Origin of the sequence: Microbacterium sp. Root1433D1 (genome assembly GCF_001426835.1) — a bacterium.
GTDB lineage: Bacteria > Actinomycetota > Actinomycetes > Actinomycetales > Microbacteriaceae > Microbacterium > Microbacterium maritypicum.
The window spans coordinates 57,672-170,385 of record NZ_LMFN01000001.1; the positions used below are offsets into that span (position 1 = coordinate 57,672).

The following is a 112,714-nucleotide window of genomic DNA, read 5'->3' on the forward strand; positions in this document are numbered from 1 at the left end:
CCCGAGCACGTCATCGAATACGTCGAGCACGGTCTGCGTCTCGCACGCACCGGGGGGCTCGTCCTCGTGCCCCGGGTGCTCGCAGGCGGCCGCGTCGCCGACCCCGTGCAGCGCGACGAGATCACCTCCGCCTACCGGTCCCTCGTGCAGGAGACGCAGGAGTCCTCGGCCGTCCTGGCCACGCTCTCCCCCGCCGGCGAAGGACTGCTGCAGCTGATCAGCCTCGCAGAGCGCGACTGACGCACGAACCTCGCGGGGCACAGGCACCGTTCGCAGACGAAAAGGGCGGTGGATCCGAGGATCCACCGCCCTTTTCGGATCCGCTCGAGCGGACCCAGGTCGATCAGGCCGGTGCCACGACGGCGGCAAGCACGTCGTGAAGCTCCTTGGCCTCGGCGTCGTTCACAGAGACGACCAGGCGGCCGCCGCCTTCGAGCGGAACGCGCACGATGATGAGTCGTCCTTCTTTCACGGCTTCCATAGGCCCGTCTCCGGTCCTCGGCTTCATCGCTGCCATCGTGGCTCCCTTTCCTCCGGTGGTATGGGATGAGTTTATCGGGTGTCACCGGGACCTGGAGGTCACGGAACAACAATTGGCTCGAGCTTCACGATCACGGCACCTGCCAGAACGTGCTCCCGAGCGCATATACGTGGTAGATCCAGAACCATTGTCCGACCAGACATGCGGCCAGCACCCCGATGCGCCAGAGGCGTGATCGAGGCACGGCGACCGCACCCCAGAGCGGGCTGAGGGGCAAGAGCAGACGGAAGGTGCTCGACTGCGGGAAGAAGACGGCGAGCAGATACAGCAGGTAACTCGCACTCCACAGCCGAAGATCCGCGCCGAGAGCCCGAACCTGCGGGGAGAACAGGAGCGCTGCAGACGCGCCGATGACCAGCACGGCGAGTACGAGCGGTCCCCACCACTGCGGCATCCCCCAGAGCGCGAACCAGAACTGCGACGCCTGGACCCATCCCTCGAACGGGATGAACCCCTCGACACCGCCGGTGATCCAATGCTGACGCCACGCGAGTTCGGTCGCGAGATACGCACCGGGGTCTCCCGTGACGATTCCCGCGATCGCCTGCCAGGCGAAGCCGGACGCGGTCGCGAGGGCGCCGAGAGCGAGGATGTGCGCGATCTCGCGTCCCGGGAGCGGATCCTGTGCGCGCCGGATCCAGCGCAGGACACCGTGCAGGCCCAGATAGAGGGCGAAGGCGAGGATCCCCGGGCGGGTGAAGGCCATCACCGGGATGAGGATGTACAACCAGACGTACCTGCGCCGGATCGTCGCATCGAGGGCCAGGAACAGCAGCAGAAGGAACAGGGTCTCGGCATAGCCGACCTGGAACATCGCCGCGATCGGCCCGGCGGCGAAGAACACCACGGCCCACATCGCCGCCGAGTTCCCGAGACGCTCGCGAAGCAGACGATGGAGCGCGAGACAGGCCAGGTACCCCGCCACGAGTGACAGCACGAGAGCCCCGGCTCCCCAGGACCCGAGCACGAACCCGATCCCCTTGGCTGCATATGCGAACACCGGCATGAATGCCCAGGCGTTCTCGACCACGTCGCCCGTGTCCGAGAGCGGCAGCTCGCTCGGATATCCGTTCTCGGCGACCAGCCAGTACCACTGCGCATCCCAGCCGAGGATGAAGTCGATGAGCCCGGCCCCCGCGCCGAAACGCGAGGACGAGGTCGACAGCGAAGCGGCGATGAGCAGGAACGCCGTCGTGACGACCCGTGCGCCGAGGTAGATGACGGCCACACGCAGCGCGACCGGTGCCATCGCCCAGCGGCGTGCGATGCTCAGCGCGACGTGAGCCATGCGCGAAGGCCCCGCTCCACGGCGTCGATCTGCGCGAGGGGAACGCGCTCCTCATCGTGGTGGGCGAGATGCGGGTCGCCGGGGCCGTAGTTCACCGCGGGGATCCCGAGCGCGGAGAAGCGTGCGACGTCGGTCCAGCCGTATTTCGGCCGGGGCTCTGCGCCGACGGCGGCCACGAACTGCTTCGCGATCTCGGCGTCGAGGCCGGGACGCGCACCCTCGGCGGCATCCGTGATCTCGATGTCGAAGCCGGCGAGGACTCCACGCAGATGGGCCTCGGCGTCGGCCGCCGACTTGCTCGGCGCGAACCGGTAGTTGACCTCGACCTCGCACGCGTCCGGGATCACGTTGCCCGCGACTCCACCCGCGATGCGCACCGCGCTCAAGCTCTCGCGGTACAGCAGCCCCTCGACCAGCACCTCCTTGGCGCGGTACTCCGCCAGCCGGGTGAGGATGGGCGCGGCGCGGTGGATCGCGTTCTCGCCGATCCAGGCGCGTGCGCTGTGGGCGCGCACGCCGCTCGTGCGCACGAGCGCGCGGAGAGTGCCGTTGCACCCGCCCTCGACCTCGCCGTTGGACGGCTCCCCCAGGATCGCGAAGTCGGCCTCGAAGAGATCGGGGCGCACGGCGGCGAGCAATCCGAGGCCGTTCTTCGAAGCCTCGATCTCCTCGTTGTCGTACCACATCCACGTGATGTCGATCGCGGGGTCGGTCAGTTCGGCCGCGAGCTTCAGCTGCACGGCGGTGCCCGCCTTCATGTCGACGGTGCCGCGCCCCCAGAGATAGGGCACCCCGTCGATCTCGATGTCGCGGGTCGGCAGGTTCGCATTGATCGGCACGGTGTCGATGTGACCGGCGATCGCGACGCGCTGTGCCCGGCCGCGGTCGGTGCGGGCGACGATCGTGTTCCCGTGACGGAAGACGTCGAGGTGCTCCAACGGCGTCACCGCCGCCTCGATCGCATCGGCCAAGCTCTTCTCCTCACCGGAGACGCTCGGGATATCGCAGATCGCACGGGTGAGGTCGACGGAGGACACGGTCAGATCGAGCACCATGGGTCAAGACTACTTACCCCGTCACGAGTGACGTCGCCATCCCTCGGGGGCGATAGCGTGGAGGGATGAGCGACGCACGCACTGTATGGGGTATCGGACTCACCACGATCGCCGGGGACGGCACCGTCCTCGATGCGTGGTACCCCGAGGTGCGGACAGGCGCCTCCACCTCCGACGAGGTCACCGTCGCCATCGCCGCACTCGAGCCCCTCGCCGGGCCCGACGAACGGCGGAACGTCACGCTCGAGGTCGTGCAGCTGGAGATCGACCTCGACGCCGCCCCGGCGTCGACCGCGGACGCCTACCTGCGTCTGCACGCACTCTCCCATCTGGTGGTGCGTCCCAACGAGCTGAATCTGGACGGCATCTTCGGGCACCTTCCGAACGTGGCCTGGACCAACGCCGGCCCCGTCCTTCCCGCGGATGCCGCTCGCCTGCGCCCGCACCTCCAGCGCGCCGGCATCCAGGTGCAGGGGCTCGACAAGTTCCCCCGCCTGACCGACTACGTGCAGCCTTCCGGCGTCCGCATCGCCGACGCCTCCCGTGTGCGTCTGGGCGCGTACCTCTCCCCCGGCACGACCGTCATGCACGAGGGGTTCGTCAACTTCAACGCCGGCACGCTGGGCGCGTCGATGGTCGAAGGACGCATCTCGCAGGGCGTTGTGGTCGGCGACGGCAGCGACATCGGCGGAGGCTCGTCGATCATGGGCACCCTCTCCGGCGGCGGAACGCACCGCGTGTCGATCGGAGCCCGCACGCTGCTCGGCGCGAACGCCGGCATCGGCATCTCGCTCGGTGACGACTGCGTCGTCGAGGCCGGGCTCTATGTCACGGCCGGCACCAAGATCGTCCTCGTCGACGGGCCCGTGACCGCCGATGGCGCACGCAAGAGCGTGAAGGGGGCCGAGCTCTCCGGTCACGATGGGGTGCTCTTCCGCCGGAACTCGCTCAGCGGTGCGGTGGAGGCCGTGCGTCGCGCCGGTGTGGGAGTGACGCTGAACGAGGCGCTGCACGCCTGAGAACGCAGCCCAGGGGACGCCTGCCCCGCTCCTGCAGGCGGCCGACGACCCGCGCGGAAGTCGACATGCAGCCGACGGCATGCACGCACTGGTAGACTGACGGAGTTGCGTGTACCGCCGGTCTCGTAACATCGTCGTCGTCACGGGGTCTCCGAGGACCGAAGCGAGCGGAACCGCTCCCACCACCAGCATCAGCTGGCCTTTCGAACGGCGAACCGATGCGCAATTCCTGCGCCGTCGCCCACCTCACCCCTTTATCTCGCGCCCTTCATTCGGGCGCTGACGGAGTTTCTGCATGTCTACTTTCCTTGAACTCGGCGTTCCCGCCGAGCTCGCCGCCGTTCTCGCCGATTCCGGCAAGACCGAGGCGTTCGCCATCCAGCGCGACACCCTTCCCGACTCCCTCGCCGGACGCGACCTCCTGGGTCGCGGACGCACGGGCAGCGGCAAGACCATCGCCTTCGCCCTGCCGCTCGTCGCGCGCCTCGCCGCTTCCGGCGGACAGCGCCGTGCCGGCCTCCCGCGCGGACTCGTCCTCGCCCCCACGCGTGAGCTCGCGACGCAGATCGCCGCGACCATCGCACCTCTCGCCGAGGCCGCGGGCCTGCGTGTCACGACCGTCTTCGGCGGCGTCAGCCAGCGTCCGCAGGAGCAGGCGCTGCGCGGCGGCATCGACATCGTCGTGGCCTGCCCCGGTCGACTCGAAGACCTCATGAAGCAGCAGGTGGTTCGCCTGAGCGCGATCGAGGTCACCGTGCTCGATGAGGCCGATCACATGGCCGACCTCGGCTTCCTGCCCGGCGTCACCCGCATCCTCACCGCGACCCCGGCCGGTGGACAGCGTCTGCTGTTCAGCGCGACCCTGGACCGCGGCATCGACACCCTCGCCCGCCGCTTCCTCTCGAACGCGGTCAGCCACGAGGTCGACGAGGAGAGCGTGCCCGTCGGCGAGATGACCCACCGTGTGCTGGTCGTCGACTCCACCGACAACAAGACCGCCCTCGTGCGCGAGCTCGCCTCGGGCACCGGTCGCCGCATCCTCTTCACCCGCACCAAGCACCAGGCGAAGAAGCTCGCGAAGCAGCTCACCGCCGCGGGGATCCCCGCCGTCGACCTGCACGGCAACCTGTCGCAGAATGCGCGCGAGCGCAACCTCGGCGCCTTCTCCGCCGCTCCCGAAGACGGCGGAGTGCGCGTGCTCGTGGCGACCGACGTCGCGGCGCGCGGCGTGCACGTCGACAACGTCGACCTCGTCGTCCACGTCGACCCGCCCGTCGAGCACAAGGCGTACCTGCACCGTTCCGGCCGCACCGCGCGTGCGGGTGCCGCGGGCACCGTCGTGACCGTCGTGCTCCCCGAGCAGCGCCGCGACGTCAAGGATCTCCTGCGCAAGGCCGCCATCTCGGCTCCGCTGGAAGACGTCACCACAGCGGCCGTCACCGCGCTGGTGCCCGAGCGCGCAGCGCATGTGCGCCCGGCCCCCGTGCAGGCTCCGCAGCAGCAGCGCCAGTCCTCCAAGCAGCGCCCCGCAGGCGGCGAGAAGAGCGGAGCGGCCAACCCGCCGTCGCGTCGCCGTCGTCGTCCCCGCGCCGGTGCTTCCGGCACGGGCGCAGGTGGTGGCTACTCCACGCAGAGCGGCTCCCGTCAGGGCGGCCGCAGCTCGCAGGGTCGCTGAACACTCGAGCCGCTGACTTCAGCTCAGCACGGCGCCCTCTCCGCTCGTCGGAGGGGGCGCCGTGCCGTTTCCCCGCGACGAATGCCGGGAATCCGAATCCACCGCGTCGCTGCCAGACGACGAAAGCGCCCCCTCCGTCGTGCGGAAGGGGCGCTTTCTCGTCTGGACTCAGCGCGTCGGGAAGGAACGCTCGGGCGCTCCTGTGTACAGCTGCTGCGGGCGACCGATCTTGGTCTGCGGGTCGAGCTGCAGCTCACGCCACTGCGCGAGCCAGCCCGGCAGACGGCCGATCGCGAACAGCACCGTGAACATGCGCGTCGGGAAGCCCATGGCCTTGTAGATGACGCCGGTGTAGAAGTCGACGTTCGGGTACAGGCGACGCTCGCGGAAGTAGTCGTCGGCCAGCGCGAGCTCCTCGAGCTCCTTCGCGAGGTCGAGCAGAGGGTCGGTGACGCCCAGGGAGGAGAGCACCTCGTCGGCGGCCTCCTTGACGAGCTTGGCGCGAGGGTCGTAGTTCTTGTAGACCCGGTGGCCGAAGCCCATCAGCTTCACGCCCTCTTCCTTGTTCTTCACGCGCTCGACGAAGCGAGCGACGCTCTGACCGGAGTCGCGGATCTGACCGAGCATGGTCAGCACGGCCTCGTTGGCACCGCCGTGGAGCGGGCCGGAGAGAGCCTGGATGCCGGCGGAGACCGACGCGAACTGGTTCGCGCCGGTGGAGCCCACCAGGCGGACCGTGGACGTGGAGGCGTTCTGCTCGTGGTCCTCGTGCAGGATGAGGAGCAGCTCAAGAGCCTTCGACATCACCGGGTTGACCTCGTACTCCTCGCTGTGCACACCGAAGTTCAGCTTCAGGAAGTTGTCGACGAAGCTCAGCGAGTTGTCCGGGTAGAGGAACGCCTGGCCGACGCTCTTCTTGTGCGCGTAGGCCGCGATCACAGGGAGCTTGGCGAGCATGCGCACCATGTTCAGCTCGACGTGCTCCGGGTTGTGCGGGTCTGTCTGCCCCTCGTAGTAGGTCGAGAGGGCGGCGACGGCCGAGGACAGCACCGACATGGGGTGCGCCGTGTGCGGCAGGGCCGAGAAGAAGCGCTTGAGGTCTTCGTGCAGCAGCGTGTGACGACGGATCTTCTCGTCGAACTCCGCGAGCTCGGAGGCGGACGGCAGCTCGCCGTAGATGAGGAGCCAGGCGACCTCGAGGTAGCTGGTGGAGCCCGCGAGCTGCTCGATCGGATAGCCGCGATACCGCAGGATGCCCTTGTCACCGTCGATAAAGGTGATCTCGGACTTCGTGGAGGCCGTGTTCACGAAACCGTAGTCCAGGCCCGTGTATCCGGTCTGTCGGGTCAGCGTCGAGAAATCGATGCTGTCGTGCCCTGCCGTGCCGCGCAGCACCGGGAATTCGGCGGTCGTGTCGCCGATCGTCAGCTTCGCCGTCTGGTCTGCCGCTGCACTCACGCGGACCTCCTCGTTGTGTCCGCCCCCGCTCGTCGCGGTGATGTCGAACAAGATCTTGATCAAGCCTGAACTGGCGATCTCACGGCGCTCAAGCGCCAGGTCGGGTCACGACCGAATCGCCTTTACAGCCTAGTAGTCACACAGGCCTACTGTGACATCCGCCAAACAGAAGCACCCTCCGAGGAGGGAACCTACATATCGGTTGCCATATCGGTTGTGGAGAGTCGACGCGCGGCCTCGCGGACGTGCGCGGTCGGCGCGGTGAGTGCGAGCCGGACATGCTGGGCGGAGTCGGCTCCGTAGAAGGGACCGGGGCCTGCGAGGATGCCGAGATCAGCGAGTCGCGCCATCGACTCCCAGGCGTCGCGCCCCTCGGTCGCCCAGAGGTACAGCCCCGCCTCGGAACCCTCGATGCGGAAGCCCGCCGCCTCCAGCGCAGGACGAAGGGCATCGCGACGCGCGCGGTAGAGCTCCTTCTGCACCGCGACGTGCTCATCGTCTCCGAGAGCGACCGCCATCGCGTGCTGCACCGGTGCGGGCGGCATCAGCCCGAGGTGCTTGCGTGCCGTGAGCAGCTCTCCCACGATGCGCGCACAGCCGGCCACGAACGCCGCACGGTATCCGGCGAGGTTGGACTGCTTGCTCAGGGAGTAGACGCTGAGCAGATTCGCACGGCTTCCGCCGGTCACCCGCGGGTCGAGGATCGAGGGGATCGGCTCGGTCGCCCACTCGCCGTCCCACCCCAGCTCGGCATAGCACTCATCGCTCGCCAGGACGGCTCCGAGCTCGCGGGCGCGGCTCACGGCTGCGGCGAGCTCGTCCACGGTCCAGGTGCGGCCGTCCGGGTTGCCCGGGGTGTTGATCCAGATGAGCTTGGTGCCCTCCGGCCAGTCCTGCGGGTCATCGGCGGGCAGGGGCGTGGCCCCCACGACGCGCGCACCGACCTCGTAGGTCGGATACGCCACGCGCGGGTGCACGACGATGTCGCCGGCCCCCAGACCGAGCAGAGTGGGCAGCAGCGCGACGAGCTCTTTCGAGCCGATCGTCGGGAGCACGTTGTCGACGCGGAGGTCGGGCACTCCCCTGCGTCTGGCGTACCAGTCCACGATGGCCTCGCGCAGCGTCGGCGTGCCGACCGTCTGCGGGTAGGCGTGGGCGTCCGTCGCCTCGGCCAGCGCACGCCGGATGATCTCGGGGGTCGGGTCGACGGGAGATCCGACCGACAGATCGATGAGCCCGTCCTGGTGCCTCTCGGCACGCTCACGGAACGGGACAACGGCGTCCCACGGGTAGTCGGCGAGGTCGCGGACGCTCACGAAGCGCGCCTACTCGCCCTGCGGCGGCAGAGCGGCGACGATCGGGTGGTCGAACGAGTAAACGCCGACCTTGGCGGCGCCGCCCGGGGACCCGATCTCGTCGAAGAACTCGACGTTGGCCTTGTAGTAGTCCTGCCACTCGTCGGGCAGATCGTCTTCGTAGTAGATGGCCTCGACGGGGCACACCGGCTCGCAGGCACCACAGTCGACGCACTCGTCGGGATGGATGTACAACGAGCGTTCACCCTCGTAGATGCAGTCAACGGGGCACTCGTCGATGCAGGCGCGGTCCTTGACATCGACGCACGGGAGGGCGATCACATACGTCACCCCCTCAGTCTACGACTCGCGAGCCTCGGGTTCTTGCGCGGGTGCCTCCGTGCGCACGGGAAGACGTCGCACCGAGGGCCAGGCGATCACGAGCAGCACGATTCCGGCCACCAGGTAGGTCCAGATCTGCCCCGCGAACGACGCGGGCACGACGACGGAGCCTCCGGGACCCTCGCCCGAGATCAGCACCAGCATGCCGATCATCCCCAGCCCCGCTGCCACGGCGGCACCGCGGTCGTGCGTGAGCGCGCGCACGGCGATCAGGATGGCCGCGCAGGCGATCGCGGCGACGATCATGCCGACCGGGATCGGACCCCACATCACGCTGTGGCTGATCGTGCCGGCGATGCCGTAGACACCGCCCACCAGGGCGGCAGCGATCCACGACAACACTCTCGACATCCAGCTCACGCGCACCTGTCGATCCTACCGAGGAGGCCCGCACGATCCCGATCAGAACCTGGCAGGGTCAGGCCGCGACTCCGAACAGACGAAGGAGGGCGGCCACCACCGCAGCCGCCACCACGACCACGAGGAAGGACTGCCGCAGCCACAGCAGCCCGCCCGCGACCAGCAGAGCGGGCACGCGCGCATCCACGGTGATCGCCTGCCCGTCCCCCAAGGTCTGCACAGCCACGAGAGCCGCCAGGAGCGCCACCGTCAGAAGATCAGAGATGCGGGCCGTGCGCGGCGCCTCGAGCACCCGGGGCGGCACCAGGTAGCCGGCAGCCTTGAGGGCGAGGCATATCACCGCCGCGAGGAGGATGGCGCTCCAGAGAGTCATGACGTCGCCTCCGGTCCCGCGTCGGTCGTCTCGACCGATGTCGCAGGCCGCCCCATCCAGTTGAACCAGCCGACGGCGATCGCGACCACCGCGGCGACGAGTACCGGAAGTCCGGGCATCAGCATCGGGGTGAAGGCCGCGGCGACCACAGCCGCGGCGATGCCGACCACGACGGCCTGACGCTGGCGGAGTCTCGGCCACAGCAGAGCGAGGAATGCCGCAGCCGCCGCCGCATCCAGCCCCCAGGCCTTGGGGTCGCCGAGCACGTCGCCCACGAGTGCCCCGACGAGGGTGGTGATGTTCCAGCCGACGAAGACGCCGATCCCCGTCACCCAGAATCCGACCTGCCGCAGCCGCGGATCGCTCTGCGAGATCGCCACCGCCGTCGACTCGTCGATCGTGAAGTGCGCCGCAGCCGCCTTGCGCACGGGCCCTCCCCCGATGATCGGCGACATCCGCATGCCGTAGGCGACGTTGCGCACCCCGAGAAGCGCCGCCGAGGCGATTGCCGAGGGCAGCGCGGCGACGCCGCCCGCAGTGAAGACGCCGACGAAGGCGAACTGGGATCCTCCGGTGAACATCAGCAGGCTCAGCACGCACGTCTGCCAGACGTCGAGACCCGAGGCCACGGCGAGGGCGCCGAAAGAGATGCCGTAGGCACTGGTCGCGAGAACGACGCCGAGCGACTCGCGCCAGACCTCACGCTCGGCGGTCATCACACACCACTCGAACCACTGTTCGCTTCACTGAACACATGATCATAATTCTGAACACCAGCGCACGGATAGTCAAGCGAACGAACGTTTGACATGATGAACACATGGAGGAACTTCGCACACGCATCGCCCGCACCCTGCGTCGGGAGCGAGAGGCGGCGAGTCTGTCGGTGTCCGAGCTCGCTCGACGAGCCGGCATCTCCAAGGCGACGGTGTCCCAGCTCGAGAGCGGAGCAGGCAACCCCAGCGTCGAGACGCTGTGGGCGCTCGGCGTGGCGCTCGGCGTACCCTTCGCCGTGCTGGTCGATCAGCAGGCCAACGCGCCGACCCTCATCCGCGCAGACGACCTCGCGGGCGTTCCGTCCTCCGCAGCCGCGTACAGCGCGACGTTGCTGTCTGCGAGCCCTCCCGGCGCCCGCCGTGACATCTACCTGATCCAGGCCGAGCCGGGCGACGCCCGCCGCTCCGACCCCCATCACCCCGGGACGATCGAGCACGTGATCATGATGACGGGACAGGCACGGATCGGCCCGGTCGACGAGCCCGCGCTGCTGGGCCCTGGCGACTACCTCACCTACGCCGGAGATGCTCCGCACATCTTCGAGGCGACCGCGCCCGGCACCAGCGCGGTGCTCATCTCCGAGCTGCGCTGAGCGTCACTCCGACCCGGCCGCCGGCGACGGGTCGGGGATCTCGTGCGGCCGATACTGCGGGAGCCGCGAAGCCGGGAGGATCGCCAGCGCGCTGATACCCGCGAGCAGGAGCAGGCCGAGCTTGAGAGTGCCGAGCCGGGACTCCTCGTTCACGGCGACGGCTGCGTCGACCTGTTCCGGCGTCGCGTCCGTGGCCTCGAGCGCGGCACGGAGATCGTCGTTGCTGACGAAGTTGAGGTTGTCCATGTCGACCTGTGCGACGAGTGACGGCGGAAGCTCGGGGTGCTCGACGACAGCGCGACCGATGCTGAGCCCGAGAAGAGAGACCAGCAGCGCCCCTGCGAGCGCGGTACCGACGGCCGAGGCGAGGTTCTGCGTGGTGCCGCGCAGCGAACCCACGTCTCCGGCGAGTTCGGCGGGGGCCGCCGTCACGAGGACGTTGAACACCAGCGTCACCAGCGCGCCCTGTCCGATGCCGAAGACGATGAGCCCGGCGATCGTCGGGATGGTCTCCCAGTTGTTGTTCACGACGAACGACAACCACACCAGCGCGACCGTGGTGAGGATGAAGCCGACCACGCCGATCGTCCGCGGCGGGAAGCGCCGGTACAGCCGCACCACGAGCGTGGCCGTGACGAAGACGGTGAGGTTGAACGGCATCATCGCCATCGAGGTGTCGAACGGGGTCCTGCCCTGCACGATCTGGATGTAGAGCGGGATCGTGAAGTTCACGCACGCCTCCAGGGCGACCACGATGAACATGGCATACACGGCGGCCCGCTCACGCGACGAGCCGAGCACGCTCAGATCGATCAGGGGAACCCTCCCCTCCGACATCCGTCTCCGCGTCCACAGGAAGAAGGCCTGCCCGAGTACCAGCCCCACCACGATGAAGACGGGGGCAGGCGAGAGCCCGATGACGTTGAAGGGGGCGTCGGCCGTCGCCGCCACGGCACCCCAGGAGTTCAGGTTGTTGAACCCGAGCGTCAGCAGCACGATCGCCGCGCCGATGAGGAGTGAGGCGACGAGGTCGATGCGGATCGACGCGTCTCCGCGATCGCCGCGCAGGGTGAAGCTCAGTGCGAAGACGACGACGGCGATCCCCAGCACGATGAAGAACATCGGCCGCCAGCCGACCAGGGTCCCCAGGGTGCCGCCGATCAGGAAGGCGCTGACACCCGAGATCGCGCGCGCCGAACCGATGGCGCCGATGGCGGTCGCCTGCTGCTGGCCGCGGTAGTTCTCGGCGATGAGTGCCACGATCGACGGCACGATGATCGCTGCGGCCGCGCCGGCGACGGCCTGTCCGGCGATCGCCCACCACACCGTGGGCGCCAGGATCATCATCACCGAGGAGGCCGCGAACAGCGCGATCACGATCCGGAAGATGAGCACCCAGCCGATCCTCTGACCGAGCTTCGCGCCTGTCATCACGAGCGCGGCCACGGCGAGCCCGTACATGACGATCGTCGTGCTCGCGACCGTGGGCGGGACGCCGAACTCGCTCACCATGCCGCCGAGGGAGATCGGCAGCGCGGCGACGTTGAACGACATCAGCACCTGTGCGAGGAACAGGCTGACCATCGGGAACCACGAGGTCTTGGTCTGCTCCGGCTGCGTCTGGGTCATGACTGCTCCTGCGGTGCGGGTGAGGGTGCGGTCGCGGAGGCTTCACGACGCGCCGGGGCCGAGGCGAAGAGGTTCAGCCCCAGAACACGTGACAGGTACCCGATGGCCATCTGCGAGCGGATGGAGTTCCCGGCCTCGTCCAGTCGCGGCGAGAATCCGGCAACCGCGCCCTTGCCGGGTGCGACAGCGACGATGCCGCCGGCGACACCGGACTTCGCCGGGAGCCCGATCTCGAACAGCCAGTCGCCGGATCGTTCGTACAACCCCGTCGACGCGACGACAGCGAGAGTGTCGCGGCACACCTCTTCCGAGACCACCCGCTCTCCGGTGACCGGATTCACTCCCCCGTCGGCGAGCGTCGCCCCCATCACAGCGAGATCGTGAGCCGTGACGCTCAAGGCGCACTGACGCGTGTAGACGTCGACCACCTCGTCGGGATCGCCCGACAGCCGACCATAGCTGCGCAGCAGACGACCGAGAGCGCGATTGCGGTCGTTCGTCTGCGCTTCCGATGCGTAGACCACCCCGTCGAGACTCAGCGGACGCCCGGCGAAGGCGGAGAGCCCCTCACGAACGCGCTCCCACTGCTCGACCGCGGTGGCGCCGGGTATGAGGGCGGTCGTGGCGATCGCACCGGCGTTGACCATCGGATTCATCGGATGCCCGTCGTTGAGCTCGACCGCCACGACGGAGTTGAAGGCGAGTCCGGTGTTGTTCACGCCGACGATGTCGCGCACGCGCTCATGGCCGTGCTCCTGGATCGCCAGGGCGTAGACGAACATCTTCGAGATCGACTGGATGGAGAAAGGATGCAGAGCGTCGCCGGCATCGTGCAGCCCGCCACCGACCTCGATCACCGCCAGACCGAAGAGCTCCGGATCGACCTCGGCGAGCACGGGGATGTAGTCGGCGACGGTGCCGCCGCGTTCCCCGCGATAGCGGGAGTGCGCGTCGCGCACGATCTCCTCGACGCGATCCCACCCCGGCAGGGAGCCGGTGGAGACCTCCTGCGGCACATCGCGCCACGCTGCCGGGTCGAGCACATCTCCTCCTCGGATCCGTGACGCCCCCAGGTCGTCAGAGTCACCGTAGCGCTCGACGCCCGCCGATGGCTAGAGAATCCTCGGGAGCACGGGCGGGGATCAGTACCAGTTCATGGCCTGCGAATGCGCCCATGCGCTGCACGGAGTGCCGTACACCGACGAGATGTATCCCAGTCCCCAGGCGACCTGAGTGGCGGCGTTCGTCTGCCAGTCGGATCCGGCTGACGCCATCTTGCTGCCGGGAAGCGCCTGCGGGATGCCGGTGGCACCGCTCGGGTTGTACGCCTGGTAGTTCCAGCCGGACTCCTTGTTCCACAGGGAGTTCAGGCAGGAGAACTGATCGCCGCCCCATCCGTAGGTGCTCGACATGATCTGCTGCGCGGAGGCCTTGGCGCCCTCCGGCGTATTGGCTGCGGCCAGCGCGGCCGCCGCCTGCTGCTCCGCGGCGGCCTGCGCTGCCGCCTGCTCCGCCGCTATCCTCGCAGCCTCTTCCTCCGCCTGCTTCTGCTGCGCCGCGGTGAGTGCACTGCTCAGCTCTGCGGTATCGGCGACGACGTCCGCCGTCTCCTCTTCCGCCTTGTCGGCGAGGATGCCCACCAGAAGCACCGGAGTCACGTCGCTGTCATCCAGCTTGTCGATGTGGCTGACGAGGTCGGAGGTGTCGATCGTCGTGACGACGCCGACGTCGAGCCCGGAGGCGACGACCTCGGACTCCAGCGTCTCGGCCGCCGCCACAGCGCCCTTCGCCTGCGCCAGGGTCGTCGAGGCGTCTTCCGTGATCTGCGCGAGCGGCTCGGCGCCGGCGAGGGCGGGAGCGGTGACGGCGGACGCGGCGTTCATGGCACCTACGGCGGGGGTGGAGGCGAGGCCGACGCTCAAGGTGATGCCGACGAGGGCGGCCGAGGCGACGCCGAGGATGGTCATCGGGCGGTGCGCGGCGTTTCGGGCCGAGGCTGCCGCGGAGGCGCGCCGAAGCGCACGGGTCTTGTGAAGCATGGGTTCGACTTTCGGGTGGTCGTACGCCCTTGCAGGAGACTCATCGGGAGCTCGTCCCAGGCGCAAGTGAACCACTCTGAACCATGAACCTGAACGAAAACCATCCCTCACCTGGGATTTACATGAGAAGAGGGCCCCATGCTCGCCTTTCGGCGGCACGAGGCCCTCTCACTCGGAGCATCTCCGAGACGGGTCTCAGACGTTCGCGTCCTGGCGCTTCAGGCGGGCGGTCTCACGCGCACGAGTGTTCGCGTCGAGGTTCACCTTGCGGATGCGGACGACCTCGGGGGTCACCTCGACGCACTCGTCGTCGCGGGCGAACTCGAGGCTCTCCTCCAGAGTGAGCTGGCGCGGAGGCGTCATCGACTCGAAGGTGTCGGAGCTCGCCGCACGCATGTTGGTGAGCTTCTTCTCCTTGGTGATGTTGACGTCCATGTCGTCGGCGCGGGAGTTCTCGCCGATGACCATGCCCTCGTAGACCTCCTGCGTGGGCTGCACGAAGAACGACATGCGCTCCTGCAGGGCGATCATGGCGAACGGAGTGACGACACCCTGACGGTCGGCGACGATCGAGCCGTTCTGACGCGTCGTGATGGAACCGGCCCACGGCTCGTAGCCGTGCGAGATCGCGTTCGCGATGCCGGTGCCGCGGGTGGTGGTCAGGAACTCGCTGCGGAAGCCGATCAGGCCGCGCGACGGAACGATGAACTCCATGCGCACCCAGCCGGTGCCGTGGTTGGTCATGTTCTCCATGCGACCCTTGCGGTTCGCGAGCAGCTGGGTGATCGCTCCGAGGTGCTCCTCCGGAGTGTCGATGGTCAGGTGCTCGAACGGCTCGTAGGTCTTGCCGTCGATCTTCTTCGTGACCACCTGCGGCTTGCCGACGGTGAGCTCGAAGCCCTCGCGGCGCATGTTCTCGACGAGGATGGCGAGCGCGAGCTCTCCACGGCCCTGCACCTCCCACGCATCCGGACGCCCGATGTCGACGACCTTGAGCGACACGTTGCCGATGAGCTCCTTGTCGAGACGGTCCTTGACCATGCGAGCGGTGAGCTTGTGGCCCTTGACCTTGCCCATGAGGGGCGAGGTGTTGGTGCCGATGGTCATCGAGATGGCGGGGTCGTCGACGGTGATGGCCGGCAGCGGACGCACGTCTTCGGGGTCGGCGATGGTCTCGCCGATCGTGATGTTCTCGAAGCCGGCGATGGCGACGATGTCGCCGGGGCCGGCGGAATCGGCGGGGTAGCGCTCGAGGGCACGGGTCTTCAGCAGCTCGGTGATGCGCGCGTTCTGGTGGGTGCCGTCGGCGCGGACCCAGGCCACGGTCTGGCCCTTCTTCAGCGTGCCGTTGAAGACGCGCAGCAGTGCGAGACGGCCGAGGAACGGGCTGGAGTCGAGGTTGGTGACCCAGGCCTGCAGCGGGTGCTCGTCGTCGTACGCGGGCGCGGGAACGTGCTCGAGGATCGCCTCGAACAGCGGCTCGAGATCGTCGTTGTCCGGCAGCGATCCGTCGGCGGGACGGTTCTGCGATGCGGCACCGGCACGACCGGAGGCGTAGACGACCGGCACGTCGAGGAGAGCGTCGACATCGAGGTCGGGCACATCGTCGACCAGGTCGGAGGCGAGACCCAGCAGCAGGTCGTGCGCCTCTTCCTCGACCTCCGCGATGCGGGCGTCGGGGCGGTCGGTCTTGTTGACCAGGAGGATGACGGGGAGCTTGGCCTCGAGCGCCTTGCGCAGCACGAAGCGGGTCTGCGGCAGCGGGCCCTCACTCGCGTCGACGAGCAGCACGACACCGTCGACCATGGACAGGCCGCGCTCGACCTCGCCACCGAAGTCGGCGTGACCGGGGGTGTCGATCACGTTGATCGTGATCTCCTTGCCCTGGGCGTGCTTGCCCTTGTACGTGATCGCCGTGTTCTTGGCGAGGATCGTGATGCCCTTCTCACGTTCCAGATCGTTCGAGTCCATGGCGCGCTCGTCGACGTGAGCGTGTTCGCCGAAGGAGCCCGTCTGACGCAGCATGGCGTCGACGAGAGTGGTCTTGCCGTGGTCGACGTGCGCCACGATCGCGACGTTGCGGAGGTCAGAACGGAGGGCGTGCGCCATACAGGTGTCCTAAAAGATGTGGGGTTTCGCCGGGAAGCCGACGTTCCAGGATAACGCAAGCTCAGGGCTTGTTCCTGAAAAGCAGGTCGTAGCATCGAGATCGTGACCCGACCGCAGGCTCCGTGGGACCTCCCCGACCTCTCCCCCGCCCCGTCCCGTGCCCGGCTGTGGGTGGAGATCGCGATCGTCCTGGCTCTCGGCCTCGGCCAGTCCGCCGTGTACGCGATCGTGCAGCTCGCCTACCGCCTCACCGACGAGGTGCCGCTCGCCGAGCAGGTGGCGAAGCTCAATCCCTCGCGAAGCGACAGGGAGATCTTCGACCTCATCTACCAGGTACTCGCGATCGGCTTCTCGCTCGTGCCCGTGCTGCTGGTGTGCTTCCTGTTGTGGCAGTCCGGACGCCCGCACCTGGCGCGACTCGGGCTCGACGGCACGGGGGTCGCGAAGGATGCAGGTCGCGGTGTCCTCCTCGTCCTGGCGATCGGCATCCCCGGCCTCGGCCTCTACCTCGCCGGCCGGGCTCTCGGGCTCACGGTCGCGATCGACCCCGCCGGGATCGACGCCTACTGGTGGACCGTGCCGGTGCTGCTGCTGGCAGCGGCGCGGGCATCGCTGCAGGAGGAGTTCGTCCTGCTCGGATACCTCTTCACGCGGCTCCGGCAGCTCGGCTGGAGTCCGTGGACGATCATCGTCTCCACGTCGGTCCTGCGGGCCAGCTACCACCTCTACCAGGGGTATCCGGCGTTCATCGGCAACCTCGCGATGGGCCTGCTCTTCGGATGGCTGTATCAGAGGACGGGCCGGCTGATGCCGTTCCTCGTGGCGCACTTCGTCATCGACGCCGCCGCGTTCGTGGGATATCCGTGGGCGGCGGCCACCTGGCCCGAGCTGTTCGGGTTGCCTGGCTGATCAGCTCAGGGCGAGGCGGTGCCGGCGACGATGATCGCCCCGATCGCCCAGAGCACGATCACGGCGAGTGCGATGAGCGCGGGGGCGTCCCAGGTGCGACGGATCGACGTGGGCACGGGAGGCGCCGCCTCCCAGAGATCGCGGATGTCCGTGAGGGCGCGGAGGCCGGCGGGAGCCTTGGGCTCGGCGGCGTCACCCCGTGCGGGGCGCGGTGGCCTGGCACGGGCGGGGCCACCGTAGCAGGTGAGGTCTCGTCCGTCGTCGAGCGAGAACTGGAGCTGCCAGCGAAGGTCGATGTCGCGCACGTTGTTCCAGCCGAAGCTGGTACGGCGCAGCATGTTCTGCACGACGACACCCTCGGGATCCACCCGAACCGAGGAGACGTAGCTGAGCTCGTAGACGACCCACAGAGCCAGCAGCACCCACGGGGCGATGAGCAGCATCTGCACCCAGCTCCCTCGCACGACGGTGTCGCCGAGAAGGAACAACGCGAGCAGCGTGCTCGGGATCAGGATGACCAGTCCCGAGGACGCGCGATATGTTCGCGCGCCCTCGGGATGCTGTGGTTCGGTCACCGTCAGCGACCGCCGAGAGGGATCGACGCCCCGGGGATCGCCTTGAGCAAACGGTCGGTGTACTCCTGCTGCGGGTTGGCGAAGATCTCGTCGACAGTGCCCTGCTCGACGATCCTGCCCTTCTCCATGACGCACACGAGGTCGCTCGACACGCGGACGACCGCGAGGTCGTGCGTGATGAACAGATACGTGAGCCCGAGCTCGGACTGGAGTTCGGCGAGCAGCTGCAGCACCTGGTCCTGCACGAGCACATCGAGCGCCGAGACGGCCTCGTCGAGCACGATGATGTCGGGCTTCAGTGCCAGTGCACGCGCGATCGCGACGCGCTGACGCTGTCCGCCCGACAGCTCGTTCGGGTACCGAGTGGCGAGCACGCGCGGCAGCGAGACCTGATCGAGCAGCTCCTCGACGCGTTCGCGCTGCGATGCGCGATCGCCCACGCCGTGGATCTGCAGCGGCTCGGCGATCGTGTTGCCGATGTTGCGCAGCGGATCGAGCGAGCCGTACGGGTCCTGGAAGACCGGCTGCATGCGACGACGCAGGCCGAACGCCTGAGCGCTCGACAGCTTCGACACGTCCCGGCCGTCGATCTCGATGGTGCCGCTGGTGGGCTCCTCGAGCTTCAGCACCATCTTCGCCACCGTGGACTTGCCGGAGCCCGATTCGCCCACGAGAGCGAGCGTCTTTCCTCGGGGGATCTCGAACGACACATCGTCGACCGCTCGGAAGGCCTCGCTGCGGAACCCTCCCTGACGGATCCGATAGTCCTTCGTGAGCCCCGCGACACGCACCGTCGGGGGGATGGCGGCGAGGTCTTCGATCGTCTCGATGCCTCGGTCCTCCACCACTGCCTGGATGCGCTGCGACGCGACGCTGGGCGCCGCAGCGACCAGGCGCTTCGTGTAGGGGTGCTGAGGGTTTTCGAGGATCTGGCGGCTCGGCCCTGCCTCGACGATGTTGCCGCCGTTCATCACGATGATCTTGTTCGCACGCTCGGCCGCGAGGCCAAGGTCGTGCGTGATCAGGAGCATCGAGGTGCCCTTGTCGCGGGTGAGCGAGGCCATGTGGTCGAGGATCACGCGCTGCACCGTCACGTCCAGAGCCGAGGTCGGCTCGTCGGCGATGAGCAGCTTGGGGTCTGCCGCGAGCCCGATACCGATCAGCGCACGCTGACGCATGCCGCCTGAGAACTGGTGCGGGAACTGATGCAGTCGCTTCTCGGCATCGGCCAGGCCTGCCTGCTGCAGAACCTCGACCGTGCGTGCCTTGGCACTCCCGCGATCCCGGGCGATGCCGTTCGCACGGATCGCCTCCTTGACCTGGAATCCGATGCTCCAGACAGGGTTGAGGTTCGACATCGGGTCCTGCGGCACGAAGCCGATGTCCCGACCGCGCACGGCCTCGATCTCACGGCGGTTCAGTGTCGTGAGCTCTCGCCCGTCGAGGGTGATGGACCCCGCGGTGACCTCTCCGGTTCCGGGAAGCAGGTTCACGATGGCCGTGGCCGTCGTGGACTTGCCTGATCCCGACTCGCCGACGATGGCGACGGTCTCGCCCGGCATGATGTCGAAGCTGACTCCGTGGAGCACTTCGCGCAGCCCCTCCTGGGTGCGGAAGGCGACCGTGAGGTCGCGGACGCTCAGCAGAGGGACCTGTTCGGTGACGCGCTCGCTCATCGGCGTGCCCTCGCCTTCGGGTCGAGGGCGTCTCTGATGAGCTCGCCCAGGGTGACGAATGCCAGCACCGCGAGGGTGAGGGCGATCGACGGATAGATGAGTGCCATCGGCGCCACGCGCAGCGAGGCCTGAGCCTTCGCGATGTCGTTGCCCCACGACATCACGTCGCTACCGAGCCCCACCCCGAGGAACGAGAGCGTGGCTTCAGCGACGATGGCCCCAGCGAGGCCGAGCGTCGAGACGACGAGGAGCGGAGCGATCGCATTCGGGACGACGTGGTTCAACAGGATCTTGAACTTCGACTGCCCGAGCGCCTGCGATGCCATCACGAAGTCGGCTTGGCGGACGCGGAGCACCTCCGCCCGAACGACACGCGCGGTCGAGGCCCAGGCGAACGCCCCGATGGCGAACGCGAGAGTCCACACCGACCGGGCGTCCCGGAACACGGTCATCACGACGACGGCCGCGAGGATGTACGGGATCGCGAAGAAGATGTCACCGATGCGCGACAGCAGTCCGTCGAGCCAGCCGCCGTAGAAACCGGCGAGGGCTCCCATGATCAGGCCGAGCACAGACGAGATCACGGTGGCGATCAGGCCCACAGCCAGCGACGTCTGCGATCCCCACACGATGCGGGCGTAGATGTCGCACCCTTGGAACGTGAATCCGAGGGGGTGCCCCTCGGTCGGACCGCCGTTGCTGTTGGAGAGCTGGCAGCCTTCGTTGGGCGGTGTGGAGGTGAACAGCGTCGGCCACAATGCCATCACGAGGAAGAACAGCGCGAGCGCGATCGAGAACCAGAACAGGGGGCGACGGCGCAGGTCGAACCAGGCGTCCCTCCACAGGTTGCTGGGCTTGTCCGAGATACGGACGGCGTCGACGGAGATCGACTCAGTCTCCACCGGGGCGACGTAGTGCTGAGGTGTGGAATCAGGCATAGCGGATCCTCGGGTCGAGCAGACCGTAGAGCAGGTCGATGAGAAGGTTCACCAGCACGTACAGGATGACGAATACCGTCACGAAAGAGACCACAGTGGGGCCTTCGCCGCGCTGGATCGCCTGGAACAGCGTGTTACCGACACCCGGGACGTTGAAGATTCCCTCGGTGACGGTGGCGCCGACGAGCAGCACGCCGAAGTTCGTGGCGGAGTTGGTGATGACGGGGATCAGCGAGTTGCGCAGCACGTGCACGGGAAGCACCCGGTTACGGGAGAGACCCTTGCTGTACGCGGTGCGCACCCAGTCCTGGTTCAGAGTCTCGATGACGGAGCTGCGCATCAGACGCATGCTCACCGCATAGAGGCTGAACCCGAGGACGATCGCCGGGAGCCACAGCCCACCCCAGTCGTTGTCCGCGCCCACGGTGGGCTTGAACCACCCGAGCTGGATCGCGAGGAAGTACTGCGCGAGGAACGCGACCACGAAGATGGGGATCGCGATCGCGACGAGGGCGACGACGAGGGACACGTTGTCGAACAGCTTGCCCTTGCGCAGCGCCGAGATGGTTCCGATGATGATCGCCAGCGTGAACTCGATCGCGATCGCCATGACGGCGAGGCGCCCTGTGACGGGGAGGGTGGCGGCGAGGACCGCCGAAACCGGGCGACCGGAGTAGGTCGTGCCCAGGTCACCCTGGAGGACACCGGTGATGTAGTACCAGTACTGGACGATGAACGGATCGTTCAGGTGGTACTGCTCGCGCAGCTGCTCGAGGACAGCGGGGTTCGGGGTCTTGTCCCCGAACAGGGCGAGGATCGGATCGCCGGGCATGGCGAACACGAGGAAATAGATGAGCAGGGTGGCTCCGAAGAAGACCGGGATCACCTGCAGAAGACGTCTCAGAATGTAACCGAGCATCCGCTTGTCCCTTCTTAGAGGGGTGAGAGAAGCGAGGCGAACACAAGCCTGTGAGGCGGTGACGAAGAATCGTCACCGCCTCACAGGTGAAGTGCCGTCGGGCTTTACTCGCCGGCCTTCGTGATCTCGTAGTACAGCGGAACCGAGTTCCAGCCGAACGTCACGTCGTCGACGTTCTCGCTGAAGCCACCGGTCACGTTCGAGTACCACAGCGGGATCGCGGGCAGGTCCTGGAACAGAACCTCCTGCGCCTTCGTGAAGTCCTCGATCTGCGCGTCGGCGTCGGGGTTGCTGATGCCAGCCTTGATCAGGTCGTCGAACTCGGGGTTCGAGTAGTCACCGTCGTTGGAACCGGCGCCGGTCGCGTAGAGCGGTCCGAGGAAGTTGTACAGACCCGGGTAGTCGGCCTGCCATCCCGAACGTGCGGCGGTGGTGATGGTGCGGTCGTTGACCTTGGACCGGAGGTCCTGGAAGGTCGGGTACGGGTCGCCCGATGCGTCGATGCCCAGGGTGTTCTTGATGCTGTTGCTCACAGCGTCGACCCATGCGTCGTGTCCGCCGTCGGCGTTGTACGCGATCTTGAACGTGCCCTCCCACGGGGCGATGGCGTCGGCCTCGGCCCACAGCTCCTTCGCCTTCTCGGGGTCGTAGTCGAGGACCTCGCTGCCGGGGACCGAGTCGGACCAGCCGGCGATGACCGGCGACGTGAAGTCCTTCGCCGGGGTGCGCGAGCCCGAGAAGATGGTCTCGGTGATCTCGTCACGGTTGATCGCCATCGACAGCGCCTGACGACGCAGCTTGCCCTCTTCGCCGCTGAAGTGCGGCAGGAACTGGCCGATGGTGAACGACTGGAACACAGCGGAGGGCTGGTTCACGGCGCGGTCGCCGAGCTCGTCGGTGAAGACGGCCAGCGAGTTCGTCGGGATCGCGTCGATGACGTCGACCTCGTTCGACAGCAGGTCGGCGTACGCCGCTTCCTGCGTCGCGTAGAACTTGATGGTGAGGCCGCCGTTGGCCGCCTTGCGTCCGCCGTCGTAGTCGTCGTTGCGGACGAGCTCGATCTGGACGTCGTGCTGCCACGCGTCTTCGTCGGCGATCTTGTACGGGCCGTTGCCGATCGGGTTCTGACCGAAGGCATCCATGTCTTCGAATGCAACATCGGGCAGCGGGTAGAACGCCGAGTAGCCGAGACGCAGCGCGAAGTCGGAGGCCGGCTTGTTGAGCGCGATCGTGAAGGTGTAGTCGTCGACCTGCTTCAGGCCGGTGAGCTCGGAGTCCTCGTCGTAGCTGAAGCCCTCGATGTCCTCGAAGAAGTAGCTGGAGAGGTGGCCGTTCGAGAGCTTCGCGCCCTCGTTCCACGCCTTGATGAAGTTGTCGGCCGTGACCTCTTCACCGTCGGTGAAGGTCAGGCCTTCCTTGATCTTGATCGTGAGGTTCTGGGGGTCCTCGGTGGTGATCTCCTCAGCCACGTCGTTGACCGGCTTGCCCTCGGCGTCGTAGTAGATCAGCCCTGCGAAGATCTCGTCGAGGATCTTTCCGCCACCCACCTCGTTGGTGTTGGTCGGGATGAGCGGGTTCTCCGGCTCGGATCCGTTGGTCGTGATGATGGCGTCCGCGTTGACGTTTCCGCCGGCGTCGCCGTTCGACTCGTTTCCGCCGCTGGCGCAGCCCGCGAGCGCCAGGGCGCCGATCACGAACAACGCGGTGCCCGCAAGGGCGATCTTGTTGCGCTTCACTTTGTGTCCTCCTGTGGACATTCGGGGTTCTGCGTGCGCATCGTCGAGCACGCAGGGATACCTGAGCGTAACCCGCCGGTTCGCGAACCGTCCTCTTCAGCTAACGAACTGTTACTGAGTGGTGACCATCTGTAACACCGGGGAAACACCGCGAAACAGCAGACGGTGCCGCGCTCCCATACAGAAGCGCGGCACCGTCTGCTCAGATGAGCACGTGGTTCAGGCAAATGCCTCCACCGGCGGGCAGGCGCACACCAGGTTGCGGTCGCCGTACGCCTGATCGATGCGACGCACCGGCGGCCAGTACTTGCCGGCGACCAGGGCGTGCACGGGATAGGCGGCATCCTCTCGCGAGTACGCATGGTTCCACTCCCCCGCGATGAGCGACACCGCGGTGTGCGGCGCGTGCACGAGAGGGTTGTCGTCCGCGGGCCAGCGTCCGGCGGCGACCGCGTCAGCTTCGGCCTTGATCATGACCATCGCCTCGACGAACCGCTCGATCTCGTCGAGGTCCTCCGACTCGGTCGGCTCGACCATGAGGGTTCCCGCGACGGGGAAGGACATGGTCGGCGCGTGGAAGCCGTAGTCGATGAGGCGCTTGGCGACATCGTCGACCGTGATGCCGGTCGCTTCCTTGAGCGGGCGGAGGTCGAGGATGCACTCGTGCGCCACGCGGCCGTTCTCGCCGGTGTAGAGCACCGGGAAGTGGGCGCTGAGACGCTCCGCGATGTAGTTCGCCGACAGCACGGCCGCAGCGGTGGCCCGACGCAGTCCATCGGCTCCCATCATGCGCACGTACGCCCAGGAGATCGGCAGGATGCCCGCGGATCCGTACGGAGCTGCGGAGATCACGCCGCCGCCGAACGTGTAGCCGCCGAAGTGCTCGGCGCTCTGTGCGAGCGGGTGCGAGGGGAGGAACGGCGCGAGGTGGGACTTCGCCGCCACCGGTCCGATGCCGGGCCCGCCGCCGCCGTGCGGGATGGCGAAGGTCTTGTGCAGGTTGAGGTGCGAGACATCGCCGCCCAGGTCGCCGAAGCGCGCATAGCCCAGCAGCGCGTTGAGGTTCGCGCCGTCGACGTACACCTGTCCGCCCGCGTCGTGCACAGCGGCCGTGATCTCGACGACCTGCTCCTCGTACACGCCGTGCGTGGAGGGGTAGGTGATCATGAGAGCGGAGAGGTCGTCGGCGTGCAGGGTGATCTTCGCGCGCAGGTCGTCGAGGTCGACGTTGCCGAGCTCGTCCGTCGCCACGACGACGACTTTCATGCCCGCGAGCACGGCCGAGGCCGCGTTCGTGCCGTGAGCCGACGACGGGATGAGGCACACCGTGCGGTGCGCGTCGCCGTTCGCGTGGTGATAGCCGCGGATGGCGAGGAGGCCCGCCAGCTCACCCTGCGAACCGGCGTTCGGCTGCAGCGAGACCGCGTCATACCCCGTGACCTCGGCCAGCCAGCCCTCGAGCTGCTCGATGAGCTCGAGGTAGCCCTGCACGTCGGCGGCCGGAGCGAACGGGTGGATACCGGCGAACTCCGGCCAGCTGATGGCTGCCATCTCGGTCGCCGCGTTGAGCTTCATCGTGCACGAGCCCAGGGGGATCATGCCGCGATCGAGCGCGTAGTCGCGGTCGGAGAGGCTCTTCAGATACCGCATCATGGCGGTCTCCGAGCGGTGCGAGTGGAAGACGGGGTGCGTGAGGTACTCGTCCTGACGCAGCAGCGCCTCGGGAAGCCGGCCGTGCTCGGAAGCGGCGATGTAGCCGAAAGAGCGCCCTGTACCCGACGCGAAGCAGCCCGCGACCCGGTCGAGGTCGGTGAACGTCGTGGTCTCGTCGACCGAGACGCCGACGGTGTCGGCGTCGACCTCGTGGAGGAGATAGCCCGCGTCGTGCGCGGTGGCGACGATCTCGGAGGCGCGGCCCGGCACGCGGACACGGAGAGTGTCGAAGAACTCCCGGTGCTCGATGTCGAGTTCGAGCTCGATGAGCCAGGTGGCCAGAGCGTCCGCCTTGCGGGCCACGTCCAGGGCGATCGCCCGGAGCCCGTCCGGTCCGTGGTAGACCGCGTACATCGACGCCATGACGGCCAGCAGCACCTGCGCGGTGCAGATGTTCGACGTCGCCTTCTCACGGCGGATGTGCTGCTCACGCGTCTGCAGCGAGAGCCGGTAGGCGGGCTTGCCGTCGGCATCCACCGAGACACCGACGAGACGGCCGGGCAGCTGACGCTCGAGACCGGAGCGGACCGCCATGTAGCCCGCGTGCGGGCCACCGAAGCCCATCGGAACGCCGAAGCGCTGCGTCGTGCCGACCGACACGTCCGCACCGAGGGAACCGGGCGAGGCGATCAGCGTGAGAGCGAGCAGATCGGCGGCCGCGACCGCGAGAGCACCGGAGAGGTGCGCCGCTTCGAAGACGGCCGACGGATCCCACACCCGTCCGGATGCGCCGGGGTACTGGACGAAGACGCCGAACAGCTCGGAGGGCAGCTCCTCGCCCGCAGCGAAGTCGACGGTGACGATGTCGATACCGAGCGCCTCCGCGCGCGTGGCGAGCATCGCCCTGGTCTGCGGGAGCGCGTCCGCGTCGACCGCGAACACCGTCGACGACGACTTCGAGGCGCGACGGGAGAGCAGCATCGCCTCGACGACAGCCGTCGACTCGTCGAGCATCGAGGCGTTCGCCGTGGTGAGGCCGGTGAGTTCTGCGACCATCGTCTGGAAGTTGATGAGCGCCTCCAAGCGCCCCTGCGAGATCTCCGGCTGATACGGCGTGTACGCGGTGTACCAGGACGGGTTCTCCAGCACGTTGCGCTGGATCACCTGCGGCGTGATGGTGCCGTAGTAGCCGAGGCCGATCATCGGTCGGTTCACGGTGTTGCGCGAGGCGAGCGCGCGCAACTCGGCGAGAGCCTCGGTCTCGCTCGCGGCGGACGGGATGCGCGAGGGCGCGTCCGCCGCCTCGGATGACGGGCCCGTGTAGATCGACGCGGGCACGGCCTGGCGCATGAGCGCCTCGACCGGGCTCAGCGCATCGTCCGCTCCGGCGTTGTCGAGACCGAGGGCGGCGAGCATCGTGCGCTGCGCGGCATCCGTGGGTCCGATGTGACGATCGGCGAAAGTGACCACTGGCGAATCAGCCCTCCGTGAGTGCGACATAGGCGTCGCGGTCGAGCAGTCCATCCAGCGCGCCGTCGGCGACGGCGACCTTGAGCAGCCATCCGCCCTCGAACGGCGCCGCGTTGACCAGCGACGGGTCATCGACGGCCGCGTCATTGATCTCGACGACCGTGCCGGAGACCGGTGCGTACAGCTCACCGACCGACTTGGTGGACTCGATCTCTCCGACGACCGCTCCCGCGGTGACCTCGGTGCCGACGGCGGGGAGCTCGACGAACACGACGTCGCCCAGCTTCTCGGCGGCGTAGTCGGTGATGCCGATGGTCACGGTGTCGCCGTCAGCGGCGATCCACTCGTGCTCTTCGGTGTAGTGGAGTGCGGCGAGATCGGTCATTTGGTCCTCCGGTAGAAAGGCAGGGCGGTCACGGTCGCGGGGATCCTGGTGCCCCGCACATCAAGGAATACTGCGGTTCCCTCTTCCGCGGAAGAAGGCTTCACGTAGGCCATCGCGATCGGATGACCGAGCGTGGGGCTGAGCGCCCCGCTCGTGATCTCGCCGAGCACCGATCCGTCTTCGTCGACGACGGCGTATCCGGCGCGGCCGGCGCGCTTGCCCTCGGCCACGAGTCCGACCAGGACCGGCGCTTGCGCTGCCTCGGTCGACTCCGCGGCGGCGGAGAGCGCCGCCTTGCCGACGAAGTGCTCCTTCGCGGTCACGACGACGCGTCCGAGGCCTGCCTGAGACGGCTGGGTGTCAAGGCTCAGTTCGTGCCCGTAGAGCGGCATCCCCGCCTCGAGGCGAAGGGTGTCGCGCGCGGCGAGCCCGGCGGGAACGAGGCCGTGCGGCGTGCCGGCAGCGAGCAGGGCATCCCACAGCGCCGCCGCGTCGTCAGCGGCGACGAGAAGCTCGAAGCCGTCCTCGCCCGTGTAGCCGGTGCGCGCGAGGAGGAGCGGCTTGCCGCGGTAGTTCGCCGACGCCCAGGCGTAGTACTTCTGCTCGGACCAGGGGATGCTCACGTCGGTGATGTCAGCGGTCGCGGCGAGGATGGCCTCGGCGTTCGGACCCTGTACGGCGATGAGGGCGTAGTCGTCGGAGACGTCTTCGACGTCGACTCCGCGATCGCCGAGGAACCCCGCGAAGCTGCGCTCCTCGCCCGGTGCCCGAGCGGGGAGGTCGCGCTCGACGAGCGACGGGAAATCACGGACGCGTTTCGCGAATGCCGAGTCGACGAAGCCCCGATTGCCGGCGTTCGCGATCACGAGGTAGCGGTCCTCGGCCAGCCGGTAGGCGATGACATCATCGATGATGCCGCCGCCCTCCGCGAGCAGGAGCGAGTACTTCGCCTTCCCGACCGGCATCGCCGAGATGCGGCCGGCCAGAGCGTAGTCGAGGAATTCCGCTGCGGCCTCGCCCGTCACCAGGAACTCGGCCATGTGCGAGATGTCGAAGATGCCCGCGCTCTCGCGCACGGCGTGGTGCTCGGCGAGGTCGGACGTGTAGCGCACCGGCATCTGCCAGCCGCCGAAGTCGGTGAACGACGCGCCGAGCGCCTCATGGCGTTCGCGGAGCGGGGTGTAGCGGGGGTCGGACATGGAGTTCTCCCGGGCTGTGTCGGGCGGAACGGCGGCATCGCCGTTCCTCGGAACTCCCCCTCTGTCATAGGCCTGAGAGTTTCACCCGCGCACGGAGGCGGGGCTTTCACCGTCGGCGGATCCGCGCGGTCGCGGGATCGCTTTTCAGAGTGGCCGGAACCGCGCGGTACGCGTACCTGAGAGATTGGCGGGGAGGCTTGCTCCTTCGGTGCCCGGCTGCGTTCGCCGGGGCTCTCCCGCGTGGGTCATTCGGCCTGTCTTCAGTTGTGGGTTCAGTCTAGCCGGTGCGGCCCCCGCGCCGAGGCCTGCGTCCCGACAACAAAGCTCCCGTCGCGCCCTCGGCCGCTGCGAACGTGCGCGAGCGACCGAAAGTGCGACGGGAGCGAGGGTGTGGCGGGGGCCCGTCAGTGCGCGATGCCGAGTTCGGCACGGACCTCGTCGCGGAGGCGGCCGAGGTTGTCGGGCTCTGGCGCCGCGCCGAGGAGAGTCCTGGTGTACTCGTGCTGCGGATTCAGGATGACCTCGTCCGCAGGACCGCGCTCGACCACGTCGCCCTTGTAGAGCACCATGATCTCGTCGGAGAAGTGCCGAGCCGTCGCCAGGTCGTGCGTGATGTAGAGCACACCGAGGTTCTCCTCGCGCTGCAGGTCAGCCAGCAGGTTGAGAACGCCCAGCCGGATCGACACGTCGAGCATCGAGACAGGCTCATCCGCGACGATGAACCGCGCCCCCGGAGCAAGGGCACGAGCGATCGCGACCCGCTGCCGCTGCCCGCCGGACAGCTCGTGCGGGCGGCGCTCTGCGAAGCTCTCCCCCGGCGTCAACCGCACCCGCTCCAGCAGCTCGACCGCACGTTCGCGCACCTGCGAGCGGGACAGGTCGGGGTGGTGCAGGCGGATCGGACGCTCGAGGTGATGGACGATGGTGTGGAAGGGGTTCAGAGACGCGAACGGGTCCTGGAACACCATCTGCACATCCGCGCGGTAGCGCTCCAAGGCCCGCCCTCGGGCGCCAGAGGGCTTCCCATCCAGAAGGATCTCCCCACTGGTGGGAGTCTCCAACTTCATCAGCATCCTGGCGATCGTGGACTTCCCCGACCCCGACTCCCCTACCAGAGCGACCGTCTTGCCGGCCTCGATCGTGAAGGACACGTCCTTCACCGCGTGCAGCACGTTGGTGCGGAATCCGGAACGCAGATGGAAGTCCTTCACCAGATTCCGCGCCTCCAGACGTGCTGTCTGCGGCGGCGCCGTGTCGGCGCGGTTGCTGTGGGTGGTCATCGGACGCCCTCCTGGCTCACACCGGTACGCACGAAGTCGCCCCGCTCGCCCTTGAGCGACGGGAAGCTCGACAGCAACCGCTTCGTGTATTCGTGCTGGGGGGACCTGTAGATCTCCTCCGCCGTCCCCTCCTCCACGATCTGTCCCTGCAGCATGATCGCGATCCTGTCGCTGATCTCGATCAGCATCGGCAGATCATGCGTGATGAAGATCACCGCGAAACCGAGCTTCTCCCGCAACCGCATGATCTCCCGGATGATCCCGCGCTGCACGACCACGTCCAACGCGGTGGTCGGCTCGTCCATGATCATCACCTGGGGGTCGAGGGCCAGGGCCATCGCGATCATCATGCGCTGCCGCATCCCGCCCGAGAGCTCATGCGGGAAGCTCGACAGGCGATTCGGGTCGACCCCGACGAGGGTGAGCAGCTCCTCCGCCCGAGCGGTCTTCGCCTTCTTGCTCATCCCCGGGCGGTGCGTGTCGAAGATGTCGAAGATCTGAGCCTTGACCGAGATGACCGGGTTCAGCGAGTTCATCGCGCCCTGGAACACCATCGAGATCTTGTCCCATCGGAACGCCCTGAGGCCTTCCCCATCCAGGCCCACGATGTCGATGTCATGACCATCCCGGTCATGGAACACGATCTCGCCACCCGTCATCAGGGCCGGCGCCTTCAGCAGACGGTTCATCCCGTACGCCAGGGTCGTCTTCCCGCACCCCGACTCCCCCGCCAGCCCCAGGATCTCGCCTCGGTTCAGCGTCAAGGAGACGTCACGCACGGCCTTCACCGGCGGATCCACCTCATACTCGATCGACACGTTCCGCGCCGTCAGGACGGGCTCGCTCATGCGGTGACTCCCTTGGTCTTGGCAGCCTTGCGCACGCGGCGCGCGGCTTCGGGCGCATTGCGCAGCTTCGGGTTGATGACCTCGTCGATCGCGAAGTTGATGAGCGAGAGGCCGGCACCGAGGAGCGCGATCATGAGTCCGGGCGGGACGAACCACCACCAGGCTCCGCGTCCGAGAGCCTGCCCCGACTGCGCGTCGTTGAGGATCGAGCCCCAGGTGATCGACGAGTTGGGGCCGAGGCCCAGGTACGAGAGCCCTGCCTCACCGAGGATCGCGAAGATGATCGCGAACAGGAACTGCGCTGCGAGCAGCGGAAGGAGGTTCGGCATGATCTCGACGAGGATCACGCGGAACGACCGCTCCCCCGCGACCTTCGCGGCGTACACGTAGTCGCGTGTGCGGAGAGAGCGCGTCTGGAGCCGGAGCACATAGGCAGCCCCTGCCCAGGAGGTGATGCCGAGCACGAATGCGACGAGCTGCCAGCTGCGCTGCGGCACGAAGGAGGCGATCACCATCACGAGCGGGAGTCCGGGGATCACGATCATGACGTTGGTGAGGAGCGCGAGACCGTCTTCGCGCCAGCCACCCAGGTATCCGGCGAGGACACCGAACAGCAGGGACAGCACGATCGCGATGGCTCCGGCCGTCACGCCGATGAGCAGCGAGCCCTGCGCGCCGATCGCGAGCTGGGCGAACATGTCGTTGCCGAGCTTGGTCGTGCCGAGCCAGTGCTCCGCGGAAGGCGGCTGGAGCGCGGGGTTGGCGGTGCTGCGCGGGTCCTGCGAGAACATCGGCGCGATGATCGCGAATAGCACGATCGCGATCACGATGATCGCGCCGACGATGAACTTCGGCGACGTGCTTGGCAGGATGCGGCGACGCTTGCGTCCCTGCTGCGTAGCGAGCGAGATCGTGCTGGCCGGTGCCGTGATCGGCGGCTCCTGGGTCAGGAGCGGGTTCTTGGTGTCAGACATTCTGGCGAGCCCTCGGGTCGATGAAGCCATAGACGAGGTCCATGATGAAGTTGGCGGCGAGCACCGTCAGGGTGATGACGAGGAACAGTCCCTGCATCAGCGCGTAGTCGTTGTTGGTCACGGCCTGGAACATCAGCTTGCCGATGCCGGGATAGGTGAACACCTGCTCCATCACGATGGATCCGGCCACGACGAACCCGAGGGTGATCGAGAAGCCGGCGATCGAGGGGATGGCGGCGTTGCGGGCAGCGTACGTCGTGAGGACCCGGCGCGGCCGGAGCCCCTTCGCCTCGGCCGTGAGCACGTAGTCCTCGGCGAGCGTGGACACCATCATGTTGCGCATGCCGAACATCCAGCCGCCGACCGAGCTGATCACGATCGTGAGCGCCGGGAGGATCGCATGCGCCACCGCGTCGGTGAAGAACGCCCAGGTCGGCTCGGGGCCGTCAGGGTAGTCGAAGACGTCGTAGCCGCCGAAGATGGGGAACCATCCCAGACCGACCGCGAACACGGCCACCAGGATCAGCGCCATCCAGAAGTACGGGATCGACTGCAGCACCGTGGTGGCGGGGATGAGGTGATCGACCCAGGTGCCGCGCTTCCATCCGGCCCAGGCGCCGAGCACGACGCCGAGGACGAAGGAGATCACGGTCGCGGTGCCGACCAGGATGAGCGTCCAGGGCAGGGCACCCGCGATGAGTTCCGTCACCGGGGTGGGGAACTTGGTGACCGAGACGCCGAGGTCGCCCTGGAACATGCGCCCCCAGTAGGCCAGATACTGCTCCCACAGTGAGGAGTCATCGCCGCCGAGCAGGAGCTTGATGTTGCGGATGGTGGTCTCGGAGACCTCACCGCCGGCTCTCTGCATCTTGGCGATCATGATGTCTGCCGGGTTCCCCGGCATGAGCCGGGGAAGAAGGAAGTTGATGGAGATCGCGGCCCAGAGCGTGAACGCGTAGAACCCGATTCTTCGTGCATAGAACTTCATGTCACTTGTTTCCTGACTGCCTTCTTCCCCGACTCCTCTCCTACTTGACCGGCTGCAGCTGCGTCAGGACGTAGCCTGCCGCGATGGCACCCCAGGACGGCGGGAAGGCGTAGAGGTCTTCCTCGGTCGGCCAGCCCGTGTAGTCCTTCGTGTTGTAGAAGGTCTGGGTCGCGTTGATGACGAGCGGGATGTAGGGCAGGTCGCGGACGATCTCGGTCTGGATCGTGCCGTACAGCTCCTTCTTCGTGGCCTCGTCGTTCGTGCTGATCGCCGCCTGGATGGCGGTGTCGACGACCGGGTTGCTGTACCGGCTGAAGTTCCAGCGCCCTGCCGGGATCTCCGTGCCGACGGGGCTCGTCGACTCGACGGCGGTACCGCCGAACCAGTCACGGTAGATCTGGAACGGGTCGGCGACGGAGGTGCCGATCACACCACCGACGATCAGCTGGAAGTCGCCACCCTGACGGGAGTCGGAGAACTCCTGCCACTGCACCGTGGAGGCCGTGATCTTGATGCCGGCGGCCTCGGCCTGCTCGGCGATCAGCTTCGCGGCGTCGTTGTAGTCCGTCCAGCCGTCGACCGAGGTGAGCGTGAGCTCGAGCGGAGCGCCGTCCTTCTCGTAGATGCCGCTGGAGCCCTTGGTGTAGCCGGCGGCTTCGAGGATCGAACCCGCCTCGGCGGCGTTCGCCTCCTGCGGGCTGACCTCGTTGGCGGGGTCGGCGACCCACTTCTCGTCGCGGGGCAGCAGAGCGAACGTCGGCGAGATGTCGCCGGTGAGGCCGACGAACGCCTTGTCCTTGATCGTGGAGCGGTCGATCGCGGCGTTGAGCGCCTGACGCACGGCGACGTCGGTCTGCGGACCGGTGCAGCCGAGCTCGGCGTTCGAGCAGGTGTAGAGCACCGTCGGGTCCTGCGGCGTGTTGATCCAGTCGATCTTGCCGTTGGCGGTCACATCATCCGGGTTCGGGATGAACATGCCGGTCCAGTCGAGCTTGCCGGCGGCCAGCAGGTCCTGCGCGGTCTGGTTGTTGTCGACGGCGATGTACTGGACCTTCTTGACGCCCAGCTTGTCGGCGTCGCGGAAGTTCTCGTTCGCGACGAGGGTGTACGACTCGCTCGTGGTCTTGTCGACGACGTAGGCGCCGGAGCCGACCGGCTCCTCGTTCGCGAAGTTCGCGAAGTCGGTGACGTCTGCCCAGACGTGCTCGGGGAGGATGTAGGTCGACCCGAGGCGCTGGAACTCGGTGGTGTACTGCGCCGAGGAGTAGGTCAGCACGACGGTGGTGTCGTCGGTGGCCTCGGCGGAGACCAGGCCGTTGCCCTCGGGGTTGTTGGCCTCGTAGTTGAAGGAGAACGCGACGTCCTTCGCGGTGAGCGGCTTGCCGTCGCTCCACTTGAGGTCGGGCTTGATGGTGATGGTGATCACCGTGCCGTCCTCGTTGTACTCGAACGAGTCGCCGATCAGGCCGACCGGCTCGGAGTCGGCCGTCTTGTTGTAGAAGAACAGCGGCTCGTAGATCGGGCCCAGCGCGCCGTGGAGCACGGTCGGTGCGAACGGGTTGTAGTTCGCGGTGATCGGGGTCTGGCTGCCGGCCCAGACACGCAGGGCCCGGTCGCCATCGGCGTTGCCGCTGTCGCTACCGCCGCCACAGGCCGTGAGGCCCAGGGCGAGGACGGATGCTCCGGCAATCGCGGTGAGCGCAATCTTGCGCCTTCCGTTACGGATCATTTCTCTTGTTTCCTCTCGGTGCTGCACTGCAGGAGGGATCGCTCCGGATGGAGCAGAACCCCGGATGCGGGGTTCATGGGCCCCGCGGAGGCGGCCGGTCGGCCGCTCTCGAAGGGGTTTGTTAGGACAGTAACCTAACAAACCCCGTCCCGGTGAACAAGACTCCCCGAGCCCGTCAGATAACGTTTCGGACTCGACCGGCACCGTGGTCACATACGCGCACTAAGGGTGCGAATGACACTAAGATCGATCCCGGAGGTTAAGGTGCCCATGACTCAAAGCAGCGACATCCGCGTCGCCGTCTCGACGGTCATCCTGACGTTGCGACGCACGGATGACGGACGCGCGGTGCTCGCGCTGCCGCTCGTGCTGCGCACCCGCGAGCCCTTCGCCGACCAATGGGCCCTTCCCGGCGGGTGGCTCACGCCGACCGAGTCGCCCGTCGACGCCTCGGCGCGCACCCTCGCCGAGACCACCGGCCTCGCCCCCAGCTACCTCGAGCAGCTCTACGCCTTCGGCGCCGTCGACCGCTCCCCCACCAGAGTCGTGTCGATCGTGTACTGGGCGCTGCTGCGACAGGACGACGTGACGGCGCAGAGCGCAGCACATCGCGCATCCGGCGCCGCCCCAGAGAACGTGAAGTGGTTCGACGTCGACGAGCTGCCGCAGCTGGCCTTCGATCACACCGAGATCGTCGAGTACGCGCTGTGGCGGCTGCGCAACAAGGTCGGATACAGCCGCGTCGCGCAGGGATTCCTGCCCGCGGAGTTCACGCTCGCCGAGCTGCGGGAGGCCTATGAGGCGATCCTCGACCGCACCCTCGATCCCGCCAACTTCCGTCGCCAGGTGGAGGCAGCGGGCAACCTGCTCCCCACCGACCGGTTCCGCACCGGAAGCCACCGCCCCGCGCGTCTGTATCGCGACAACACCGATGTCGAGCTGGCCGATCGTGGCCCGCTCGGTCCCGAAGAAACGAGCACCCGATGAGCATCACCTTCGTACCCGCTCCTGCTGTCCCGCCCCTGGACGCCTCGGTCGACCATGCGATCCAGGCCATCGTCAGCGGAGCGTCGACCGATGCCACGTGCGCCACCGATCTCGCAGCCGGCCCCTGGGATTTCGACGCACGACCGGGCTACGGACCGGGCTCGTCCATGGGGGATGTGATCCCGACCGGAGCCCCCCGACAGGGCGAACTGCCCGTCGAGTACCGCGAAGCCTCGGAGGAAGAACTCGACGGGCGGATCCGGGCGGCGAAGGCCACCCTCGGCGACAGGGTCGTGATCCTCGGCCACTTCTACCAGCGGGAGGAGGTCGTGCAGCACGCGGACTACGTCGGGGACTCCTTCCAGCTCGCGACTGCAGCCAAGGGACGCTCCGACGCCGAGGCCATCGTGTTCTGTGGAGTGCACTTCATGGCCGAGACCGCCGACCTGCTCTCACAGCCCGACCAGGCGGTGATCCTTCCCAACCTCGCCGCCGGCTGCTCGATGGCCGACATGGCCGACATCGACCAGGTCGAGGAGTGCTGGGAGCAGCTCGAAGAGGTGCTCGGTGACCTCGACGCCGTAGACGCCGACGGGCGTGTGCCGGTGATCCCCGTGACCTACATGAACTCCTCCGCAGCGATCAAGGGCTTCGTCGGACGGCACGGCGGGATCGTCTGCACCTCCTCCAACGCCCAGACGGTCCTCGAGTGGGCGTTCGAGCGCGGACACCGGGTGCTGTTCTTCCCCGACCAGCACCTCGGCCGCAACACCGCGAAGGCGATGGGTGTGCCGCTCGAGCAGATGCCGATGTGGAACCCGCGGCGAGCGCTCGGCGGATCGTCCGCGACAGAGATCGTCGACGCACGCGTGATCCTGTGGCACGGGTTCTGCTCGGTGCACCGCCGCTTCACGGTCGGCCAGATCGACCAGGCCCGTGCCGAGCACCCCGGCGTGCGTGTGATCGTGCACCCCGAATGCCCGATGGAGGTCGTCGACGCCGCAGACGAGGCGGGCTCGACCGAGTACATCCGCCGCGCGATCGACGCGGCCACGGAGCCCACCACATTCGCGATCGGCACCGAGATCAACCTGGTCCGCCGACTCGCGGCGCAGTACCCGCAGCACGAGATCTTCTGCCTCGACCCGGTGGTGTGCCCCTGCTCGACGATGTACCGCATCCACCCCGGATACCTGGCCTGGGTGCTGGAAGAGCTGGTCGCCGGCCGCACGCCGAACCGGATCACCGTCTCCGACGACGTCGCCGATCCCGCACGGGTGGCACTGGAGCGGATGCTCGCGGCGAAGCCTCCGGCGGTCGCAGGCGCGCGATGAACGTCGTGGTCGTCGGCTCGGGCATCGCGGGACTCACCGCGGCGCTCCACGCGCACGAGTCCGGCCACGAGGTGACGATCGTCACAAAGGGCGACCTCGGCGACGGCTGCACCGGACTCGCCCAGGGCGGTGTCGCCGGGATCTACGGGCCTCGCGACTCCGCCGCGCAGCACGCCGACGACACGATGGACGCCGGTGCGGGGCTGTCCGACCCGGAAGCCGTCGGTGTGCTGGTCGCGGAGGGCGCGTCCCGGATCGCCGAGCTGATCGCCCGCGGCGTCGCCTTCGATCGCGCGGCTGACGGCTCGCTGCAGCTCGGACGTGAAGCCGCGCACCGCCACGCCCGCATCGTGCATGCGGGTGGCGACGCCACGGGAGCGGCGATCTCTGCAGCGCTGGTCGCGTCTGTGCGCCGGACGCGAATCGATGTCATCGAGCGCGCCTTCCTGATCGATCTCGTGCGCGTCGGGGGTGCGGTGCGCGGTCTGCGGATCCTTCGCGACGGCGCGGTCTCCGACACGTCGGCCGATGCGGTGATCCTCGCCACCGGGGGCGCAGGGCACCTGTATGCGCACACGACGAACCCGGCGGGAGCGACGGGAGACGGCATCGCCGCCGCGCTGCGCGCGGGAGCAGCGGTCGCCGACCTGGAGTTCGTCCAGTTCCACCCGACGATCCTCGCCTCGGGCCCGGCCTTCCTGATCTCTGAGGCCGTGCGCGGCGAAGGTGCGACGCTGATCGACGACGAGGGCCGCCGGTTCGTGTTCGACAGCCACCCCGACGGCGAGCTCGCACCGCGCGACGTCGTGTCACGGGCGATCGCCCGCCGCGCCGCGGCTCAGGGCGCACCGGTCAGGCTCGACGCCACGATGCTCGGCGCCTCCGTCCTCGCGCGACGCTTCCCCACCATCGACCGGGTGACCAGAGAGCGCGGCTTCGACTGGGCGCGTGAGCCGATTCCCGTGACACCGGCCGCGCACTATCTGATGGGAGGCGTGGTGACCGATCTCGATGGACGCACGACGGTCCCCGGTCTGATCGCCGTGGGAGAGGTCGCCCGCACGGGAGTGCACGGGGCCAACCGGCTGGCGTCGAACTCGCTCCTCGAGGGCGCGGTGTTCGGGGCCCGCGCGGCTGCCGCCCTGACGCAGCCGTGGACGGAGGTCGATCACGAGTCCCGCCCGGTCGACCCGCGCGCGCACGAGAGCCGCGACACGGGGGCGCCCGCCTTCACCCGGGCCGCCCTGCAGCAGCTCATGTGGGACGAGGTCGGACTGCTGCGGACGGGCGAAGGGCTCACCCACGCACTCCGCACGCTGCGGGCGTGGTCTTCATCGAGCTCAGCGCCGACGACGGCGAGCGCCCACGAAGACGCCAACCTGCTGCTTCTGGCGGAGTCGACGGCGTCTGCGGCGCTGGCGCGAACGACGTCCGTCGGCGCGCATCATCGTGTCGACGCGCACATTCCCGAAACCGGTGCGCGCTCGCACGCCCCCTCATCGATCCTGGAGACCGTCTGATGCTGACCACTGCCACTGTGAACCGCGTCGTCGGCGCGGCCCTCGAAGAGGACGCCCCCTGGGGCGACCTGACCAGCACCACGCTGCTGCCCGCAGATGCCACCGCCACCGCCGATCTCGTTGCTCGCGAGGCCGGGGTCTTCAGCGGTGGTGAGGTGTTCGCCGCCGCGTTCCGGCTCACCGACACGGCTCTCGACGTGGACCTGCACGTCGGCGACGGTGACGACTTCGCCGCGGGCGACGTCCTCGCGTCGGTCTCGGGCTCAGCGCGCAGCGTGCTCACGGCGGAACGCGTCGCGCTGAACTTCACGCAGCGGATGAGCGGCATCGCCACTCTCACCGCCGCCTACGTGGCAGCGATCGACGGCACGGGCGCCCGGATCGCCGACACCCGCAAGACCACGCCGGGGCTGCGCGCGTTCGAGCGTCATGCCGTCGAGTCCGGTGGCGGCCGCAACCACCGCTACTCGCTGTCCGATGCCGTGATGGCGAAGGACAACCACCTCGCGGTGCTGAAACGCTCCGGCCGCGACCTCGCGACCGCACTGCGCGAGGCGCTATCCCGCCTTCCCCACACGACTCACGTCGTCGTCGAGGTGGATCGTCTCGACCAGATCGAGGCGGTGCTCGACGGCGGTGCCCACACCGTGCTGCTCGACAACTTCTCGCTCGACGACCTGCGCGAGGGGGTTGCCCTGATCGGCGACCGCGCCACCGTCGAAGCCTCCGGCGGGGTCAACCTCGACACCGTCGGCGACATCGCCCGCACCGGAGTGGATGTGATCTCGGTCGGCGCTCTGACGCACTCCGCACGAGCCCTCGACCTGGGCCTGGATCTGCGGATCGACTGACCCCGATGTCGCACCCTGGCATGTTGTATCTCGATCACGCCGCGACCTCCCCGGTACGACCGGAGGTGCTCGAGGCGATGGGTCCGTATCTGTCCGGGGTGTACGGCAACCCGTCGAGCCATCACACTGCCGGCGAAGCCGCTGCGGGTGCTCTGCACGATGCCCGCGCACGGGTGGCCCGGATCCTCGGGATGCGCACGGGCGATGTCGTGTTCACCGCAGGGGGCACCGAGGCGAACAATCTCGCGGTGAAGGGCATCGTGCTGGCGGCTCTCGAGGCAGGGCGACGTCATCTGGTGATCTCACCGATCGAGCACGAGTCGATCCTCGAATCCGCCGAATACCTCCGACGCTTCCATGCCGTCGAGGTGACGCTGCTGCCGGTCGACGCGCGCGGGCGGATCGCACCGGACGACCTGACGGCGGCGATCCGCGACGACACAGCGCTGGTGTCGATCGGCCACGCGAACAACGAGATCGGCACGATCCAGGACGCGACGGCACTGGCTTCCGTCACCCGGGCCGCCCGTGTGCCCCTGCATCTGGATGCCGTGCAGTCGGCTGGCTGGCTGGGGCTGCGGGATCTCGGCGCCGATGCGGTGTCGATCGCCGGCCACAAGCTCGGCACCCCCAAGGGCATCGGCGCCCTGGCCGTGCGCGGGCGGGTGCCCGTCGAGCCGCTGCTGCACGGCGGCGGGCAGGAGCGCGGACGACGCTCCGGTACCGAGAACGTCGCGGGGGCCGTGGCACTCGCGACGGCTCTGGAGATCGCGGAGCACGAACGCGCGGTGGTCGCCGCGCGCGTCGGCGCGGCGACGAGGCACTTCATCGCGCTGGTACTCGAGAGCATCCCCGAAGCCGTGCTCACCGGTGACGCCGTGCATCGTCTGCCAGGGACGGCGAGCTTCACCTTCGCCGGCACTAGCGGGGAATCGGTGCTGCTCGAGTTGGAGCGCCGTGGTGTCATCTCGTCGAGCGGATCGGCGTGCGCGGCGGGCAGCGATGAGCCCTCCCATGTGCTCCTCGCCTGCGCCGTGTCGCCCGAGGTGGCGCAGACCGCCGTGCGCTTCACCTTCGGTCGCGTTCCACTGTCCGACGACGCTCCCGTACGACTGGCCGCACTCGTCATAGAGTCGGTACGCGCGGCTCGGGGCTGATACGCGGCCATAGACTCGGCAGGTGACTGCCTCCGCCCCGATCGTGACGCTGATCGTCCCCGGACGCGACATCGCCGCCTTCGCCCCCGCCGCCCTGGACTCTCTGCGCGCGCAGACCGAGTCGCGGTGGCGAGCGATCCTCATCGACGACGGCTCGACCGACGAGACGGGGGCGATCTTCGACGCCGCCGCAGCCGATGACCGTCGGTTCACGTCGATCCGACACGAGGCCTCGCGCGGTCTCGGTGCGGCGCGCAATGTCGGTCTCGATCAGGTCTCCACCCCCTACCTCGGTTTCCTCGACGCGGACGACGAACTGCTGCCGGACGCCCTGGCCCGCCTGACGGGAACGCTCGCGCAGACGGGAAGCGACTTCGTCGCCGGTGCCTACGTGCGCTCGCGTCCGCACGGCGGCGGCTACGTCGCCGGTCGCGTGCAGCCCTGGGTCTCGGCGGCGACCTCGCCGGAGCGGCTCGCGACCACTCTCGAGTCCCACCCGCGGGCGGTGTCGAACATCGTCGCGTGGTCGAAGGTGAGTCGCACCGACTTCTGGCATGATCTGCGCTTCCCCGAAGGCGTGGCCTACGAGGACCAGGTGGTCGCCCAGCTGATGTACACGCGGGCACGCGCCTTCGACGTGATCCCCGATGTCGTCGTGCGCTGGCGGCTGCGAGCCGACGGCACCTCGATCACCCAGAGCAAGGCGCAGCTGTCCGTTCTGCGGGACTATCTCGCGGCGCTGCGCGGCGGCATCCGGGTGCTGCATGAGGCCGGGGCGCACGCTTCCGTGACTGCACGGCTGGAGCTGATCCTGGCGATGGACCTCGTGCCGCTTCTCGAGATCGCCGACGCGCACCCTGATCCGGCCTACGCGGTCGACGTCGAGGCCTTCGTCGCCGAACTCCGCGCTCTTCCCGAGTTCGCAGATGCCGTGCCCGACCCTGCCATCGCCGCCGCGCTCGCGTGGTGAGAACGAGCCTCCCGACGACGGAACGGTGAACGCGTGAACGACTACCTCTCCTCCCTCTTCTCGCTCGACGGACGCACCGCGATCGTCACCGGTGGCAGCTCCGGCATCGGCCGCGGCATCGCCACAGCGCTCGCACGCGCCGGAGCGGCGACGGTCGTCGTCGCCCGCGGAGAGGACCGCATCCGGGAGACCGTCGACGAGCTGCGTGCCCACGGCTGCCGCGCAGCCGGGGTCGTCGGTGACCTCGGCACACGGGACGGGATCCGCGCCGTCGCAGAGGCCGCGGAGGTGCCGTTCGGCGAGCCGGACATCCTCGTGAACTCGGCCGGCATCAACATCCGTCCGCCGTTCGCGGAGATCACGGAGGACGACTGGGACGCGACGATGACCGTCAACGCGCTCGCGCCCTTCCTGCTCGGCCAGCGCTACGCGAAGGGCATGGCCGCGCGCGGATACGGCCGACTCCTCCACATCAGCTCCCAGCAGGCTCACCGTGCCTTCGTGGGAAGCGGGGTCTACGGCGCATCGAAGGGTGCCGTCGAGTCGCTCATGCGCTCGGAGGCCGAGGCCTGGGGCGGAACCGGCGTCACGAGCAACACGCTCGTCCCCGGCTTCGTGCTGACCCCGTTGAACGCCCGCCTGCAGCAGGATCCGCAGAAAGTCGCCGAGCTCGCGGCACGCACCATGATCGGACGCAACGGACTGCCGAGCGACTTCGCCGGGGCCGCGGTGTTCCTCGCCGGAGCGGGATCGGCCTACGTCACCGGCCACTCGCTGTTCGTCGACGGCGGACTGTCGGTGCACTGAGGCGCCTCGGTGCTCCGGGACCGGCGCCGACGGCTCAGGGCTCCGGCGGGTAGATCCGCTCGTCGGGACGAGGCTCGGCCAACAGCGGCACCGCCGCGGTGATGGCCGCGACGGCATCGGCACCGGCAGAGTCGACAGGCGCCTTGTCCGCGCGGCGCTCGGCGAGGGGTGCCGGGGCGCCGCCGGTCACCGCCTCTTCGACCGCGGCCTCGGTGTCGAGCACGCGCGACGCCGCCACCTGCTCGGCTGCGAGCTCGGCGTAGAGTCCGCCCAGTGCGAGGAGCTCGGCATGGGTTCCCGACTCGACGATGCGTCCGGCCTCCAGCACGTGGATCACGTCGGCACCCATCACTGTCGAGAGCCGGTGGGCGATGGAGAGCGTGGTGCGCCCCTTCGCCGCCTCGTCGAGCGCTTCCTGCACCACGCGCTCCGACACCGTGTCGAGCGCGGAGGTGGCCTCATCCAGAAGCAGCACCGGCGGATCCTTGAGGAGCACACGGGCGATCGCGATCCGCTGCTTCTCGCCGCCGGAAAGCCGGTACCCGCGCTCCCCCACCACCGTGTCGTACCCCTGCTCGAACCCGGCGATGATGTGGTGGATGTTCGCGGCCGTGCACGCGGCGATCAGTTCGTCCTCGGTCGCATCCGGCTTGGCGTAGCGCAGATTCTCGCGGATGGTGGCGTGGAACAGGTAGGTCTCCTGGGAGACGATCCCGACATGGTCGATGATCGACTCCTGGGTGAGCGCGCGCACGTCGGCGCCGGCGAACATCACCGCGCCTCCCTTCGCTTCGTACAGTCGGGGCGCGAGGTACAGGATCGTGGTCTTGCCGGCGCCGGACGGTCCGACGAACGCGACGTGCTGCCCCGGTTCCGCCACGAAGGACACCCCGTCGAGCGTCGGTCTGGCATCGGCGGAGGCGTCCGGATAGCGGAAGACGACGTCGGCGAACTCCAGACGCCCCCGTGGCCCCGGTGCCTCGTCGACCGTGATCGCATCCGGGGCATCCTCGATCTCCGGCACCAGGTCGAGGTACTCGAAGATGCGGGCGAACAGCGCCGATGACGTCTGCAGGTCGAGAGACACCCGCATCAGTCCCATCAACGGCATAAGAAGTCGTGCCTGCACGGTGGTGAAGGCGACGACGGTTCCCGCGGTGATGGCACCGGTGCCGCCGGCGATCAAGTAGCCGGAGACCAGATAGATGACAGCGGGAACACTGGCCATGAGCACCTGCACGACCGCGAAGAAACCCTGACCGCTCATCGCCCGACGCACCTGCAGCGTGACCTGGTTGCGGTTCTCGGCCTGGTAGCGCTCCGACTCGGTGCGCTGCCGGTTGAACGCCTTCGACAGCAGCATGCCCGAGACGCTCAGCGTCTCCTGGGTGATCGAGGTGAGCTCGGACAGGGATTCCTGCGTCTCCCCCGCGATGCGGGCCCGCACCTGGCCCACCTTGCGCTGCACGAAGATCAGGAACGGCATCATGATCACCGCGATCAGCGTCAGCCGCCAGTCGATCAGGATCATCGCGACGAGCGAGGCGATCACGGTCACGACGTTGCCGAGGATGCTGGTGACCGTGTTGGTCAGCACACCGGAGACCCCGCCGACGTCGTTCTGCAGCCGGGACTGGATGACGCCCGTCTTGGTGCGGGTGAAGAAGCCGAGCTCCATCGCCTGCAGGTGCTCGAACAGCTTCACCCGCAGGTCTCCGGTGACACTGTTGCCGACGGTCGAGGTCAGCCACGTCTGAGCGACTCCCAGCACCGCGGAGATCAGGAACAATCCGATCATCGCGGCCACGAGCCAGGCCAGCAGCTCGAGGTGCGGCCCGCCCCCGGCCACCGGGAACAGCGCGTCATCGAAGATGCGCTGCACGATCAGGGGCGGGATGACGGCGATCGCGGCCCCGACCACCACCAGGATGCCCGTGAAGAAGATGCGCCAGCGATACGCCCGGAACAACGACACCACCCGCGCGCCGAGCCCGTTGATCCGGGGGGCCTCGGCGTTCAGCTTCCGCTGCGCGTCTTCATCGACACCGCGGAAACCACCGCGATGTCCACCACCCATGCCGCCGCCCATGCTCATGGCGCCAGCGTACCCACGCACGACGACATCGAGACCCGAGCCCGCGCCGAGCGCGGATATCTGTGAGTTCGGAATGAAATGTCCGCGGCTGCCGTTACGCTGAAGGACTCTTGCGAACTCTCGCGATATCCATTCTTCTTCGCCCAGGAGGCCGCCCATGTCTGCCGTCGATACCGGCTCCCTCTCCACGACCGCCGCACCGGCGGGGGGCGAGATCTCCCGCAAGGACATGCGGGTGATCTGGCTCCTCCTGGTCGCCGCCTTCGTCGCCATCCTCAACGAGACCACGATGGGGATCGCGATTCCCCATCTGAACACCGACCTGGGCATCCCGCCCGAGCTCGGCCAATGGCTCACCAGCGCCTTCATGCTGACCATGGCTGTGGTGATCCCCACCACCGGCTTCATCCTGCAACGGTTCACGACGCGCCAGGTCTTCATCGCCGCGATGATCGCCTTCTCGCTCGGCACGCTCGTCGCGCTCATCGCGCCCGGATTCACGGTGCTGCTCGTCGGCCGCGTGATCCAGGCCGCCGGTACCGGCATCATGATGCCGCTGCTGATGACGACGATCATGAACGTGGTCCCGCCGCAGTCCCGCGGCCGCATGATGGGCCGTGTCGGCCTGGTGATCTCGCTCGCTCCCGCGATCGGCCCGACGCTCGCGGGAGCCGTCCTCGAATTCGCCAGCTGGCGTGCCCTCTTCGGGATCATCCTCCCGATCGCCCTGATCGCCCTGGCCATGGGCGCGAAGTGGATGACGAACCTCGGCGAGACCCGAGCCGTTCCGCTCGACGTTCTCTCGATCCCGCTCGCGGCGCTCGGCTTCGGCGGCATCGTGTTCGGACTCAGCCAGTTCGGCGGCGAGGGCGGATCGGGCGAGACCACCGGCATCGTCTCGCTGGTCGTGGGTGCTCTGTCGCTCGGACTCTTCGTCTGGCGCCAGCTCGTGCTGCAGCGCATCGACGACGCGCTGCTCGACCTGCGGGTGTTCCGCTCCAGCAACTTCACCCTGTCCGTGATCATCATGTCGATCCTGGCGCTGTCGATGTTCGGCACCCTGACGCTGCTTCCGCAGTATCTGCAGAACGTCGCCGGTCTGAACCCGCTGCAGTCGGGTCTGATCCTGCTCCCCGGCTCGCTGCTGATGGGACTGCTCGGACCGATCATGGGGCGCGTCTACGATGCGCGCGGCACGCGTCCGCTGCTGATCCCCGGCACGATCCTCGTCTCCGCCGCGCTGTTCTTCTACTCGACCGTGGGCGAGCACACCGTGTGGTGGGTCCTCATCATCGTGCAGGCCGCCATGTCGGTCGGACTCGCGATGTCGTTCACGCCGCTGTTCTCCGCCTCGCTCGGTTCGCTCCAGCGCTCCCTGTACTCGCACGGTTCGGCTGTGCTGAACACACTGCAGCAGGTCGGCGGCGCGGCGGGCGTGGCGCTGCTGCTGGTGACGTACTCGTCGATCCTGCACGCCGGCGAACAGGAGGGACTGTCGACCGCGGTCGCCGGTGCCCCCGGCGCGCGCATGGCGTTCCTGATCGCGGCGATCATCTCGCTCGCGGCGGTGGCCCTCAGCCCGTTCGTCCGCAAGCCTGCAGACGATGCCGGCGAAGCACTCCACGGAGGGCACTGACCGTCCGTAGACGGCCTGCGATGGCGTCTGCCTCTTACTCGCTCTTCGGTGCGGGGATGTGGCAGACGCCATCGCTGCAGTAGCCGACGGCGTCGCCTTCGAGCAGGTTCAGAGAGCCCGGGAGCGGCTGCAGCCCGAGGGGTGCTTCCTGCTGCACGGAGTCCTGCTGCGTGTTCTTCATCCCTCGATCGTACGCCTGCCCGACGCAGGTGGCGCCGAACCGGGCGAGACGCCTCGACAGTGGACGGACGGCGATTCTCGCTTACGGTTGTTCCATGCTCAAACGACTCCTCGCCCGCACGTTCTGGGCGTTCAGCAGATGGACGCTCGTGAGCGAGGCCGCACCGACACGTCCGACCGTTCTCGTGGGGGCACCCCATACGTCGAACTGGGACTTCGTCCTGATGCTCGCCATCGCGTGGCGGCTCGACATCGACGTGCACTGGCTCGGCAAGAAGAGCCTCTTCCGCGGCTGGCGTGGTCCGATCATGCGACGCCTCGGCGGCATCCCCGTCGATCGCTCCGACCCGGCTCGCGTGGTGAACGATGTCGTGGGACAGGTCCACGCCGGGACCGTGTTCGGTCTCGTCGTCACCCCGGACGGCACCCGCGGCGGCAACGAGTACTGGAAATCGGGCTTCTACCGGATCGCGCGAGAGACCGGCATGCCGGTGACCCTCGGGTTCGTCGACAGGACGACCATGACGTCGGGGCTCGGGCCGACGATCGACCTGACCGGGGATGTCGGGGCGGACATGGACCGGATCCGCGCGTTCTACGCCGACAAGGCCGGCGTGCGTCCCGAACGACGCACCGAGCCGCGGTTGCGCGAAGAGCTCCCCGCCACCACTGAGCCCGACGCCGCGTAGGCTGCGCCTCCCGCGGGAAGACCTGGACAGCACCCGCGCCGGGAAACCACACTGAGTCCATGACAGCAGACTCTTCGGGTGGCGAGCACGAGCTCGACGATCGTGCCGACGGACGGGACGAGACCGCGAATGAACGCGCTGATCGCAACTGGGATGAGTTGCTGCAGGAGCTGCGCGTCATGCAGACCGGCACCCAGATCCTCACCGGCTTCCTCCTAGCGGTCGCGTTCCAGCCCCGGTTCACCGATATGGACGAACTCCAGCGCGACGTCTACGTCATCCTCGTCGCACTCGCCGCCGTGGCGACCATCCTCGCCCTGGCGCCGGTGGGGATGCATCGCGCGCTGTTCGGGTATCGCCGCAAGCCCGACCTCGTCCGCATCGCCGCCCGGATCGTCCGCATCGACCTGGTCGTGATCGGCGCGCTCACCATCGGGGTGACCACCCTGATCGTCGACTTCACGGTGAACCGCACGGCGGGGATCGTCGCGCTCGTCGCGGCCCTCGTTCTCGTGGCGGCGCTCTGGGTGGCGCTGCCTCGCATCATGCGCGGCAGAGCCCGCGCCCGCGGAGACGCATCGGAATGACGCGGCGCTCCGCGAGCGCGCGTGCGCTCAGCGTCCTGCCGGGCTCCGGTTCTCGGCGCTGACCATCCACGCGAACTGCTCGAGCCGCTCGATGATGGCGTGCAGAAGATCCGCCGAGGTCGGGTCCTCTTCGTCGACGGCGTCGTGCACCTCGCGCACCGTGCCCACCGCGGCTTCGAGGCGCTCGGTGACCAGGTCGATCGTCTCGGTCGTCGACACCTCGCCCGCAGGGAACTCAGGAAGCGACGTCGTCTTGGCGATGGTCGCGCTGCGTCCGTCGGGGACGGCGTGCAGGGCGCGCATGCGCTCCGCGATCGTGTCGCTGAACGTGCGCGCGTCGTCGATGATCTCGTCGAGCTGACGGTGCGTGTCGCGGAAGTTACGCCCCACGACGTTCCAGTGCGCCTGCTTCCCCTGGATCGCGAGATCGAGCAGGTCGACGAGCACCGCCTGCAGGTTGTTCGCGAGCGTCGTCGAGGCGGTGAGTCCCTTTTCGGCGTTCTGCTGCCTCGTCGTCTTCGCCGCGCCCTTCGTCGAGCCGGTCTTCTTGGTCGTTGTGCTTTCAGCCATGGTGTGACCTCCTGCGGGTGACGCTAGTGCGGACGGTGGCCAGGGGCGAGGGGGTTGACACCGTGGGGACGCACCCCGGAATGTGACTCGGGTGAGTGATGCAGACGCAGTGAACGAAGACCAGGACCCGACGCAGCCGGAGATCGTCATCTCCCCGATCAGCGACGACGACGCCGGCGAGGTGCTGACCGTGCAGCGCGCGGCTTTCGTATCGGAAGCCGCGATCTACGGAAGCGTCGATATGCCGCCCCTGACGCAGACGCTCCCCGAACTGGAAGCGGAGCTCCGATCCGAGTCCGGACTGACCGCGCGCATCGACGGGCGACTCGTCGGCGCGATCCGGTACGTCGAGAAGGACGGTGTGCTCCTGATCGGCCGGATCGCGATCGCTCCCGACATGCAGGGCGAGGGCATCGGAAGGCTGCTGCTCGAGAGCGCCGAGAAGGCGTCGGGCGCTGACGTCGCCGAGTTGTTCACCGGAAGCCTGAGCGAAGCGAACATCCGTCTCTACGAGGCGTGCGGGTACGAGGAGCACGAGCGCGTGCCCGACGGCGACGGCACCGCGCAGGTGTTTCTGCGCAAGCAGCTGCGAGCAGGGTAAGAGCCTCCTCCGAATCCGCGCAAGGGGGTTGAGACCATCTCCGAGGTGGGGCATCGTAGCCCGGACATGTCGCGATCGTGACATGCCCCGACCGGAAGGAGAGTCTCGTGCTCACCCTCACCGACAACGCCTCCGCCATCGTGACGACCCTCGTCAGCCGTCAGACCGACGCCCCGGATGCCGGGCTCCGCATCCACTCGACCGAGGCCCAGGGCCCGGAGGGCGGTGCACGCCTCGCCGTGCTCGTCGCCGCAGACCCGGAGCCGCAGGATCAGGTCGTGGAGGTCGCCGGCACCCGGCTGTTCCTCGATGAGTCGGCCGCTGCCGCTCTCGACGACAAGATCCTCGATGCCGGCGTGGACGACGAAGGCTCCGTCTCGTTCGCCGTCACACCTCAGGTCGCCTGACCGAAGGATTCCGGATGCCGCGGCCGACTCGGTCGCGGCATCCGTCTGTCTGCACCGCGTAACCTGGAACGAGCTCGCAAACCCGTGCGAACAGTCGAAAGGCCACCGTGAAGATCTCTCTGCTCCGCCGCTTCGTCGTCCTCGCGGAGGAACTGCATTTCCCTCGTGCGGCGGAGAAACTCGGCATTCCGCTGGCCTCGCTCTACACGTCGATCGACAAGCTCGAGGCCGAGGTCGGCCATCCGATCGTCCATCGCGAGGGCCCGACGCGGCTGACACCTGTCGGCGAGCTCCTGCTGGTGGAGGCGAAGACGGCAGTCGCTGCCGCTCCGGAGCCGGTGCGCAACGCCCCCGCCCCTGCCGGAGGAAAGGCCAAAGCCTCGAAGGGCAAGGGCCGCACGCCCGCCGTGAAGGGGCAGCCGAAGCCGTACAAGAAGCGGCAGGGCCGCTAGCGGGACGGCGAAGGACTCAGTCCCAGTCGAGGTACTCCTCGATGACGACCGCGGTCTCGATCGGGTGCGTCATCGGGAACAGGTGATCGGCGCCGTCGATGCTCTTCACGCTCGCGCGCTCCGGTGCCGTCGACTGCAGCTGCTCTCCGTTGGCGAACGGAGCATCGATGTCCTTGGTGCCCTGGATGATCAGGACGGGCATCACCGGCGCGAGCGGGATGTCGCTCTCTTCGACCGCGAGCAGAGCCAGACCGTTCACGCGATCGGCGTGCGCCAGAGCGAAGGCGCGCGCGACAGTGCCGCCGAACCCATGGCCGCCGACCCACGTGTCGCCCAGCCCGACGTGTTCGATCACGGCGAGCGCATCCTCGACACGGTCATCCAGCGAGACCTCTTCGCGCTTGGCCTCGGCACGATGGCCGATGCGCAGCACGTGGAAGCCCGCCTCCTCGGCGAGGTAGTGCGAGACGACGCCGAGAACATCAGCAGCCAGATCGCGCTCCTGGATCAGGACGAGCTTGACCGGCCCGTCGCCCTCGTCGACGAAGGGGATCGCGCGGCCGTCGGGCTCGAAGATCTGGGTGTCGGTCATCGGCGTCAATCTCCTCGTGCCGTCGGTGTCAGGAACTCAGGCGGAACGTCCACGGCGGACGCCAGCGACCGGACCGCGGCCGGAGCCGCCGTGTCCCAGCGTATCTTGAGCGGGCGGTCAGGGAGACGATGACATCCGGATCAACTCCACCGACCGCCTACCAGGCCCGCCCGCGAAGATCGATCGGGCCCGCGGGCCAACTCCGTGGTTTCGGATCGAGCGTGAGCGTCAGAAGGGGCGGCCCCGGGGTCTGCACGACGGGTTGGCCGGCGCGGTCGATCGAGTGCTCGGCTGCCGAGACGCGGCGCCACCCGCACGATTCGTAGAAGGCGACGACCTCTTCACGGCACCCGAGATAGCCGTACTCGATACCTCCGGCATCCTTCATCGATAGGGCTGCGTGCGCGAGGAGCACGGTACCGGCTCGCTGCCCTCGCGCGTGCGGGGAGATCAGGACGCCACCGACACCCGCGACCACGACCTCCGCCGTACCGACGCCGATCGTCCGCCGCGCCCAGCCGACGTGCCCCACCACGGCAGCGCCCAACCGGGCGATGACGTGAACGTCATGGGGCGCGTAGCCGTAGGGCCGATCGGGATCCCACGCTCCGAACTCGGCGAAGTACTCGGCATCGAAAAGCTCCCGCAGCCGCGTCAGGTCATTCGCGCTCAGACGATCATGGGGAACCGTGTCGATGTCGACGGCCGTCATATCTCGACGACCTGCCCCGCCTCCACCCGCCACTGCCGGTCGGTCTGCACGGTCGCGAGCATCCGCCGATCATGGGTGACGAGCAGCAGGGTTCCCTCGTAGGACTCGAGCGCCTGTTCGAGCTGCTCGATCGCGGGCAGGTCGAGGTGGTTGGTCGGCTCATCGAGCACGAGCAGGTTGATGCCGCGTGCCTGCAGCAGCGCCAGCCCCGCCCGCGTGCGCTCCCCCGGCGAGAGCTCGTCGACGGCGCGCATCACGTGGTCGGCCTTGAGCCCGAACTTCGCGAGGAGTGTGCGGACCTCTCCCGATGCCATCTCCGGCACGAGCTCCTCGAAGGCGACGGCGAGCGGCTGCGTGCCGACGAGCTGCGCACGGGCCTGGTCGATCTCGCCGATCTGCACGCTCGCACCGAGGCTTGCGGTTCCCTCATCGGGAAGCTGCCGTCCGAGCAGCCCGCGCAGCAGCGTCGACTTCCCCGCGCCGTTGGGACCGGTGATTCCGATCCGCTCCCCCGCGTTCACCTGGAGCGATACCGGGCCGAGCTGGAAGGATCCCTGCCGGAACACGGCCGAGCTCAGCGTCGAGACGACCGAGCTGGAGCGCGGCGCCGAACCGATCGTGAACTCGAGCTGCCACTCCTTGCGCGGCTCCTCGACCTCTTCGAGCCGGGCGATCCTGCTCTCCATCTGACGCACCTTCTGCGCCTGCTTCTCGCTCGACTCCGCAGAGGCCTTGCGCTTGATCTTGTCGTTGTCGGGCGCCTTCTTCATCGCGTTGCGCACGCCCTGGCTCGACCACTCGCGCTGGGTGCGAGCACGGGCGACGAGGTCGGCCTTCTTATCGGCGAACTCGTCGTACTTCTCGCGCTGGTGACGACGGACCGTGGCCCGCTCCTCCAGGTACGCGTCGTAGCCGCCGCCGAAGACCCGGTTGCTACCCTGCGCGAGGTCGAGTTCCAGCACCCTGGTCACGCAGCGGGCGAGGAATTCACGGTCGTGGCTCACCACAACGACACCGCCGCGGAGTCCGCGCACGAAGGCCTCCAGCCGCTCGATCCCGTCGAGGTCGAGGTCGTTGGTCGGCTCATCCAGCAGCGCGATGTCGAAGCGCGAGAGCAGCAGCGCGGCGAGCCCCACGCGGGCGGCCTGTCCGCCCGACAGCGAGGTCATCATCGCTGCGGCCGGGTCGTCACCCAGATCGAGTCCGAGGTCGGCGAGCACCACCGGCAGTCGCTCGTCGAGGTCGGCAGCACCGCTCGCGAGCCAACGATCCAGCGCGGCCGAGTACGTGTCGGCGGGATCTGTGCCCGGTGCGGCGAGGCTGGGGTCACCGAGTGCTGCGGCGGCGGCATCCATGTCGCGGGTCGCGGCCGTGCAACCCGTGCGGCGGCCGATGTAGTCGGTGACGCTCTCGCCGGCGATGCGCTCGTGCTCCTGCGGAAGCCAGCCGACGAAGGCATCGGCCGGTGAGAGTCGGATCGTCCCGGCCTGGGGCTCGTCGACACCGGCCAGCAGCTTCAGGAGAGTCGACTTCCCCGCCCCGTTCGCGCCGACGAGGCCGACGACATCACCCGCGGTGACGGTCAGATCGAGGGAGTCGAACAGGGTGCGGTGGCCGTACCCGCCGGCCAGCCCTTGGGCCACGAGTGTTGCGGTCATCCGTCAATCCTGTCACCCGTGCGGGTCGTGCGCGGACGCGAGCCGTCAGCGGACGACGACGCACGATCTCTCGAGTCGACGTGTCAGCACGACGGCGATCGTCAGCGGCACGGCCGCGACCACACCGAACGAGATGTCGATGAGCTGCCAGCCGAGTGGCAAGCCCCTGAGCGCGCCGGCGATGAGTGCCAGCGGAACGATGCCCGCACACATGATGAGGCCCCAGATGGTGACCCACCCGTTACGGACCGGATCGATGAGCGGTCCGACGAAGGCGACCGCGATGGCCAGGTGGGCGAATGCCAGCCAGTCCGTGCCGTAGGCGAGGAATGGATAGTCGGTGCCGGTGGTCTCGAGCGCCTCTGCGACCCGCTGCACCCAGAATGCGAGGTCGGGGAAGACTGCGCTGAGGCCCGTGCTGTTCAGGACATCGCGCCCGAGCATCAGTTCTTCGCGCAGGGGGAAGGCGGTGACCCCGCTCACCACGAGCCCGATGATGACGATGACCAGGCAGATCCGGATGAGGGGCGTGTCGCGTCTTCCCGCCGGCGTCAGCGAGGCGCTCGACGAGTCTTCACTCATCCACAGCTCCTGGTGCTCCGTCGAGGCGGAACTCCGCCCCGTCGTGCGACCCTCTGTACCGAACCGCACCTGCCGCGAACCTACACGAATGCGATCGTGAATCCCCCGGAGAACAGCACCGCGCCCAGACCGACCAGCGCCAAGCCGACCAGCGCGATGTATGCGACTTTCCGCACCCAGTCGATGGAGCGACCGACGGATGCGGTGAGGAGCAGGATGGCCGTCGGCACCAGCATCAGCCCCCCGAACAGCAGAGCAGGCGCAACGCGAACATCGGGTGCCGGGCATGGCGACGCCAACGCACACAGGGTCGGAATGCCCTGCGCCGCCCACAGAGCCACCCAGGTCACGAGCAGGATCGCCACGGCGGGAAGCATCTTCAGCGCAAGGCTCCGACGAGAGGATTCCACAGTGTCCACAGGGTTACTTTGGCAGGCGCTCGACGAATCGCGCTAGTTGAAGCGGAACTCCACCACTATGTATGAGTGTTAGTGGTGTGCAGAGCGGCTAGCATCTCCTACCGCCACCGAGCCAACCGGAGCCAGGCCCCGTGCGATCATGGTCATATGGCTAGGCGAACCGGCAGCAACGCGCGTGGCGACATCAACGAGCTATCCTGCGCAATATCCATGATCGAGCACGGATTTGCCGTGAACGCACTAACCGCGACGGATACCGGTTGGGATCTTCATTGCCATATACCCGACGACCTAATTCTCAGCGCATCGGCGGCAGGTAGGAATTCTTGGCAGCTTTCCGGGAAGACCGCGCACATCCAGGTCAAGAGCGCCGCGACCGACAGCCTGTCAATCGGGACCGTGCGTGGCTGGCTCACAGGAACCGCTTCTGGAGTGCCGACGCTCATGTTCGGACACTACCGCGGACGACAGGTTTTCAGCGCCCCCAACGATCTAGAGGCGTGGCTCGCATCGGCCGACCGTAAGGTCAACAGCGACGACGTCAAGCACAAATACACATACGCGGGGAGAGCCACGGAAAAGCAGACACCACTCAGCTTTCATCAATATGTCGAGGAACGCTTTCCATCTGTCATACAGCTGTGGACTGAGTATCCGCAGATCGCTCTGGACTTCCCCGACCTCACCACATGGATGAACCATGAGGACCGAGCGCCAGACCCCAGACCCCGTCTAGTCGAGAACCTAGCCCTCGCAGTTTGGGCCGATGCTCGTTACGACAGGAACACGGAAGACTCCATATTGCTGGCCTCGCTGAGCAGTCTCTATGGTGCGGCCGGATGCGAGGATGGCGAAGCCTCTGCAACGGAAATATTGACGAGCGGGCTTGTTTTTAACCACACCTACCGCGATGAGCCCTTCTCACGAGATCGCGCTCAGACTTCAATCGTTCGCGCGACGACCAGTCAGACTCCGGAGGAAACCGCCAGAGAGATCCTGGAGCGCATTCACTTTCTACACGCAACGGACGCTTCGCCTGCGCACTGATAGCCGCCCTACATGTTGAAGCGGAACTCCACGACGTTCCGACGCCGAAAAAACTCTCCAGCTGCTGCGTGCCCCTGAACGTACTACTTAGCGCAGCTCGGTTGTCCTGCGACCGCGTGTAACCTTGGAGTGTGCTGATGGTCTAAAAGGCTAAGACGGCAGCCTTCATCTGCCCTCAGGCCTCTTAGAGCTGCAAATGTTCGTTCGAATCGAACCAGCGCACGTGATCGAGATCGGACTTGGACTGAGCCGCACGCCTGCGCGAGTGGCTTTCAAGAGAAACACCGGACAGAATAACCACTTCCTCATCACAGTTCTCGTAGGCCTTGACGCTGTACGCGTCGGCGAGGCAAAACTCGCCCCTGAGTTCTCGACATCGTGGAGTCCGACAGACGTGAGCCGATCTGCAATTCGCAGTCGCGAATACGCTCTCGTCACGTCGCTCGCGTGGATCACTGACCTGGTGGACGTCTACCGCAAGCGGCTCCAGGCCATGCGTTCGGTGATGAGCGATACGGGGTCAAAGAGAATCGACAAGATCGATGGCAGAGCGAACCGACTGTCTGAATTGGCCTCTGTCCTTGGCCTCCCGCGTGATGACCGCAACCTTCTGATGATGCTGTTCGCGACAAGATGGCGCAACACGATCGTTCATTCGGACGCGGACACCCGAATCGGGAGGGACCTGCGAAGCAGGCTTCTGAACTCGGCACAAGATATCTCGCTCGAGCATCGTGGACTCGATATCAGTAGATCGATCGAATCATTCGAACGAGACGACGCGCCGACCTTCAAAGAAGTCGCGTCGATCATCGCGGCTGGCCAGCAGCTCGTTGAGGCACTGGATGTGCGCGCCGTCACCATGATGGACGTTGAGCACTACGCCGAGTCAACACTCAACACGCACCTCTCGGCCGCTTTCACTTTGAACGCGCAGGTGTACGCACAGTATTGGTCAGGCAACCAAGCTAAGACCCAAAAGCGACTGACCGCTCTCCTCGCCCAGCTCGGCTTCACTCGTGGTGATGCTCTCTCGCAACTCAGCCCCGAATATCTGAACTCGACATCAACATTGACTGCTCGCGCGGCCCGTGCACGATTCTCGCCACTAGAAGGGCCCTAATTGGGCACCCACGAGTCGTGTCTCAGACACGAGTTTCAGGATTCGTGAGTTCCACGCAACAGCGGCACTTGTCGAAGTTGACGCGGGGCGTGCGATACACCAGATCCGGTACCCATCCACAGCTCCTGAGACTCAGTTGTTGAAGCGGAACTCCACGACGTCGCCGTCCTGCATGACGTAGTCCTTGCCCTCGAGGCGGGCCTTGCCCTTGGCACGGGCCTCGACGACGGAACCTGTCTCGACCAGATCCTCGAACGAGACGATCTCGGCCTTGATGAAGCCCTTCTCGAAGTCGGTGTGGATGACACCGGCGGCCTGCGGCGCCTTCGAGCCCTTGGGGATCGTCCAGGCGCGAGCTTCCTTCGGGCCGGCCGTGAGGTACGTCTGCAGGCCCAGGGTGTCGAAGCCGATGCGGGCGAGCTGGTCGAGGCCGGACTCGTCCTGGCCGGTCGAGGCGAGCAGTTCCGCCGCATCCTCCGGGTCGAGGTCGATGAGCTCGGATTCGATCTTCGCGTCGAGGAAGATGGCCTTCGCCGGGGCGACGAGGGCTGCGAGCTCCGCCTTGCGCGCATCGTCGGTCAGCACGGCCTCGTCGACGTTGAAGACGAAGATGACAGGCTTCGCGGTGAGCAGACCCAGCTCCCGGATCGGCGTCAGGTCGATACCGGCGACCGACAGCAGCACGCCGCGCTCCAGCGCATCCTTCGCCGCGTTCGCGGTCTCGAGCACGATGGGCTCGATCTTCTTGCCGCGCACTTCCTTCTCGTACCGGCTGATCGCCTTGTCGACGGTCTCGAGGTCGGCGAGCATGAGCTCGGCGTTGATCGTCTCCATGTCGGAGGCCGGGTTGACCGTGCCGTCGACGTGCACGACGTCGTCGTCGGCGAAACCGCGCACGACCTGTGCGATGGCGTCGGCCTCACGGATGTTCGCGAGGAACTTGTTGCCGAGTCCCTCACCCTCGCTCGCACCGCGCACGATGCCGGCGATGTCGACGAACGACACTGCCGCGGGGAGGATCCGCTCGCTGCCGAAGATCTCCGCGAGCTTCTCGAGGCGCGGGTCGGGCAGGTTCACCACGCCGACGTTGGGCTCGATCGTCGCGAACGGATAGTTCGCCGCGAGCACGTCGTTCTTGGTGAGTGCGTTGAAGAGGGTGGACTTGCCGACGTTGGGCAGGCCGACGATGCCGATAGTGAGAGCCACGGGGCACGAGTCTACCTGGCCGGAGCCCCGCGATCCTGCGGAAGGCTGCGCGTCAGTCGCGGACGGCGCGGTACGCCCTGGTCACGTACGGGAGGTCGATGGTCGCGTCGCCGTGCAGGTCGAGCTCGTCGAAGAGAGCGTCGAGCTCCCGTCGGATGCGCGTCTTCTCCTCGTCGGGAGCGGTGATGATGTAGCTGCGCGACGCCGCCATCCGATGCAGCACATCGCGGGTGACGGGTCGGACCCATTCCCAGCGCTCCTGGTCGAGCGGTCCGAACGGCGCGGTGACGACCGGATCGCCCTCGGCGAGCATGATCTCGGCGTGGCTGCCGTGCATGACCTCGGTGAGCCTGCGTACCCACTCGACGCGATCGTCGCGGATGTTCCAGATGAGGCCGAGCACTCCCCCGCTGCGCACCGCACGACCGATCTCGGTCGAGCCCGCGACGGGATCGACCCAATGCCAGGCCTGGCCCAGCACGACGGCATCGACACTCGCATCAGGAAGGGGCAGCCGCTCCGCCGACCCGACGAAGGTGGGCACTCCCGGCACCGCGCCACGGAGGGTCGCGAGCATCTCGGAATCGGGGTCGATCGCGACGACCTCTGCGTCAGGCGCCTGGGCGAGCACTCGGGTGAGCTTGCCCGTTCCCGCGCCGACATCGGCGAGGCGGCGGGAATCAGCCGGCATCCGTTCGAGCATCCAGGCCACCGCCTCGAAGGGGTATTCGGGCCTGCCGAGCTCGTAATCCCCGGCCTGCGCTCCGAACGACGTCGCCATGTCCTCAGCCATGTCGCCAGCATACGGCGAGTCTGCGACCCCACTTCGAGCACCCGGGGGAAAGTGGGGATGTGCCACTGGACTTCACTGCGATCAACTTCGAGACCGCGAACTCCAGCCCGGCCTCCGCGTGCTCGGTCGGACTCGTCCGTGTGCGCGGCGGAGAAGTCGTCGCCACCACCGGATGGCTGATCCAGCCGCCGCCGGGACACGACGAGTTCCAGGAATGGAACGTGCGCATCCACGGCATCCAGCCCGAGGACGTGCTCTCGGCCGCGACCTGGGTCGACCAGTTCGACCGCCTGTGCGCTTTCGCCGGAGCCGACGTGCTCGTCGCGCACAACGCCGGCTTCGACCTCAACGTGCTGCGCCGCGCCTCCGAAGCGACGGGTCAGCTCTGCCCGCCCTACCGCTCGCTGTGCAGCCTGCAGGTGGCCCGCAAGACGTACACGCTCGATTCGTATCGCCTGCCGATCGCCGCGGCCGCCGCGGGGTTCGAGGAGTTCTCGCACCATGATGCGCTCGCCGATGCCCGCGCCTGCGCGCAGATCGTCATCGATTCGGCAGCACGAGCAGGTGCGGCCGATGTCTTCGCCCTCGCCGATGCTCTGAGCCTGCGTGTCACCGCGCCCGTCGCTCCGGTCGCCCCCGCTCTGGAGCGCGCCGTCGCCTGACCCGCCTCGTCGCGTCTGACTCGTCACGCGGCATCTGTGCGCGGCGACCGGACAATGTCGGATGCCGGCCGCATCATGAACACATGGATGCTCTGGCTGTCGTTCTTCTCCTCGTCGCCCTCGCGGCGGGTGTCGCTATGGGCTGGTTCCTGCGAGCCGGACGCGGTGCCGCCGATCTCGCGCGCGCTCAGGCCGAGCTGGCGGCCGCACGAGACGATCGCGACCGCCAGTACGATCTGTACCGCGATGCAGTCGAGCATGCGCGCAACGAGCAGCGGGCGGAGGCGCAGCGCGTTCAGCAGCAGAACGCCGTGCTGACAGCGCTCGCCCCGGTTCGCGAGAGTCTGCAGCAGATGCAGACCAAGGTCACCGCCATCGAGCGGGAACGGCACGCGCAGTTCGGCACTCTCGAAGAGCAGCTGCGCCGGGCCCAGGAGTCCGATGAAGCTCTGCGGGCGACGACCGAGTCGCTCGCCGGGGCTCTGCGTTCCACTGCCACGCGCGGCGTCTGGGGTGAGACTCAGCTGCGCCGCGTCGTCGAAGCCGCGGGACTCACCCGGCACATCGACTTCGATCTGCAGGCGACGATCTCCTCCGACCATGGTCAGGGGCGCCCCGACATGGTGATCCGCCTCGCCGGGGGCAGCTCGATCGCCGTCGATGCCAAGGTTCCTCTCGACGCCTATCTTGAGGCCTCCGCTCTTCCCGGCGGCGACGCGCAGGAGCCGCAGCGCCGCACCCTCATGCAGAAGCACGTCAAGGCGGTCCGCGCGCACATCGACGCGCTGGCGAAGAAGGCCTACTGGGCGGGCCTCGATGCGAGCCCGGAGTTCGTGATCTGCTTCCTGCCGAGCGAATCACTGCTGGCCGCAGCCATCGATGAAGACCCGACCCTCCTCGACTATGCGTTCAGTCGCCGAGTGGCGCTCGCCTCCCCCGTCAACCTCTGGGCTGTGCTGAAGACCGTGGCCTTCACCTGGACGCAGCAGGAGGTCTCGACCGAGGCGCGTACCCTGCTCGCGCTCGGCACGCAGCTCTACGACCGGCTGGGAACGCTCGCCGGGCACGCCGACGATCTGCGTCGAGCGCTGGAGCGCACTGTCGACAGTTACAACCGGTTCGCCGGATCGCTCGAGACCCGTGTGCTCGTTACCGCTCGTCAGTTCCCCGGGGTCGACGCGTCAGCGCTCGCGACAGCCGCCCCGACGACGGCGAGCACGGGCCGGCGATTCACCGCACCGGAACTGCTCGCTGCAGACTCGACCGCGGCGCAGGAAGCTCTCTCAGACGGCGAGTCTGCTCATATCGACCCACTCGATCCCGCAGAGGCCGTCCAGCCCGAGGCCGTCCGCGCCGACGTGGGCGACGTGCGGCTTCGGCTCGACGAAGGGTGACACCTTCGGCAGAGCATCAGCCGGTGGTGCGGTAGCTCCGCGGGCGTTCAGCGACGACGGATCAGGCGATGCCGGGAACGCCGCTGAGCAGCAGGATGACGAGTCCGCTGGTGGCCAGGAACGCTCCGATCATCCACCAGGAGCTGATCTCGTGCCCCTCGTCGCGGCGGACGCGGAAGAGGACGTCGGCGCGACGAGCCGGATCGACCATCGCGGCCGGTGGCGTCGTGACCGGGGGCGTCGGAACGGATTCCGCATCTGCGCTCACCCGGAGGATGCGCCCCGTGTTGGTCGTGATGATCTTCGTCGGGGCGGCCTTCGAACCGCTCGTGTGCTGCGTTGTCATCTGTTCGCCCTCCTGTGCCTGCGGTGCCTGGCGGCTCCGTCGACGGCGACAAACCCAGTGACAATTGTGACACGGCACCCCGGAGAACCGTGGATCGAGCGGCTGTGAGGCGGTACCGGCTCGATAACGATGCCGCCGATGTCACCGGCGATGATCACGTGTCAGAGGACGAGCGAAGGATCAGAGCCACTTCGAGACGAGGTGCTCCGAAGCGATGCGACGAAGCGTTCCGGAGGCTCCTCGGAGCACGACGCTCTCGGTGTAGACGTAGCCGCGTTCACGACGGACACCGGCGACGAGCTGGCCGTCGGTGACACCGGTGGCGACGAAGATCGTGTTGTTGCCCTGCACCAGATCGTCGGCCTCGTAGACCTTGTCCATATCGAGACCGGCATCGATGCCGCGCTGGCGCTCATCGTCATCGCGCGGCCAGAGGCGTCCCTGGATGTGTCCGCCGAGAGCCTTGATCGCGCACGCCGTGACGATGCCCTCAGGGCTGCCGCCGACGCCGACGCACATGTCGGTGCGAGCATCGTGACGGGCGGCGTTGATGCCACCGGCGACGTCACCGTCGCTCATGAGACGCGTGCCGGCACCCGCATCGCGGATCTCCTGGATGAGCTGCTCGTGACGCGGACGGTTCAGCACCGAGACGACGATCTCGTCGACAGGCTTGTCGAGCGCGCCGGCGAGCTTGCGGATGTTCTCGCCGATGGGAAGACGGATGTCGACGACGCCGACGCCTGCCGGGCCGGTGACGAGCTTGTCCATGTAGAAGACGGTCGAGGCGTCGAGCATGGTGCCACGGTCAGAGACGGCGATCACCGAGAGCGCGTTCTGACGTCCGGCTGCGGTGAGCGAGGTGCCGTCGATGGGATCGACCGCGATGTCGCACAGCGGCCCACGGCCCGTGCCGACGACCTCGCCGTTGAAGAGCATCGGGGCGTTGTCCTTCTCGCCCTCGCCGATGACCACTCGCCCCTGGAAGTCGACCGTTCCGAGGAACGCGCGCATCGCGTCGACGGCGGCGCCGTCCGCCGCCTCCTTGGCTCCGCGACCGATGAAGGGGACCGCGCGGATGGCCGCAGCCTCCGTCGCACGCACCAGCTCCATCGCGAGGTTACGGTCGGGACGAAGAGGGCTCAGATCCGCTGTCAGACTCACCATGCGGTCAGCCTAGCCACCCCCGTGTCCAAATCCGCCGCCTTTCGAGCCGGATCCGACGAAGGAATCCGGTTTCTTAACAGCCAGGCAGAAGCCATCGTGCTCGGCGAGGATCTGGGCTGCGGTATCAGCGTGCACGCCCCGATAGAGTGGCAGCTGTCCCGGCTTCCCCTATCGCAGGAGTTCTCATGCCCGTCGCCACCCCGGATCAGTACGCCGAAATGCTCGACCGCGCGAAGGCCGGCGGCTTCGCGTACCCCGCATTCAACGTCTCCAGCTCGCAGACGATCAACTCCGTCCTCCAGGGGCTGACCGAGGCCGGCTCCGACGGCATCATCCAGGTCACCACGGGTGGCGCCGACTACTTCGCCGGTCACACGGTGAAGGCTCGCGCCGCGGGCGCGCTCGCGTTCGCGCGGTTCGCCACCGAGGTCGCGAAGAACTACCCGATCACCGTCGCGCTGCACACCGACCACTGCCCGAAGGACGCGCTGGCCGGTTTCGTCGAGCCGCTGATCGCCGCCTCCGAGGAAGAGGTCAAGGCCGGCCGCAACCCGATCTTCCAGTCCCACATGTGGGACGGCTCCGCTGTTCCCCTCGCGGAGAACATCGAGATCGCCAAGGACCTGCTCCCCCGCATGAAGAACATCAACGCCATCCTCGAGGTCGAGATCGGCGTCGTCGGCGGCGAAGAGGACGGCGTGCAGCACGAGGGCTCGAACGAGGCCCTCTACACGACCTTCGCCGATGTCGACCAGGCTGTTCAGGCGCTGGGTCTCGGCGAGCAGGGCCGCTACATCGCCGCCCTGACCTTCGGCAACGTGCACGGTGTGTACAAGCCCGGTGGCGTCAAGCTGCGCCCTGAGCTGCTCGGCGAGATCCAGGCCGAGGTCGCGGCGAAGTACAACACCGGCGCCAAGCCTCTCGACCTGGTGTTCCACGGCGGCTCCGGCTCGACCGATGAGGAGATCGCCCTCGCGGTCGCCAACGGTGTCATCAAGATGAACATCGACACCGACACGCAGTACGCCTACACGCGTGCGATCGCCGACTACATGTTCAAGAACTACGACGGCGTGCTGAAGGTGGATGGCGAGGTCGGCAACAAGAAGCAGTACGACCCGCGCGCCTGGGGCAAGATCGCCGAGTCGGCGATGGCCGCCCGCGTGGTCGAGTCGACCCGTCAGCTCGGCTCGTACGGACAGTCCAAGAGCTGATCCGCGAACGAGACAGCAGAAGGGGCCCGGCATTCCTGCCGGGCCCCTTCTGCGTCCCCGATGGGCCGGCGTACGTCGACGCCGACCGGCTGAGGTCAGGGAGTCGTCATCTGCTCGAGGTGGGCGACGAAGGCAGGGTCACTCATCATCGGCACCGCGATGCAGACGGAGACCACGCCCATGGTGACGATCGCTCCGACGATCGGGAGCCACCAGGTGAGGCGGCCACGACGCAGGCGTCGGATCGAGAGCGCGGCGGTGATCGACCATCCGACGACGAGGACGATCGCGGCGATCATCCCCCAGGTCTTCGCCTGCGCGAAGTTCGTGAACTCCCCCTCGATGCCGACGACCTTCATGGTCTGGTTCATGACGCTCGGCAGATCCAGGTACGACAGACCGGTGATGACGACGTTGATCAGTCCGTAGGCGAGCATCACGATCGTCGCGAAGCGATCGACAGGATGCGACCGCTTCGTCGAAGACTCGTTCACCGGGTTCCCGGCCTGAACCGCGGGCGGCAGTGGCGCCGAGGGCGGTGCGATCACGACCTCGTCGAGCGGGGGCAGGCCGGCGGCTCGTCGCTGTTCCTCGGGGGTCGCGAGTTCGCCGTACTGGGGCCTCTGGTCGCTCATCCCGCCATGCTAACGGCACAACCTCCGGCCGGTTCACAGCGGGCGACCGCACCCTGTGAGGCACAAACGATAGCGGCCCCGGAGAAGTGGGGACTTCTCGGGGCCGCGGACGTGGAGCGTGGGGACGCTCCTCATCCAGATTGACCGCCAGCGCTGGGGACGCTAGAGGCGATCGGTGACGTTCACGTATGCCGCCACTGTTCCCATAGTAGGAAAACGCGTGCCGACGCGCCAGGGGCCCTCCTTCAGATAGTGAACTCGGCTCCGGAGGAACCCTCGTCCAGCACGTCAGCCCCTAGCTGCAGAGAGAGATGGCGTGCAGTGCGCTGGAGCGTCGAGACGAGGGTGCGATCGACCACGGCGCCATCGGCCGGCAGCGAGATCGCCAGCGAGGCGATGACACCGGGGGCGATGACCGGCACGGCGACGCAGGTGGCGCCGATCGCGTACTCCTCCTGATCGATCGTCCACCCCGGAGAGCGTTCCAGCTGCGTCAGCAATGCCTTGCGATCGGTGATGGTGTGCGGTGTGAGCTCGGGCAGACGATGCCGCGAGAGGTAGTCAAGGCGATCGGCTTCCGGGAGCTCCGCGAGGATCTGCTTGCCCAGCGCAGTCGCATGAGCGCTGGACTGCAGCCCCACCCACAGCTCGATCCGGGGATTGCGGACGGCGTCGACGATGTCGACCATGTGCATCTCCCCGTCATCGAAGCGGGAGAGATACGCCGTGGCTCCGACGTCTTCGGTCACCTCCCGCAGCGCTGCGCGCACGCGGGCGAGGAACACTCCCCGCGAGCCGATCTGCTGCTGGAACGACGGAAACCGGGCGCCCAGCACGACACCGTCCGGTTCCGAGGAGAGGTATCCCTCATGCACGAGCGTGCGCACCAGGTTGTAGGTGGTACCGGGGGTCAGACCGGTGATGGCCGCGAGCATCTTGGGAGGAAGCGGCCGAGGTGAGTTGGCGACGATGTCGACCAGCCGCAGAGCGCGTTGCACCGACCCGATGAGGGTGGGCTCCGCCTCCGCGGCGCTCACTGCTAAGCGCCTCCTCCGGACGCGCGACCTCCGAGGGCCCGCGCGTCGCGCTGACCCGCAGCATCTTGACGCAGTTCCTTGGGCAGGGAGAACATGAGGTCTTCCTCTGCCGTCTTCACCTCTTCGATGTCGCGGTAGCCGGCGTCGCCGATCGCATCGAGCACCTCGCGCACCAGTACCTCGGGCACGGATGCCCCACTGGTCACACCGACGGTCTCGACCCCGTCGAGCCACTCCTGCTGGATCTCTTCTGCGTAGTCCACTCGGTAGGCGGCCTTCGCCCCGTACTCGAGGGCGACCTCGACGAGGCGCACGCTGTTGGACGAGTTCGATGAGCCGACGACGATCACCAGGTCTGCTCCGGCGGCGACCTTCTTGATCGCGACCTGACGGTTCTGCGTCGCGTAGCAGATGTCATCGGACGGCGGATTCTGGAGTTCGGGGAATCGCATGCGCAGACGGTTGACCGTCTCCATCGTCTCGTCGACCGAGAGGGTGGTCTGCGAGAGCCAGACGACCTTGTTCGGGTCCTTCACCACGACGGTGTCGGCTTCCTCCGGAGAGTTCACGACGGTGACGTGCTCCGGGGCCTCCCCTGCCGTTCCCTCGACCTCTTCGTGGCCCTCGTGGCCGATGAGCAGGATCTCGAAATCGTCGCGTGCGAAGCGCACGGCCTCGCGGTGCACCTTGGTGACGAGCGGGCAGGTCGCATCGATCGCGTGGAGTCCTCGATCGGATGCCGCGTTCACGACTGCCGGCGAGACACCGTGAGCGCTGAAGACGACGTGGGCCCCCTCAGGGACCTCATCGACCTCTTCGACGAAGATGGCGCCCTTCTCCTCGAGCTCGGTCACCACGTGGATGTTGTGCACGATCTGCTTGCGCACGTAGACCGGGGCGCCGTAGCGCTCGAGGGCCTTCTCCACGGCCACCACGGCACGGTCCACACCCGCGCAGTATCCGCGCGGTGCGGCGAGCAGAACCCGCTTGTGTCCGGCCACCGGGTTATCCTGAAGCCGCCCGGCCGCCGCACGAACTCGTGGAAGGCGGGGCACGGGGAGATGAACGGCAGTCGAAGTCACCCTTGAATTCTACCGCCGCGCAGCTGTGCGAGGCCGGGGAGACTCGGGAGCGGGAACGGGAGCGGATGACAGTCTTCGAAGCGACCACGGGCCAGGGCGAGACGCCACCGGCCGATTCCGTCGCACCCCGCGACTCGACGGCCGACGCTCCCACCTCGGTCACCCGGCTGAACGCCACCATCCGCGACTTCATCGCGCGGTGGAACACCGTCTGGGTCGAGGGAGAGATCACCTCCTGGAATGTGCGCGCCGGCAACGTGTTCGCGCGGCTGAAGGACACCCGCTCCGACGCGCAGATCTCCATCCGGGTGTGGTCGAGCGTGCGCGGGCGCATCCCCTCCGACATCGGCATCGGCGATCATGTGGTCGCCGCGGTCAAGGCCGATTACTTCGTCAAGGCCGGCGATTTCAGCTTCGCGGTCTCCGCGATGAAGCACGTCGGGCTGGGCGACCAGCTCGAGCGCCTCGAGAAGCTGCGCGCGCAGCTGCGACAGGAAGGCCTGTTCGACTCTTCGCGCAAGAAGCGCCTGCCCTTCCTGCCGCATGTGATCGGTCTGATCACGGGCGAGCGCTCGGACGCCGAGAAGGATGTGCACCGCAACGCCGAGCTGCGCTGGCCGCAGGTGCGCTTCCGCACCGAGTACGCCGCCGTGCAGGGCGACCGCTGCGTTCCCGACACGCTCGCCGCCCTCGCCCGGCTCGACGCCGACCCCGAGGTCGATGTGATCATCATCGCCCGCGGTGGCGGAGACCCGCAGACGCTCCTCGGTTTCAGCGATGAGAGGCTCGTGCGCGCCGTCGCCGCGGCCTCTACGCCCGTCGTGAGCGCGATCGGGCACGAGAACGACCATCCGCTGCTCGACGATGTGGCCGATCTGCGAGCTTCGACGCCGACCGACGCCGCCAAGCGCGTCGTCCCCGATGTCGGTGAGCAGCGGGCGCTCATCGCGCAGCTGCGGTCCCGCGCGACCACGAGGCTCACGCAGCGCCTCACGCACGACATCGCTCAACTGGAGCAGCTCCGATCCCGCCCGGTGCTGCGTTCGCCCGCACCGATCATCGACGCCCGCGCCCAGGAGATCTGGCTGCTGCTCGGACGCGGCCGGGACACCGTGAACCGACAGCTCGACGACGCCGGGCGCCGCACCGGAGAGCTTCGGGCTTCGCTCCGCGCGCTTTCGCCCGCCGCGACCCTGGCTCGCGGTTACGCGATCGCCCACCTCGATGGGGGCGTGATCCTGCGCGACGCCGCCGATGCCCCGGCCGGAAGCACGCTCACGATCACCCTCGACCGGGGCTCGCTGACCGCCCGCTCGGAGGGCGAGATCGCGGAAGACGCCTGAGCCGGACACCCGCGGCACACGACGTAAGATGGAGGAGTGAGCGCCCTGAACGACACCCCTGTGGACACGCTGTCGTTCGAGGCGGCTCGAGACGAGCTCGTCAAGGTCGTCGCCGAACTCGAACAGGGATCCCCGACCCTCGAGAACTCGCTCGCCCTCTGGGAACGTGGTGAGGCTCTCGCCGCCCGTTGCGAAGAGTGGCTGTTGGGCGCCAAGCGCCGCCTCGACGCAGCTCGTGCCGCGGCATCCGATGTCGAGACGCCGGCAGGAGACTCGTGAGCAAGCAGCCCCCGATCATCGCCGAGCTCGGCCGCCCCGAGACTCCGGAAGAGACCGCCGCCCGCAAGGCCGCGTTCAGCAAGGCCTACCGGTCGAGCCAGACGGTGCGAAACCTCGTAGCGGCGCTCCTGGTCACGGTCGCCGTGGTCGCGGTCATCATCTTCGCCGTCCCTCGCGGCACGCCGGTCGAGCAGAAGCCACTGGATGTCGCCGCCGTGGCCGAGGGCGTGGAGTCGTCGATGGAACGCCCCGTGCTCATCCCGGAGCTCGGCGACTTCTGGCGTGCGAACGGCGCCGAGATGCAGGGTGGTGCCACCGTGGTGTGGGAGGTCACCCTGGCCCCGAAGTCCGACACGGAGCGCGGCTTCATCAAGGTGGCCCAGGCGTTCGACGCCGATTCCTCCTGGGCTCCGCAGCGTCTGAACGGCATCGCCCCGACCGACACGGTGCGCATCGGCGGCCTCGACTGGGACGTCTACAAGCCCGGAAACGCCGAATCGAACGCGAACGTGACGTATGCCATCGGCACGCAGGCCGGCGACGACTACATCCTGCTCTACGGCTCGCGCTCGGCCGATTCGACCGCCGAACTCGCCGAGTCCCTCATTCCGCAGATCCGCATCATCTCGGAGGCTCCATGACGCACCCGTTGACCCCCACAGCCGCCTGGAAGCAGATGCAGGGCGGCAACCGCCGTTACGTGCAGGACGAGCCCCGGCACCCGAATCAAGACGTCGCCCGTCGCAAGGATCTGACGGCAGCGCAGCATCCGGTCGCCACCCTGTTCGGCTGCTCGGACTCGCGCCTCGCCGCCGAGATCATCTTCGACCTCGGCCTCGGCGACCTGTTCGTGGTGCGCAACGCCGGACAGGTGATCGGCGAGTCGATCGTCGCGAGCCTGGAGTATGCCGTCGCGGTGCTCGAGGTGCCGCTGATCGTCGTGCTCGCCCATGACTCCTGCGGCGCCGTGCGTGCGGCAATCGACGGCACCGCGATCGATGCCGCTCCCCTGCCCCCGCACATCTGGAAGCTGATCGCCCCCATCGTCCCCGCCGCGCGGAAGGTGCTGGCCGAGAGCGGCGGGACCACCGTCGCCGAGATCGACTCGGAACTGGTCGGCATCGAGCATCTGCGCAACACCGTGAGTGATCTGCTGCAGTCGTCCGAGATCATCAGCGACGCCGTGTCCGCGGGTCGCCTGGGCATCGTCGGCGCCAACTACCGTCTGGCCGAGGGCACCGCGGTGCCCGTGATCACGGTCGGAATCGACGCCGACGGCGTCACCACCGAGGGAACTGACCCCGCAACCAAGGAGGGTTCGGAATGACCGAGCAGGACTACCGCATCGAGCACGACACCATGGGTGAGGTGCGGGTGCCCGTGAACGCACTCTACGGAGCGCAGACCCAGCGCGCCGTGGAGAACTTCCCGATCTCGGGCAAGGGACTGGAATCGACCCAGATCGCTGCCCTCGCCCGCATCAAGAAGGCCGCGGCGCTGGCCAACAAGGAGCTCGGCACTCTCGACGGTGCCATCGCCGATGCGATCGCCCAGGCCGCCGACCAGGTCGCCTCCGGAGACCACGACGGCGAGTTCCCGGTCGACACCTACCAGACCGGCTCCGGTACCTCGTCGAACATGAACATGAACGAGGTGCTGGCGACGCTCGCGACGCGCATCCTCGGCGCGACCGTCCACCCCAACGACCACGTGAACGCCTCGCAGTCGTCGAACGATGTGTTCCCGACCTCCGTGCACATCGCGGTCACCCAGGCCCTCATCGACACGCTCATCCCCGCGCTCGACCACCTCGCCGTCGCCCTCGAGGCGAAGGCCGAGCTGTGGAAGGACGCCGTCAAGTCCGGCCGCACCCACCTGATGGATGCCACCCCGGTGACCCTGGGCCAGGAGTTCGGCGGCTACGCCCGTCAGATCCGCCTGGGCATCGAGCGCGTGCAGTCGGCCCTCCCCCGCGTCGCCGAGGTCCCGCTGGGCGGCACCGCGGTCGGCACCGGCATCAACACCCCGCTCGGCTTCCCGCAGAAGGTCATCGCGCTGCTCGCGGCAGAGACCGAGCTGCCCATCACCGAGGCCAAGGATCACTTCGAGGCGCAGGCCAACCGCGACGGACTGGTCGAGGCCTCCGGCGCGCTGCGCACGATCGCGGTCTCGCTGACCAAGATCAACAACGACCTGCGCTGGATGGGCTCCGGCCCCAACACGGGTCTCGGCGAGCTGCACATCCCCGACCTGCAGCCTGGTTCCTCGATCATGCCGGGCAAGGTCAACCCGGTCGTTCCCGAGGCCGTGCTGATGGTGTGCGCACGCGTGATCGGCAACGACGCGACGGTCGCCTGGGCCGGCGCATCCGGCTCCTTCGAGCTGAATGTCGCCATCCCGGTCATGGGCACGGCCGTGCTCGAGTCGATCCGTCTGCTCTCGAACGCCTCGCGCGTGCTCGCTGACAAGACGATCGACGGTCTGCAGGCCAACGTCGAGCGCGCCGCCGCATTCGCGGGAATGAGCCCGTCGATCGTGACGCCGCTGAACAAGCTCATCGGCTACGAGGCTGCGGCGAAGATCGCCAAGCACTCGGTCGCCAAGGGCATCACGGTGCGCGACGCCGTGATCGACCTCGGCTACGTCGAGCGCGGCGACCTCACCCTCGAGCAGCTCGACGAGAAGCTCGACCTGCTGTCGATGACGCACCCGGGCTGAGTTCCCCCACGAAACAGCGGATGCCGCGAGGACTCGATCCTCGCGGCATCCGCTGTTCTTGGGGGACCGCTCACATGCATGACCTGGCCACGGATGCCGGAGCGCATGACGGTGAGCAGTCATGCATCCGGCAAGAACTCATGCAGGTGTCACGGTCAGGCGCGTGCCCGCCCGAGAGCCGCTGCGATCGCTGCCACGACCACATCCCAGGAGTGCAGGATCATCGCGTAGTCGAAACGCAGCGTCTCGAATCCGAGACGTGAGGCCACGGCGTCGCGCATGAGATCCCGGTGGCGATTCGCCGGTCCGTCATGGTTCTCCCGACCGTCTGCCTCCAGGATGACTCGACCCTCGATGACGAAGTCGACGCGTCCGACACCGTCGATGATCACCTGCGTGCGCACAGCGACCCCGATCAGGTGGAGCCTCAGCCGCACCACCGATTCCAGGCCGCTCTCCGCATCAGGGCGCGCGAGATCGATGAGCCAGCGCGCTGTCGAGGGAAGGGCCGCGCGGACGTTCGCGCGGGCCACCGCCGTCAGCATCCGCTTGTTCCACGCCGACTCGAACGCGGCGAAGAAGAACTCCTCTCCGTAGCAGCCGAACGCATGCACCAGTGCGACCTCGATCGGGGCGATCCCGACGTCCATACGCCCGGGAGTGAAGTGAGCGACGCACGCGCACGGCTTCGGGTGATGCCGTCGCCCACCCAGCCCCATCCAGACATGCACCTCATTCGAGACCTCGAGGGTCCATACTCCACGGAGCCTCAACGCGCTCCCACATGTGAGTGCGCCTCCGTGGCCGCTGCGGCGACCACCTCCGACGCCGCTCCCGTTGAGGCGAAGACGCCTGGCCGTACCCGCACGAGCCGTCCTGTCGTGCACTCGGAACCCAGTCGCGAGCGCGAACAGCCGAATGCCTGAAGTCGCGTTCCGCGCGCGACCCCGCCGAGGTGTCCGAGGATGAATTCGACGTCGATCATCCCTCGATCCTGGCTGCGCACCTCCCCGCGACGCCGCCACGCCCACGCAACTGGTGGATGAGTTTTAGAAGCACGCAGATGTGCAGGTCGATACTCCTTCTCCCCCTGTCCGGATGCATGAGGAACCGACGAATGTCTGAGGCGGGGAGGAGGAACCATCCTGCAAGCGGCCATGGCTCATGCATCCGGGCTGACCCCGGCCGAGTGCCCGGCCGCTGTGCACAGTCACCCCGCACAGGTGACAGCGGATGCCGCGAGAACCTGTTCCTCGCGGCACCCGCTGTCTCGCGCCGTCAGCTGAGCTCTCCACCCTCCAGGAGCTCGGTGACGAGCGCTGCGATCGCCGAGCGCTCGGAGCGGGTCAGGGTCACGTGGCCGAAGAGCTCGTGTCCCTTCAGCGTCTCGATCACGCTGGCGATCCCGTCGTGACGGCCGACGCGGAGGTTGTCGCGTTGGCCGACGTCGTGCGTGAGGATCACGCGCGAGTTCTGTCCCATGCGGCTCAGCACCGTCAGCAGCACATTGCGCTCGAGAGACTGGGCCTCGTCGACGATCACGAACGCGTCGTGGAGGGAGCGCCCACGGATGTGGGTCAGCGGGAGCACTTCGAGCAATCCACGCTCGATCACCTCCTCGACCACGTTGCCCGAGACGACCGAGCCGAGCGTGTCGAACACCGCCTGCCCCCACGGGCCCATCTTCTCGCCCTGGTCACCGGGGAGGTAGCCGAGCTCCTGCCCGCCGACCGCGAACAACGGTCGGAACACGATGATCTTCTTCTGCTGCTGCCGCTCCAGAACCGCCTCGAGTCCTGCGCAGAGCGCGAGCGCCGACTTGCCGGTGCCGGCGCGTCCGCCGAGGGAGACGATGCCTACCTCCTGATCGAGCAACAGGTCGATCGCGATGCGCTGCTCCGCCGAACGGCCGTGCATCCCGAAGATGTCGCGGTCTCCGCGCACCAGTCGGTACTCGCCGTCTCCGGTCACCCGACCGAGCGCAGAGCCGCGCTCGGAGTGGATGATCAGTCCGGTGTTCACCGGAAGGCCGCGAGCCTGCTCGCTGATGCCGACCTCGCTCTCGTAGAGGTCGCTGATGTCGTCGCCGGAGAGGTCGAGCGTCGAGATCCCGGTCCACCCGGAGTCCACCGCCTGCTCGGCGAGGTACTCCTCGGCGCGCAGGCCCAGGGATGCGGCCTTCACACGCATCGGCAGGTCCTTCGAGACGATCGTGACGTCCTGACCGTCCTGCGCGAGATGCATCGCGACCGAGAGGATGCGGGTGTCGTTGTCGCTGAGGCGGATGCCGGCCGGGAGCACCGAGGAGTCGGTGTTCGCGAGTTCGACCCGGAGAGTGCCTCCCTCACCGACCTCGACCGGGAAATCCAGGCGTCCGTGCTCGATGCGCAGGTCATCGAGGTGTCGAAGGGCCTGCCGCGCGAAGTAGCCGATCTCCGGATCGTGCCGTTTGCCCTCGAGCTCGGTGATCACGACGACGGGGAGGACGACCGAGTGCTCGGCGAACCGGAAGAACGCCTGCGGATCGCTCAGCAGGACCGAGGTGTCGAGGACATAGGTGCGCAGATCCTGATCCGGATCGGCGGACGATGCTCGCCTCGTGGTCTTACGGGTGGACTGCTGCGCGGTGCTTGTGGCCTGCTGCGCTGTACGTGTGGTCACGACCCACTCCCGACCCGGGTAATCCCGGCTATTCGAACGAGTCGACCAGGGGGTCACGAGTCGTCAACCTGAGGCCGACTCGAACGGGCGCCTTGCCCGATGCCTAGAACGTACGACCGCGTGGGCGATTAACGCGGACTCGACACGCCAGCGATTCGTTAAGCGCTGGTGAACGTCTCGTTGCCGAACGCGTGCAGGGCCTCATCGAGAAGCGCGAACGTCGCCGCATCCGTGCCTGCGTGGGGCGCGATCCGCACCGAGGATCCACGTGCGGTCACGACGAGACCGGCGTTGGCGAGTGCCGCGGCGAGGCGTGCGGGCTCCTCCGGGGCGAGCGCCACGATGCCGGCGCGCTCGACGCGATCACGCGGGGAGCGCACCTCGATCCCATGGCGGTCGGCGATCTCGATCACGGTGTCGACGTGTTCCGCGAGGCGCTCCTCGATGGCGGCGACACCGGCATCGCGCACATCGCGCACACCGATCGCGAGTCGTCCCGCGGCGAGCGTGTCCGGCTGACTCACGGTGAAGGCGCGAGCCGAGGGCGCTGGCGCCGGGAGTTCGTCGACGAACAGACCGGTGGCCGTCGTGCCGGTGATACCGGAGAGCACGGGCGAGATGCGATCTCTGGCGCGGGGGGAGAACCACGCGAAGGCGCTGCCCCGGCCGGCGCGCAGCCACTTGTAGCCGTGTCCGACCACCACATCGGCCGCGGAGTAGTCGACATCGATCACGCCGAACGATTGGACGGCGTCGAGGATGAGCAGGCGGTCGGGACCGATCGCCTCGCGAAGCGCCGCCAGGTCGGTGCGATACCCGGTGCGGAAGTCGACGTGACTCACGGCGAGGGCGACCACCTCGTCATCCAGCGCCTCCCTGACGGCATCAGCGGTCACGCGTCCGTCCTCCGGGGTGATCCACCGCGGGATGATCGCACGGTCCGATGCCGTCGATGCGCGCTCCAGGGTCAGGCTCACGCTGGGGAACTCAGCGGTGCTCGCGATCACAGCGCCGGACAGGCCGAACAGCGCGTGCATGAGTCCGTGGGTCGAAGACGGCTGCAGGGTGACGTCGTCTGCTTCGCCGCCCAGCAGCTCGGCGACGAGTTCCTGGGCCTGGCCGATGCGCTCGGCGACCAGCGAGAGGGAGGACGGTCGTCCGCTTCCGAGCAGGTCGGCGTCGGCGAACACCTCTTCGCGTACGGAGGGCGACAGCGGGCCGAACGCCGCCCAGTTCAGGTAGCCGGACTCGTTGTCGAAGGTGTCGACATAGTCCTGGAAAGTGCTCACTTCGTCATTGTGGCACGGGTCTGCGCGGGCCCGTCGCCGGGTCAGCGACCGAAGCGCCTGTCGCGGTCGGCGTAGTCGCGGATCGCGCGAAGGAAGTCCACCTGACGCAGGTCGGGGCCCAACGCCTCGACGAAGTAGAACTCGCTGTGTGCGCTCTGCCACAGGAGGAAGTCGCTGAGCCGCTGCTCCCCGCTCGTGCGGATCACGAGATCGGGATCGGGCTGCCCACCCGTGTAGAGGTGCTCACCGATCATCTCGGGCGTGAGGTGGGCGGCGAGGTCCTCCAGCGTGCCACCGGAGGCCTCATGCTTCGCGATGATGCTCCGCACGGCGTCGACGATCTCATTGCGCCCGCCGTAACCGACGGCGAGATTCACGTGCAGTCCGGTGTGATCCTTGGTGCGGTTCTCGGCGTCGGAGAGCACCCGTGCGAGTTCCGCGGGGAGGATGTCGGAGCGTCCGACGTGCTTCACTCGCCAGTTCCCCTCCTGCGACAGCGCCTCGGCGAGCTCGGCGATGATCTCGATGAGGTCGGCGAGCTCCGCGGAGTCGCGCTTTCTCAGGTTGTCGCTGGAGAGCAGATAGAGCGACACAACGCGCACGCCGAGCTCGTCGCACCAGCCGAGGAACTCGCGCATCTTCGCAGCGCCTGCCCGGTGTCCCTCCGCAGGCGTGTCCAATCCGAGCTGACGCGCCCACCGGCGATTGCCGTCGATCATCATCGCGACGTGATGCGGCACCGTGGCCGGATCGAGGTGGCGTCGCAACCTGTTGGTGTAGAGCCGATACAGCGGCCCTCGCCCCGGGCTCTCGCGTGACATCACCTCCCTACGCTACCGTGCCGGGGCCTGCGGCATCGTGTGCGGAAGCTGGGATATATGTGCCCTGCACGGTATGCGGGTCGGCTTAGAGTGAGCGTGTGAGTACTCCCGAGCCCTCCGGTCCCGACGTCCCTCAGCTGCCTCTGCTCGAAGCCGCGGCCGTCGATGCCGCCGTCGAGACCAAGCCGACCTGGCGAGGATGGATCCATGCCGGCACGTTCCCGGTGGCGCTGGTCGCCGGTGTCGTGCTGATCATCGTGTCCCAGGGCGCCGCGGCCAAGTGGGCCTCCGCCGTGTTCATGCTCACGTCACTGCTGCTGTTCGGCAACTCGGCGCTCTACCACCGCATCGACTGGCGGCCGAAGGTGAAGGTGCTGCTCAAGCGCATCGACCACGCCAACATCCTGCTGCTCATCGCCGGTACCTACACACCGCTGGCGGTGCTGGCGCTGCCGCCGGAGAAGGGCGTGCTGCTGCTCAGCCTGGTGTGGGGAGGCACGCTGGTCGGCATCCTCTTCCGCGTGTTCTGGATCCACGCCCCGCGCTGGCTCTATGTCGCCCTCTACCTGCTGCTCGGCTGGGCAGCCGTGATGTACCTCGCCGATCTCATGAACGCGAACTTCGCGATGATGGTGCTGGTGATCGTCGGCGGGCTCCTGTACACGGGGGGCGCGGTCGTCTACGCGCTCAAGAAGCCGAACCCCTGGCCCGGGCACTTCGGGTTCCACGAGATCTTCCACGTGTGCACGGTGCTCGCGTTCCTCTGCCACTGGACCGCATGCCTGCTCATCGCCCTGTCGCCGCTGTCGCCCTCGCTGGGCGCGCCGTGACGCGAGGTCAGCGAGCGGGCGTATCGCCGTCGGTGTCAGAGGCAGCGGTGCCGTCCGAGGTCGGCGCACCCTTTCCGGGAGCCGCGGCGGCATCGCCCTCGGCCCGCGCCGCTTCCTCGGCGTCGAGCTCGTCGCGCACCTCTTCGCGGTACCGGACACGGCGGATGCGGCGGTTCATGTCCCAGATCAGCAGGATCACCGCGATCACGACCACGACGATCGCGGCGAAGCCGACGAACCCCGGGGTGACCGACACCGGGTCGACGGTCATGCTCGGCGTCGGCATCGGGGTCTCGGACAGAGAGAACATGAATCGGCCTTTCGTACGCAGGTCGCATAACCTGGTAACACCAGCCTAACGACCGGAAGACCCACCCGTGACGACCGCACAAGAGCTCGACGAACGCTATGGCCGAACCCGACGACGCCGCGCGCCGTGGATCATCGGCGGTGCGATCGCACTGCTGATCGTCGGCGCCTTCAGCTGGATGACCGTGGCCCAGTCGATGGCGTCCGTCGACGCGGACGATCTGGGCTTCGAGCTCGTCGACGAGCACTCCGTGAACATCACCTTCCAGGTCACCGGAGTGCAGGGCAAAGACGTGGTGTGCGCCGTCGAGGCGCTCGACGAGGAGTTCGGTGTCGTCGGCTGGAAGATCGTCGAGATCGAGGCCGGAGACAGCCACTCTCAGGCTCGCTCCGTCACGATCCCCACGGTGTCGGAGGCCACCACAGGTTTGGTGAACACCTGCTGGGTCGCCTAGACTCGTGCCAGACAAGACGACGCCCCGGCACCGTGCCGGGGCGTCTTGGCATATCCCCCGCAGCATGCCGGAGGGATCCCGAAAGAAGGAGCTTCGTCATGTCCACCGATGCTCAGGTTCCCTTCCTCACGCAGGAAGCGTATGACCGGCTCGTCGCCGAGCTGGAGCACCTGTCCACCTTCGGCCGCGACGAGATCGCCAAGCGCATCGAGGCGGCGCGCGAAGAGGGCGACCTCAAGGAGAACGGCGGATACCACGCTGCGAAGGACGAGCAGGGCAAGCAGGAAGCGCGCATCCGCACGCTGGAGGCTCTGTTGAAGACCGCCAAGGTGGGCGAAGCTCCGGCCAGCCGCGGAATCGTCGAGCCCGGCACCGTGGTCACCGCCCTCGTCGCCGGAGGCGAAGAGGTGTTCCTGCTCGGCAGCCGCGAGATCGCCGCAGGCAGCGACCTCGATGTCTACAGCGAAGCCAGCCCACTCGGCCAGGCCATCCTCGGCCTCAAGGTCGGCGAGAAGTCGTCGTACGAGGCCCCGAACGGCCGCGAGATCAGCGTGGAGATCGTGAACGTCGAGACGTACACGGGCTGAGACACCACACAGAAGCGCCCCCGCATCCTCAGGATGCGGGGGCGCTTCTGCGTGAATGCGCAGTCGTGCTCAATCGGGGACGAGGATGGGTTCGAAGCCGGCACGACGCAGGGTGTCGAGCGTGTGCTCGGAGTGCTCGGGACCGCGCGTCTCGACGCTGAGCTCGAGGATGACGTCGCTGATCTGCAGACCGTGACCGTGGCGCGTGTGCATGGCCTCGATCACGTTCGCGCCGGCCTCGGCGATGAGCTCGGAGACGCGGGCCAGCTGACCGGGGCGGTCGGGCAGAGGGATGCGGATCGTGAGGTAGCGACCCGAGGCGGCGAGGCCGTGCGACACCACGCGCTGCAGCAGGAGCGGATCGATGTTCCCGCCCGACAACACAGCCATGGTGGTTCCGCTGCCCGTCACCTTGCCTGCCAGGATCGCCGCCACACCGGCGGCACCAGCGGGCTCGACCACGACCTTCGCCTGCTCCAGCAGGATGAGGATGGCCCGTGCCAGGTCGTCGTCAGAGACCGTGACGACCTCGTCGACGAGGTCCTTGATGATGTCGAACGGGACGGCACCGGGACGAGCGACCAGGATGCCGTCGGCGATGGTCGGTCGGGTGACGATGTCGACGGGCTCGCCGGCCTCGAGCGACGGCGGAACGGCGGCGGCGTTCTCGGCCTGCACGCCGATGATGCGGACCGTGCGGCCGAGCTCGGCAGCGCGTGCCTTCACGGCTGCCGCGACGCCGGCGATCAGACCTCCCCCGCCGATGCCGAGCACGACGGTGTCGACGTCGGGCGCGTCCTCGAGGAGTTCGAGTCCGAGAGTTCCCTGCCCGATCACGATGTCGCGGTGATCGAACGGATGGATCAGCACCGCACCCGTGCGCTCGGAGAACTCCGCGGCGAGACGCAGCGAGGTCGCCACCGTCTCCCCCTCCAGCACGACTTCCGCTCCGTAGCCGCGCGTGGCGAGCAGCTTCGGCACCGGAACGCCCAGAGGCATGAAGATCGTCGCCGGGATGCCGAGCGCCTGCGCCGCCAGCGCCACTCCCTGCGCGTGGTTTCCGGCTGAGGCCGCGACCACGCCACGCGAGCGCTCTTCGGCGCTCAGCTTCGACAGCCGGTAGGCCGCACCGCGGATCTTGAAGGATCCCGTGCGCTGGAGGTTCTCCATCTTCAGCAGCACCGGGGCGCCGAGGATGTCGGAGAGCGCTCGCGACGGCAGCGTCGGCGTGTGCGAGATCACCTCAGCCAGACTCTGAGCAGCGTGCTCGAACTCGGTCAGGCTGGGGACTGCGCTCATCGATTCCTCCGTCTCCGCTCGCGCGGTACTGTGCTCCAGATAAGGTCTCCGCTCGGCCCGACGCCCGTGCGCCAGGATCCCGAGCTGATGGTCACGGCTGCGACGTTGATGAACGCCGCCAACGGCACCGCGAACAGTGCGCCGGGGATGCCGGCGATCATCGCTCCACCCGCCACGACGAGGACGACGGCGAGCGGATGCACCTTGACCGCCGAGCCCATCATGATCGGCTGCAGGATATGTCCTTCGATCTGCTGGACGGCCAGCACGACCAGGAGCATCCAGAGCGCGATCCAGGGACCGTTGTACACCAGCGCCAGGAACACGGCGACGGCGCCGGTCACGACCGCACCCACGATCGGGATGAACGAGCCGAGGAACACCAGGACGGCGACCGGGAGCGCGAGCGGCACCTGCAACAGGAACGCCCCGAGTCCGATGCCGATCGCATCGATCGTCGCGACGAACAACTGCGTGCGCGCGTAGTTCACGATCGTGGTCCAGCCGTTGCGGGCCGCTCCGTCGACGGCCGGCTGCGCCATGCGCGGGAAGATCCGGAGGGTCCACCGCCAGATGCCTGCGCCGTCGGCGAGGAGACAGATCAGGATGAACAGCGACAGCACGGCGCCCGTGGCGACGTGGCCGACGGTGGTCCCGATCGCCAGGGCGCCGGTCCACAGCACCTGCGCCTGCTCGTTGAGGAAGTCGAGTCCCTGCTGCAGGTAGTTCGCGATCTGCGTGTCGGAGAGACTCAGAGGACCCTCGTGCAACCAGACCTGGAACTGATCGAAGGCCTCGGTCGAACGCTGCTGCACGTCGGGCAGCTGAGCACGCACCTGCCAGACGACGAGCCACATCAGCCCGGTGACGATGGCGGCCGTCCCGATGAGCGAGATGGCGATCGCCAGCCAGCGCGGGAGACCACGCCGCAGCATCCACGAGAAGGCCGGCCACAGCAGCGCGGTGATGAGGATGCCCACCATGAGGGGGATGACCAGGAGCTTGAGCAGCATCACGAGCCAGATGAAGACGCCGATCGCCGCCGCGATCAGCAGCAGCCGCCAGGCATAGCCCGCCGTGATGCGCAGTGGCAGCGGTACCGCCTCGTCGGCCTCGGTCGACACGGTGCGCTCGGTGGAGACCGGGCGCGGACGGAACAGATCTCTCAGTCGGGGTCGCTGGTCCTCACTCATCGCCCAAGTCTACGGTCACGCCGTATGCCCTCGAACGCATCTTTCCTTGGAGGGTGCATGTCGGCGCTCGGCGATACCCTGACCGTGTGACCGACACCCTCACTCCGACCCAGGCACGCCGCATCGCTCTGGCCGCGCAGGGCTTCACCCGCGCGCGGCCCGCATCGGTCGCGGGGCGCCACGTGCACCGGGTGATGGATCGTCTCGGTGTGCTGCAGATCGACTCCGTGAACGTGTTCGCACGATCCCATTACCTGCCGTTGTTCTCTCGGCTGGGCTCCTACGAGCCGGCCCTGCTCGACCGTGTCTTCCTCTCGCGCACGACCCACTACGTGGAATACCTCGCTCACGAGGCGACCTTCATCCCGATCGAGGACTGGCCGCTGTGGCGTTTTCGCATGGACGACTTCCGCCGACGCTGGGCGGGCGAAGAGTCCTGGATGTCGAGCAACGCGCGAACGCTGCAGTGGGTCCAGGACGAGCTGCGTGTGCGCGGGCCCTTGCGTCCCGCCGATCTCCGTGCCGATGCTCCCAGGGAACGCGGCACCTGGTGGGACTGGGACGACGTCAAGCTCGCCCTCGAACACCTGTGGCGAACCGGCGATGTCGCCATCAGCGGGCGCCGCGGGTTCGAGCGCACCTATGCGCTGGCCGAGCACGTCATCCCTGACGCCATCCGTTCGCAAGAGGTCTCCCGCGCCGATGCCATCCGTGAGCTGACCCGTCGCGCGGCCCGATCGAGCGGCGTCGCGACGCAGTCCGACCTGGCCGACTACTACCGGATCCGCGACCGGGCCGCCGTCGCGCGCTCGATCGCAGAGCTCGTCGACGCCGGCGAGCTGGAGCCCGTGCAGGTGCGCGGCTGGGAACGCGGCGGGCGTCCACTCGCCGCCTGGCGGCATCGGGATGCGGTGCTGCCCCGCAAGGTCGACGCGGCGGCGATTCTGACGCCGTTCGACCCGGTGGTGTGGTTTCGGGATCGCGCACTCCGCGCGTTCGACCTCGACTACCGCATCGAGATCTACGTACCGGCAGAGAAGCGGCGGTTCGGCTACTACTCCTTGCCGGTCCTCGTGGGCGACCGCATCGTCGCGCGCGTCGATCTCAAGTCCGACCGCGCGACATCGACGCTGCAGGTGCAATCTGCCTGGTGGGAACCACAGGCTCACCCCGGCGATGCCGAGCAGATCGCTGCCGAGCTCCGACTCGCAGCGGCGTGGCAGGGACTGGAGCATGTCTCGGTGTCGAGGTGGGGTGACGCCACCGACGCGCTGCATGGGGCGCTGGTGGCCGGAGCAGGCACCGGTCCCACCGTGCGTCGTCACGTGCACGCGCGAGAGAGTCCGGTGTGAGCAGGGCCCGGTGGTGGCTACTCGGCGGCGTCGCCGGTCTCGTCCTCGTCGCCGCGGGGCTCTGGCTCTGGTCGTCGACGAACCGCTCCTCCACGCCGGAAGAAGCGGCGCTCGCCTATGTCCAGGCGCTCGAGTCCGGTGACGCCGACGCCGTGGTGGCCACCGGGATCGACGTGTCGGACACCGCACTGGTCGCCTTCGCCGACGCCACCTCGTTCATCGAGGACTCCGAGGTCACAACTGTCCGACGCGAAGACGACGACACTTCGGCCGTCGTCGCGATCTCCTTCCGGCTCGACGGCAAGACGCACACCGCGCAGCTGACGCTCGGAATCGTCGACGGCCGCTGGAGCGTCGATGCGACGGGACTCGGCACACTGACCGTGGAAACGACGATCGGGTCGGATGTCGCGATCGGCGATGCGACCGTTCCGGCGGAGACGGCTGCACTGCTGCTCCCCGCGACCTACGCCCTCGCGGCCGCACCGGAGACACTGCTCGAGGGCGGGAGCGCGGCGCTGGTGCTGCCAGGGGTGAAGACCACGACGACGCTCGACGTCATGCTGCGGCCGGAGGCGACGGCGGTCGCGCAGGCCCAGCTCGACACGCTCCTCGAGACCTGCACCGCTGGGGGCACAGAAGTCCCCGACGGATGCGGCATACGGATCCCCTGGGGGACCGAGTTCCGCGAGGTGGATGCCATCCGCTATCGGATCGACACGGCACCGGTCATCGCGTTGACTCCCGCCGGTTTCACCGCAGAGGGTGGAGTGCTCGTGGCCACCATCACCGGGACCGCCCAGAACGGCGAGGCCCGCACGACCACCTATCGGACGGACTCCTGGAGCGTGCGCGGCGACCTGGCGTTCACCGCCGACGGACTCCTCCTGTCGATGTGGTGAACGACCGGCGTCAGAACTGCACGCGCGGCGGTTCGGAGATCGCGCTGCTGTCGGCGACCTCGAAGAACTCCCGCTCGGAGAAACCCAGTCCCTTGGCGAACAGGTTGTTGGGGAAGACCTTGATCTTGGTGTTCAGCTCGCGCACGCCGCCGTTGTAGAAGCGGCGCGCCGCCTGGACCTTGTCCTCGGTGTCGACCAGTGCCTGCTGCACCTGGAGGAAGTTCGTGCTCGCCTGCAACTGCGGGTAGGCCTCGGCGACCGCGAAGAGGCTCCGCAACGCCTGCTGCAGGTGCCCCTCGGCGATGCCCGCCTCGCCCGGCCCTCCGGCTGACAGGGTCTCGGCACGCGCACGCGTGACGTTCTCGAAGACGGCCTTCTCGTGGGAGGCGTAGCCCTTCACCGTCTCGATGAGGTTCGGGATGAGGTCGGCTCGTCGCTTCAACTGCACCGTGATGCCGCTCCACGCCTCATCGACGCGGACGTTCAGCTGCACCAGCGAGTTGTACGTGGCCCACAGATAGATGCCGACGAGCAGGATCACTCCGACAACGATCAGTACCGGCACGAGCCATTCCATCAGAGCCCCACCCTTCCTCGTGTTTCTCTCATCCTAGACGCGCAGTCTGCACGTGGACTGGGCGCGCGCGGGCGTCCCTGCGTCCCTATCAGCTGCCGAGGACCCGCTCGAGGTAGCGGTTGCCGAAACGACGCTCCGGGTCGAGGCGATCGCGCAATGCGACGAAGTCGTCGAAGCGCGGGTATCGCTCCCGGAAGGTCTGCGCCGTGAGCGTGTGGAGCTTGCCCCAGTGCGGGCGCCCGCCGAACTCGTGCATGATCTCCTCCACGGCGCCGAAGTACTCCGTGGGGTCGGCCCTCCAGTAGCGGTGCACGGCGATGTACGCGCTCGCGCGTCCGTGAGCGGTCGACAGCCAGCGGTCGTCAGACGCGGCGAAGCGCACCTCGATCGGGAACTCGATCGTCCATCCGCGCCGCGCGATCAGCGCCTGCACCGCCTCGAAGGCTGGCACGACGTTCTCGACGGGGATCGCGTACTCCATCTCCCGGAATCGCACGGTCCTGCTCTGGATGAGCACCCGGTGCGAGAGTTCGGTGTACTCGCGATCTCCGGTGAGCCTGACCGCGAGCCGGCTGAAGGACGGAGTGATCGCCGGAACGACCTGACCCGCAGCGCACGCCACGCGATACACCCCGTTCGAGAGCAGGGTCTCATCGATCCACCGCCCGACCACCGGGAGCGGCTTGCGCACCGTCGCCTCCGGCAGCCGCGTCTGGCGCTTGGTCAGCGCGATATCCGTGTGAGGGAACCAATAGAACTCGAAGTGGTCGGATGCGGCGACGCGCTCTTCGAGGGTGGCGAGCACCTCCTCCAGGGGCACCGGCTCGTCGATCGCGTGCATGACGAACGCCGGCACGCACTGCAGGGTCACCTCGACGATGATGCCGAGGGCGCCGAGTCCGAGAGCCGCAGCGGGCAGCAGCTCGCTCTCGTGCTCCTGGTCGATGCGGAGGAACTCGCCGGCGGCCGTGACCATGGTGACGCCGACGACCTGGGTCGCGAGGCCACCGTACTCGGCACCGGTGCCGTGGGTTCCGGTCGAGATCGCACCGGCGATCGACTGACGATCGATGTCGCCCAGGTTCTCCATCGCCAGCCCGTACGGGGCGAGAAGTCCGGGGATACGGTGCAGCCGGGTGCCGGCGAGCAGGGTCACGCGTCCCGTCGCGGCGTCCGCCGAGACGAGTCCCTGCAGGTCGTCGAGCTCGAGCAGGACGCCCGGGGCGACCGCGATGCCCGTGAAGCTGTGGCCGGCGCCGACGGCCTTCACCGGAAGCCCCTGCTTCACCGCGGCGACCACCGCCCGCTGTACGCCCTCGGGGCTGCGCGGACGCTCCACGCGCACGGGTCGCACCGAGGCCGAGCGAGCCCAGTTCTGCCAGGTGCCGCCGATTCTCGTCACAGGAAGGCCTTTCCCTCGCCGCGGTAGGTCGGCAGCTCATCGATGATCTCGTCGCCCGAGACCAGGTGATAGCTCTCGATGCGCTCGGCCGGCTCGCCGCTCTTGGCATGCCGGAACCAGACCCGGTCGCCCACGCCCAGCGATGTCGCCGCCGGGCCCTGCAGGGGCGTCTGCACCTCACCGGCAGCTTCACGGGAGAGGGTGTGGAGCCCTTGTGGCCATACGGGACGCGGTTGACGCGAGGCCACCGCCGGGCCGGAGGCGATCCATCCTCCGCCGAGCACCGTGGCGATATCGACGGCCGGGCGCCGCACCACGTCGAACGCGAATGCGGACGCCGGAGCGGGGCGGAACGAACGATACCCGTCGAACAGATGGCCGCCGAGGAGCCCGCTTCCCGCGCTCGCCTCGCTGAGCGACTCATCGCTTCCGGTGAACTCGAGCGACCCCGTTCCTCCGCCGTTGAGGATCTCCAGCGACGTGATCTCTCCGACCGCGGCGACGATGGCCGCCCGGCGCTCGCGCAGCTCGTTCCGTGAGCGCGACTGCACCATCCGGATCAGCGGGGCATCGGGGCCGGCATCGTCCCCCTGTCCCGCGATCTGCGCGTCGTACATCTGCAGTCCGACGAGCCGGAATCCCGGGCGGGCGACGACCTTGCGAGCGAAGGCGGCGACCTCTCCCGCGTTGAACAGCGCCGAACGGCGCACGCCGATGTGGCCGAGGAGTGAGGAGCGCCAGGAGGCATCGACGTCGATCGCGACACGGATCTCCGGACGCGAACCGGGTCCTGCGACGCTGTCGATCAGGTCGAGGTGCACGAGGTCGTCGATCATCAGCGTGATGCGCTGAGCAGCCTGCTCGTCGGCGAAGAGCCGTGCCAGACCCGCGCGATCGACCGTGGGATACCCGAGCATGATGTCGTCATGGGTCTCGGCGAGCCACAGCGCCTCCTCGAGCGTGAAGGCGAGGATGCCGCGGAACCCCGGGAGCTTCAGCACGGCATCGAGCACGGACCGCACCCGTACCGATTTCGAGGCGACCCGGAGCGGCAGCCCGCCCGCCCGCACCAGAAGGTCCATCGCGTTGTAGCGGAGCGCCTCCCTGTCGATCACCGCCACCGGCGCGGGAAGATGCCCCGTCGCGGCGGACAGGCGCGGCCAGTAGCGGGCCGGGTCCTCCCATTCGGGGGCGACCGCAGGCGCACCGTGGGCGGGGCTCAGTTCGTCGATGAGGTCGAGCACTCCCCCACACTAAGGCCTCCCCGGACTGCGGATCACCCCCGAAGGCACCGCGTCGCATCCGGGCACGCAGATAGGCTGGCGAGGAGGCCCCCGTAGCCCAATGGCAGAGGCAGGCGACTTAAAATCGCTTCAGTCTGGGTTCGAGTCCCAGCGGGGGCACATCCTCGCTCAGTCCTCCGCCGGCGCGACCGTCTTCCGCTCGCCTGTCGCCTCGCGAATGCGACGCACGACGAGAACGACCAGTGCGATCGCGATGGCCGAGTACACGGCGTAGTCGAGGTACCCGAGGTACTGCTCCAGCTTCTCGTGCTGCGTGCCCAGCGCCGCTCCGACTCCGAGGAGAAGCGCATTCCAGAGACCGCTACCGATGATGGTGTAGATGCTGAACGTCACGAGGTTCATGCGGGAGGCCCCGGCCGGAATCGAGATCAGGCTGCGCACGCCGGGTACCATCCGTCCCACCAGCACGGTCCAGCCGCCGCTGCGCACGAACCACTCCGATCCGCGTTCGAGATCGGAGCGGCTCACCAGCTTGGTGGCCGCGAGCATCCGCACCGCGCGATCCATCCCGATGGCCGCGCCGAGCCCGTACAGCAGCAACGCACCCAGCCAGGACGCGAGCGTGCTCCAGAAGATCAGCCACCCCAGGTTCAGAGAGCCGCTCTGGCTCAGGTACCCCGCGAAGGGAAGGATCACCTCGCTCGGGATCGGCGGCACCAGGACCTCGAGGAAGACCAGCACGCCCACGCCGATGTCTCCCAGCGCAGTGAGGACATCGGCCGCGAATCCGGTGAGCCCGGTGAAGCCGTGATCGGCAGCAGCAGTGAGAGCCATCTGCGGTCAGCGCCCGAAGATGTCGCCGATACCGGGGATGCCGAGGTTGCCGAGCTGCTCGCCCCAGCCGCTCGCCGCCTCTCCCAGCCCCGACACCGTCTCGCCCGCGGAGCCCATCAGATCGCCCGCACCCCCGGCGAAGGACTCGACGTCGATACCGGCGGCGAGGGACTCGACATCGATGCCCTCTGCCAACGCGCCGAAGTCGACGCCGATGTTCGCGGCCTGCTCCAGAAGAGGACCCGCCACCGTGCTGAGCACCGCACCCCCGGCCACCGCACCGAGCAGTCCGACCGCCGCGCCACCAGCGACGACCGCAGCACCGCCGACACCCGCACCGCGCACGCGCGACAGCAGACCGCGCATCCGCCCCGGGTTCATGGCCTCGGCACGTCCGGCGGCGCGAGCGAGGTCATCCGGCGACGACGACCGCGGACGCTCGCCCGGCTCGAGCTCCTGTCGCATGCGGGCTTCGACGAGCGAGCGCTGCTCAGGGGTCAGGCGCGCGAACGCCTCGCGGTGGATCTGCTCGACGCGCTGCGGATCCGCCGTCTGCAGCAGGTAGTCGTAGCGGGCGATGGCCGCACGGTCCGCATCGGTCATGGCCTGCGAGGCCCGAGAGGCTCCGGACACCGGCGGTGCGTAGGGGTCTGCGGAGCTCGTGGAGCGGGGCCGCTCGCTGGGCGCGGCGGGCGGCGTGTACGGGTCGGCCGCCACCGGACGGTTCTGGCTCGGCTGCCGCTCCGGGTCGCCCTGCCCTCGAACGGCGTCGACGGCGCCACGGAGCATGCCGCCCCAATCCGTCGACCGGGACCCGTCCTGCGCGCGTGATCCGTCAGCCGTGTGACCGTTGCGCGCCGAACCGGCGTTCTTCTCGAGCGCCTCGGATGCCATGCCGATCAGTCGGGAGAGCTTTCCCATGGGTGGTCCCTTTCGTGGTGCGGACCGCCCAGGATCCACCACGTCAGGACGACGGCAGGGTCTCTCGGCAGCCCGCGATGCGGGTGCCAAGGTCTCCTCCACCCTCACGGGCCGGCGGGCCGGAGCACGATCTCGTGCTCGTAATGACGACGTCGCCGCATTCGGGAGTACTCCCCTTGCCTGCGCGACGATACCGGCTGTACCTGTGCACCGCCTCGGAGACGCTCCGCAGAGACGACGATCGGCCCCGGCGCAGAGCGCACAGGGCCGATCGTCGTACTCGAGAGTCAGTTACTTGGCTGCAGCCTCGGCCGGCTCGGGAGCCTTCTCGGCGACAGGCTTCTTCGCGGCAGGCTTCTTCACCGCGGGCTTCTTCGCAGCCGGCTTCTTCGCAGCGGGCTTCTCCGATGCCTCGGCCGATGCCGCCGGAGCAGCGTCCGCCACGGGAGCGGCGGGAGCGGCCGGACGCGGGCGGGCGGCGAACTCCTCGAAGACGTAACGCGGGTTCTGCACGGTCTCGAGGTTCACCAGGTCGCGGCCGAGCCACAGGTTGTTCCACCAGCCCCAGATGACGCGGAACTTGCGCTCCCACGTCGGCATCGCGAGACCGTGGTAGCCGCGGTGCGCGACCCAGGCCACGAAGCCCTTGAGGGCGATCTTTCCGGACTGGAAGACACCGTTGTACAGGCCGAGACCTGCGACAGCGCCCAGGTTCTTGTGGAGGTACTCCTTGGGGTTCTCCCCACGCAGCACGGCGACGAGGTTCTTCGCGAGCAGCTTCGCCTGGCGAACGGCGTGCTGGGCGTTCGGCACGCAGAAGCCGCCGACGCCACCGCCCGAGAGGTCGGGGACAGCGGAGATGTCTCCGGCTGCCCACGCGCCCTCGACGAAGGCCTCGGGGGTTCCGACGCGCAGGTCGGCGCGGGTCTGGATGCGACCGCGCTCCTCGACGGGCAGGTCGCCGCCGCGCACGACGGTCGGGTTGGCCATGACACCTGCGGTCCACACGATGACGTCGGTCGGGATGACCTCGCCGGTGGAGAGCTCGACGTTGCCGTCGACCGCGCTCGTCAGCTGCGTGTCGAGGTGCACGTTGGCGCCGCGCTTGGCGAGGTCCTTGAGCACCCACTCGCTGGTCTGCAGCGAGACCTCGGGCATGATGCGGCCCATCGCCTCGATGAGGTGGAAGTGGGTGTCTTCGAAGCTGATCTGCGGGTACTTGCCCACCAGCGCGGACGCCAGGGAACGCAGCTCGGCGAACACCTCGATACCCGCGAAGCCACCACCGACGACGACGACGGTCAGCAGACGGTCGCGCTCGGGACCGGCGGGAAGCGAGGCGGCCTTGTCGAAGTTCGACATGACCTTGTCGCGGATCGCGACGGCCTCTTCGATCGTCTTCAGTCCGATCGCGTTGTCGGCGATCCCGGGGATCGGGAAGGTGCGCGAGACGGCACCGGCCGTGACGACGATCTGGTCGTACGCGAACTCGTACGGCTCGCCGACGGGCGGCGTGATCGTCGCGACCTTCTGTGCGTGGTTGATGTTCGTCACCTTGGCGGTGAGGACGTTGGTGCGCTTGAGGTGACGGCGGTGCGCGACCACCGAGTGCCTGGCTTCGATGGAGCCGGCGGCGACCTCAGGGAGGAACGGCTGGTACGTCATGTACGGCAGCGGGTCGACCATGGTCACGTCGGCCTCACCCTTGCGCAGGTGCTTCTCGAGCTTCCACGCGGTGTAGAAACCCGCGTACCCTCCGCCGACGATCAGGATCTTGGGCACAGTGCTGTTCTGAGGCACAGAAGAACTACTCCTCGGAGTCGGGGGTGTGGCGTACGGAAATGCGCGCCGATCGGATGCGCCGGGCAGCTGCGGTGACGCCAAGCGCTACCAGGATACCAGGGACCGTGAGCGCAATGAGCGGCAGGGTACCGTAGCGCAATGAATCCGCGCTGGGAAGCAACGGTGAACCGGCTTCGGTGGGCGCATCGGGCGCGGGGAGAGGCGGGACGGCGACGGGTGTCATCGTCGGAACCGGCTGCGGCTCCGTCTCCGCGCGACGGAAGACGCGGATCCACTCGGCGAGGTCTCCCATGGGGTTCTCGCTCACCGCGGGAAGGTTCGCCGAGATCGCCGCTGCGGCATCCACCAGTCCGTATCCGTAGAGGGGATCCTGGGGTTTGACCGCATCAGGGACGGGGATCGCGGTCTTGATGATGCGGTTGATGACATCGATCGCCTTGATGTCGGGGTGCGCCGAGCGGATCAGCGCTGCGACTCCCGCGACGATCGGCGCCGCACCACTGGTTCCGCGCCACGGCACGACCGTGCCGTCTGCGGAGACGCCGATGAGCCCCTCGCTGGGCGCGGAGATCCCGATCGTGATGCCCTGGGTCGACGCCTCGATGCTCGCCATGCCGGTCTGGTCGACGCCACCGACCGTGAGCACACCGGGAATGGTCGCCGGGGCGCCGATGATGTTCGTCCCACTCCCCCGGTTGCCGGCGGCGACGACGACCACCACATCATGCTCGAAGGCATACAGGAACGCGTCGTCCCAGCTCTTGTCCCAATCGAGCGTGTTCGTCGTGAACGAGAGGTTGATGATGTCGGCACCGTTGTCGACGGCCCAGCGCATGCCCTTCGCCACCTGCTCGGTGAACGGAACGGCGGCGGCCGCGCTGAACCCCACCGAGATCGAGAGCAGGTTGGCTTCCGGCGCCACGCCGATCATGCCGGTGCCGTCGGGCGCACCGCGACCGGCAGCCAGCGAAGCCACCCAGGAACCGTGATTGCCATCGACGGCGCCCAGGGGCGTGCGCCCGTCCGGAGTGCCTGACCCCGAGACGTCGGTGCCACCCACCACAGCGTCGCCGAAGACCGAGGGCACCTTGCCGATGCCGGTGTCGATCACCGCGATGGTGACGCCCTTGCCACGAGTGGTCTGCCAGGCCTCACGGATCCGCGCCCCGTCGAGCCAGTACTCCGAAGCCCGCACCGGGTCGGCAGGGTCGTCGGGGATCGGGGCCGGAGTCGGTGCGACGCCGAGGAGCAGCACCGTCGCCGCCACCACCACGATGGCGGCAGCGCTGCGCAGCGTCCGGCGTGCGGTCATACCGCGGAAGCCGCCTCATCGCGCAGGGCGGCGCCGGGGTCCTCACAACGGCAGACCGAAGGCGACCAGGAGGATCGAGCGAGTGCGGCGTCCCCGATCGGGTTGACTCCCGGGCCTGCGGCCAGGGCATGCCCGGCCAGAGCATGCAGGCATTTGACGCGCGTGGGCATTCCCCCGGCGGAGATGCCGTCGATCTCGGAGACCTCGCCGAACTGCCTCCGGTCGGCGAGGTAGGCCTCGTGGGCTGCGAGATACGCCGACGCCACTGCCTCGTCGTCGACGAGAAGGGCCGCGAGCTCCGGCATCACCTGGGTCGCCTCGAGCGTCGACATCGCCGCTGTCGCCGCGGGGTGGGTCAGGTAGTAGAACGTGGGGAACGGCGTACCGTCCGGCAGACGCGGTGTGGTGGCGACCACCGTCGGGTTGCCGCACGCACAACGGGCCGCGATGCCCACCACACCTCGGGCGGAACGACCGAGCTGGGCCGATACGACGGCGAGCTCGGCGGGCGTGGGGGCAGGAAACGGCGGCGTGGTCACCTCACCAGCGTAGGGGAGCCGCCGGGGAAGTTGCTCGACGGGACGGTCAGGGAGCGACGGCGGCCGTATCGCTGAGGCCGGTCGAGACGATGGTGCGCAGCAACTGCGGCATCCAGTCCGTCGGCTTCTCGACGATCGTGTCGCTCACGGGCTCCTGCTCCCGCGGAAGGGCCGCGGGATCGAGGTCGTTGTCGATCAGATACACGACCTCCCCGGGCTTGACGTAGTAGAGGCGCTCGCGGGCCTGGGTCGTGATGTACACGGGGTCGTTCCAGCGCTCACGTTCGGCGACGAGGGAGGCGATCTGGTCTTCGCTCACCTTCACCGACGCTTCGAGGGCCGCGATCTTCTGACGCTGATCGATGAAGGTCCCGAGCGTGGGCACGAGCACCCAGGCACCCAGCACCACCAGCGAGAGCATGATGACAGAGAAGGCCGAGAGGCGGATGCCGGACGCCCACTCGCGGACGTCGACGCGAGGCGCCTCACCCCGGCTCCTGCTCGATGAGCGCGGTGCGGACGACGATGCGGCGGGCGTGGCCGTCTTCTTCGACTTCATCGTGCCGGCGGGTCGCGGCGTCTGCGGTCCCGGAGACGCCGAAGGAGGAGCCGGTCGTCGTGCCACGGCTCCTCCTTCGTCGTGCCGCTTCAGCGGCGGTGTTCACCGCCGAGACGGCGGCTTCTTCGGTGTATCGGTGCGCTCAGGCCTGGTAGCGCGGGAACGCGGAACGGCCGGCGAAGACCGCGGCGTCGCCGAGCTCTTCCTCGATGCGCAGCAGCTGGTTGTACTTCGCGACGCGCTCGCTGCGAGCAGGAGCACCCGCCTTGATCTGTCCGGCGTTGGTCGCGACGACCAGGTCGGCGATCGTGGTGTCTTCGGTCTCACCCGAACGGTGCGAGAGCATCGCCGTGTAGCCGGAGCGCTGAGCGAGGCTGACCGCGTCGAACGTCTCGGTGAGCGTGCCGATCTGGTTGACCTTGACGAGCAGCGAGTTCGCGACGCCGCGCTTGATGCCGTCGGCGAGACGCTGCGGGTTGGTGACGAACAGGTCGTCGCCGACCAGCTGCACCTTGCTGCCGAGCGCGTCGGTGAGGTGCTTCCAGTTGTCCCAGTCGTCTTCGGCGAGAGCATCTTCGATCGTGACGATCGGGAAGTCGTTGACGAGTCCGACGTAGTACTCGGTGAGCGCCGCGGCGTCCCAGTCCTTGTTGTCGAGACGGTAGACGCCGTCCTTGAAGAACTCGGTCGCGGCGACGTCGAGGCCGAGCGCGATGTCGGTGCCGGGCGTGAAGCCGGCCTTCTCGATCGCCTTCACCAGGAAGTCCAGTCCCTCGCGGTTGCTGGGCAGGTCGGGAGCGAAGCCGCCCTCGTCGCCGAGGCCGGTCGCGTAGCCCGCGGCCTTCAGCTCTGCACGCAGCACGTGGTAGGTCTCGACTCCCCAGCGGAGCGCCTCGGAGTAGGTCTCCGCACCGATCGGGGCGAGGAAGAACTCCTGCATGTCGATGCCGTTGTCGGCGTGCTCGCCACCGTTGATGACGTTGAACAGCGGAACGGGCAGCACGTGCGCGTTCGGGCCGCCCAGGTAGCGGAAGAGCGGGAGGTCGGCCGAGTCGGCCGCTGCCTTCGCGACGGCGAGGCTGACGCCGAGGATGGCGTTGGCTCCGACGCGCTTCTTGTTCTCGGTGCCGTCGACCTCGATCAGGATCTCGTCGACGATGCGCTGCTCGCTCGCCTCGACACCTTCGATCGCCGGTCCGAGCTCGTCGATGATGGCCTCGACGGCCTTGAGCACGCCCTTGCCGCCGTAACGGCTCTTGTCTCCGTCGCGGAGCTCGTACGCCTCGAACGCGCCCGTGGATGCGCCGGACGGCACGGCCGCCCGCTGCACGATGCCGTCGTCGAGGAGGACCTCCACCTCAACGGTCGGGTTTCCGCGCGAGTCGAGAATCTCGCGTGCGCCTACAGCCTCGATCAGTGCCACTGATGTGCTCCTTGCTCAGGGGGAAAACGTTGTGTGGAGCGTCGTCGATCCGCGCTCAGTCTAGCCCGGCCCTCCGACAGGGTCAGGGACCCGACCGACAGGTTCGCGCGCACGCTCCCGACGCCGTCGATATCAGACGACCACGGCGATGGCGAAGCCGTCCCAGCCCTTCGCGCCGACGGTCTGCAGGGCCGTGGCGTCGAATCGCGGGTCCTCCCCCAGCATCCGCAGTCCCTCACGGGTGCCGACGACCTTGGGGTCGGTGCTGTCATCGCGGACGATCTCGCCCTCACGCCCGATGTTGTCGAGCACGACCACGGTGCCGGGGTGGCCGAGCTTCGCCGCCCAATCGAGGTAGATAGTGTTCGACTCCTTGTCGGCGTCGATGAACACCAGGTCGAACCCGCCGACCAGGGTGGGGAGCACGTCCACTCCCCTACCCACGCGGATGTCGACACGATCACCGACGCCCGCGGCATCGATGCTGGCGCGGGCGATCGCCGCGTTGTCCGACTCCGCCTCGATCGTCACGACGCGCCCTCCGGGGCCGACGGCCCGCGCGAGCCAGATCGTGGAATAGCCGCCGAGCGTGCCGACCTCCAGCACCCGCCGCGCTCCGCTGATGCGGACGAGGAGGTTCAGCAGCTTGCCGGCGACAGGAGCCACCTCGATCTCGGGCAGGCCCGCCTCGCGCTGCGCGCTGAGCGCCGACTCCAGATCCGCATCGGCTCCGACGAGCAGATCGGAGAGGAAGGCGTCGGCTTCGGACCAGGCGGTGGGGGTGGATTCCATGGCCTCAGCCAACCCCCGCCGCTGCCGTCCGTCAAGACCGCGGTGCGGAGAGCAGGCGCCCCGGAGCATCGGCGAGCTCGGGCTGAGCGCGGAACTGCCCGGTCAGCACCAGCACGACCGTGAGGAGGGCGAGGACGATCCAGGTCGCCACACCGAGCGGTCCGGCCAGGGCCATATCGGGCTGCGTCGCGGCGACGATGAGGACGAGCCCCGCCGCGGCGTTCAGCGAGCCGTGCGCGATGACCGCCGGCCACACGGATGCCGAACGCAGGCGCAGCCAACCGAGCACAATGCCCCAGGCCACGCATCCGCCGATCATGAGCAGCACGCCGGTGAGGTCGGTGCGCCCGAAGTTGTAGCCGAGAAGGATGACCGGGCTGTGCCACGCACCCCAGATCACCCCGCTGAGGATCAGGGCCGGCCAGGTGCCGAGCGGGCGCAGCGCAGGAAGCAGCCAGCCGCGCCAGCCGAGCTCCTCGCCGAACGCGAAGAGGCTGTTGAACAGCCCGCCGACGGGGATCATCGCGAGCTGTGCGAACACGATGACCTGGACAGGAGGCAGCGGCGTGCCGGCCGGGACGGCCTTCTCGAGTTCGGCGGCGAACGCCGCGAACGTCAGATCGAGCTGCACGAAGCCGAGCGCGGCGGAAAGCAGGATACCCAGACCCACCAGCAGCGGCGGAACGAGCCAGCCGGCGACCATGAGCCAGATCACCCGCTTCGCCGGCCGCATCGGCCACAGTCCGAGGAACCGTGCACGCTGGCCGCGCGCGGGGACGCGCATCACGAACGTCACGACGAGGGCTGCCACCGCGGGTGTGAACATCATCACCGGCAGCAGGAGGACCGAGATCGGCTCAGCGAGACCGTCGCCCAGCCACAACGGCAGCGCCACCAGCCAGGCGAGGGCGAAGGAGACCGCCACGAAGACGATCACCGCGGTCCACGGCACGCGGCGCGTGTGCAGGGCCTGATGGTTCATGAGGTCGCCTTTCCGGAGTCGGTCGAGGAGGTGCCGGGTGTTCGTGAGCGGTCGACATAGGCCTGCAGCAGCGCCGCGGCTTCTTCCGCGCCGTCGATCGTCACGATGAACGGCCGTCTGTCACGGCGGGAGACCTCGATTGCCGAACCGCGCCGCATGACGATGCCGGACCGTCCGTCGACGCTGATGCGCCACCCCCAGCCGCCGAACTCGGCGAACGGCGAGATCTCGACGGCGCGCACAGACTCGATCTCGTCGAGCGGGATGCGGATGCGCGGCCACCTCAGCAGGGCCCGCGCCGAGAAGCCCTCCGGCGTGACCTTGACGCGGAAGGAGGCTGTCGCCGCCAGCGCGAGGCCCACGACGAGCACCACCACGGCGACGATCCAGCCACCCTCGACACCGGTGCCGAGCATGAACGCACCGAGCGCGACCAGGCCGAGGAGCACGAAGAACAGGAACGCGAGCGCGCCGCGTGGCATGGTCGTCGTGGCGACCCACACGACGCGTTCTCCCTCCGCCACGTTCACGGCATACCGTGGCTCCAGCGTGCGCCCCCGTTCGGGGCGGACGCGGGGCTGCACGGCCCAGGCGATGCCGCCGACAGCCACGAGTCCGGCGAAGGCCAGTGCGAAGGTCTCGCCGATGCCCGGCACGTCGGAGACATCGGTGAGGTCGCGCTGGAGCGCGAGGGATCCGAGACTCAGGATCGCCGCCAGCGCGGCCATGCCCGCGGCGAGCGCGCCCATCAGGCGGGCAGTGCCGCCCCAGTGCGCACCGGCGGAAGCGAGCGTCGCGACCGCCATCAGCACCGGCAGCCCGAGCCCGAGCGCGATGAGGAGCCAGAGGTACGTGTACGGCGCCCCGAATCCGTCGGCACCGCTAGGGCCCCAATGGGTCGCGACCTGAGCCGGCAGCGTGGGCAACCAGGTGAGGAGGATCACGACGGCGACGGCGGTGATCACGGTCGGCACGATCACCGCGACGAGGAAGAAGGCCACTCGTGCGCGTCGCAGCAGTTGCGGCGGGGTACGGGTGAGGTCGTGGGTGGCGTCACGATGGGTCATGGCGAATCCTCCTCGTGGTTCTCGATCGGGTCCATGCCGGTGCGGGCGTCACGGTGCGCATGGACGATGCCGGCGAGCGTGTCGGCGGAGACGCCGAGTGCCGCGGCACGGCGCACCAGATCGTCGATGTCGTTGGCGAGTTCTGCGAGCGGCGCGGCCGAGGCCGCGATCACCGCTCCCCTGCCGCGACGCAGATCGACCAGGCCCTCGTCACGCAGTCGCTGGTAGGCGTGCAGCACGGTGTGCTGGTTGATGTCGAGCGCTTCGGCGACATCGCGTGCCGCGGGAAGGCGATCGCCCGGAGCGAGGACCCCGGTGAGGATGTCGGAGCGGATGGAGGCCGCGACCTGGTCGTACAGCGCGCGGGAGCTGTCGGGATCGACACGGATGAGCATCCGATCCTCCTCTCGTGGAATCGCTACTTATTCTATGCGAACTATAACAACTGTGACAACCCTCCAGACGTCTTTGTCGCTCTCTGCTCGTTCCTCCACACTGGCGTGATGCGCATCACTCCCCGCCGTCTCGCGATCGGCATGAGCCTGTGGATCCCCAACCTCTTCAGCGGCATCCGCATCCGCCGCTTCAGTGAGGATTGGACCCACGCCACGGTCGAACTCCACGTGAACGTCTTCACCCGCAACTACGTCAAGACCGCGTTCGGTGGGTCGATGTCGGCGATGACCGACCCGTACTTCTTCATGCTGGTGATGCACCAGCTCGGACGCGATCACGTCGTGTGGGACACCCGCGGCGAGATCGAGTTCCTCAAGCCCGGCCGTGGCGTGCTCACTGCCGAGTTCGAGGTGTCGAAGGAGAAGGCCGAGGAGATCCGTGAGCGCGCACGCGGCGGAGCCAAGGTGCTCGAGTGGTTCGAGACCGTCATCACCGACCGGGAGGGCGACGTCGTCGCGAGAGTACGGCGCGAGGTCTACATCCGGGAGAAGAAGCGGGTCACCGCCTCGCGTAGTTGATCGAGGGCCGTGGAGGTGTAGGCGGGGCGGTCGTCAGAACGTGCCGCCCGGATAGACACCCTCCGGCAACGTGAAGCAGACCGAACCCGACGCGATGCGGATCTTGTGCGGCTCGTCTTCACCGAAGATGAAGCTTGCGGCGGTCGACGGCGACATAAGTTGCACGTTGTACGCGCCTGTGGGATCAATCCAATTCCTCGACTCGAATCGATCATCGTCCTCCAAGCGAGTCTCAAGATCCTTGACGATACGTTCGGCGTTTGAAGAGGGCGTTAGCGTGACGGTGGTCGAACCATTCCAGTTGTGCTGCGTCTCATCGCAAGACAACAAAGTTCCCTCCGGCTTTTGAACAATGCCCACCACCGCCTCCGCCGGAATCAACGATGCGATCTCCATCTCAATTGCCTGCGCATCAGTCTTGGCCTCTTCCCATGTCACGCTGCTCTCCTCGCTCGACTCATCGGCTGCGGGCGTGCACCCTGACAACACCATCACACACAGCAGAAAGATGGCTGCAGTCCGCCACGGCGCGGTTCCGATGCGTTCACCAGCGTCAGGCCTCAGAATTTCCCTCCGGGGTAAACGTCATCTGGCAAGGTGAAGCACGGTGACCCCGAGCTGATCAGGAGCGCCGCCGCGCCATCTGGGCCAATGACGTAGGTTTCGGCGGTATCAGGCGACATCAGTTGAATCTCATACTCGTCGACGACGTCGCGACGGTTTCGCACGTCGAAGCGCTCATCCTCCCGAAAGTGCGATTCAAGTGTTCTGACGATCTGCTCCGCATCGGCATCGGGCGTCAGCGCGATCGCCGTCGAGCCATACCAGGTGTGTTGCCCGTCATCGCACGAGAACAACGTGCCAGTCGGCTTCTGAACAATGCTCACGACGTACTCGGCCGGAACGAGATCCGCGATCTCGAGTTCTGTTGCCTGGGTCGCGGTCTTCGCTTCCTCCCAGGTGAGGCTCTTCTGATCCATCGGAACCTCCTTCTCGGGAGCTGTGCAACCGACCAGCGCGATAGCGACCAGGAAGGCGACTGTTCCCGCAAGCCATCGCCGGATCACTGTTTCACCAGCTTCGCGATGTCACGCAAGACCGGCAGATTGTCGTCGATATTGGTGGCGATCAGGTTGTGATTGTCCATCAGCACGCCGATGTCATCGAGCGGTACATACACCGACGGGTATCCACTGGATGGCACAGCTGCCGACTCTGCCAGTTCGTCATCATGCGGCCCTTCGTAGTATTCGCCGTGCTCGAAAGAGCGTGCATGTGGCGGAGCCAAGGTGCTCTCGTGCGTGGAGACCGTCATCATCGACCGCGAGGGCAGCGTCGTCGCGAAGGTGCTGCAGGAGCGCCTGTCAGAACTTGCCGCCCGGATAGACGCCCTCCGGCAACGTGAAGCACTCGGAACCTGAATCGATGTCGATAGTCCCCTCTTCAGTACCTTCACCGAAGATGAAGTTCGCAGCGGTCTCGGGGGACGTCAGCTGCACGGTGTACTCGCCGGCAGGGTCGACCCAGCTCCTCATCTCGAAGCGGTCGTCGTCTGCCATTTGAGCCTCAACGCCCTTGACGATCATTTCGACGTCCGTGCCTGGCACCAGAGCAACCGTTGTGAGACCTTTCCACCGGTGTTGCGCATCGTCGCAAGAGAACAGCGTTCCTTCTGGCTTCTGGACGACATTTGCCACAACATCCGCAGGAATCAACGCCGCAATCTCAAGCTCGATCGCCTGCGCGTCAGATTTCGCTTCTTCCAACGTCACGGGACTCCCTTCGTCAGCAGGCGTTTGAGCGGCGGGCGCACAACCTGAGAGCACGGTCGCGCAAAGTAACGCGACGGCAACAGCCCGCCACCTGCTGCCTCTCATCTGGCCACCAGCTTCTTCAGATACTTCAAGGCCTCATCGTTGGCGTCACTGTTCGTCGCGATCAGGTTGTGATTGTCCATCAGCACCCCGATGTCATCGAGCGGTACATACACCGACGGGTATCCGCTGGACGGCACAGTTGCCGACTCTGCCAGTTCGTCATCATGCGGCCCTTCGTAGTATTCGCCGTGCTCGAAAGCCGGGTGCTCCCGTGGATTGTTCCCGTCCCAGACGATCCCGAGCCCCTGCCCCGATTGCAGGATGTCGTTGTAGGAGAGGTCGGTGTACGTCGTGTCCTGCCCAGGGTTCCACGCTTCGGGCATCCCTGCCCCCGAGAGCGAGATCACCTTGTCGTAGTCTGCCCCAGCGACCTCGGAGCTCGTGACGTTCGACAGCCCCCAGCTATGTCCGAGAGCATCCTGCTCCGCCGCCCCGAGGAGCGGGTCCGCGCGCATGCCCGCCTCGAACCGCGCGAGCTGTCGCCCTGCCGCGAGCGCGCGATCCTCATCGTTCGCCTCGCCGATGCGGAACATGTCGATGCCGCCGACGTCGGTGTTCTCACCCGGGAACGGCCCGTCTTTGTAGACGAACGCGACCGTACCGGGCACCTGGTCCGCGAGGTACCCAGCGATCTGCTGCGCGCCACCCCGGTAGAAATCCCCGAGACTCGTGAAGGTTCCGGGCACATACGTGATCACCTTCTCCGTCTCGGGCGAGGGGGTTCCGATCATCTCGACGATCCGAGAGGAATCGCGATCGTAGAGGTAGAGCTGTACGGGAGCATCATCGCTCAGCACCTGCTTCAGGTAGGCGATCTCACTGCGCAGGAAGGCCGCGCGTTCATCTGAGATCCCTTCGACGGCGAGGTCCGCTTCGGCCTCCGCGATCCAGTCGGGCGCGTTCAAGCGGTTTGCAGCCACGCGAACGAGGGCGGGAATCCCGTCCATCGCGCCCACGATCTCGGGGTGCGCATTGATCACCTCGTCTTGCAACTCCGGCCGCGACAGCCACAGGAGCAGCACGTCCTCCGGGGTGTCGGCGGACAGGAGCGCATCGAGGAAGTCCCGCGCCTCGAGGGTCACCGGGACGCTCTCCGACGGGACCAATGCCCGCACTGCGGCGTCGTAGGCCTCTTCCCAGGCCCCGAAGTGTCGTTCGTACTCGCTCCAGAGCTCGTTCAGCTCCTCCTCGGCCCGATCGCGCGCTCCGATCTGTGCCGTCGCCTCGTCTTCCGCCTTCTCCAGGGCTGCGGGGTCGTCGAGCCTCGACGCGGCCAGCGCACCGCGCCCGGCACTGTCAGCGGCCCTTCCCAGCGTTTCGTGCTGGGCGTGCGCACTCTCGATCTCCTCGATCAGCGCGTTCGCCTTCTGGGCGTGCGCGTCGTGCGCCTGCGCGTACGCCGTCAGGGCTCCGGCGAGCGTCTGCGCGAGCGCGACGTCTGGGCCGATCACCGACAGGATCGCCGCAGCGTCCCCGCGGGCGCCGGAGACGGCCTTTCCCACCCCGGCGCACTCCGTCGTCCGCGCGGCCGCTCCGCGAAGCGCGCTGAGGTGCTCGGCGACGACCTCGAACTGATCCACCCACCGCGACATCGTCCCTACGTCGCCGGTGATCTTCTCCAGCGGGTATCCGCGGTTCGGAGAAGCAAGACTCACGGCTGCTCCTCACCCGTGAGCTCGACATCGAGGTCGGAGTACCGATCCGTGATGTTGGACAGGGTGGTCCGCAGGGCGGCGCTCGCCTCCCGATGCGCGAGCGTGGCCTCACGGAGCACATCGACCTGCCTGTCGACCGCGGTCTTCAGCGTGTAGCGGCCGATCGGAGCATCAACTCCGGCATCACCGCCGACGAGATTCGATGCATCCGTCTGCAGGACGAACGCGGCATCGGCGAGATCTGACGCCGACGACTGCAATTCGTCATAGAACACCTGTACTTCCGACATGAAGACACCCCCCGGTATCCATCTGGATCATCCTTCCCTCATGGTTTCACCACACGAGGTCAGGCGTGGAAGCAAGCATAGGCGACGACCGAACGACGCTTCGTCACCCTGGCGCGAGCGTCGACGACCTCGCGATCAGGGTCGGGGCGAGTCGCACGGTGTCGTGTGCGGTCGATGCGCCCGACACCAGTCCGAGGACGAGTTCGAGGGCCGTGCGCCCGCTCTCCTCGAACGGCTGCCGCACGGTCGTGAGGTCGAGCGCTGCGGCGACCTCACCGTCGTCGTAGCCGACGACAGCGAGCGGGGCAGTGCCAGGATCCGCGCGTAGCGCCGACATCACCGCGGCGGCGAACTGGTCGTGGTTCGCGACGATCGCCGTCGCACCCGCGGCTCGGGCCGCAGCGATCACCCGGCCATCGACCGAGGAGGGGTCGGCGACGGCGAGATCGGTCATCGCCAGATGCTGGGTCAGCCCCTCGATACGGAGCATCCCCGCCGACACGTAGGCCGGCGAGCGCTGCGGCTCGTGCACGAAGAGGACGCGGCGATGCCCGAGCTCGGCGAGGTGGCGCCCGATCTGCGCACCACCGTCGCGATCGTCGACGAGGACGACCGGACCGTCCACGTCCGACCGCGTCGGCACCACGTCGACGTAGACGACCGGGATGCGCGCCGCCCTGCTCGCCCGACGTGCGGCCCCGCCCAGTGGAACCCCCATCACCACGAGCCCGGTGGCATCCGTGCGCGTGGGCAGGACGTCGAGCAGCGGCTCGTCGGCAGCCGCGGCGGAATCGAGGTCGTACGGGATGATGTCCACCGCCGCGTCCCTCGCCCGGCGGAGCATGCCGGACAGGCGGCGCAGGTACGAGGGGTAGGTGGTGAACGGGGCGGCGACCGCGATGCGCGCGGCTCCGACACGTCGCCCCTGTGTCATCCGGTAGCCGAGCGCTGTGGCCGCGGCGACGATGCGCTGGCGGGTCTCGGGGCGCACCCGATGCGGGGCGCTCACCGCCAGCGACACGGTGGAGATGCTCACTCCGGCGCGCTCCGCGACGTCGTAGATGGTGACCCGTCCCGGTCGTGCGCGCATGGTCGGACTTCCTTCTTCATCGAAGTTCTTCGATTGCCCAGACTAGGTCGGAACCCGCACGATCGGAACCCGTCGGTGCGGAACTCGTCGAAGGAGATGACCGATGCCGACACCCCGGTCCCGATTCCAACGTCCGACGCTCGACAGCGCGGTCGCTGCATGGGAGGAGCGAGTCGCCCCGCTGCTCGAAGACGAACCCGCAGACCCCGCAGGACGACGCCGAGTCGCTGCGCGCAACGACGACACCGTGAGCGCCGCGCTCGGGATCACGCCGCTCCCTACGGCCTCGGAAGAGCACACGGTTCCGGTCGACGGACATCCCGGCGTGCGCATCCGCGTGTATTGGCCCGGCGAGGAGCGCGCGCCGGCGGGATCGGGCCTTCCCGTGCTGGTCTACTACTACGGCGGAGGATTCACGATCGCCGGGATCGACTGGGTCTCCTGGGACGCCCGCTTCCGTGTGAGAGCGCGGGATGCGGGGATCGTGATCGTCGCGGCCGACTACGCCCACGCACCAGAGCAGCGATTCCCCGCGCAACCGGAGCAGTGCTGGTCGGCCTTCGAATGGACCCGCGCCCACGCAGAGGAGCTGGGGGCGTCGCCGGAGCGGATGGCCGTGGGCGGAGCATCGTCGGGAGGCGACCTCGCCGCGGCCGTGACACTCATGAACCGCGATCGCTCAGCGCATCCGATAGTCCTGCAGTTGCTGGAGAACCCTGCGCTGGATCTGACCATGGGGCACGCCGACATGCGCGGCATCGATGCGCGCATGCCGGGAGTGATCGTGCGCGCGGCCGGCCGCACCCTGGTGCGGCAGTACCTCGGAGAAGACTCCGCAGTCGCCCGCCTCCCCTACGCCTCACCGCTGCGGGCCACGTCGCACGAGCGGCTCCCCCCAGCACTCATCCTCACCTCCGAGCTCGACCCCCTGCGCGGCGACGGAGAGGCCTACGCCCGAGCGCTCTCCGCCGCAGGTGTGCCCGTGACCGCGATGCGCTTCATCGGGCAGACGCACGGCTCGCTCGGCTCGACCGGATACGTGCCCGCCGCAGACGTCGCGCACCGTCTCGTCGTCTCCGAGCTGCGCACGCTGCACGCGAGAGGGGCGGCATGAGCGACCACGAGTACCGCCGGCCGCCGCTGAGTGCCGAGATCCTGGAGTGGATCCAACGTATCCGCGAGCTCTCCGCGACCCTTCCCGACCTCGAGTCCCCCGAGCCGGGAGCACGACGCCGGGCGCAGCGGGAGTTGAGCGACCTCCTGGCGGTGGAGTTCACCGAAGCGGTTCCCGCAGGCGTGCTGATCGACGACCTCGTGGTCGCCGGTGGGACGGGTCCGCTGCGTGCGCGTCGATTCCGACCAGGATCGTCGACCGGTGCACTGCCGACTATCTTGTGGCTGCACGGCGGCGGCTGGACCGGCGGCACGATCGACGAGCTTCTCAACGAGCGCCTGTGCGCTGATCGCTCCCTGCGCTCCGCAGTGCAGATCATCGCACTGGAGTACCGGCTGGCGCCCGAGCATCCCTTCCCGGCTCCGGTCGACGACGCCGTCGCCGCACTCGCTGACATCCGGGAGCGCGCAGACGAGCTGGCGGTCGACGCGCACCGACTCGGCGTCGGCGGCAACTCCGCCGGCGCGACGATAGCGGCCACGACGGCCCTGCGCATGCGCGACGCCGGAACGCCCTTGCACCACCAGACGCTCGAAGTGCTCCCCGCGGCGCTGCGGATCGTCGGGGACTCTATGCACCGTTACCTGAGCCCCGCCGACAGGCAAAGCGTCGAACACCTCGCCGAGGTCTATCGCGCCGGAGCTCCCCTCGCAGAGGCCTCTCCGCTGGATGCGCCGGATCACCGGCGGCTCGCCCCCGCACTGATCCTCGCCGCCGAGTTCGATCCCCTGAGGGACGGGGCCACCGCCTATGCCGATGCGCTGCGGAGGGCGGGAGTCCCCGTCAGACTGCGCATCGGACCCGGCCACGATCACGCCTCCCCCGGTCTCACCCGCCGCTGGGAGGGCGCACGGACGTGGCGCGACGTCGTGGTCGCCGAGCTCGCCGACGCCTACGGCACGACCCCCCTCCCGATCGCCGATCCGGCGCTGACCGCCGGTACGCACCGGTGACCACTCCGCACCCCGACCCCGACCCCGATCCGGAGACGATGATGTCCACCCACGCAGTCGATCCAGTCTTCCCCGCGGACCCCGCTCCGCCGCTCACCACCGACGCGATCCCGGGCCAGCGCCAGACGCGCTGGTTCTGGGTCTCCTTCGTGCTCGCCTGGCTCGGATCCGGCATCGCCCAGGGCGTCGCCAGCGTCGCGATCCCCCAGCTCCTCAAGGAGTGGGATCCCGATCAGGCGACGGGAGACCTCAGCATCATCCTCACTATCGGCGGCGCCGCCATCCTCATCACGACGCCGATCTTCGGCCGCCTCAGCGACCGCTCGATGTCGAGGCTCGGCATCCGTCGGCCCTGGATCCTCTCCGGCTCTCTGATCGCGCTGGCCGGCTACGCGGTGCAGGCCACGGCCCCGTCGCTCCTCGTGCTCGCGGTCGGCACGATCCTGGTGCTCGTGGGGTGGGGCGCGGTCTCGATGACCGTGCACACCCTCTTCGCCGACCAGATCCGCCGCAGCATCCGCGCCATCATGTCGGCCGTCACCGGTGCCGCCACCGCGATCGGGATCCTGGGCGGCGTCTCCCTCGCGGGTGCCGTCGCCCCGATCGGTCAGGTCGGCATGTTCCTGATCCCGGGCGGGCTCGCCGTCGTCCTGGCGATCACGCTGTTCTTCACCCTGAAGGACATCCGACGTCTGGAACCCGCGGAGCCGATGGACTGGAGCGGCGTCCTGGACACCTTCTGGCTGAGCCCGCGCCGCTACCCCGACTTCGCCTGGGCATGGGTGTGCCGCTTCTTCATGACCGCATCGATCGTGTCGGTCACCAGCTACCTCTACCTGACGATCTCCGGACGCTTCGGGATCGACGACCCGACCGAGATCGCCGCCGTGCAGACGCAGGCCACCGCGGCCTTCACCCTGATGAACCTGGTGATGGCATTCGTCTTCGGCGTGATCTCCGATCGGACAGGGCGCCGCAAGCCGAGCGTGATCATCGGCGCCCTCGCGAGCGCCGGCGGGCTGGTGCTGGCGATCTCGTTCGGCGACATCGCGTTCTTCCTCGTCGGCATCGCGATCGTCGGTGCCGGGCAGGGAGCGTACATCGCGGCAGACGTCGCCCTGATGACGGAGTGCCTCCCCTCCGTCGAGGACGCGGGCAAGGACCTCGGCATCGTGGCGCTCGCCTACCTGCTGCCGGGCATCCTCGTACCCGTTTTCGGATTCTTCGCCACCCGCATAGGCTCGCCGACAGGTGAGAACTTCGCGGCCCTCTACATCGGCGCGGTCGTGATGGCTGTGATCGCCGCGTTCGCGGTCACCCGAGTGAAGGGCGTGCGATGACCGATGCTCCCCGTCTCGGCGGCGCAGCCCGTCGCGAGTACCGGCGCCTGAACCGCGCCGCGGACATGCCTCCGCGGACGCACCACGAGGTCGTTCGGGCAGCCGACATCCCCGTCCCGGCGGACGACGGCGTCACTCTCCTCACCGACCATTGGCATGCGGAGGGGGCCGGCGGGCACACCGTGCTGATCCGCACTCCCTATGGGCGTGACGGCATCGCCGGGGTGGCGCTCTTCCTCGCCGAACGCGGGCACCATGTCGTGGTGCAGAGCTGCCGCGGCACGTTCGGTTCGGGCGGCGCGTTCGACCCGCTGCACGACGAGGTCGCCGACGGGCAGGCGACCATGCGCTGGTTGCGCGCGCAGACGTGGGCGACCGGCCGTGTGCACTCCTGGGGCGGAAGCTACTTCGGCGTGACGCAGTGGGCCTACTGCGACGGCGACGAGCGTCCCGACGCCCTGGGCATCGCGATCTCCGCGCGACGCTTCGACGACGCGATCCTCTACCCGGGCGGCGGATTCTCGATCGACATCCCTCTCACATGGGCCTACGCGCTGGACATCCAGGAGCGGTCGCTGCCGTCGAAGGCCTGGGCGCTGCTGCGCGCCCGCCGCGCTTTCCGTCGTGGGGCGCTCGCGATTCCCCCCTCGGAGGCGGTGCGCGTGGCGCGTGACGCGGACCCGCAGTTCTTCCGCGACTGGGTCGAGCACAGCGACCACGGCGACCCGTGGTGGGAGCCGATGCACTTCGCGCAGGATGTGGAGACCGTCCCGCCCGTCACGCTCGTCGCCGGATGGCAGGACCTGTTCCTGGTCGGTCAGCTGGCGGACTACGCCGCCCTCCGCGACGCGGACCGCCCGGTGCGCCTCATCATCGGCGACTGGGTGCATGGCGCTCCGGAGATCACCGTCATCGGGGTCCGCGAGGCGCTGCGCTCCTTCACTGCGGACGCGGCCACGAACGGCGTGCGCCTCGACGTGACCGGAGGCGGTGGGCGGCGGGAGCTTCTGAGCTGGCCACCGCCGCACACGGCGATGACCGTGACGCTCACCCCCGACGGGCGACTCGACCGGAGCGGTGCCGAGCACCCCGCCGCCGACCTGACGTACCGCTACGACCCTGCGGATCCGACCCCGGACGGCGGCGGACGCACGCTCAATCCGTTCTCTGCAGGACGACGCAGACAGCGCGTCCGCGAACGCCGGGACGATGTGCTCGTGTTCACCGGCGATCCGCTTCCGGAAGACCTGCTGGTCATCGGAGTGCCCGAGATCGCCCTGCCGTTCTCATCGTCGAATCCCCGAGCCGACCTGTTCGTGCGTCTCTGCGAGGTCGACACCCGGGGCGTCTCGCGGGCGGTCACCGACGGGTACCGACGGCTCTCCCCCGACGATGCGGGGATCGAGGCGGGCACCGTGCGGCTCGAACTCGCGCCCCTCGCCCACCGCTTCGCCGCCGGGTCGCGTCTGCGCGTGCAGGTGTCGTCCGGTGCCCACCCTCTGCATCTGCGCAACCCCGGCACGGACGATCCGGTGCGCGATCACTCGCGCCTGCTCGCCAGCGAACAGACCGTGCGTGTGGGAGGGACCGATCCTGCCACCCTCACCCTGCCCGCCGAGGTGACGGTCCCGACTCACGCGGGAGCCTCGTCACCCGCCGTTCACCGTCGCGTGCCACGATGACGGGATGCCCCTCGCCCGTCGCCTGACTCTCGCGGATGCGGTCGCCATCGGCCTCGGCTCGATGATCGGCGCCGGCGTCTTCGCGGTGTGGGCTCCCGCGATCGGCGTCGCAGGGAGCGGCATCCTCATCGCCCTCGCGGTCGCCGCCGTCGTCGCATACTGCAACGCCACCTCGTCGGCGCAGCTCGCCGCAGCGCACCCCGTCGCCGGTGGCACGTACGCCTACGCCCGCGCGGAGATCGGTCCCTGGTGGGGCTTCATCGCGGGGTGGAGCTTCGTGATCGGCAAGATCGCCAGCTGCGCGGCCATGGCCATGACCTTCGCCGCCTATGCGGCCCCGGCCGGATGGCAGGTGCCCGTCGCCGTCGCGGCGGTCGTGCTCCTCGCCGTCGTGAACTGCTTCGGTGTGACACGCACGGCCCTGGTCACCCGCATCCTCGTCGTGTGCTCGCTGCTCGGGCTCGCGGTCGCGGTCGGCTTCGGATTCGCGGCCACCCCGACCGCCTCTCCCACCCCGCTGCCCGATGCCACGGTCTACGGGGTGCTCCAGGGCGCCGGGCTGCTGTTCTTCGCATTCGCCGGCTACGCCCGCATCGCGACGATGGGCGAAGAGGTCGTCGATCCCGCGCGCACGATCCCCCGCGCCATCGTGTTCGCCCTGGGGGGCGCGGTCGTCGTTTATGCACTGGTCGGTGCGGTCGTCGTGCTCGTTCTCGGCGCCGATGTGATCGGTTCGACGGCGCCGCTGGTCGACCTGCTCACCGCCGCCGGCGCATCAGCGTGGACTCCGGTTCTTCGCGTGGCAGCGGCTGCCGCCTCGCTCGGCGCTCTCCTGGCGCTGCTGACCGGAATCGGCCGCACGACTCTGGCTATGGCTCGCGAGGGCGATGTTCCTCGATTCCTCGCGAAGATCGACCGGCGCCATCAGGTTCCGCAGCGCGCCGAGATCGCCATCGCCCTCATCGTGATCGCCATCGTGCTCGTCGCCGATCTGCGCGGCGCCATCGGTTTCTCGTCCTTCGGCGTGCTCCTCTACTACCTGATCGCGAATGCAGCCGCCTTCCGGCAGACGGGACGCGCACGACGCTACCCGCGAGCCCTGCAGGTGCTCGGAGCCCTCGGATGCCTGGTCCTGGTGAACACCCTGCCCGTGTTCGCGTCGCTGGTCGGAACCGCCGTGGTGCTCCTCGGTGTGGGATACCGGGTGCTGCGGCTGCGGTTCACTCGGGTGTGAGAACCGTGCGGGGCCTAGGCTCACCGCTCGGAGGTCAGCCGCTCGGAGGTCAGCCGCTCTGAGGTCAGCCGCTCGCCTCGGAGCGGTACGCCCGTGGGGCGATCCCGAGCACGGTCTGGAAGTCGCGCGTGAGGTGCGCATGATCCGCGTAGCCGAGCTCGGCGGCGATCGAGGCAAGATCGGCTCCCGGCTCCTCGCGCACACGCTGCGCCGCCTCCTGCAACCGCCGACGCCGGATCATCGCTGCGGGTGAGAGGCCGACGTAGCGGTGCGTCATCCGCTGCAGGGTGCGCACCGAGACGGCGAGCCTGGTCGCCGCCTCCTCCGGGGTGAACGCCGGGTCATCGCCCATCAGCACGTCCATCACCGCGTTGGCCTGGCGTGCAGGATCGCCGACCGGTGATGCGCGCTCCTCGAGCCAGCGGGAGAAAGCCTCGACCGCACGCTCTCTGTGCCTTTCGTCCGAGCCCATCGCCGAGACGACGGCATCACGAAGCGCGGTGACATCGCCGGCCTCGTGGTCGAGCACCCGCTCTCCGTCGACCAGGGATGACGGATCCTCGGTCAGCGCAGCGACCGCCGCCGGTCGCAGAAGTGCACCGACGGCCCATCCGCTCCCCTGCAGGTCGCGGTGCGACGCGCGGGTCGTCGCGCCCGACAGCGTCACAGCTTCCGCATCGACGACGAGGTTGAGGGCCGGATAGGCGACGATCTCCTGCTGCGAGGAGCGCCCTGGTGCGATGTCCCACTCCGGGATCCAGAACCATGCGACCAGATCCGTCACCGCCGACGGTGCCGGCAGCCGGTGGAACTGCGGCAGGCGAGCGGGATACAGCACACCACGGGTCGGATTCACCATGCGCCCAGCGTAGGGTCCACCGCCGACGCCCGAAGGCTGTCGCGGATCTTCAAGCCGCCGGCACCTCGCCCGGCCTAGCGTGGCGGCATGAGCAACGACGACACCACGACACACGACACCCCCACGACCGGCGCGAGCGGTACGTACACGACGAACGGCCGCCCCAACAGCGCCACCTCGCTCACTCCCTTCCTGGCGATCCCGGATGCGAAGCAGGCCATCGAGTTCTACCGCGAGGTCTTCGGCGCACGCGTCATCGACGTGACCGAGTTCGGCGGAGTCGTCGCCCACGCCGACCTCGACTTCGGTCTCGGCCTGCTCCAGCTCGGAGAGCCGAACGCCGAGTACCGCCTCGTGCGCTCGCCCGAGGGCGACGACGACTGCTACTCGATGGGGCTGTACGTCTCCGACGTCGATGCGGTCGTCGAGAAGGCCGTCGCCGCGGGAGCGACCGTGCGCGAAGCCCCGGCACCCTTCGTCTCGGGCGACCGATTCGCCAGCATCCGCGACCCGTTCGGGGTGCGCTGGTCGGTCATGACCCGTGTGGAGGACATCTCCGACGAGGAGAGCAGCCGCCGGGTGGCGGAATGGGCGGCCTCGTTCAGCGCGGCACCGGCGGACGGCGCGAGCTGAGCGATGCCTCAGCCGCACGGCACACCGCGGGAAGCAGCGCCTCGGCCGTGCGGCGATAGCCCAGCGCGCTCGGGTGGAAGCGGTCGAGGCTGAACATCGCCTCGGGCTCGTCGAAGAACATCGGTCCCACCGCTCGACGCAGATCGACCGGTTCGGCGCCCGCCCGCCGTGCCGTCTCGTCCTGGATCTCGGCGAGACGGCGGGACAGGCTGGAGGCGAGGCGGCGGAGAGGTTGCGGCACCGCGCGCAGCGCACCGAGGTCGGGGCAGGTGCCCACGACGACCTCTGCCCCTCTCTCACGCAGCCGGCGGATCGTGTCGTGCAGGTGCTGTGCGGACAGCGCCACGGGCAACCGGTGCGTCACGTCGTTCCCTCCGACGACGATCACGGCCACGTGCGGACGGTAATCCGTGGGCAGGGCATCGAGCTGGCCGGGGAGATCGGGCGACTCCGAGCCGACGACGGCCACCGTGCGCAGCCGCACCGGCCGATGCATCCGGCGTCCCGTCGCCTTCGCCAGCCGCCCGCCGAGGGTCTCCTTGCGATGCTCGGCCCCGAGGCCTGCGGCGATCGAGTCGCCGAGTACGAGCAGTTCGAGGGGCTCTCCGTCGAGACCTCGACGCCAGAGGCGATCCGCATCGAGCGCTTCCTCGCCCAGCGGCTTCCCGATCCGGCGTCGTGCGAGCGCCGCCTGCTGCCGGAGCACGAGACGGAGGCCGACCAGGAGCGCGACGAGTGCCACCCCGACCAGGACAGGCGGCACGACGACGAGGTTCCGAACGCGACTCACGCCCCGATTCCACCCCGACATCGTGAACGCGGCGTGAACGGGAGCAAGGACGCCCCGTCATTCCGGGTGCACCTGTCGGGACTTCGTGCGGATGTCGGGCAGAGCCACGGCGATTCCCCCGACATCCGTGCATCCGCCCGACAGATGTCCCGGCGCGGCGGACCGGACCGGTCAGGACAGCGGCTTGAGCTCCAGCTCGCCGGTGCCGGCGGAGACGGTCGCGAAGGCGGTGTAGCCGTCGGCCGCCGAACGCTCGAGCAGCGCCTTGACGTTCTTGGTGCGTCGCTCGAGCCGCACCCTCGCGCCCCCTGCGATCAGCGCCGCCTTGTGCCGGACGAGCTCGTGCACCGGAACGTCGGCATCGTGGATGAGCACGACGGCATGTGCGGTCGCATCGGCCTCGTCGGCGATCAGGTCGACGAGGCGTTCGAAGCCGAGCGAGAAGCCCACGGCGGGAACCTGCTGTCCGAGGAAGCGGCCGATCATGCCGTCATAGCGACCGCCACCGCCGAGCGAGTAGCCGACCGAGGGGTGCGCGAGCTCGAAGATCGTGCCGGTGTAGTACCCCATGCCGCGCACGAGGAACGGATCGAAGACCAGGGGGATGTCGGACTGCCCCCGCCCCGCGGCGACCGCCTCGCCGATTCCGACGAGGTGCTCGACCAACTCGGTCGGGGCGCCTTCGGGGAGCGCCTTGCGGATCTGCCGCTCGCCGAACGGGGTGTACTCCATGGTCTGCGGGCGACGCAGGAACGCATCGAACGCGTCGGCGGCTGCGGTGGAGGCGCTGCGCTCACGCAGCTCGGCCGCCACACCCTCGGGCCCGATCTTGTCGAGCTTGTCGATCGTGATGAGCACCCCGGGGCGCTCCTCGGCGGTGAACCCGAAACTGTCCAGCATCCAATCCAGCACCCGACGGTCGTTGATCCGCACGGTCGCACCGTCGAGACCGAGCGCGTCGACCGCGTCGAGCGAGGCGACCATCAGCTCGGCCTCGGCGCGCGACGAGTCATCTCCCATGATGTCGATGTCGCACTGCACGAACTGGCGGTAGCGCCCCTTCTGCGGGCGTTCGGCGCGCCAGACCGGACCGATCTGGATCGAGCGGAACACCGTGGGCAGCTGGCCGCGGTTGCTGGCGTAGAAGCGCGCGAGCGGCACGGTCAGGTCGTAGCGCAGGCCGAGGTCCGAGAGGGCGGCCGGGTCGTCGGCGGCAGCGCGGATCGCGTCGGCGTCGAGGCCGCGGCGCAGGATGTTGTACGACAGCTTCTCGTTGTCGCCGCCGATGCCGGCGTGCAGGCGGTCGTAGTCCTCGACGACGGGCGTCTCGATCTCGTCGAATCCATGCGCGCGGTAGCGCTCGCGGATGACGGAGAGCACGCGCTCACGGCGGGCCTTGTCGGCGGGGAGGATGTCGCGCATGCCGCGCGGCGGGTTCACGGTAGCCACGGTTCCATCTTCCCAGGTCTGCCGACGCCCCCGTGCCGGGATCAGGATGCGGCTTCGGCGGCCCGCACGTCGTCTTCCAGTACGCGCAACCGCTCGCGCAGCGCCCGCTCGGCATCCCAGCCCTGCGCACGCGCCGTCGCCACCAGTGCCAGGAGCGCCTCACCGAGCTCGTCCTCCGATGCCGGGGCGGCGGCGGACTCCACCGCGACGCCCACTCCCGCCGCGCGACCGGCGAGCTTCTGGGCGAGCGCGAGCGCCGGCATCCCCCGCGGCACACCATCGAGCACGCTGCGGCGGGTGCGCTTCTCCGCCGCCTTCGCGGCGTTCCAGTGCACCAGCACCTGCTCCGGCGTCTCGGCCACCTCGCCGGCGAACACATGCGGATGCCGACGCACCATCTTCTCGGTGAGCGTGCGTGCCACGTCGTCGATGTCGAAGGGATCGTCCGGGTCCTGTGCCGCGATCGCCGAATGGAACAGCACCTGCCAGAGCAGGTCCCCCAGCTCCTCGCGGAGGTCGTCGCGGCTGCCGCTCTCGACGGCGTCGATCACCTCGTGCGACTCCTCGATCAGGTACGGCACGAGGTCACGGTGTGTGATCCGCTGCGACCATACGCAACGCTCCCGGACGGCGTGCATGGTTTGGGCTGCCTGACGCAGCGGATCGGCAGCTTCCGCGGCGGCCGGGGACTCAGAGCTCACGCTTCCTCCTTGCATCGACCCGGCCGGAAGCGGCGAGGGCCGGAACATTCCTCACGACGATGCGGACGCGACCCGACGGTACCAGCGCGCCCGCAGGGAGACGATGATCCCGGAGAACACGAGAGCGATCAACGACCCCACGAGCACACCGAGGATCGCCTGGTCCCTGATGCCGCCGTCGTCGGCGAAAGCGAGGTTCGCCAGCAGCAGCGAAACGGTGAAGCCGATGCCGCCGAGGGCACCGGCGGCGAGGATGTCGGCGAACGGCAGCGCAGGATCGGCGCCCTTCGGACGGATGCGCATCGCGAGCCAGCCGAACAGCGAGATGCCGATGATCTTGCCCACGGGCAACGCGACCACGATCGCCCAGAACGCCGGCGACAGCTCGGTGATCGAGACGGCGGGGATCACCACGAACGCCGCGACGAAGGCGAACAGCGGCAGGATGGCGCCGTTCACGGTCGGCTCGAGTGCATGCCTGGTGCGCCCGGCGGGCACGGGCGACATCACGAGACCGAGCAGCACGCCGGCGATCGTGGCGTGGATACCGGAGGAGGCGACCAGACCCCAGGTGATCACGCCGACCAGGGCCATGGCGACGGCGATCAGCGGGTGGCCCTTGGCGTGCAGCAGTCTGCTCAGCGCCCAGAAGACGGCAACGCCGACGATCGCGAGCCCGAACAGCAGCCACTGCACGTCATCGGCGAACAGCACGGCGATGAAGATGATGCCGATGATGTCGTCGAGGATCGCGAGGGCGAGCAGGAAGACGCGGACGCGCGAGGGCAGACCCTTGCCGAACATCGCCAGCACACCGAGCGCGAACGCGATGTCGGTCGCCGTAGGGATGGGCCAGCCCGGAGCCGTCGTGCTGTCGCCGCCGGCGATCAGCAGGTACACCGCGATCGGGACCAGCACGCCGCCGGTCGCCGCGATGGCGGGCTGCACGGCCTTGCGCGGGGAGTCGAGCTCGCCGTGGGTCAGCTCGTGGCGCAGCTCGATGGCCACGACGAGGAAGAAGACGGCGAGAAGGCCGTCGGACACCCAGTGCGCGATCGACAGATCCAGGGCGGTGCCGGGGATCGCGATGTGGAGATCGAGGAAGGCGGCGAGCGCGTCGTGCGTCGGCAGGTTCGCGAGCAGGAGTCCGAGGCCGGCCGCGATGAGGAGGAGGACGGCAGGGAACTGCTGCCCGCGGAGGGGGTTCGCTGAGATGCGCATTCCCCCCATCGTAGGTCGCCGACAGGCCTCGGCGCCTCTCGTCATCGCCCGATCGCGAAGCAGATCGTCATGCGTGCAGGACACTCCTCTGACGAGGGATACTCTCGAAGTGTGACCCCCGCACACTCCTTCTCCGAGCCCACGAACACCGAGGCCATCCGCGTGATCGGCCGATTCGAAGCCGGCCGCGGCATCCCCGATGCCATGCGCACCGATGTCAGGATGCTCGGGCAGCTGCTCGGGCAGGTGCTGCGCGAAGCCGGCGGCGACGACCTCTTCGAAGACGTCGAACGGCTGCGTCTGGCGACGATCCAGGCCTATGACGAGGAGACCTCCGACGCCTTCGAGCGCGCGGCGGCGATCGCCGAGTCGTTCACGGTGGCTCGGGCCGACGAGGTCGCCCGCGCGTTCACCTGCTACTTCCACCTCGTGAACCTCGCCGAGGAGCACCAGCGCGTGCGCGTGCTGCGCGAGCGCGCCGGACAGCCGGGCCGGGAGGACGCCGCCGACACCGTCGCGACCGCGTACGCGCGGCTGCGCACCGAGGTCGGCGACGACGAGGCCCGCCGCCGACTGGAGGGGCTCCGCTTCCACCCGGTCTTCACGGCGCACCCCACCGAGGCCCGCCGACGCGCGGTGTCGTCGAGCATCCGCCGCCTGTCCGAGCTGCTCACGCAGCACGATGCCGCGAGCGAGGGCGGCTCGGAGGAGCACCGTGCCCGCCGCCGGATGCTGGAGGAGATCGACACCCTCTGGCGCACGGCCCCGCTGCGGTCGCAGAAGCCCTCCCCGACCGACGAGGTCCGCACCGTGATGGGGGTGTTCGACGAGACGCTCTTCACGACGGTGCCGCACGTGTACCGCCGCATCGACGATGCGCTCCGCGGAGAGGACTC

General features: G+C 68.2%; 115 protein-coding genes, 1 tRNA gene and 2 riboswitches (2 of these 118 only partly in view). Of the genes, 42 read left to right on the forward strand and 74 right to left on the reverse strand.

Annotated elements, in window-relative coordinates:
* A protein-coding gene (locus ASD13_RS00240; protein WP_055864414.1) for an O-methyltransferase crosses the window boundary here: on the forward strand, window positions 1–240 show its 3' portion. 399 nt of this gene lie to the left of the window's left edge; only the last 240 of its 639 coding nucleotides appear in the window; its start codon lies off the left edge, out of view; it ends in the stop codon at window positions 238–240.
* A gap of 103 nt (window positions 241–343) precedes the next feature.
* Here the strand turns inward: ASD13_RS00240 and ASD13_RS17085 are convergent, their stop codons facing one another.
* The 3 genes from ASD13_RS17085 to dapE form a co-directional block, all read right to left on the reverse strand.
* On the reverse strand, window positions 344–517 hold the full coding sequence (locus ASD13_RS17085) for a DUF3117 domain-containing protein (protein ID WP_017203323.1): 174 nt from the start codon (window positions 515–517) through the stop codon (window positions 344–346).
* Window positions 518–611: 94 nt separating this feature from the next.
* The gene (locus ASD13_RS00245; RefSeq protein ID WP_055864417.1) at window positions 612–1,829 is read right to left on the reverse strand and encodes a hypothetical protein; all 1,218 of its coding nucleotides are present in this window, start codon (window positions 1,827–1,829) and stop codon (window positions 612–614) included.
* Window positions 1,811–2,884 carry a succinyl-diaminopimelate desuccinylase gene (gene dapE, locus ASD13_RS00250; RefSeq protein WP_055864421.1) on the reverse strand — a complete coding sequence of 358 codons (1,074 nt, stop codon included), beginning with the start codon at window positions 2,882–2,884 and terminating at the stop codon, window positions 1,811–1,813. The genes ASD13_RS00245 and dapE overlap by 19 nt, the downstream gene beginning before the upstream one ends.
* Before the next feature lie 65 nt (window positions 2,885–2,949).
* Between dapE and dapD the strand changes: the two genes are divergently transcribed.
* Window positions 2,950–3,903, forward strand: a complete 954-nt coding sequence (gene dapD, locus ASD13_RS00255) for a 2,3,4,5-tetrahydropyridine-2,6-dicarboxylate N-succinyltransferase (protein WP_055864425.1) — start codon at window positions 2,950–2,952, stop codon at window positions 3,901–3,903.
* 295 nt (window positions 3,904–4,198) lie between these two features.
* Window positions 4,199–5,578, forward strand: coding sequence for a DEAD/DEAH box helicase (locus ASD13_RS00260; protein WP_055864429.1), 1,380 nt, complete (start codon window positions 4,199–4,201; stop codon window positions 5,576–5,578).
* A gap of 168 nt (window positions 5,579–5,746) precedes the next feature.
* Here ASD13_RS00260 and ASD13_RS00265 read toward each other — a convergent pair whose 3' ends face one another.
* The 6 genes from ASD13_RS00265 to ASD13_RS00290 all read right to left on the reverse strand — a co-directional run bounded on the left by ASD13_RS00265 (window position 5,747) and on the right by ASD13_RS00290 (window position 10,182).
* A complete protein-coding gene (locus ASD13_RS00265; RefSeq protein ID WP_055866746.1) occupies window positions 5,747–7,036 on the reverse strand; it encodes a citrate synthase in 1,290 nt (429 codons plus the stop codon).
* 191 nt (window positions 7,037–7,227) lie between these two features.
* Window positions 7,228–8,352, reverse strand: a complete 1,125-nt coding sequence (gene dapC, locus ASD13_RS00270) for a succinyldiaminopimelate transaminase (protein WP_055864434.1) — start codon at window positions 8,350–8,352, stop codon at window positions 7,228–7,230.
* A 9-nt stretch (window positions 8,353–8,361) separates the two neighbouring features.
* On the reverse strand, window positions 8,362–8,682 hold the full coding sequence (fdxA, locus tag ASD13_RS00275; RefSeq protein WP_045263079.1) for a ferredoxin: 321 nt from the start codon (window positions 8,680–8,682) through the stop codon (window positions 8,362–8,364).
* 9 nt (window positions 8,683–8,691) lie between these two features.
* Complete coding sequence (locus tag ASD13_RS00280; RefSeq protein WP_055864437.1) at window positions 8,692–9,099, reverse strand: hypothetical protein; 408 nt, start codon at window positions 9,097–9,099, stop codon at window positions 8,692–8,694.
* A 52-nt stretch (window positions 9,100–9,151) separates the two neighbouring features.
* Complete coding sequence (locus ASD13_RS00285) at window positions 9,152–9,466, reverse strand: AzlD domain-containing protein (protein ID WP_055864439.1); 315 nt, start codon at window positions 9,464–9,466, stop codon at window positions 9,152–9,154.
* A complete protein-coding gene (locus tag ASD13_RS00290) occupies window positions 9,463–10,182 on the reverse strand; it encodes an AzlC family ABC transporter permease (protein WP_055864442.1) in 720 nt (239 codons plus the stop codon). The genes ASD13_RS00285 and ASD13_RS00290 overlap by 4 nt, the downstream gene beginning before the upstream one ends.
* A 104-nt stretch (window positions 10,183–10,286) precedes the next feature.
* On the opposite strand from ASD13_RS00290, the gene ASD13_RS00295 reads away from it, so the two are divergent.
* Window positions 10,287–10,835 carry a helix-turn-helix domain-containing protein gene (locus ASD13_RS00295; protein ID WP_055864445.1) on the forward strand — a complete coding sequence of 183 codons (549 nt, stop codon included), beginning with the start codon at window positions 10,287–10,289 and terminating at the stop codon, window positions 10,833–10,835.
* Between the two features lie 3 nt (window positions 10,836–10,838).
* On the opposite strand, the gene ASD13_RS00300 is transcribed toward ASD13_RS00295, so the two are convergent.
* The 4 genes from ASD13_RS00300 to typA all read right to left on the reverse strand — a co-directional run bounded on the left by ASD13_RS00300 (window position 10,839) and on the right by typA (window position 16,612).
* The gene (locus tag ASD13_RS00300; protein WP_055864448.1) at window positions 10,839–12,464 is read right to left on the reverse strand and encodes an MFS transporter; all 1,626 of its coding nucleotides are present in this window, start codon (window positions 12,462–12,464) and stop codon (window positions 10,839–10,841) included.
* Complete coding sequence (gene glsA, locus ASD13_RS00305) at window positions 12,461–13,507, reverse strand: glutaminase A (RefSeq protein ID WP_055864451.1); 1,047 nt, start codon at window positions 13,505–13,507, stop codon at window positions 12,461–12,463. The genes ASD13_RS00300 and glsA overlap by 4 nt, the downstream gene beginning before the upstream one ends.
* A 99-nt stretch (window positions 13,508–13,606) precedes the next feature.
* On the reverse strand, window positions 13,607–14,503 hold the full coding sequence (locus tag ASD13_RS00310) for a hypothetical protein (protein ID WP_055864454.1): 897 nt from the start codon (window positions 14,501–14,503) through the stop codon (window positions 13,607–13,609).
* A gap of 195 nt (window positions 14,504–14,698) precedes the next feature.
* Complete coding sequence (gene typA / locus ASD13_RS00315; RefSeq protein ID WP_053095568.1) at window positions 14,699–16,612, reverse strand: translational GTPase TypA; 1,914 nt, start codon at window positions 16,610–16,612, stop codon at window positions 14,699–14,701.
* Between the two features lie 102 nt (window positions 16,613–16,714).
* Between typA and ASD13_RS00320 the strand changes: the two genes are divergently transcribed.
* Window positions 16,715–17,521 carry a CPBP family intramembrane glutamic endopeptidase gene (locus ASD13_RS00320; protein ID WP_055864457.1) on the forward strand — a complete coding sequence of 269 codons (807 nt, stop codon included), beginning with the start codon at window positions 16,715–16,717 and terminating at the stop codon, window positions 17,519–17,521.
* Window positions 17,522–17,526: 5 nt separating this feature from the next.
* Here the strand turns inward: ASD13_RS00320 and ASD13_RS00325 are convergent, their stop codons facing one another.
* The 13 genes from ASD13_RS00325 to ASD13_RS00385 all read right to left on the reverse strand — a co-directional run bounded on the left by ASD13_RS00325 (window position 17,527) and on the right by ASD13_RS00385 (window position 33,891).
* Window positions 17,527–18,096: a PH domain-containing protein gene (locus tag ASD13_RS00325; RefSeq protein ID WP_055864460.1), complete on the reverse strand. Its 570-nt coding sequence runs from the start codon at window positions 18,094–18,096 to the stop codon at window positions 17,527–17,529.
* A 2-nt stretch (window positions 18,097–18,098) separates the two neighbouring features.
* Window positions 18,099–19,772, reverse strand: a complete 1,674-nt coding sequence (locus ASD13_RS00330) for a dipeptide ABC transporter ATP-binding protein (protein WP_055864463.1) — start codon at window positions 19,770–19,772, stop codon at window positions 18,099–18,101.
* A complete protein-coding gene (locus ASD13_RS00335; protein WP_055864465.1) occupies window positions 19,769–20,710 on the reverse strand; it encodes an ABC transporter permease in 942 nt (313 codons plus the stop codon). The genes ASD13_RS00330 and ASD13_RS00335 overlap by 4 nt, the downstream gene beginning before the upstream one ends.
* A complete protein-coding gene (locus tag ASD13_RS00340; protein WP_055864468.1) occupies window positions 20,703–21,629 on the reverse strand; it encodes an ABC transporter permease in 927 nt (308 codons plus the stop codon). Before ASD13_RS00340 ends, ASD13_RS00335 begins: the two co-directional genes overlap by 8 nt.
* A gap of 104 nt (window positions 21,630–21,733) precedes the next feature.
* Entirely contained in the window at window positions 21,734–23,365 is a 1,632-nt protein-coding gene (locus ASD13_RS00345) for a peptide ABC transporter substrate-binding protein (protein WP_157535551.1), read from the reverse strand.
* Window positions 23,366–23,584: 219 nt separating this feature from the next.
* Window positions 23,585–26,518 carry an aminomethyl-transferring glycine dehydrogenase gene (gene gcvP / locus ASD13_RS00350; RefSeq protein ID WP_055864474.1) on the reverse strand — a complete coding sequence of 978 codons (2,934 nt, stop codon included), beginning with the start codon at window positions 26,516–26,518 and terminating at the stop codon, window positions 23,585–23,587.
* Window positions 26,496–26,873, reverse strand: a complete 378-nt coding sequence (gene gcvH / locus ASD13_RS00355) for a glycine cleavage system protein GcvH (protein WP_017828663.1) — start codon at window positions 26,871–26,873, stop codon at window positions 26,496–26,498. The genes gcvP and gcvH overlap by 23 nt, the downstream gene beginning before the upstream one ends.
* Window positions 26,870–28,072: a glycine cleavage system aminomethyltransferase GcvT gene (locus ASD13_RS00360; protein WP_055864477.1), complete on the reverse strand. Its 1,203-nt coding sequence runs from the start codon at window positions 28,070–28,072 to the stop codon at window positions 26,870–26,872. The genes gcvH and ASD13_RS00360 overlap by 4 nt, the downstream gene beginning before the upstream one ends.
* A gap of 54 nt (window positions 28,073–28,126) precedes the next feature.
* Window positions 28,127–28,225, reverse strand: a riboswitch (glycine riboswitch).
* Between the two features lies 1 nt (window position 28,226).
* Window positions 28,227–28,321: riboswitch (glycine riboswitch) on the reverse strand.
* 155 nt (window positions 28,322–28,476) lie between these two features.
* Window positions 28,477–29,352, reverse strand: a complete 876-nt coding sequence (locus ASD13_RS00365; protein ID WP_055864480.1) for an ABC transporter ATP-binding protein — start codon at window positions 29,350–29,352, stop codon at window positions 28,477–28,479.
* Window positions 29,349–30,200 carry an ABC transporter ATP-binding protein gene (locus tag ASD13_RS00370; RefSeq protein WP_017828666.1) on the reverse strand — a complete coding sequence of 284 codons (852 nt, stop codon included), beginning with the start codon at window positions 30,198–30,200 and terminating at the stop codon, window positions 29,349–29,351. Before ASD13_RS00370 ends, ASD13_RS00365 begins: the two co-directional genes overlap by 4 nt.
* Entirely contained in the window at window positions 30,197–31,174 is a 978-nt protein-coding gene (locus ASD13_RS00375; RefSeq protein WP_055864483.1) for an ABC transporter permease, read from the reverse strand. Before ASD13_RS00375 ends, ASD13_RS00370 begins: the two co-directional genes overlap by 4 nt.
* Entirely contained in the window at window positions 31,167–32,162 is a 996-nt protein-coding gene (locus ASD13_RS00380; protein ID WP_055864485.1) for an ABC transporter permease, read from the reverse strand. Before ASD13_RS00380 ends, ASD13_RS00375 begins: the two co-directional genes overlap by 8 nt.
* Window positions 32,163–32,202: 40 nt before the next feature.
* Complete coding sequence (locus ASD13_RS00385; protein ID WP_055864487.1) at window positions 32,203–33,891, reverse strand: ABC transporter substrate-binding protein; 1,689 nt, start codon at window positions 33,889–33,891, stop codon at window positions 32,203–32,205.
* A 270-nt stretch (window positions 33,892–34,161) separates the two neighbouring features.
* Between ASD13_RS00385 and ASD13_RS00390 the strand changes: the two genes are divergently transcribed.
* Genes ASD13_RS00390 through ASD13_RS00420 form a run of 7 tightly spaced genes read left to right on the forward strand, consistent with a single transcriptional unit; the run spans window position 34,162 to window position 41,517 of the window.
* The gene (locus tag ASD13_RS00390; protein WP_055864489.1) at window positions 34,162–34,878 is read left to right on the forward strand and encodes an NUDIX hydrolase; all 717 of its coding nucleotides are present in this window, start codon (window positions 34,162–34,164) and stop codon (window positions 34,876–34,878) included.
* A complete protein-coding gene (nadA, locus tag ASD13_RS00395; protein ID WP_055864492.1) occupies window positions 34,875–36,212 on the forward strand; it encodes a quinolinate synthase NadA in 1,338 nt (445 codons plus the stop codon). Before ASD13_RS00390 ends, nadA begins: the two co-directional genes overlap by 4 nt.
* Entirely contained in the window at window positions 36,209–37,732 is a 1,524-nt protein-coding gene (gene nadB, locus ASD13_RS00400; protein ID WP_055864495.1) for an L-aspartate oxidase, read from the forward strand. Before nadA ends, nadB begins: the two co-directional genes overlap by 4 nt.
* A complete protein-coding gene (gene nadC, locus ASD13_RS00405; protein ID WP_055864497.1) occupies window positions 37,732–38,583 on the forward strand; it encodes a carboxylating nicotinate-nucleotide diphosphorylase in 852 nt (283 codons plus the stop codon). Before nadB ends, nadC begins: the two co-directional genes overlap by 1 nt.
* A 20-nt stretch (window positions 38,584–38,603) precedes the next feature.
* On the forward strand, window positions 38,604–39,740 hold the full coding sequence (locus ASD13_RS00410; protein ID WP_055864500.1) for a cysteine desulfurase family protein: 1,137 nt from the start codon (window positions 38,604–38,606) through the stop codon (window positions 39,738–39,740).
* A 22-nt stretch (window positions 39,741–39,762) separates the two neighbouring features.
* A complete protein-coding gene (locus ASD13_RS00415; protein ID WP_055864503.1) occupies window positions 39,763–40,710 on the forward strand; it encodes a glycosyltransferase family 2 protein in 948 nt (315 codons plus the stop codon).
* A gap of 33 nt (window positions 40,711–40,743) precedes the next feature.
* On the forward strand, window positions 40,744–41,517 hold the full coding sequence (locus tag ASD13_RS00420; protein ID WP_055864506.1) for an SDR family NAD(P)-dependent oxidoreductase: 774 nt from the start codon (window positions 40,744–40,746) through the stop codon (window positions 41,515–41,517).
* A 34-nt stretch (window positions 41,518–41,551) separates the two neighbouring features.
* Here ASD13_RS00420 and ASD13_RS00425 read toward each other — a convergent pair whose 3' ends face one another.
* A complete protein-coding gene (locus ASD13_RS00425) occupies window positions 41,552–43,606 on the reverse strand; it encodes an ABC transporter ATP-binding protein (protein ID WP_055864509.1) in 2,055 nt (684 codons plus the stop codon).
* Window positions 43,607–43,769: 163 nt separating this feature from the next.
* Here ASD13_RS00425 and ASD13_RS00430 point away from each other — a divergent pair, with 163 nt between their 5' ends.
* Entirely contained in the window at window positions 43,770–45,248 is a 1,479-nt protein-coding gene (locus ASD13_RS00430; RefSeq protein ID WP_055864512.1) for an MDR family MFS transporter, read from the forward strand.
* Window positions 45,249–45,282: 34 nt separating this feature from the next.
* On the opposite strand, the gene ASD13_RS17520 is transcribed toward ASD13_RS00430, so the two are convergent.
* The gene (locus ASD13_RS17520; RefSeq protein WP_170287859.1) at window positions 45,283–45,429 is read right to left on the reverse strand and encodes a hypothetical protein; all 147 of its coding nucleotides are present in this window, start codon (window positions 45,427–45,429) and stop codon (window positions 45,283–45,285) included.
* Between the two features lie 94 nt (window positions 45,430–45,523).
* On the opposite strand from ASD13_RS17520, the gene ASD13_RS00435 reads away from it, so the two are divergent.
* Entirely contained in the window at window positions 45,524–46,117 is a 594-nt protein-coding gene (locus tag ASD13_RS00435) for a 1-acyl-sn-glycerol-3-phosphate acyltransferase (protein WP_055864514.1), read from the forward strand.
* Between the two features lie 59 nt (window positions 46,118–46,176).
* Complete coding sequence (locus ASD13_RS00440) at window positions 46,177–46,704, forward strand: DUF6328 family protein (protein ID WP_055864516.1); 528 nt, start codon at window positions 46,177–46,179, stop codon at window positions 46,702–46,704.
* Window positions 46,705–46,731: 27 nt separating this feature from the next.
* On the opposite strand, the gene ASD13_RS00445 is transcribed toward ASD13_RS00440, so the two are convergent.
* Window positions 46,732–47,274, reverse strand: coding sequence for a Dps family protein (locus tag ASD13_RS00445; protein ID WP_055864518.1), 543 nt, complete (start codon window positions 47,272–47,274; stop codon window positions 46,732–46,734).
* A 91-nt stretch (window positions 47,275–47,365) separates the two neighbouring features.
* On the opposite strand from ASD13_RS00445, the gene ASD13_RS00450 reads away from it, so the two are divergent.
* From ASD13_RS00450 to ASD13_RS00460, 3 genes are all read left to right on the forward strand, one after another.
* Entirely contained in the window at window positions 47,366–47,875 is a 510-nt protein-coding gene (locus ASD13_RS00450; protein WP_229778915.1) for a GNAT family N-acetyltransferase, read from the forward strand.
* A 107-nt stretch (window positions 47,876–47,982) separates the two neighbouring features.
* On the forward strand, window positions 47,983–48,282 hold the full coding sequence (locus ASD13_RS00455) for a hypothetical protein (protein ID WP_017828684.1): 300 nt from the start codon (window positions 47,983–47,985) through the stop codon (window positions 48,280–48,282).
* Window positions 48,283–48,389: 107 nt separating this feature from the next.
* The gene (locus tag ASD13_RS00460) at window positions 48,390–48,734 is read left to right on the forward strand and encodes a LysR family transcriptional regulator (protein ID WP_017828685.1); all 345 of its coding nucleotides are present in this window, start codon (window positions 48,390–48,392) and stop codon (window positions 48,732–48,734) included.
* A gap of 16 nt (window positions 48,735–48,750) precedes the next feature.
* Here the strand turns inward: ASD13_RS00460 and ASD13_RS00465 are convergent, their stop codons facing one another.
* The 5 genes from ASD13_RS00465 to ASD13_RS00485 form a co-directional block, all read right to left on the reverse strand.
* The gene (locus tag ASD13_RS00465; protein WP_055864520.1) at window positions 48,751–49,326 is read right to left on the reverse strand and encodes an alpha/beta fold hydrolase; all 576 of its coding nucleotides are present in this window, start codon (window positions 49,324–49,326) and stop codon (window positions 48,751–48,753) included.
* A 157-nt stretch (window positions 49,327–49,483) separates the two neighbouring features.
* Window positions 49,484–50,038, reverse strand: a complete 555-nt coding sequence (locus ASD13_RS00470; protein WP_055864522.1) for a GNAT family N-acetyltransferase — start codon at window positions 50,036–50,038, stop codon at window positions 49,484–49,486.
* Window positions 50,035–51,696 carry an ABC-F family ATP-binding cassette domain-containing protein gene (locus ASD13_RS00475; protein WP_055864526.1) on the reverse strand — a complete coding sequence of 554 codons (1,662 nt, stop codon included), beginning with the start codon at window positions 51,694–51,696 and terminating at the stop codon, window positions 50,035–50,037. Before ASD13_RS00475 ends, ASD13_RS00470 begins: the two co-directional genes overlap by 4 nt.
* Window positions 51,697–51,741: 45 nt before the next feature.
* Window positions 51,742–52,278: a hypothetical protein gene (locus ASD13_RS00480; RefSeq protein WP_055864530.1), complete on the reverse strand. Its 537-nt coding sequence runs from the start codon at window positions 52,276–52,278 to the stop codon at window positions 51,742–51,744.
* Window positions 52,279–52,358: 80 nt separating this feature from the next.
* Entirely contained in the window at window positions 52,359–52,697 is a 339-nt protein-coding gene (locus ASD13_RS00485) for a hypothetical protein (protein ID WP_127482640.1), read from the reverse strand.
* A 147-nt stretch (window positions 52,698–52,844) separates the two neighbouring features.
* Between ASD13_RS00485 and ASD13_RS17305 the strand changes: the two genes are divergently transcribed.
* Together ASD13_RS17305 and ASD13_RS00490 are read left to right on the forward strand one after the other, a co-directional pair.
* Complete coding sequence (locus ASD13_RS17305; protein ID WP_162246273.1) at window positions 52,845–53,744, forward strand: hypothetical protein; 900 nt, start codon at window positions 52,845–52,847, stop codon at window positions 53,742–53,744.
* Between the two features lie 223 nt (window positions 53,745–53,967).
* Window positions 53,968–54,867, forward strand: coding sequence for a hypothetical protein (locus ASD13_RS00490; RefSeq protein WP_157535553.1), 900 nt, complete (start codon window positions 53,968–53,970; stop codon window positions 54,865–54,867).
* Between the two features lie 132 nt (window positions 54,868–54,999).
* On the opposite strand, the gene ychF is transcribed toward ASD13_RS00490, so the two are convergent.
* The gene (ychF, locus tag ASD13_RS00495) at window positions 55,000–56,073 is read right to left on the reverse strand and encodes a redox-regulated ATPase YchF (RefSeq protein ID WP_055864540.1); all 1,074 of its coding nucleotides are present in this window, start codon (window positions 56,071–56,073) and stop codon (window positions 55,000–55,002) included.
* A 52-nt stretch (window positions 56,074–56,125) separates the two neighbouring features.
* The gene (locus ASD13_RS00500; RefSeq protein WP_055864543.1) at window positions 56,126–56,866 is read right to left on the reverse strand and encodes a class I SAM-dependent methyltransferase; all 741 of its coding nucleotides are present in this window, start codon (window positions 56,864–56,866) and stop codon (window positions 56,126–56,128) included.
* A 59-nt stretch (window positions 56,867–56,925) separates the two neighbouring features.
* Here ASD13_RS00500 and ASD13_RS00505 point away from each other — a divergent pair, with 59 nt between their 5' ends.
* Both ASD13_RS00505 and ASD13_RS00510 read left to right on the forward strand, forming a co-directional pair.
* On the forward strand, window positions 56,926–57,528 hold the full coding sequence (locus tag ASD13_RS00505) for a 3'-5' exonuclease (RefSeq protein ID WP_055864546.1): 603 nt from the start codon (window positions 56,926–56,928) through the stop codon (window positions 57,526–57,528).
* An 83-nt stretch (window positions 57,529–57,611) separates the two neighbouring features.
* Window positions 57,612–58,922 carry a DNA recombination protein RmuC gene (locus ASD13_RS00510; protein ID WP_055864549.1) on the forward strand — a complete coding sequence of 437 codons (1,311 nt, stop codon included), beginning with the start codon at window positions 57,612–57,614 and terminating at the stop codon, window positions 58,920–58,922.
* Between the two features lie 61 nt (window positions 58,923–58,983).
* On the opposite strand, the gene ASD13_RS00515 is transcribed toward ASD13_RS00510, so the two are convergent.
* Together ASD13_RS00515 and glpX are read right to left on the reverse strand one after the other, a co-directional pair.
* Window positions 58,984–59,268: a hypothetical protein gene (locus tag ASD13_RS00515; protein WP_017828696.1), complete on the reverse strand. Its 285-nt coding sequence runs from the start codon at window positions 59,266–59,268 to the stop codon at window positions 58,984–58,986.
* Between the two features lie 180 nt (window positions 59,269–59,448).
* Window positions 59,449–60,435, reverse strand: a complete 987-nt coding sequence (gene glpX, locus ASD13_RS00520; RefSeq protein ID WP_017828697.1) for a class II fructose-bisphosphatase — start codon at window positions 60,433–60,435, stop codon at window positions 59,449–59,451.
* Between the two features lie 185 nt (window positions 60,436–60,620).
* Here glpX and fbaA point away from each other — a divergent pair, with 185 nt between their 5' ends.
* A complete protein-coding gene (fbaA, locus tag ASD13_RS00525) occupies window positions 60,621–61,649 on the forward strand; it encodes a class II fructose-bisphosphate aldolase (RefSeq protein ID WP_055864552.1) in 1,029 nt (342 codons plus the stop codon).
* 95 nt (window positions 61,650–61,744) lie between these two features.
* Here fbaA and ASD13_RS00530 read toward each other — a convergent pair whose 3' ends face one another.
* The 3 genes from ASD13_RS00530 to ASD13_RS00540 form a co-directional block, all read right to left on the reverse strand.
* Window positions 61,745–62,284: a DUF6264 family protein gene (locus tag ASD13_RS00530; RefSeq protein ID WP_055864555.1), complete on the reverse strand. Its 540-nt coding sequence runs from the start codon at window positions 62,282–62,284 to the stop codon at window positions 61,745–61,747.
* A 245-nt stretch (window positions 62,285–62,529) separates the two neighbouring features.
* Window positions 62,530–63,321: an IclR family transcriptional regulator gene (locus ASD13_RS00535; RefSeq protein WP_055864560.1), complete on the reverse strand. Its 792-nt coding sequence runs from the start codon at window positions 63,319–63,321 to the stop codon at window positions 62,530–62,532.
* Between the two features lie 2 nt (window positions 63,322–63,323).
* The gene (locus tag ASD13_RS00540) at window positions 63,324–64,376 is read right to left on the reverse strand and encodes a 4-hydroxy-3-methylbut-2-enyl diphosphate reductase (RefSeq protein WP_372446049.1); all 1,053 of its coding nucleotides are present in this window, start codon (window positions 64,374–64,376) and stop codon (window positions 63,324–63,326) included.
* A gap of 92 nt (window positions 64,377–64,468) precedes the next feature.
* On the opposite strand from ASD13_RS00540, the gene xseA reads away from it, so the two are divergent.
* The 5 genes from xseA to ASD13_RS00565 are packed head-to-tail and all read left to right on the forward strand — an operon-like array spanning window position 64,469 to window position 68,743.
* Entirely contained in the window at window positions 64,469–65,746 is a 1,278-nt protein-coding gene (gene xseA, locus ASD13_RS00545) for an exodeoxyribonuclease VII large subunit (protein WP_055864563.1), read from the forward strand.
* Window positions 65,747–65,782: 36 nt separating this feature from the next.
* The gene (locus tag ASD13_RS00550) at window positions 65,783–66,025 is read left to right on the forward strand and encodes an exodeoxyribonuclease VII small subunit (protein ID WP_017828703.1); all 243 of its coding nucleotides are present in this window, start codon (window positions 65,783–65,785) and stop codon (window positions 66,023–66,025) included.
* A complete protein-coding gene (locus ASD13_RS00555; protein WP_055864566.1) occupies window positions 66,022–66,666 on the forward strand; it encodes a DUF4245 family protein in 645 nt (214 codons plus the stop codon). The genes ASD13_RS00550 and ASD13_RS00555 overlap by 4 nt, the downstream gene beginning before the upstream one ends.
* A complete protein-coding gene (locus tag ASD13_RS00560; protein WP_055864568.1) occupies window positions 66,663–67,352 on the forward strand; it encodes a carbonic anhydrase in 690 nt (229 codons plus the stop codon). Before ASD13_RS00555 ends, ASD13_RS00560 begins: the two co-directional genes overlap by 4 nt.
* Window positions 67,349–68,743, forward strand: a complete 1,395-nt coding sequence (locus tag ASD13_RS00565) for a class II fumarate hydratase (protein ID WP_055864571.1) — start codon at window positions 67,349–67,351, stop codon at window positions 68,741–68,743. Before ASD13_RS00560 ends, ASD13_RS00565 begins: the two co-directional genes overlap by 4 nt.
* A 155-nt stretch (window positions 68,744–68,898) precedes the next feature.
* Here the strand turns inward: ASD13_RS00565 and ASD13_RS17595 are convergent, their stop codons facing one another.
* The 4 genes from ASD13_RS17595 to ASD13_RS00590 form a co-directional block, all read right to left on the reverse strand.
* Window positions 68,899–69,393: an endonuclease domain-containing protein gene (locus tag ASD13_RS17595; protein WP_055864575.1), complete on the reverse strand. Its 495-nt coding sequence runs from the start codon at window positions 69,391–69,393 to the stop codon at window positions 68,899–68,901.
* Window positions 69,394–70,021: 628 nt separating this feature from the next.
* Complete coding sequence (locus ASD13_RS00580) at window positions 70,022–71,404, reverse strand: PhoH family protein (RefSeq protein WP_055864581.1); 1,383 nt, start codon at window positions 71,402–71,404, stop codon at window positions 70,022–70,024.
* Window positions 71,405–71,562: 158 nt separating this feature from the next.
* Window positions 71,563–72,693 carry an aminotransferase class V-fold PLP-dependent enzyme gene (locus ASD13_RS00585; RefSeq protein ID WP_055864585.1) on the reverse strand — a complete coding sequence of 377 codons (1,131 nt, stop codon included), beginning with the start codon at window positions 72,691–72,693 and terminating at the stop codon, window positions 71,563–71,565.
* A 41-nt stretch (window positions 72,694–72,734) separates the two neighbouring features.
* Complete coding sequence (locus ASD13_RS00590) at window positions 72,735–73,514, reverse strand: isoprenyl transferase (RefSeq protein ID WP_017828709.1); 780 nt, start codon at window positions 73,512–73,514, stop codon at window positions 72,735–72,737.
* A gap of 98 nt (window positions 73,515–73,612) precedes the next feature.
* Here ASD13_RS00590 and trhA point away from each other — a divergent pair, with 98 nt between their 5' ends.
* The gene (gene trhA, locus ASD13_RS00595; RefSeq protein WP_055864588.1) at window positions 73,613–74,344 is read left to right on the forward strand and encodes a PAQR family membrane homeostasis protein TrhA; all 732 of its coding nucleotides are present in this window, start codon (window positions 73,613–73,615) and stop codon (window positions 74,342–74,344) included.
* A gap of 7 nt (window positions 74,345–74,351) precedes the next feature.
* On the opposite strand, the gene ASD13_RS00600 is transcribed toward trhA, so the two are convergent.
* Window positions 74,352–74,654 carry a hypothetical protein gene (locus ASD13_RS00600; RefSeq protein WP_017828711.1) on the reverse strand — a complete coding sequence of 101 codons (303 nt, stop codon included), beginning with the start codon at window positions 74,652–74,654 and terminating at the stop codon, window positions 74,352–74,354.
* A 67-nt stretch (window positions 74,655–74,721) separates the two neighbouring features.
* Between ASD13_RS00600 and ASD13_RS00605 the strand changes: the two genes are divergently transcribed.
* On the forward strand, window positions 74,722–75,108 hold the full coding sequence (locus tag ASD13_RS00605; protein WP_055864591.1) for a DUF4307 domain-containing protein: 387 nt from the start codon (window positions 74,722–74,724) through the stop codon (window positions 75,106–75,108).
* Window positions 75,109–75,206: 98 nt separating this feature from the next.
* A complete protein-coding gene (greA, locus tag ASD13_RS00610; RefSeq protein WP_017828713.1) occupies window positions 75,207–75,695 on the forward strand; it encodes a transcription elongation factor GreA in 489 nt (162 codons plus the stop codon).
* Window positions 75,696–75,764: 69 nt separating this feature from the next.
* Here the strand turns inward: greA and ilvA are convergent, their stop codons facing one another.
* The gene (ilvA, locus tag ASD13_RS00615) at window positions 75,765–76,994 is read right to left on the reverse strand and encodes a threonine ammonia-lyase (protein ID WP_017828714.1); all 1,230 of its coding nucleotides are present in this window, start codon (window positions 76,992–76,994) and stop codon (window positions 75,765–75,767) included.
* The gene (locus ASD13_RS00620) at window positions 76,991–78,187 is read right to left on the reverse strand and encodes an AI-2E family transporter (RefSeq protein WP_200935144.1); all 1,197 of its coding nucleotides are present in this window, start codon (window positions 78,185–78,187) and stop codon (window positions 76,991–76,993) included. Before ASD13_RS00620 ends, ilvA begins: the two co-directional genes overlap by 4 nt.
* An 86-nt stretch (window positions 78,188–78,273) precedes the next feature.
* Between ASD13_RS00620 and ASD13_RS00625 the strand changes: the two genes are divergently transcribed.
* Window positions 78,274–79,539, forward strand: coding sequence for a winged helix-turn-helix domain-containing protein (locus ASD13_RS00625; protein WP_055864594.1), 1,266 nt, complete (start codon window positions 78,274–78,276; stop codon window positions 79,537–79,539).
* Window positions 79,536–80,441 (forward strand): hypothetical protein, encoded by a 906-nt coding sequence (locus tag ASD13_RS00630; protein ID WP_055864599.1) that lies wholly within the window; start codon window positions 79,536–79,538, stop codon window positions 80,439–80,441. Before ASD13_RS00625 ends, ASD13_RS00630 begins: the two co-directional genes overlap by 4 nt.
* Before the next feature lie 10 nt (window positions 80,442–80,451).
* Here the strand turns inward: ASD13_RS00630 and ASD13_RS00635 are convergent, their stop codons facing one another.
* The 3 genes from ASD13_RS00635 to ASD13_RS00645 all read right to left on the reverse strand — a co-directional run bounded on the left by ASD13_RS00635 (window position 80,452) and on the right by ASD13_RS00645 (window position 83,664).
* A complete protein-coding gene (locus ASD13_RS00635; protein WP_017828718.1) occupies window positions 80,452–81,018 on the reverse strand; it encodes a LemA family protein in 567 nt (188 codons plus the stop codon).
* Window positions 81,019–81,106: 88 nt separating this feature from the next.
* Window positions 81,107–82,420 carry a D-arabinono-1,4-lactone oxidase gene (locus ASD13_RS00640; RefSeq protein ID WP_055864601.1) on the reverse strand — a complete coding sequence of 438 codons (1,314 nt, stop codon included), beginning with the start codon at window positions 82,418–82,420 and terminating at the stop codon, window positions 81,107–81,109.
* A complete protein-coding gene (locus ASD13_RS00645) occupies window positions 82,417–83,664 on the reverse strand; it encodes an alanine racemase (RefSeq protein WP_055864604.1) in 1,248 nt (415 codons plus the stop codon). Before ASD13_RS00645 ends, ASD13_RS00640 begins: the two co-directional genes overlap by 4 nt.
* Before the next feature lie 86 nt (window positions 83,665–83,750).
* Between ASD13_RS00645 and ASD13_RS00650 the strand changes: the two genes are divergently transcribed.
* Window positions 83,751–83,823 (forward strand) — tRNA-Leu (locus ASD13_RS00650).
* Between the two features lie 9 nt (window positions 83,824–83,832).
* Here ASD13_RS00650 and ASD13_RS00655 read toward each other — a convergent pair.
* The 11 genes from ASD13_RS00655 to ASD13_RS00705 all read right to left on the reverse strand — a co-directional run bounded on the left by ASD13_RS00655 (window position 83,833) and on the right by ASD13_RS00705 (window position 94,291).
* Complete coding sequence (locus ASD13_RS00655) at window positions 83,833–84,498, reverse strand: DedA family protein (protein WP_055864607.1); 666 nt, start codon at window positions 84,496–84,498, stop codon at window positions 83,833–83,835.
* 6 nt (window positions 84,499–84,504) lie between these two features.
* Window positions 84,505–85,419 carry a hypothetical protein gene (locus ASD13_RS00660; protein WP_055864610.1) on the reverse strand — a complete coding sequence of 305 codons (915 nt, stop codon included), beginning with the start codon at window positions 85,417–85,419 and terminating at the stop codon, window positions 84,505–84,507.
* Window positions 85,420–85,710: 291 nt separating this feature from the next.
* On the reverse strand, window positions 85,711–87,201 hold the full coding sequence (locus ASD13_RS00665) for an NAD(P)/FAD-dependent oxidoreductase (RefSeq protein WP_055866756.1): 1,491 nt from the start codon (window positions 87,199–87,201) through the stop codon (window positions 85,711–85,713).
* A 25-nt stretch (window positions 87,202–87,226) separates the two neighbouring features.
* Complete coding sequence (locus ASD13_RS00670) at window positions 87,227–88,534, reverse strand: S8 family serine peptidase (RefSeq protein WP_055864613.1); 1,308 nt, start codon at window positions 88,532–88,534, stop codon at window positions 87,227–87,229.
* Window positions 88,531–89,073, reverse strand: a complete 543-nt coding sequence (locus ASD13_RS00675; protein WP_055864616.1) for a DUF501 domain-containing protein — start codon at window positions 89,071–89,073, stop codon at window positions 88,531–88,533. Before ASD13_RS00675 ends, ASD13_RS00670 begins: the two co-directional genes overlap by 4 nt.
* Before the next feature lie 46 nt (window positions 89,074–89,119).
* Window positions 89,120–89,698 (reverse strand): FtsB family cell division protein, encoded by a 579-nt coding sequence (locus ASD13_RS00680; RefSeq protein ID WP_200942432.1) that lies wholly within the window; start codon window positions 89,696–89,698, stop codon window positions 89,120–89,122.
* 76 nt (window positions 89,699–89,774) lie between these two features.
* Window positions 89,775–91,055, reverse strand: a complete 1,281-nt coding sequence (gene eno / locus ASD13_RS00685; protein WP_055864618.1) for a phosphopyruvate hydratase — start codon at window positions 91,053–91,055, stop codon at window positions 89,775–89,777.
* Between the two features lie 132 nt (window positions 91,056–91,187).
* Window positions 91,188–91,847: an O-methyltransferase gene (locus ASD13_RS00690; protein WP_055864621.1), complete on the reverse strand. Its 660-nt coding sequence runs from the start codon at window positions 91,845–91,847 to the stop codon at window positions 91,188–91,190.
* A 31-nt stretch (window positions 91,848–91,878) separates the two neighbouring features.
* Complete coding sequence (locus tag ASD13_RS00695; RefSeq protein WP_055864624.1) at window positions 91,879–92,829, reverse strand: CPBP family intramembrane glutamic endopeptidase; 951 nt, start codon at window positions 92,827–92,829, stop codon at window positions 91,879–91,881.
* Window positions 92,826–93,896: a DUF1648 domain-containing protein gene (locus tag ASD13_RS00700; RefSeq protein ID WP_055864627.1), complete on the reverse strand. Its 1,071-nt coding sequence runs from the start codon at window positions 93,894–93,896 to the stop codon at window positions 92,826–92,828. The genes ASD13_RS00695 and ASD13_RS00700 overlap by 4 nt, the downstream gene beginning before the upstream one ends.
* Complete coding sequence (locus tag ASD13_RS00705; protein WP_055864631.1) at window positions 93,893–94,291, reverse strand: GntR family transcriptional regulator; 399 nt, start codon at window positions 94,289–94,291, stop codon at window positions 93,893–93,895. The genes ASD13_RS00700 and ASD13_RS00705 overlap by 4 nt, the downstream gene beginning before the upstream one ends.
* Before the next feature lie 108 nt (window positions 94,292–94,399).
* Between ASD13_RS00705 and ASD13_RS00710 the strand changes: the two genes are divergently transcribed.
* Complete coding sequence (locus ASD13_RS00710) at window positions 94,400–94,870, forward strand: PaaI family thioesterase (RefSeq protein ID WP_055864634.1); 471 nt, start codon at window positions 94,400–94,402, stop codon at window positions 94,868–94,870.
* 33 nt (window positions 94,871–94,903) lie between these two features.
* Here the strand turns inward: ASD13_RS00710 and ASD13_RS00715 are convergent, their stop codons facing one another.
* From ASD13_RS00715 to ASD13_RS00740, 7 genes are all read right to left on the reverse strand, one after another.
* On the reverse strand, window positions 94,904–95,308 hold the full coding sequence (locus tag ASD13_RS00715) for a hypothetical protein (RefSeq protein ID WP_055864637.1): 405 nt from the start codon (window positions 95,306–95,308) through the stop codon (window positions 94,904–94,906).
* Between the two features lie 122 nt (window positions 95,309–95,430).
* Window positions 95,431–95,850 (reverse strand): hypothetical protein, encoded by a 420-nt coding sequence (locus ASD13_RS00720; RefSeq protein ID WP_055864640.1) that lies wholly within the window; start codon window positions 95,848–95,850, stop codon window positions 95,431–95,433.
* A gap of 83 nt (window positions 95,851–95,933) precedes the next feature.
* Window positions 95,934–96,188, reverse strand: a complete 255-nt coding sequence (locus ASD13_RS17310; RefSeq protein ID WP_157535554.1) for a hypothetical protein — start codon at window positions 96,186–96,188, stop codon at window positions 95,934–95,936.
* A 46-nt stretch (window positions 96,189–96,234) separates the two neighbouring features.
* Window positions 96,235–96,642, reverse strand: a complete 408-nt coding sequence (locus ASD13_RS00725; RefSeq protein ID WP_055864642.1) for a hypothetical protein — start codon at window positions 96,640–96,642, stop codon at window positions 96,235–96,237.
* A gap of 101 nt (window positions 96,643–96,743) precedes the next feature.
* Window positions 96,744–98,402 (reverse strand): hypothetical protein, encoded by a 1,659-nt coding sequence (locus ASD13_RS00730; protein ID WP_055864645.1) that lies wholly within the window; start codon window positions 98,400–98,402, stop codon window positions 96,744–96,746.
* Window positions 98,399–98,692, reverse strand: a complete 294-nt coding sequence (locus tag ASD13_RS00735) for a hypothetical protein (protein WP_055864648.1) — start codon at window positions 98,690–98,692, stop codon at window positions 98,399–98,401. Before ASD13_RS00735 ends, ASD13_RS00730 begins: the two co-directional genes overlap by 4 nt.
* A 103-nt stretch (window positions 98,693–98,795) precedes the next feature.
* Window positions 98,796–99,782 (reverse strand): LacI family DNA-binding transcriptional regulator, encoded by a 987-nt coding sequence (locus tag ASD13_RS00740; RefSeq protein WP_055864651.1) that lies wholly within the window; start codon window positions 99,780–99,782, stop codon window positions 98,796–98,798.
* Window positions 99,783–99,885: 103 nt separating this feature from the next.
* On the opposite strand from ASD13_RS00740, the gene ASD13_RS00745 reads away from it, so the two are divergent.
* The 5 genes from ASD13_RS00745 to ASD13_RS00765 are packed head-to-tail and all read left to right on the forward strand — an operon-like array spanning window position 99,886 to window position 106,165.
* The gene (locus tag ASD13_RS00745) at window positions 99,886–100,896 is read left to right on the forward strand and encodes an alpha/beta hydrolase (RefSeq protein ID WP_055864653.1); all 1,011 of its coding nucleotides are present in this window, start codon (window positions 99,886–99,888) and stop codon (window positions 100,894–100,896) included.
* Complete coding sequence (locus ASD13_RS00750) at window positions 100,893–101,909, forward strand: alpha/beta hydrolase fold domain-containing protein (RefSeq protein ID WP_055864655.1); 1,017 nt, start codon at window positions 100,893–100,895, stop codon at window positions 101,907–101,909. The genes ASD13_RS00745 and ASD13_RS00750 overlap by 4 nt, the downstream gene beginning before the upstream one ends.
* Window positions 101,910–101,950: 41 nt before the next feature.
* Window positions 101,951–103,249 (forward strand): MFS transporter, encoded by a 1,299-nt coding sequence (locus ASD13_RS00755; protein WP_055866764.1) that lies wholly within the window; start codon window positions 101,951–101,953, stop codon window positions 103,247–103,249.
* Window positions 103,246–104,931, forward strand: a complete 1,686-nt coding sequence (locus ASD13_RS00760; protein ID WP_055864658.1) for a CocE/NonD family hydrolase — start codon at window positions 103,246–103,248, stop codon at window positions 104,929–104,931. The genes ASD13_RS00755 and ASD13_RS00760 overlap by 4 nt, the downstream gene beginning before the upstream one ends.
* 4 nt (window positions 104,932–104,935) lie before the next feature.
* Complete coding sequence (locus tag ASD13_RS00765) at window positions 104,936–106,165, forward strand: APC family permease (protein ID WP_055864660.1); 1,230 nt, start codon at window positions 104,936–104,938, stop codon at window positions 106,163–106,165.
* 64 nt (window positions 106,166–106,229) lie between these two features.
* Here ASD13_RS00765 and ASD13_RS00770 read toward each other — a convergent pair whose 3' ends face one another.
* Complete coding sequence (locus ASD13_RS00770) at window positions 106,230–107,024, reverse strand: AraC family transcriptional regulator (RefSeq protein ID WP_055864662.1); 795 nt, start codon at window positions 107,022–107,024, stop codon at window positions 106,230–106,232.
* Between the two features lie 87 nt (window positions 107,025–107,111).
* Here ASD13_RS00770 and ASD13_RS00775 point away from each other — a divergent pair, with 87 nt between their 5' ends.
* Window positions 107,112–107,657 carry a VOC family protein gene (locus ASD13_RS00775; protein ID WP_055864665.1) on the forward strand — a complete coding sequence of 182 codons (546 nt, stop codon included), beginning with the start codon at window positions 107,112–107,114 and terminating at the stop codon, window positions 107,655–107,657.
* On the opposite strand, the gene ASD13_RS00780 is transcribed toward ASD13_RS00775, so the two are convergent.
* From ASD13_RS00780 to nhaA, 4 genes are all read right to left on the reverse strand, one after another.
* Window positions 107,626–108,447, reverse strand: coding sequence for an SGNH/GDSL hydrolase family protein (locus ASD13_RS00780; protein ID WP_442922308.1), 822 nt, complete (start codon window positions 108,445–108,447; stop codon window positions 107,626–107,628). The genes ASD13_RS00775 and ASD13_RS00780 overlap by 32 nt on opposite strands.
* Window positions 108,448–108,618: 171 nt before the next feature.
* Window positions 108,619–109,869, reverse strand: coding sequence for a histidine--tRNA ligase (hisS, locus tag ASD13_RS00785; protein WP_055864671.1), 1,251 nt, complete (start codon window positions 109,867–109,869; stop codon window positions 108,619–108,621).
* 68 nt (window positions 109,870–109,937) lie between these two features.
* Entirely contained in the window at window positions 109,938–110,612 is a 675-nt protein-coding gene (locus tag ASD13_RS00790; RefSeq protein ID WP_055864674.1) for a MazG family protein, read from the reverse strand.
* 36 nt (window positions 110,613–110,648) lie between these two features.
* The gene (nhaA, locus tag ASD13_RS00795) at window positions 110,649–111,818 is read right to left on the reverse strand and encodes a Na+/H+ antiporter NhaA (protein ID WP_055864677.1); all 1,170 of its coding nucleotides are present in this window, start codon (window positions 111,816–111,818) and stop codon (window positions 110,649–110,651) included.
* 111 nt (window positions 111,819–111,929) lie between these two features.
* Between nhaA and ASD13_RS00800 the strand changes: the two genes are divergently transcribed.
* Window positions 111,930–112,714: the start of a phosphoenolpyruvate carboxylase gene (locus ASD13_RS00800; RefSeq protein WP_055864681.1), read on the forward strand. Its footprint extends 1,909 nt past the window's final position; only the first 785 of its 2,694 coding nucleotides appear in the window; it begins with the start codon at window positions 111,930–111,932; its stop codon lies off the right edge, out of view.

Excerpts from the sequence above, each read along its gene's own strand:
- ASD13_RS00765 (WP_055864660.1), top strand. The coding sequence starts at position 104,936 with ATGCCCCTCGCCCGTCGCCTGACTCTCGCGGATGCGGTCGCCATCGGC.
- ASD13_RS00670 (WP_055864613.1), bottom strand. The coding sequence starts at position 88,534 with ATGACCGCACGCCGGACGCTGCGCAGCGCTGCCGCCATCGTGGTGGTG.
- ASD13_RS00735 (WP_055864648.1), bottom strand. The coding sequence starts at position 98,692 with ATGTCGGAAGTACAGGTGTTCTATGACGAATTGCAGTCGTCGGCGTCA.
- ASD13_RS00475 (WP_055864526.1), bottom strand. The coding sequence starts at position 51,696 with ATGACCGCAACACTCGTGGCCCAAGGGCTGGCCGGCGGGTACGGCCAC.
- ASD13_RS00390 (WP_055864489.1), top strand. The coding sequence starts at position 34,162 with ATGACTCAAAGCAGCGACATCCGCGTCGCCGTCTCGACGGTCATCCTG.
- gcvP (WP_055864474.1), bottom strand. The coding sequence starts at position 26,518 with ATGTCGCACTCACGGAGGGCTGATTCGCCAGTGGTCACTTTCGCCGAT.
- ASD13_RS00425 (WP_055864509.1), bottom strand. The coding sequence starts at position 43,606 with ATGGGCGGCGGCATGGGTGGTGGACATCGCGGTGGTTTCCGCGGTGTC.
- ASD13_RS00410 (WP_055864500.1), top strand. The coding sequence starts at position 38,604 with ATGTTGTATCTCGATCACGCCGCGACCTCCCCGGTACGACCGGAGGTG.
- dapD (WP_055864425.1), top strand. The coding sequence starts at position 2,950 with ATGAGCGACGCACGCACTGTATGGGGTATCGGACTCACCACGATCGCC.
- ASD13_RS00770 (WP_055864662.1), bottom strand. The coding sequence starts at position 107,024 with ATGGTGAATCCGACCCGTGGTGTGCTGTATCCCGCTCGCCTGCCGCAG.
- ASD13_RS00290 (WP_055864442.1), bottom strand. The coding sequence starts at position 10,182 with ATGACCGCCGAGCGTGAGGTCTGGCGCGAGTCGCTCGGCGTCGTTCTC.
- typA (WP_053095568.1), bottom strand. The coding sequence starts at position 16,612 with ATGGCGCACGCCCTCCGTTCTGACCTCCGCAACGTCGCGATCGTGGCG.
- greA (WP_017828713.1), top strand. The coding sequence starts at position 75,207 with ATGTCCACCGATGCTCAGGTTCCCTTCCTCACGCAGGAAGCGTATGAC.
- ASD13_RS00245 (WP_055864417.1), bottom strand. The coding sequence starts at position 1,829 with ATGGCTCACGTCGCGCTGAGCATCGCACGCCGCTGGGCGATGGCACCG.
- ASD13_RS00335 (WP_055864465.1), bottom strand. The coding sequence starts at position 20,710 with ATGCCTGATTCCACACCTCAGCACTACGTCGCCCCGGTGGAGACTGAG.
- ASD13_RS00560 (WP_055864568.1), top strand. The coding sequence starts at position 66,663 with ATGACGCACCCGTTGACCCCCACAGCCGCCTGGAAGCAGATGCAGGGC.
- ASD13_RS00285 (WP_055864439.1), bottom strand. The coding sequence starts at position 9,466 with ATGACTCTCTGGAGCGCCATCCTCCTCGCGGCGGTGATATGCCTCGCC.
- nadB (WP_055864495.1), top strand. The coding sequence starts at position 36,209 with ATGAACGTCGTGGTCGTCGGCTCGGGCATCGCGGGACTCACCGCGGCG.
- ASD13_RS00445 (WP_055864518.1), bottom strand. The coding sequence starts at position 47,274 with ATGGCTGAAAGCACAACGACCAAGAAGACCGGCTCGACGAAGGGCGCG.
- ASD13_RS00435 (WP_055864514.1), top strand. The coding sequence starts at position 45,524 with ATGCTCAAACGACTCCTCGCCCGCACGTTCTGGGCGTTCAGCAGATGG.
- ASD13_RS00755 (WP_055866764.1), top strand. The coding sequence starts at position 101,951 with ATGTCCACCCACGCAGTCGATCCAGTCTTCCCCGCGGACCCCGCTCCG.
- ASD13_RS17305 (WP_162246273.1), top strand. The coding sequence starts at position 52,845 with ATGGCTAGGCGAACCGGCAGCAACGCGCGTGGCGACATCAACGAGCTA.
- gcvH (WP_017828663.1), bottom strand. The coding sequence starts at position 26,873 with ATGACCGATCTCGCCGCACTCCACTACACCGAAGAGCACGAGTGGATC.
- ASD13_RS00775 (WP_055864665.1), top strand. The coding sequence starts at position 107,112 with ATGAGCAACGACGACACCACGACACACGACACCCCCACGACCGGCGCG.
- ASD13_RS00760 (WP_055864658.1), top strand. The coding sequence starts at position 103,246 with ATGACCGATGCTCCCCGTCTCGGCGGCGCAGCCCGTCGCGAGTACCGG.
- ASD13_RS00510 (WP_055864549.1), top strand. The coding sequence starts at position 57,612 with ATGGATGCTCTGGCTGTCGTTCTTCTCCTCGTCGCCCTCGCGGCGGGT.
- ASD13_RS17085 (WP_017203323.1), bottom strand. The coding sequence starts at position 517 with ATGGCAGCGATGAAGCCGAGGACCGGAGACGGGCCTATGGAAGCCGTG.
- ASD13_RS00480 (WP_055864530.1), bottom strand. The coding sequence starts at position 52,278 with ATGAGTGAAGACTCGTCGAGCGCCTCGCTGACGCCGGCGGGAAGACGC.
- xseA (WP_055864563.1), top strand. The coding sequence starts at position 64,469 with ATGACAGTCTTCGAAGCGACCACGGGCCAGGGCGAGACGCCACCGGCC.
- glpX (WP_017828697.1), bottom strand. The coding sequence starts at position 60,435 with ATGGTGAGTCTGACAGCGGATCTGAGCCCTCTTCGTCCCGACCGTAAC.
- nadC (WP_055864497.1), top strand. The coding sequence starts at position 37,732 with ATGCTGACCACTGCCACTGTGAACCGCGTCGTCGGCGCGGCCCTCGAA.
- ASD13_RS17310 (WP_157535554.1), bottom strand. The coding sequence starts at position 96,188 with ATGATGACGGTCTCCACGCACGAGAGCACCTTGGCTCCGCCACATGCA.
- ASD13_RS00790 (WP_055864674.1), bottom strand. The coding sequence starts at position 110,612 with ATGCAAGGAGGAAGCGTGAGCTCTGAGTCCCCGGCCGCCGCGGAAGCT.
- ASD13_RS00705 (WP_055864631.1), bottom strand. The coding sequence starts at position 94,291 with ATGCTCATCCGTGTCGATCCCGACAGCTCCCGCGCGCTGTACGACCAG.
- ASD13_RS00470 (WP_055864522.1), bottom strand. The coding sequence starts at position 50,038 with ATGACGGCCGTCGACATCGACACGGTTCCCCATGATCGTCTGAGCGCG.
- nhaA (WP_055864677.1), bottom strand. The coding sequence starts at position 111,818 with ATGCGCATCTCAGCGAACCCCCTCCGCGGGCAGCAGTTCCCTGCCGTC.
- ASD13_RS00590 (WP_017828709.1), bottom strand. The coding sequence starts at position 73,514 with ATGTCACGCGAGAGCCCGGGGCGAGGGCCGCTGTATCGGCTCTACACC.
- ASD13_RS00660 (WP_055864610.1), bottom strand. The coding sequence starts at position 85,419 with ATGGGAAAGCTCTCCCGACTGATCGGCATGGCATCCGAGGCGCTCGAG.
- ASD13_RS00700 (WP_055864627.1), bottom strand. The coding sequence starts at position 93,896 with ATGACCCATCGTGACGCCACCCACGACCTCACCCGTACCCCGCCGCAA.
- hisS (WP_055864671.1), bottom strand. The coding sequence starts at position 109,869 with ATGCGCGACATCCTCCCCGCCGACAAGGCCCGCCGTGAGCGCGTGCTC.
- ASD13_RS00370 (WP_017828666.1), bottom strand. The coding sequence starts at position 30,200 with ATGAGCGAGCCCGTCCTGACGGCGCGGAACGTGTCGATCGAGTATGAG.
- ASD13_RS00655 (WP_055864607.1), bottom strand. The coding sequence starts at position 84,498 with ATGGCTCTCACTGCTGCTGCCGATCACGGCTTCACCGGGCTCACCGGA.
- ASD13_RS00720 (WP_055864640.1), bottom strand. The coding sequence starts at position 95,850 with ATGGATCAGAAGAGCCTCACCTGGGAGGAAGCGAAGACCGCGACCCAG.
- ASD13_RS00740 (WP_055864651.1), bottom strand. The coding sequence starts at position 99,782 with ATGCGCGCACGACCGGGACGGGTCACCATCTACGACGTCGCGGAGCGC.
- ASD13_RS00600 (WP_017828711.1), bottom strand. The coding sequence starts at position 74,654 with ATGTTCTCTCTGTCCGAGACCCCGATGCCGACGCCGAGCATGACCGTC.
- ASD13_RS00530 (WP_055864555.1), bottom strand. The coding sequence starts at position 62,284 with ATGAGCGACCAGAGGCCCCAGTACGGCGAACTCGCGACCCCCGAGGAA.
- ilvA (WP_017828714.1), bottom strand. The coding sequence starts at position 76,994 with ATGAGCGCAGTCCCCAGCCTGACCGAGTTCGAGCACGCTGCTCAGAGT.
- ASD13_RS00745 (WP_055864653.1), top strand. The coding sequence starts at position 99,886 with ATGCCGACACCCCGGTCCCGATTCCAACGTCCGACGCTCGACAGCGCG.
- ASD13_RS17520 (WP_170287859.1), bottom strand. The coding sequence starts at position 45,429 with ATGAAGAACACGCAGCAGGACTCCGTGCAGCAGGAAGCACCCCTCGGG.
- ASD13_RS00500 (WP_055864543.1), bottom strand. The coding sequence starts at position 56,866 with ATGGCTGAGGACATGGCGACGTCGTTCGGAGCGCAGGCCGGGGATTAC.
- ASD13_RS00300 (WP_055864448.1), bottom strand. The coding sequence starts at position 12,464 with ATGACCCAGACGCAGCCGGAGCAGACCAAGACCTCGTGGTTCCCGATG.
- ASD13_RS00690 (WP_055864621.1), bottom strand. The coding sequence starts at position 91,847 with ATGGAATCCACCCCCACCGCCTGGTCCGAAGCCGACGCCTTCCTCTCC.
- ASD13_RS00635 (WP_017828718.1), bottom strand. The coding sequence starts at position 81,018 with ATGGAATGGCTCGTGCCGGTACTGATCGTTGTCGGAGTGATCCTGCTC.
- ASD13_RS00565 (WP_055864571.1), top strand. The coding sequence starts at position 67,349 with ATGACCGAGCAGGACTACCGCATCGAGCACGACACCATGGGTGAGGTG.
- ASD13_RS00430 (WP_055864512.1), top strand. The coding sequence starts at position 43,770 with ATGTCTGCCGTCGATACCGGCTCCCTCTCCACGACCGCCGCACCGGCG.
- ASD13_RS00465 (WP_055864520.1), bottom strand. The coding sequence starts at position 49,326 with ATGACCGACACCCAGATCTTCGAGCCCGACGGCCGCGCGATCCCCTTC.
- ASD13_RS00310 (WP_055864454.1), bottom strand. The coding sequence starts at position 14,503 with ATGCTTCACAAGACCCGTGCGCTTCGGCGCGCCTCCGCGGCAGCCTCG.
- ASD13_RS17595 (WP_055864575.1), bottom strand. The coding sequence starts at position 69,393 with ATGGACGTCGGGATCGCCCCGATCGAGGTCGCACTGGTGCATGCGTTC.
- ASD13_RS00620 (WP_200935144.1), bottom strand. The coding sequence starts at position 78,187 with ATGAGTGAGGACCAGCGACCCCGACTGAGAGATCTGTTCCGTCCGCGC.
- ASD13_RS00375 (WP_055864483.1), bottom strand. The coding sequence starts at position 31,174 with ATGTCTGACACCAAGAACCCGCTCCTGACCCAGGAGCCGCCGATCACG.
- ASD13_RS00695 (WP_055864624.1), bottom strand. The coding sequence starts at position 92,829 with ATGAACCATCAGGCCCTGCACACGCGCCGCGTGCCGTGGACCGCGGTG.
- ASD13_RS00385 (WP_055864487.1), bottom strand. The coding sequence starts at position 33,891 with ATGATCCGTAACGGAAGGCGCAAGATTGCGCTCACCGCGATTGCCGGA.
- ASD13_RS00440 (WP_055864516.1), top strand. The coding sequence starts at position 46,177 with ATGACAGCAGACTCTTCGGGTGGCGAGCACGAGCTCGACGATCGTGCC.
- nadA (WP_055864492.1), top strand. The coding sequence starts at position 34,875 with ATGAGCATCACCTTCGTACCCGCTCCTGCTGTCCCGCCCCTGGACGCC.
- fbaA (WP_055864552.1), top strand. The coding sequence starts at position 60,621 with ATGCCCGTCGCCACCCCGGATCAGTACGCCGAAATGCTCGACCGCGCG.
- ASD13_RS00515 (WP_017828696.1), bottom strand. The coding sequence starts at position 59,268 with ATGACAACGCAGCACACGAGCGGTTCGAAGGCCGCCCCGACGAAGATC.
- ASD13_RS00360 (WP_055864477.1), bottom strand. The coding sequence starts at position 28,072 with ATGTCCGACCCCCGCTACACCCCGCTCCGCGAACGCCATGAGGCGCTC.
- ASD13_RS00750 (WP_055864655.1), top strand. The coding sequence starts at position 100,893 with ATGAGCGACCACGAGTACCGCCGGCCGCCGCTGAGTGCCGAGATCCTG.
- ASD13_RS00365 (WP_055864480.1), bottom strand. The coding sequence starts at position 29,352 with ATGACCACCCACAGCAACCGCGCCGACACGGCGCCGCCGCAGACAGCA.
- ASD13_RS00330 (WP_055864463.1), bottom strand. The coding sequence starts at position 19,772 with ATGAGCGAGCGCGTCACCGAACAGGTCCCTCTGCTGAGCGTCCGCGAC.
- ASD13_RS00295 (WP_055864445.1), top strand. The coding sequence starts at position 10,287 with ATGGAGGAACTTCGCACACGCATCGCCCGCACCCTGCGTCGGGAGCGA.
- ASD13_RS00340 (WP_055864468.1), bottom strand. The coding sequence starts at position 21,629 with ATGCTCGGTTACATTCTGAGACGTCTTCTGCAGGTGATCCCGGTCTTC.
- ASD13_RS00260 (WP_055864429.1), top strand. The coding sequence starts at position 4,199 with ATGTCTACTTTCCTTGAACTCGGCGTTCCCGCCGAGCTCGCCGCCGTT.
- ASD13_RS00710 (WP_055864634.1), top strand. The coding sequence starts at position 94,400 with ATGCGCATCACTCCCCGCCGTCTCGCGATCGGCATGAGCCTGTGGATC.
- dapE (WP_055864421.1), bottom strand. The coding sequence starts at position 2,884 with ATGGTGCTCGATCTGACCGTGTCCTCCGTCGACCTCACCCGTGCGATC.
- ASD13_RS00380 (WP_055864485.1), bottom strand. The coding sequence starts at position 32,162 with ATGAAGTTCTATGCACGAAGAATCGGGTTCTACGCGTTCACGCTCTGG.